The organism is Falsirhodobacter xinxiangensis, from assembly GCF_004959935.1.
GTDB lineage: Bacteria > Pseudomonadota > Alphaproteobacteria > Rhodobacterales > Rhodobacteraceae > Falsirhodobacter > Falsirhodobacter xinxiangensis.
Genome location: NZ_SMYN01000004.1, coordinates 1 through 110,722, shown reverse-complemented (window position 1 = coordinate 110,722; position 110,722 = coordinate 1). Strand labels below are relative to the sequence as shown.

Sequence of the window (110,722 nt, the reverse complement as noted above, 5' to 3'; positions counted from 1 at the left end):
TGATGCCGCAACTCTCGCGAATCTCTCCGATATCCGGGGCGAAGAACAAGTTCGGACGCAGCGGGTTGTTCGAATTCGGGAAAAGCTTCGCGAAGCTTTGCCTGATCTCCGTCATCCTCGGCTGGTTCCTCACGGGCCGCGCGCAGGAGATTCTGGCGACGATCTATCTGGACCCGGCGCTTGCCTTCGCGCTGGCGCTGCGGATGCTGCTGCGGTTCCTGATGATCGTGCTGCTGATCCTTCTGGTGCTTGGCGGCGTCGACTATCTTTGGCAGCGGTTCGAGCATCTGCGCCGCAACCGCATGAGCCGGCAGGAGATGCTGGACGAGCACAAAAGCTCGGAAGGCGATCCGCATACCAAGGCGCAGCGGCGTCAGCGCGGGATGGAGATTGCAACGAACCGGATGCTGGCGGATGTGCCGAAAGCCGATGTGGTCGTGGTCAACCCGACCCATTACGCCATCGCGTTGAAATGGGATCGCGCGGGCGGGCGGGCGCCTGTCTGCGTGGCGAAGGGGGTGGACGAGATCGCCGCCCGCATCCGCGAAAAGGCGGCCGAGGCAGGCGTTCCGATCCACCGCGATCCGCCCACCGCCCGTGCGCTGCACGCCACGCTGGAGATTGGCGACACCATCCATCCCGACCATTACCGCGCCGTCGCCGCCGCGATCCGGTTCGCCGAAACGATGCGCAAGAAAGCCAAGGAGCGGGGATGAAACAGATCGACAGGCTGGCGCAGATCGCGAACCTGCTTCTGGACGTGAAGCTGGCCGAGGTGCAGAAGGCGAGCCTTGCACGAGAGGAAAGCCTTGCGCGACTGGCGGACCTGAACGTTGCGCCGTCGGACGATCCCGACCCGATCGCGGCGGCACAAGTCGATGTGCGGTATCAGCTTTGGGCAGATGCGCGGCGGGCCGAGATCAACATGACCCTCGCCCGCCAGACCGCCAGATGGATGGAGGCGCAGGACGATGCCCGCGCCGCTTTCGGCAAGGCCGAGGTGCTGCGGAAGCTGCGCTAGTTGTCCTGCCGCATGATGTCGACGATCAGCACGTCCGACACGGAGGGCAGAATCTTCTTCGCCGATTCCAGCAGGGCGGTGCGCAGCACGACAAGGTTGTCGGCATCGGTGAAGCTGCCCCGGAAGCCGCCGGTATTGGCATGGGCGAACAGCACCGACAGGAAGGCATCGCGAAAACGCGGCTCGCGCGCGAAGACCGGCTCGGACCCGCCCGTCGTTGCAAGGCTGAGCGACATGATGACCAGCGACGCGACCTTGCCATGTTCCACCACCGGCACGACGAACTGGTTCGACAGCTTGACGTAATCGGGTTCTACGACGGGGGCCGCCTGTTCCTCTGGCTCCTCCGGTGCGGGGCGCAGGGCGATGCCCGCGCCGACGCCGCCGCCCGCGCCGATCAGGATCAGCAGAAGGGGGATGAGTTTGCCCAGCATCAGAACGGCAACACGATGTCGGTGATCTGCTGGCCGTAACGCGGTTGCTGCACGTCCGAGATCTGCCCGCGCCCGCCATAGGCGATCCGGGCGCCCGCGATCTTGTCATAGGTGATCTCGTTCTGGCGCGAGATGTCGGCGGGGCGGACATAGCCGGTGACGATCAACTCGCGCAGTTCGAAGTTCACGCGGACCTCCTGCTGGCCCTCGATCCGCAGCACGCCGTTGGGCAGTTCCTCGACCACGGTGGCGGCGACGCGCAGCATCAGCTTCTCGTTCCGCTTGACCGACCCGTTCCCCTGATAGTTCGAGGCCGAGGAGGTGTTCACCGCATCCGCCATCGTCGCGCCGTCCTTCAGCAGCTTGTCGTCCAGACGCTGCGGAATGCCCAGAAGCGAGGGCAGCTTCATCGTGTCGCTACCCGCGCGGGATCGGCCGGTGGTGTTGGAAATCTCGGCCTCGTCGTCGATCTCGATCACCACGGTCAGGATGTCGCCGCGCCGCTCCGCGCGCCGGTCGCCCAACAGCGAGGACCGCTCGGCCGTCCAGAGCGACGAGGCCTGCGACGGCGCGGACGGGTCGGCATCCATCGGCAACGGCGTCGAATACATCGCGTGATGCTGGTAGCTTCCCTCCAGCGGAGAGAAGGACGGGGCCTTGCCGACCTCGCCCAGACGGGCGCAACCGGCGACGGCGAGAAGGCAGATCAAAGCGGCGCGCATCGGCGGCTCCTTCAGAATGTGGGGCCGACCTGCACCTGCCCGTCCGCGCCGATACGGCCCGTGACGGTGGTGCGGGAGGCGAGGTTCATCACGCGGATCATGTCGCCGACGCCGCCGCGCCCAAGCGCGCGGCCCTCGGTCAGGATCGACAGTCCGCCGGTGTTGTAGGCAAGCGGGACAAGCTGGTTGCGATCGACGATGGCCGGCGGCCCAAGATCGCCGGGGCGCACCGGGCGGCCCGCGTAAAGCGTCACCCGCGCCTCCATGCCGATGGCCGTCTCCACCTCCTCCAGCGCGCCGGGAACGGCGGCGGGGGACAGCGTGACATCGGACGGCATCAGGATCGTATTCGCGCGGATGGTGCGCGTCGCAAGGACCGCCTCGGCATTGGCCATGCCGGGGATCAGAAGCAGCAGCATCCAGCGCATCATTTCAACTGCGCGGTGGCGGCCAGCATCTGGTCGGCGGCGGTGATGACCTTGGAGTTCAGTTCGTATCCACGCTGCGCCTTTATGAGTTCGGTCACCTCGCGGACCGCATCGACGGTGGATTCCTCCAGATAGCCCTGACGCAAGGTGCCCAGACCATCCTCGCCCGGAACGCCCTGAAGCGGCGCGCCAGAGGCTGCGGTTTCAAGGAACAGGTTCGAGCCGATCGCCTCCAACCCCTTGGCGTTGGTGAAGTTCACCAGCGACAACTGGCCCAGAAGCTGCGGCTGCACCTGATCGACGAAATAGACATAGACCTCGCCCTCGGCATTGATCGACAGGCTGCGGGCGTCGTTCGGAATGGTGATGCCGGGCGCGACCTCATGCCCGTCCGCCGTCACGATCAGCCCGTCGCCGGACCGTTTCAGCGCCCCGTCGCGGGTATAGCCGACGCCGCCGTTCGGGAGCGTCACCTCCAGATAGCCCGCACCTTCGACGGCGACGTCCAGATCGCCCCCGGTCGCGGCCAGCGACCCTTGCGCCAGCACCGTGGACACCGAGGCCGCGCGCACGCCCATCCCCATCTGCACACCCGTCGGCAGCATCGTCCCATCGGTCGCGTTCACCGTGCCGGGGCGCGCAAGCTGCTGGTAATGCAGGTCGGCAAAGTCGGCGCGGCGGGCGTTGTAGCCGGTGGTCGACATGTTGGCGAGGTTGTTGGACACCACGTCCACGCGCATCTGCTGCGCGCTCATCCCCGAGGCGGCGATTTGCAGGGCCTTCATCGGATTCTCCTATCGGCCAAGTGTCTGGATGACGCCGCGAAGCCGTTCATCTTCGCGGTCAAGGAAGCTTTGCCCAAGCTCGTAGGCGCGCTGCACCTCGATCATTCGGGCGATTTCTGCCACGGGCTGGACGTTTGACTCTTCGAGGCTGCCCTGAAAGATCACGGCGCCCTCGACCGGCTCGGTCGCTTGCGTCGCGAAAAGCGTGCCACCTTGATGGCGCAGGTCCAGGGGATCGACGGGCTGGAACAGGCCGATCTGGCCGATGGGCTGGCCGTTCGCGGACACGGTTCCGTCCTGCGCCACCGCCACCTGCCCCGCATCCGGCGGAACGAAAATCGGCGCGCCGCCGATGTCCAGCAGCAGGTGCCCGTCGGCGTTCACCAACTCCCCGGCATCCGAAGGGGTGAAGCTGCCCGCCCGCGTCAGGCGTTCGCCATCAGGGGTCTGGACGGCGAAGAAGCCCTCGCCCTGAATGGCGAAATCGAAGGCAGCGCCGGTGGTGGTGATCCCCGCCTGAGACAGGTCCATATGCCGCGCCGAGGCGTGGGCCATCGACAGCGATTCACCCCCTTCGGTCCGCTTGACGTGTTCGGCGAAGATCACCCCTTCGCGCCGGAAGCCGGTGGTCGAGATGTTGGCGATGTTATGCGCCGTAACCTGCATTTCCTTCATCAGGCCGGATTGGCGCGTCAGGGCGACGTAATCCATCACCGCCCCGCGATCTGGGGGATGATCGCGTCGGTGAAGAACGCGACCAGCGTGGTGGTCATGAAACTCATGGAAACCCAGAACACGACCAGCATCGCACCCACCTTGGGCACGAAGGTCAGCGTCATCTCCTGCACCGAGGTAAGCGCCTGAAACAGACCGATTACCACACCCGCGATCAACGCGACCGCAAGCAACGGCGCCGAGATCTGCACCGAAATCCACAGCGCCTGTCGCAGCGTGTCATAGATCTGGCTGTCGGTCATACCGGCATCCTCAGGATTTCCTGATAGGCCTCGACCACCTTGTCGCGGATGGTCACGGCCGTTTCGATCGCGGTTTCCGACGCGGCCAGCGCCTGCACCAGCGCGTGCGGATCGGCCCCGCCAGTCATCGCGGCGGCGGCGGTCTGTTCGCCCCGCGCCACCGTCTGGGCAAAGTCGTTGGCAATGCGCGTGAAGGCGTTGCCGGAGCCCGGCTCCGCCTCGGCCACCTGTTTGGCCTGGGCATAATTCTTGGCGACAAGAGAGGCGGTGACTTCCATTCTGGAACTCCTTTATCGGCGCAGAAGCTCGAACAGGCTCTGCGTCATCTGACGGGCCTGATCGAACATACGAAGGTTGGCGTCATAGCTGCGCTGGGCCTCGCGCGCGTCGGCGACCTCGATCACCAGATCGACGTTGGACCCGTCGTAATGGCCCGTTTCATCCGCCAGAGGGTGCGAGGGGGAATAGATGCTTTGCAGCTCTGATCGGTCCAGCCGGACAGGCTGGGGCGCGACGCCGCCATCCACGGTTTCGGCAAAGCTGACCAGCTTGCGGTGGTATCCGGGCGTGTCGGCATTGGCGATGTTTTCCGACACATGGCGCAGACGCTGGGCCTGCGACTGCATGCCCGTGGCCGAGGCGGCAAGGCTTTTGAGAAGGTCCGACATCAGCGCCGCCCCAGACTGGTGCGGAGCATGTCCGACGTTGCACGATAGATCGACAGCGCCATGTCATGCTGCTGCCGGACTTCGACCGCCTTCACCATCTCCACCTCCAACGACACGGTATTGCCGTTCGGGTCGGCCATGGCGGGTTGGCTACGGGGGGCGGGAACGGGCTGTTCGGTCGCGCCCAGATGCCCGTTGCGCGTCGTTTTCATGGCGCCCTGCGCCTGATAGGCCTGCGCAAAATCCGGCAGGTCACGCGCCTTGTATCCGGGCGTGTCGGCATTGGCGATGTTCTGCGACACCACCCCCATCCGCGCCCCGGCATGGGACGCCATGGCCTGCGCCATGCGGGTGAGTTCCAGTTTTTCAAACATCGGGGCTTCTCCCTCGATCCACTTCACCAAGGCTTAAGAGTGATTCCTTTAGAAACGGTAAGCGTCGAACAAAGGGAGAAACCTGTGGACATCTTCGATGGGCTGAAGGCCGAACTGGGCGCGGTGCGCGGCACGTTCCGCGTGGGGCGCGTGACCGAACTGGGGCGGGGCACACTGCGCGTCGGCGGGCTGTCGGACGTGGCGGCGCTGGGCGACCGCGTGGCCCTGCGCGGGCGGGGCGGAGAGGTGCTGCGGATCGCGCCGGATGGGCTGACCGTGCTGCCGGACGAGGCCGCCGAGGGGCTGTCCATCGGCGACATGGTGGAGCTGATCGGGCCTGCCACCATCGCGCCGCATGACGGCTGGATCGGGCGGGTGGTCGATCCTTCCGGCAATCCTCTGGACGGTCGTGCGCTGTTCCGCGGCCCGGTCCAGCGCCCGCTGCGCGCGCCGCCCCCGCCCCCGGCACAGCGCCGCGCAATGGGGGAACGCCTGGCCACCGGCACCGCGATCTTCGACACGATGCTGCCTTTGGTGCGCGGCCAGCGGATCGGGCTTTTCGCAGGCTCGGGCGTCGGTAAATCCTCGCTTCTGGCGAAATTCGCGCGGGGCGTGGCCGCGGATGTCGTCGTCATCGCCCTGATCGGCGAGCGGGGGCGCGAGGTGCGCGAGTTTACCGACAAGGTGCTGGGGCCGGAGGGGATGGCGCGGTCGGTGGTCGTGACCGCGACGTCGGACCAGTCGCCGCTGGTGCGCCGCCGCTGCGCGTGGTCGGCTATGGCGGTGGCCGAGCATTTCCGCGACCAGGGGCTGCATGTGCTGCTGCTGGCCGATTCGATCACCCGCTTTGCCGAGGCGCATCGCGAGGTCGCCATCGCGGGCGGCGAGGAAGGAAACCTGCGCGGCTTTCCCCCGTCCACCTCGCACACGATCATGTCGCTGGCGGAACGCGCGGGGCCCGGGGCGGGCGATCAGGGCGACATCACGGCGGTATTTTCGGTGCTCGTCGCCGGGTCCGATATGGAGGAGCCGGTGGCCGACATCCTGCGCGGCACCATCGACGGGCATGTGGTGATGGACCGCAAGATCGCCGAACGCGGGCGGTTCCCGGCGATCGACCTGCTGCGGTCGGTATCGCGCAGCCTGCCGGCTGCGGCGACGGCGGACCAGAACGCGGTCATCGCCAACGCGCGCCGCCTTTTGGGCGCATGGGACCGGGCCGAGATGATGGTGCAGGCCGGGCTTTATGCCAAAGGGTCCGACCCGCTGGTGGATGCCGCGATCAAAGTCTGGCCGGCGCTCGATGCCTTCATGGCCGAGGATTCGGACGGGATCGAAAGCAGCTTCGACCGCCTTGCCGCTAGCCTGCGATGATGCTCAGAATCGAGGCGGTGGACCCCTGCCCGCCCTGCAGCAGTTGCAGCGCCGATGCGCCCGGCGCCGTCGAGGAGATCCCCCCCGTCGCCTGCGACAACGCCATGAAGCGGCGGATCAGTTCGTCCACCTTCTCGGGTTCCGCGAACTGGCTGGCCGAACTGTCGCCGAAGATCGCGCCCGCCTTGTCCTTCAGTACCGAAAGCTGTTGGTCGACGTCGATGGACCCGAAGGACGTGGGCAGCCCGAAAGCGGTCTGAAACAGGTTCCGAAGGGGTTCCGAGCCCAGGATCGTGAACCATTTCGTATCTTCACTGGTGTTCTTCGCAGCCAGCAAGGGCAACTCGCGTTGGGCGTTCATCGCAACGCGCATGTCATTGTTCTGTTTGCCCACCGCGATCTCGAATTGTCGGTCGCGATACTGCGTCAGGATCTTGTCTGCGAAATCGGACATCTTGGTGTTCGGGATGGGAAAATCCCCGAAGCCGAACGCCTTGGACAGCGCGAGGTACTGCTTGTCCGCCAGACGGTTCGCCAAGGCGCCGGTGTCCAGCGTGCCATCTTCCAGCACTTTTCGAACGAAATACTTGTTGTCGATATCGGCATCCAGCCCGAACGCCCCGAGCGCCACTTTCATCAGGCGGCGGTCGGAAACCAGTTCCTCGGCCGAAGAAATCTTGCCGATATTGGCGCGGAAATATTCTTCGTCCCGCAGGTTGGCGGGCGATTTTTCAAACGCCGCCTGCTGGTTTTCCATGGTCCGCTGAAGAAAGGCCCAGCCGCCATAGCCCCCCATCGGAATGATGGGCGTAAAGCTCATGCGGCGCCCACCGACATCAGCCGTTCCTCGCGCGGCAGAAGGCTCCGCAACGCCTTCAGCGCGACGTAGTTCTCGCCCGCCAGCACAGCCGTCGTCGCCTGCGTCAGAAGCTCGCGGCTGTCGAAATCGACCAGCACCTGGCTGAGTTGTTCGATGCCGCGCAGCAGCTGACCGCGCGCCTCGGCAGGGTCGGCATCGCCCGACAGGACAAGCTGCGCGACATAGCAGACACGGCGCACGGGCGTGTTCACCTGATCCGGGTGGATCGCGTCACGCAGCCGCAGGATATGGGCGTTGGGTGTGACGATGGACAGTTTCGTGCGGCGGTCGCCATTCTCCACGACAGCGCCGTTGATCAGCACGCGTTCATGGGGGCCAAGCTTCAACACGAGGCCGCTCATGCGCCCACCTCGCCGCGCAAGCCGCGCATCACGGATGTATTGATCTCGACCAGCACGCCGACCTCGGCCTCGCCCTGCAAAAGCTTGCGGCTATGCTGTTCCGTGAATTGGTAAAGATAGAAAAGCTGGGCGCGAAGCGGTGCGGGCAATCCGTTCCCAGAACCGGCCACATCTGCCGCCAAGGTCGACCAGAGCTTCAGGTTGTCGCTGACCGCCACGGCAAAGGCCGGGAAGTCCTGCCCTGTCTGCGCAAGGCGTTTGGTTACCTGCGCGAAGACGTCATATTCAATGCCGCGCGGGGTGCGAGAGGGGGCGTCGCTTTGCGCGTATGCGCTGCGATGCGGATGAAGTGCGGTCAATTCGGATTCTCCGATGGGCTTTGAAAAGCGAAACGGGGCCGGGTCAAACCCGGCCCCGTAAGGTCATCAGCGGAACAGCGACATGATGCTCTGCGGTGCCTGGTTGGCGATCGACAGTGCCTGGATGCCCAGCTGCTGCTGCACCTGCAGCGCCTGGAGGCGGGCCGAGGCTTCTTCCATGTTGGCATCGACCATCGCGCCGATCCCGTTCTTCAGCGTGTCGGACAATTTCGAAACAAAGTCCGACTGCATGGACAGGCGACGCTCGGACGAGCCGAATGACGCGGCGGCGTTGGTCGCCGTAGTCAGAAGGCCGTCGATGGCGCCCAATGCGGCGGTCGCACCCGCAGCGGTGGACACGTCGATTGCCGCAAGGCCGCCCAGGCCGCCCGCATTGGCGTTCGAGAATTGACCCGACACCACCATGTCGTTGCCCGAGGTATTGGTCAGCGTCAGGGTGCCGGCGGTGCCGCTGTCATAGCTGACCTCCAGCCCGTCGATCCCCAGCTTTTCGATCGCGTTCTTCATCCCCACAGCGGCAAGGTCGGCCGGGGTGGCAGACGCGATGTCGGATTTGCTGAAGGTGTAGGTCGCGGATTTACCGCCGATCGTCAGCGAGATGGAATCGCCCGCAGCAAAGCCCGCCGTGTCGTCGAAGACGACATCGGTCGTGCCGGTGGTCGCATCCATCGTCGCGCCGAACGTGTCCGCGCCGGTCGACGCGCCGGTCGTGCCGGTAAAGGCGGCCTTGGCGGTGTAACCGCCGATCGACAGGTTCTGCGCCGCGACGCTGATCGTGTCGGTTTCGACCGTCGCGCCGTTGCGGTTCAGCGAGGACAGAACGTCCATCCCTGCGCCGCCGTTCACGAGGTTGACGCCGTTCAGCTGCGCCGCGCCGACCACCGCGCCGATCTGTTCTCGCAGGGCGACCACGTCGGTCTGGATCTTGGTGCGGTCGGCGTCGCTGCCGCCCTGTGCCGCCACGATCTTGGTCTTCATTTCGGTCAGCAGGTTGGTGACGGTTTCTGCGGCGGTCCGCGCCACGGCCACGGTCGAGGAGCCGACCGAGAGCGCATCCGTCACGCCCTTGAAGCTGCTGACGTCCGATTCCATCGTCTTGGAGATGGCCCAGACGGCTGCGTTGTCCTTCGACGAGCCGATGGCCTTGCCGGTCGAAATCTCGGACTGGACCTGGGTCAGGTTGCTGTTGATGCCCTTCATCGTCTGGAGGGCAACCATCGCGCTGGAGTTGGTCAGGATCGAAGACATGTCATATTCCTCTGGGCCGACCGCTTTTGCGGGGCCGATTTGTCATGAAGATGTGTCGTGACGCTTCGCGCCTGACGGTCGCGATCCCCCGGACCCGCCGTGCCATCCGTCTTGGATGCAGGGTTTGTTCTGATGCCGAATCTCTAACGGAATCCTAATCCACACACACCCGATCCAGCGCATTTGAGCTAAAGCCGCTGCATCATCGCGAGCGATGCGCCTTCCTCTGCCCGGCGGCCCTTGCCGTCATAGGTCACGAGGCGCCCACCGTCGGTGCCCATTGCGCGAATCTCGGCCAGTCGCCACCGTGCGGCACGCACGCCCTTGCCTGCCGCATCCAGCAGCGAAGCCGCCTCGGCAGCACGCGCGCGGACCCCGGCCAGCGCCGCCGCGTCGGCAGGGTCCATGGCGGCAAGCGCGCGCTCCATATCCTTGGCAATGCCCTCCAGCGCGTCGATATCACCCGCGCGCAGTCGCTCGATCAGACCGTCCAGCGTTTCCAGCAGGGTCATTCCTTGCCCCCCATCGCGCGGAACAGCGCCTCGGTCAGGCCGATTCCTCCGTTGGCGACCATCGCGCCCGCCTGTTCCTGCCGCAGGAAGGACGCGAACTGCTCCTCTCCGACCCCGCCGCCGAAACTGCCCTCCATCGCGCCAAGTCCGGCATGGGACAGCATTTCGGACAGAAACGCGGTCTCCAACTGCGCGGCCTTTTCGCGCAAGGGCACCTGTGGCGTGGGTATCGTAACGGGCGGGATCATGAGCGTGTCCTTTGCATTCTGCATCGCGCGGCGACTGTCGCCCCACCGGAGTAAAGATTCGGTAAGGGTTCCCGGCGATCATCGCGACAGGAAAGCGAAAGAATTCGTCATGCTGATCGGCGCCCGGTTGATCCCCCTCATGTTCCCCATGCTCGCACCTTCGGTGGAAGGCGCGGATATCATCGCGTTCGATATCGGGCTGGGTGGCGAGGGCGAAGGCGCCATGCCGCCGCCCGACCTTCTGGCCGCCGAGCCGGAGGAGGAATTGGACGAATCGGAGGAGGAGCCGCCCGAGGAGATCGGCGTCGATCCCGCCGTCGCCCCGCCCTGCTGGTGGCCGGCGGACCCCGAACCCGTGGATGCCGCCGCAAGTCCGGCGCCGACCATGATCGAAGCGGATGGCGCGACCGCCATTCCTGAGGTGGACGTCCCCACCGAAGCGGCGACCCGCCTGCCTGTCGAAGCAGAGATCGCGAAGGGTGCGGTCCCAACCACCGATGCGCCGCAGCCGAGTGACCAGACGCCCGATGCGCAGACGCAAGCCGAGCCATCGCCCGAATCGCAGCCCGACCCACAATCCGACTCGCAAGGCGACAGGCCCGAACCGCCCGATCCGAAGCGCGCCGATCCCGCGCCGGTCGAACCGGCAGCGCTGGAACCCACCCCGCCCGAAGCCGCCCGACCCGAGCCGCAGCGCAGCCCGGAACGTCAGCCTTCGGTCGATGAGGTCGCGCGCCGCTCGGCTCCGGCCGAAGCCCCCCCGGGCCCAGTCGAACCCGCGCCGCAGACCGACGGTCTTGGCGACATTCAGGTCATGTTCGAACGCGAGGGGGACGCCACGCGCATCACCCTCGTGGCAGAGCGGGCGGAGACGGTGGACCTGATGCGCCGCCACGCCGACCAACTCCAGAACGAGCTCGCGCGCGAGGGGCTGGCGGATGCGGATCTGAACTTTGCCGAACGCGAGCAGAACCGCCGGCACGACGGCGAAGCAGCCGCTACCGAGGCGGCTCCCGCCATCGCCCTCCCCCCTTCCGTGCCCATGTCGGGCCTCGATCTTCGCCTGTAAGGACATATCATGGACGTGACGGCCACCACTTCGGTGACGACGAAAACCTCTGCTGCGACCACCGCGCAGACGGCGACGAATTCCGACTATCAGACCTTCCTCAAGATGCTGACGACGCAGCTTCAGCATCAGGACCCGCTCAGCCCGATGGAATCGTCGGATTTCGCGGTTCAGCTTGCGACGTTTTCCGGGGTCGAACAGCAGACGGTCACGAACCAGCTTCTGGAGGGCCTGGGCGCGCGCATCGACGGGATGGCGATGTCCGATCTGGCGGGGTGGCTGGGGCGCGAGGCGCGCGTGGTTGCCCCGGCACTGGTCGATGGCGATCCGGTGACGATCTCGCCCAACCCGCCCGCAGCGGCGGATCGCGCGGTGCTGGTGGTGAAGGATGCGGATGGCAAGGTCGTCACGCGCGAGGATATTCCGTTGACCGCCAAGCCAATGGAATGGACCCCCAAGGACATCGAAGGGCGCGGCCTGCCCACCGGCCTCTATACGTTCGAACTGGAAACCCATGCGGGTGAAAAACCGCTGGGAACGCAGCCGGTGGAAATCTATGCCCGCATCGTCGAGGCGCGGGGCAGCGCGACCGGCCCCAAGCTGGTGCTGCCCGGCGGGGTGGAGGTCGCATCTTCGGCCGTGACCGCCCTGCGCGACTAGATCAGCGCGCCGACCGCCACGCCCACCAGCGCCAGTGCCGCACCCGTCGCCATCCAGCGCAGCTTGCCCGGGCGCTGGATCACCACCGTCTTGGCATCGTCACGGATCAGCCGCGCTTCCACCATCTCGGGCAGGCGCGGGCCGAAGCGGGCAAGAACGCGGCCCGTGCGGACAAGATCGCGCATCAGTGCCTTCGGCCCGATATTTTCGCGGATATAGGCTTCGACCACCGGACGCGCGACCTGCCAGATGTTGATATGCGGGTCCAGCGAGCGTGCGACGCCTTCGACCACCACCATCGTGCGTTGTAGCAGGATCAGTTCCGTCCGCGTCTGCATCCCGAAGCGTTCCGTCACCTCGAACAGATAGGACAGCAGCCGCGCCATCGAGATGTGGGTGGCATCCATGCCGAAGATCGGCTCGCCCACCACGCGCAGGGCGCGGGCGAATTCGTCGATGTCGCGGTCGCGCGGGACATATCCGGCTTCGAAATGCACTTCGGCCACGCGGCGGTAATCGCGGCGGATGAAGCCATACAGAATCTCGGCATAGACGCGGCGGGTATAGTCGTCCAGTCGCCCCATGATGCCGAAGTCATAGGCGATGATCGCGCCGTCCGGCCCGACCTTCAGGTTGCCGTGATGCATGTCGGCATGGAAGAACCCGTCGCGCAGGGCGTGGTTCAGGAACAGTTGCAGCACGCGCGATGCCAGCGCGGGCCGGTCATGCCCCGCCGCGTCCAGCGCCGCCACATCCGACAGGGCGATGCCGTCGGCCCAGTCCATCGTCATCACCGTGCGGCCCGACAGGTTCCAGACCGGCACCGGGACGCGGAATCCAGCATCGTCCTTGGTGTTCGCCTCGAACTCGGCGGCGGCGGCGGATTCCAGACGCAGGTCCAATTCGCCCTGCACCACACCGTCGAAATGCGCGACCACGTCCATCGGGCGCAGACGGCGCGAGAAAGGCAGGAACGCCTCGACCAGCTTGGCCCCGAAGTAGAAGGCGTCGATATCCACGCGGAAGGCGCGCTCGATCCCCGGACGCAGGATCTTTACCGCCACGTCGCGCCCATCCGCCAGACGCGCCCGGTGGACCTGCGCGATCGAGGCGGCGGCAACAGGCTCGGAAAACTCGGTAAAGGCGTCGCTGCCCAGTTCCGCCGTGATCGCATCGCGCGCCAGCTGGGTCGAAAACGGCGGCAGCTGGTCCTGCAAGAACCGCAACTGCATCGCCAGTTCCGCGCCCACGATATCGGGGCGGGTCGAAAGGATCTGGCCGAACTTGATATAGGCGGGGCCAAGCGCGGTGATCGCCCGCGTCACGGGCGGCAGCGCGGGATCGCCCTTCAGCCCCATCCACTTGAACGGCCATGCCAGCGCATGGGCCGCCATCCGCAGACGCGCGGGCGCTTCGGCCTGTTCCAGCATGATCGGCAGCGCGCCCGTCCGCTCGAACGTGGCCAGCGTGCGGATCAGCCGCAGGATGTTGTGCGGACCCCTCAAATCTTCCAGCCCGAATGCAGCGCGGCAATGCCCATCGACAGGTTGCGGTATTTCACAAGATCGAAGCCCGCCGTGCGGATCATCTCTGCGAACGTCTCCTGATCGGGGAATTTGCGGATCGATTCGACCAGATACTGATAGCTGTCGCGGTCGCCCGTCACCATCTGACCCATCGCCGGGATGACGTTGAAGCTGTAGGCGTCATAGGCCTTCTGCATGGCCGCGTTGGGCAGGTGGCTGAATTCCAGCACCATCAGCCGCCCGCCGGGACGCAACACGCGATACGCCTCGTTCAGCGCGTCCTGCACTCGGGTCACGTTCCGGATGCCGAAGCTGATCGTATAGACGTCGAAGCTATTGGACGGCAGCGGCAGCGCCATCGCGTCGCCCACGACCCAATCGAGCCGGTCCGCCATATTGCCCGCATCGGCGCGTTGCCGCCCCGAGATCAGCATGGATTCCGTCATGTCCAGCACGACCGCCTTGGACCCCGCCGCGCGTTTCAGGAACCGGAATGCGATGTCGCCCGTCCCGCCCGCCACGTCCAGCAGACGCTGGCCGGGGCGCGGGGCCAGCCAGTCCATCATCCCGTCCTTCCACAGCCGGTGGATGCCCGCCGACATCAGGTCGTTCATGATGTCATAGCGCGACGCGACCGAGGTGAAGACGCCATGGACCATCCCGGCCTTTTCGCCTTCGTCCACGGTGCGGAAGCCGAAATGCGTGGTCTTGTCGCTCATCTGACGTCTCCATATTTCGGGTGCAGGGTTATACCTTGCGTGGCCCAAGGAAAACCGCTTTGTCGCCCAGGAGAGCCCATGCCCGAACTGCCCGAAGTCGAAACCGTGCGCCGCGGGCTGGAGCCTGCGATGGTCGGCCATGTGATCGCAAGGGCCGAGGTCAACCGCGAGGGGCTGCGCTGGCCCTTTCCGCCGGACATGGCCGCGCGCCTGACGGGTCAGCGGGTGCTGGGGCTGCGGCGGCGGTCGAAATACATCCTTGCGGACCTGTCTTCGGGGGAAAGCCTGCTGATCCATCTGGGCATGTCGGGACGGATGCTCATTTCGGGCGCGGTGGTGGGCGAATTTCACCACCCCGCCCCGCTGAAGCACGACCATGTCGTGCTGGAGATGGAGACGGGCACCCGCGTCACCTTCAACGACGCACGCAGATTCGGGGCGATGGACCTGCTGGCGACGGATGCGGATCATCCGCTGCTGGCGGGTCTGGGGCCGGAGCCTTTGGGCAATGCCTTCGATGCCGAATATCTGGCGGGCCGTCTGCGCGGCCGCAGTCCGATCAAGACCGCGCTGCTGGATCAGCGCATTATCGCGGGCCTTGGCAACATCTATGTCTGCGAGGCGCTGTTCCGCGCGGGGCTCGATCCGCGTCATCCGGCAGGCGAGGTCGAGGCTGCGCCGCTGGTTCCGATCATCCGCGACGTTTTGTCCGAGGCCATCGCAGCGGGCGGCTCCTCGCTGAAGGATTACCGCCAGACGGGGGGCGAGCTGGGCTATTTCCAGCATAATTTCCGCGTCTATGGCCGCGAAGGGAAGCCCTGCCCCACCTGCGGAACCCCCATCGCGCGGATCGTGCAGGCGGGCCGGTCCACCTTCTTCTGCCCCGTCTGCCAGACTTGATCCGTCACGCATGCCTGATAAGTCACGAGGCAGCACAGCCGGAGAGAGCCATGGCCTATGACACGCTGATCGTCGAGATCGAGGATTACGTCGCCCTGATCCGCCTGAACCGGCCCGAGGCGCTGAACGCGCTGAACACCCGCATGATGGGCGAACTGGCCACGGCGCTGGCCGCCGCAGACCGCAACGACAAGGTGCGCTGCATCATCATCACCGGGTCCGACAAGGCCTTCGCCGCCGGGGCCGACGTGGCCGAGATGGCGGGCAAAAGCTTCACCGACACGTTCGGCGACGATCTGTTCGCCGCCGAATCGGAGGCGATCGGCCGCGTGCGCAAGCCGATCATCGCCGCCGTCGCCGGTTACGCGCTGGGCGGCGGATGCGAATTGGCGATGATGTGCGATTTCATCATCTGCGCCGACAACGCGAAATTCGGCCAGCCAGAGATCAACATGGGCATCGTCGCGGGCCTTGGCGGCAGCCAGCGCCTGACGCGATTCGTGGGCAAGTCCAAAAGCATGGAGATGCACCTGACGGGCCGTTTCATGGACGCAGCCGAGGCCGAGCGGTCGGGCCTCGTCAGCCGCGTCGTGCCGCTGAACAGCCTTCTGGAGGAGGCGCGCAAGGCCGCGGGCAAGATCGCCGAGAAATCCGCGCTGACCGTCATGGCGGTGAAGGAAGCCGTCAACCGCAGCTATGAGACGACGCTGGCCGAAGGTCTGCGATACGAACGGCGGCTGTTCCATTCCATGTTCGCGCTGGAGGATCAGAAGGAAGGCATGAGCGCCTTTCTTGAAAAGCGCAGCCCGCAGTTCCGTGACAGATAGGGTTGACTTCACGCCGACTCGTCCGTAAAGACCCGGCTTCAAGAATAGAACCCCGAACGAACCGGAACCCGATTAATGGCAAATACGCCCCAGTCCAAGAAGCGCGCCCGGCAGTCCGAGGCCCGCTACGCCGTCAACAAAGCGCGCCGTTCGCGCATCCGCACTTTCCTGCGCAAGGTCGAGGAAGCCATCGCTTCCGGCGATCAGACCGTGGCAACCGCCGCACTGCGCGAAGCCCAGCCCGAGCTGGCACGCGGCGTGACCAAAGGCGTTCTGCACAAGAACACCGTGTCGCGCAAACTGTCGCGCCTCTCGTCGCGCGTGAAGGCTCTGGGCACTGCTGCCGCAGCCTGATCTTCAGAAAATTATCCTTTAAAAAGCGCGCCTTAGGGCGCGCTTTTTTCATTTCCGCAACTACCCGTTGCCCATTTGCACAGGCGCTTGGGATTCGCTGCGACCATTTATCTGTCAACAGCGAAGTTCGGTTGCGGACCCCTCGGACCACGGGCTAGCGTCTGAGGGCGATTCACCTGTCCTGGGGGACATGACGTGATCGCGTCCAGATTTCGGTCCGGCTGCCCTGCGTCGCTTCGCGCGACATGGACCGAACGGGATGGATGCGATCGAATGGTTATGATGTCTGTGCCGTGTCTAGGCACCTTTATCCCGTATCGGGGGCGGCTTTGGCCGACCGCGATGCGTGACCTGTTTTCAAGGCCACCGGCAACGGTTGGTCGTCCCCTTCGGCTTGCCTGACGGCGAGCGGACCGTTGATAGCCAGAAAAACAAGAGGCTCCGAGCCTCGCGCGGCGATGGAGCGGTCAGGAAGAAGATGACGAACGAGAATTGGTCGAAGTTGCGTGAGGACCTCCTGCTGCATGTCGGCAAGAACAACTACGTCACCTGGATCGAACCTCTGAAGCTGACCAGCCTGTCGGACGGGACTGCGGAATTCGAGGTTCCGACCTCGTTCTTCGGCAACTGGGTCCAGCGCAATTTTTCCGACCATATCCGCCACCGTCTGAACGAGGCCGGCGCCGACGTCTCGCGCGTGTCCTTCTGTGTCGCCCGCGCCGGGCAGCCAGCCCCCGCCCCGCAGCCCGTGGCCGCCGCTCCGGCACCCGCCCCGGCGCAGGTGATCCGCCCGCGCGCCAAAAGCGACGAGGAGCTGAACGGCGCCCCGCTGGACCAGCGCTTCACTTTCGACAGTTTCGTCGTCGGCAAGCCGAACGAGCTTGCCCATGCCGCCGCCCGCCGCGTGGCCGAGGGCGGCCCCGTCACCTTCAACCCGCTGTTCCTCTATGGCGGCGTCGGCCTTGGTAAGACGCACCTGATGCACGCCATCGCGCATGAGCTTTCGGTGCGCCAGACGCATCTGCGCGTGCTCTATCTGTCCGCCGAACAGTTCATGTATCGCTTCGTGCAGGCCCTGCGCGAACGTCAGATCATGGACTTCAAGGAGCTGTTCCGCTCGGTCGATGTTCTGATGGTCGATGACGTGCAGTTCATCGCCGGCAAGGATTCGACGCAGGAGGAATTCTTCCACACGTTCAACGCGCTGGTGGACCAGAACAAGCAGATCGTCATCTCGGCCGACCGCGCACCGGGCGAGATCAAGGATCTGGAGGACCGCATCAAGTCCCGCTTGCAATGCGGGCTGGTGGTGGACCTGCACCCGACCGATTACGAACTGCGTCTGGGCGTGCTGCAACAGAAGGTCGAGGTCTATCGCGGCCAATACAAGGGCCTGAAGATCGCCGACGGCGTTCTGGAGTTTCTGGCCCACCGCATCACGACCAACGTGCGCGTGTTGGAAGGCGCGCTGACCCGTCTGTTCGCATTCGCCAGCCTCGTCCACCGCGAGATCACGCTGGAACTGACGCAGGACTGCCTTGCCGACATCCTGCGCGCGTCGGACCGCAAGGTCACGATCGAGGAGATCCAGCGCAAGGTCGCCGAACATTACAACGTCCGCCTGTCGGACATGATCGGCCCGAAGCGTGTCCGCACCATCGCCCGCCCGCGCCAGATCGCGATGTATCTTGCGAAACAGCTGACCCCGCGCAGCCTGCCGGAAATCGGTCGCCGCTTCGGCGGTCGCGACCACACCACGATCATGCACGGCGTTCGCAAGATCGAGGAATTGATGTCCACCGATTCGCAACTGGCCGACGATCTTCAGATGCTGCGCCGCTTGCTGCAGGGCTGACTTGACGCCCCGTGCAGAACAGCCGAAAGTCCGGCAAAGCAAATAACCGGCGGGCCGCCGGGCGGCCCCTGCCGCACCAACGGAAAGATTGGCAATGAAGATCAGCATCGAGCGTGGCACCCTTCTGAAAGCGGTCGGTCAGGCCCAGTCGGTCGTGGAACGCCGCAACACGATCCCGATCCTTGCCAACGTGTTGATCGAGGCCGAGGGCGACACCGTTTCCTTCCGCGCGACCGATCTGGATATCGAGGTGGTGGACCGCGCCCCGGCCATGGTCGAACGCGCGGGCGCAGTGACCGTTTCCGCCGTCATGCTGCACGAGATCGTCCGCAAGCTGCCCGACGGCGCGCTGGTGGTGCTGGAGGGCGATGCGGCTTCGGGGCGGCTGACGGTCGCGGCGGGACGGTCGAACTTCAACCTTGCCACGCTGCCGAAGGAAGACTTCCCGGTGATGGCCTCGTCGGAATATACGACGACCTTCACGGCCAAGGCCTCGGTCCTGCGCCGCCTGTTCGACAAGGCGAAATTCGCGATCTCGACCGAGGAGACGCGCTATTACCTGAACGGCGTCTATATGCATGTGGCGACGGGCGAAGAAGGCCCCGCCCTGCGCTGCGTCGCGACCGACGGCCACCGCCTTGCCCGCATCGACGCCCCCCTGCCCGATGGCGCCCAAGGGATGCCCGGCGTGATCGTCCCCCGCAAGACGGTGGGCGAGCTTCGCAAGCTGCTGGACGATGACGACGCGGACATCACCGTTTCCGTGTCGGAAACCAAGGTGCGCTTCGCCACGACGCAGATCACCATGACCTCCAAGGTCATCGACGGCACCTTCCCCGATTACAGCCGCGTCATCCCCACCGGCAACACCCGCCGTCTGGAAGTGGACGCGACCGAATTCGCCAAGGCGGTGGACCGGGTTGCGACCGTGTCATCCGAACGCTCGCGCGCGGTGAAGCTGTCGCTGGACGAAGACCGGCTGATCCTTTCAGTCAATGCCCCTGACAGCGGTGCCGCCGAGGAAGAACTGGCCGTCGCCTATGCCGACGAGAAGCTGGAGATTGGCTTCAACGCGAAATACCTTCTGGAAATCGCTAGCCAGGTGGACCGCGAAAATGCCGTGTTCCTGTTCAACTCCTCGGGCGATCCGACGCTGATGCGCGAAGGTGGCGATACCTCTGCCGTCTATGTCGTCATGCCGATGCGTGTCTGACACCGTTCTGCAATCGCTGACCCTGTCGCATTTCCGGTCGCACCTTGCGGCCGGGTTGCGCTTTGACGGCCGCCCGGTCGCAATCTTCGGGGCGAACGGCGCGGGCAAGACGAACATCCTCGAAGCCATATCGCTGCTGTCGCCGGGGCGCGGATTGCGCCGTGCCGCGCCTGTCGATTTCGCGCGCCGGCCCGAATCCATCGGCTGGAAGATCACCGCCGAAACCACCCGGCACGAGGTCGAAACCAGCGCCGAGGGCGATGCCCCGCGCCAGACCCGCATCGACGGTAAATCCACGCCGCAGACCGCCCTGTCGCGCATCCTGCGGCAGGTCTGGCTGGTTCCGTCGATGGACCGACTGTGGATCGAAGCCGCCGAGGGCCGCCGCCGTTTCCTCGACCGCATGACGATGAGCTTCACCCCCGACCATGCCGAGGCGGTGCTGGCCTATGAAAAGGCGATGCGCGACCGCAATCGCCTGCTGCGGGACGAAGTTCAGGACGGGGCTTGGTATGGCGCGCTGGAACAGCAGATGGCAGAGACTGCGACGACCATCCACGCCAACCGCGAAGCCGCGCTGGCCCTGCTGGTCGCGGCACAGGACGACGCCTTCCCGCATGCCGACCTGACCATCACAGGCCATGACGAGGATCTGGCCGCGATCTGGCATGGCAATCGTCGCCGCGACATGGCGGCGGGCCGCACGCTACACGGCCCTCACCGCGCCGATCTGGAGGCAAGCTATGCCGCCAAATCCATGCCCGCCGCGCAATGTTCGACTGGAGAGCAGAAGGCCCTGCTTGTCAGCCTGATCCTTGCCAATGCCCGCGCCCTGCCAGAACCGCCGGTGATCCTACTGGACGAGGTTGCGGCCCATCTGGACGCCGATCGTCGCGCGGCTCTGTATCGGCAGTTGATCGATCTGCGCGCCCATACCATCATGACCGGAACCGGGCCCGAGCTGTTCGAGGACCTTGGCGATGCGGCCCAGAGGTTCCGGGTCGGCCCATCGGTGGTGGAGGAAGGATGACCCCGCAACGCATCACGCTGGTGACCCTTGGCGTCGCCGATCTGGACCGGGCGAAGGCCTTCTATGCCGCGCTTGGCTGGCAGCCGCACGAAGAAAACGAGGGCGTCGCCTTCTATCAGCTTCACGGCATGGGGCTGGCGCTGTTCGGGCTGGCCGATCTGGCCAAGGATCAGGGGCGCGAGGGCGCGGCCCTTGGCACCGGGGCCGTGACGCTGGCCCAGAACTTCGCGACCAAGGCCGAGGTGGACGCCGCATATCATGCCGCGCTGGATGCAGGGGCGACCGCGTTGAAACGGCCCGAAAAGGTCTTCTGGGGCGGCTACTCCGGCTATTGGTCCGACCCCGACGGCCATGTCTGGGAGGTGGCGATGAACCCGTTCTGGCCGCTGAACGACGATGGCAGCCTGACCCTGCCATGACGATCACGCCCGAGGGGCTGCTGCTTTATGCAGGGGCGCTGGTCATCCTGTTCCTGACCCCCGGCCCGGTCTGGGTGGCGCTGATCGCGCGCGGGCTGTCGGGCGGGTTCGCGGCGGCATGGCCGCTGGCGGTGGGCGTCGCGCTGGGCGATCTGGGCTGGCCGCTGGCGGCGATCTTCGGGCTGTCCTGGGTCACCTCGCATTACGCGGGCTTCATGGACGTGCTGCGATGGGCGGCGGTCGGGATCTTCGTGGTGATGGGCTATGGCCTGATCCGCAATGCCGGAAAACCGATCGGTGCCGACAGCCGTCTGACGCGGCCCGGACGGCTTGCCGGATTTTCGGCGGGCATGGCAGCGGTGCTGGCGAACCCCAAGGCGATCCTGTTCTATATGGGCGTTCTGCCCGGCTTCTTCGATCTGAGCCGCGTGACGGGGTGGGACATCGCGGCGATCCTCGGCGTGTCCATGATCATCCCGATGACCGGAAACCTGATCTTCGCGCTGATGGTGGACCGGGTGCGCGCGCTGCTGTCCACGCCCGCTGCGCTGCGCCGCCTGAACCGGGTTGCGGGCTGCCTGCTGATCATGGTCGCGGTCGTCATCGCATTCGGCTGAAAAAAGCCCCCCATCGCGTGACATTCCCTGCCCCGGCGGCTATAAGTCACGCACAAGAAAAGGGGTAGGTCCGCATGACCGAAGCAGCACGGCAGCCGAACGATTACGGCGCCAGTTCCATCAAGGTTCTCAAGGGCTTGGAAGCGGTGCGCAAGCGCCCCGGCATGTATATCGGCGATACCGACGACGGGTCGGGCCTGCACCACATGGTTTACGAGGTCGTGGACAACGGCATCGACGAGGCGCTGGCGGGCCACGCGACCGCTGTCACCGTGAAAATCCACGCCGATGGCAGCGTATCCGTGCGCGACAACGGCCGCGGCATCCCTGTCGATATCCACCCCGAAGAAGGCGTCTCGGCGGCCGAGGTCATCATGACCCAGCTGCACGCGGGCGGCAAATTCAACAACACCGACGACAGCGGCAATGCCTACAAGGTGTCGGGCGGTCTGCATGGCGTGGGCGTTTCGGTCGTGAACGCGCTGTCGGAATGGCTGGAACTGCGCGTCTGGCGCGACGGCAAGGAATACGCGGCGCGGTTCGAACATGGCGAATGCGTCACGCATGTCCATGTCGTCGGCGACGCGCCGGGCGAACGCGGGACCGAGGTGCGCTTCTTTGCCTCGTCCAAGGAAAATTCGCCCGAGGGCACGTTCTCGAACCTCGACTACAGCTTCAAGACTCTGGAAAACCGGCTGCGGGAACTCGCCTTCCTGAATTCCGGCGTGCGCATCATCATCGAGGATGAACGCCCCGCCGAGCCGCTGCATACCGAGCTGTTCTATGAGGGCGGCGTCAAGGAATTCGTGCGCTATCTGGACCGCTCCAAGTCATCCCACATGGCCGAGCCGATCTTCATGGTGGGCGAGAAAAACGGCATCGGGGTCGAGGTCGCGATGTGGTGGAACGACACCTATCACGAACACGTCCTGCCCTTCACCAACAACATCCCGCAACGCGACGGCGGCACGCACCTTGCGGGCTTCCGCGGCGCGCTGACGCGGACCATCAACAACTATGCCCAGACCTCGGGGATCGCGAAGCGCGAGAAGGTGGATTTCACCGGCGACGACGCGCGCGAGGGGTTGACCTGCGTGTTGTCGGTCAAGGTGCCGGACCCGAAATTCTCCAGCCAGACCAAGGACAAGCTGGTTTCCTCCGAGGTGCGGCCCGCCGTCGAGAACCTCGTGAACGAAAAGCTGGCCGAGTGGTTCGAGGAGAACCCCGCACAGGCCAAGATCATCGTCGGCAAGATCATCGAAGCCGCGCTGGCCCGCGAAGCCGCCCGCAAGGCGCGCGAGTTGACCCGACGCAAGACGGCGCTGGACGTGGCCTCGCTGCCCGGCAAACTGGCGGACTGCCAGGAACGCGACCCGGCGAAGTCCGAACTGTTCCTCGTCGAGGGCGACTCGGCTGGCGGTTCGGCGAAACAGGGGCGCAGCCGTGCGAACCAGGCTGTCCTGCCCCTGCGCGGCAAGATCCTGAATGTGGAACGGGCCCGCTTCGACCGGATGCTGGGCAGCGCCGAGATCGGAACGCTGGTCACCGCCCTTGGCACCGGGATCGGACGGGATGAGTTCAACATCTCCAAGCTGCGCTACCACAAGATCGTCATCATGACCGATGCCGACGTGGACGGCGCGCATATCCGCACGCTGCTGCTGACCTTCTTCTTCCGCCAGATGCCGGAAATCATCGAGGGCGGTTACCTTTATATCGCGCAGCCGCCGCTGTATAAGGTCGCCCGCGGCAAGTCCGAGGTCTATCTGAAAGACCAGTCCGCGCTGGACGATTACCTGATCCAGCAAGGGACCGAGGGCGCGACCCTGCGGCTGGCCAATGGCGAGACGCTCGCGGGCCGCGATCTGGACCGCGTGATCGAAGGCGCGCGCCAGTTCCGCCGCGTGCTGGAGGCGTTCCCGACCCATTACCCGCGCCATATCGTCGAACAGGCGGCCCTGTCGGGTGCCTTCGATCCCGGCCGCGCCGATGACGATCTGCAGGCGGTGGCGAACACCGTCGCGCAACGTCTGGACGAGGTGGCGGTCGAATATGAACGCGGCTGGTCGGGCCGGATCACGCAGGATCACGGCATCCGCCTGTCCCGCATCCTGCGCGGCGTCGAAGAACTGCGCACGCTGGACGGCGCGGTTCTGCGTTCGGGCGAGGCGCGGCGCATCTCGACCATCTCGCAGCCGCACCGGCATGTGTATGAGGGCACCTCGCGCCTGATCCGCAAGGACCGCGAGCAGCTGATCCACGGGCCGATCGACCTGCTGAAATCCATCCTTGCCGAGGGCGAGAAGGGCCTGTCCCTGCAACGCTACAAGGGTCTGGGCGAGATGAACCCCGAACAGCTGTGGGAAACCACGCTGGACCCCGATGCGCGCACCCTGTTGCAGGTCAAGATCGACGACGTGACCGAGGCCGACGACATCTTCACCAAGCTGATGGGCGACGTGGTGGAGCCGCGCCGCGAATTCATCCAGCAAAACGCGCTGAACGTCGAAAATCTGGACTTCTGACCCGTGACACTGGCCGAGATCTACGAGGCGCGGGTCGCCGCTGGCACGCTGCGCCCCGATCCGGCCCAGCGGGCCGTCCTGCCGGAACTGGAACGCATTCGCACCGCGCTGAACGAGCCGCCAAAACGCGGCTTCTTCGCGCGGTTCCAGAAGCCGGAAATGATCCGCGGGCTTTACCTTTGGGGCGGCGTCGGGCGCGGCAAGTCGATGGTCATGGACCTGTTCGTCGATGCCGTGGACATTCCTGAAAAGCGGCGCGTCCATTTCCATGCCTTCATGCAGGAAATCCACCACGGCATGCACGAGGCGCGCAAGCAGGGCGTCGATGATGCGCTTGCCCCCGTGGCCGAGGCGATCACCGCAAAGCTGCGTCTTCTGGCCTTTGACGAGATGCAGATCACCGACATCACCGATGCGATGATCGTGGGTCGCCTGTTCCAGAAACTGTTCGAGGCGGGGGTGGTCATCGTCACCACCTCGAACCGTCCGCCCGAGGATCTTTACAAGAACGGCCTCAACCGCCAGCTTTTCGTGCCCTTCATCGAACTGCTGAAAGAACGGCTGGTCGTGCATGCGCTGGAATCGCCGAACGATTACCGCCAGCACCGGCTCTCGGGCGAGCAGGTCTATTTCACCGGCCCCTCCAAGGCCAAGATCGACGCGATCTGGGCCGACCTGACCGGCGGACAGCCCGCGCAGCCGCTGGTGCTGACCGTCAACGGCCGCAAGGTCGAAGTGCCGCAATTCGCCAACGGCGTGGCCCGCGCAACCTTTTGGGATCTTTGCGCCAAACCGCTTGGCCCTGCCGATTTCCTTGCCGTGGCCGAGGCCGTGCGCGTCCTGATCCTCGAAGACATCCCGCAGCTTTCGGCCAGCAACTACAACGAGGCAAAGCGCTTCGTCACGCTGATCGACGCGCTGTATGAGGCAAAGGTCCGCGTCATCGCCAGCGCGCATGACGTGCCCGAACGGCTTTATGCCGAGGGTGAGGGCGCCTTCGAGTTCGAGCGCACCGCATCCCGCCTGCGCGAAATGCAGGACAAGGACTGGGGGCGCTAGATCAGCTGCCAGATCAGCCGCGCGGCCATGGCGGTGGACGTCACGACCAGCAGCGGCTTGATCACCCGCGCGCCGATCCGCATCGCCAGCGCCGATCCAAGCCGCGCGCCCAGCATTGCCGCCGCGCCCATCGCCAGTCCGACTCCCCACAGCGGCGCGCCGATCACGGCGAACACGGCCAGACTGCCAAGGTTCGAGGCGAAGTTCAGCAGCTTCGTATGTGCCGTCGCCTTCAACACGCCGTATCCGGCCAGCATCACGAAGCCCATCATGAAGAACGAACCCGTCCCCGGCCCGATCAACCCGTCATAGCCCGCGATCACCGGCACGAAGAACGCGATGAAGGCCGCGGGCGTTGCGCGCTGCACCCGGTCCGTATCCGAAAGCCCCGGCTTCAGCGCAAAGAACAGCGCGATCCCGATCAACACGACTGGCAGGATGATCCGCAGCGCATCGGTCGGAATCCACCCCGCCAGCGCCGCCCCGCAACCACCGGCGAACAGCGCGACCAGCGCCGCCTTCCCCTGCCGCCGCAGATCCACATGCCCCGCGCGAGCATAGCTGACCGCCGCCGCGCCCGATCCGAACACCCCCTGCACCTTGTTGGTGGAAAGCGCGACGAACGGGTCCACCCCGGCGATCAACAGCGCAGGCAGGGTGATCAGCCCCCCGCCCCCGGCGATGGAGTCGATGAAACCGCCAAGGAACGCGGCCCCGACAAGAAAGGCGATCAGTTCGAATTCCATCTCAGGCCTTCGTCGTCTCCGCCATCCGCGCGGCGTGTTCGCGGCGCAGGGCGCGGCGCAACTCTGCCGCCCGGTGGCGCTGGCGGTCGGCCTCGCCCTCCGGCTCGAACACCGGAACGGCGGCGGGTTTGCCGTCGTCGTTCACCGCGACCATGGTGAAATAGCACGAATTGGTATGCCGCACGGCCCCGGTGCGGATATTCTCCGCCTCGACCCGGATGCCGACCTCCATCGAGGTGCGCCCGGCATAGTTGATCGCCGCGCGAAACGTCACCAGTTCGCCCACGTTGATCGGTTCCTTGAACAGCACCTGATCGACGGACAGCGTCACCGCGTAATGCTTGGAATAGCGCGAGGCGAGCGAAAAGGCGACGCGGTCCAGCAGCTTCAGCAATTCGCCCCCATGCACCTTGCCGCTGAAATTGGCCATGTCGGGGGTCATCAGTTCGGTCATTTCCAGATGCCGGTCGGATCGTGTCATGCTGGCTCCTGCGCGCTTACGCCGCATCCTTGGCGCGGCGGAAGCGCGGTGTAAAGTCAGGCGCTGCGCGCGACGGGGTTTTGCCCCCGCATCAGTGCCACATGGATCACACCCCCCAGCACCGCACCGATCACCCAGCCAAAGCCCGACAGCGCGACCAGCGACGGCATCCAGACCGTCATCACCGAAAACACGGCGGCGATGGCAAAGGCCGTGATCGCCTTCATGTTCCAGCCTTCGGTATAGTGATACGCCCCCTCCGGCCCCGCGACGTAAAGGTCGTCCAGCGAAACCTGCTGTTTGCGGACAAGGTAGTAATCCGCGACCAGGATGCCATAAAGCGGCGCCAGCACCGCGCCCAGCGTATCGACGAAGGCCGCGATCCCGATGGTGGAAATCAGCGGCACCCAAAGCGCCCCGATGAAGAAGGCGATGACGGCGGTGATGATCCCGCCCATCCTTGCGCTGATATGCGCAGGGGCAAGGTTGGCGATGTCATAGGCCGGCGGGATGAAGTTCGCGACGAGGTTGATCCCCACGGTCGCGGCAAAGAAGGTGAAGGCCGCGATCAGCGTCAGCCAGAAATTATCCACCCGTTCGACGATGTCGGCGGGGTTCACCAGATGCTCTCCGAACAGCACCACGGTCCCTGCGGTCACGAACAGCGCGATGAAGGAGAACACCGCGATGGACACCGGCAGGCCCCAGAAGTTGCCTTTGCGCATCTCGCCCTCGGTCGTCACGAAGCGGGAAAAATCGCCGAAGTTGATCACCACCGCGGCGAAATAGGCGATCATCGTACCCATCACCGCGATGAAGGCCGCGATCGGCCCGCGCGCGTCCGTTGCCGTATCCCCCTCGAAGATGGAGCCGAGCGCGCCAAAGATCCCGTTCCCGGCCTGATACCAGATCACCAGCATCAGCGCGAACATCACCACATAGACGAACGGCCCGGCCCAGTTCAGGAACTTGGCGATCCAGTCGATCCCCATCATGAACAGCCCGATCTGGAACAGGCACACGACGAAATAGGAAATCCAGCCGATCGCGGTCATTCCAAGGAAGGTCGCGCCCCCTTCGATCCCCAGCAGGGTATTGAGCAGCAGCGCCACGGCGGTCGAGGCGAAATAGGTCTGCACCCCATACCAGAAGATCGCGACGATGCCGCGGATCAGCGCCGGAAACCGCGCGCCCCGCACGCCCATCGAGGCGCGGGCCATCACCGGATAGGGAATGCCGTATTTCACCGACGGCTTGCCGGTCAGGTTCACCAGAACCATCACGAACGCGCCCGCCAGAACGATCGCGGCAAACACCGCCCAACCGTTCAGCCCATAGGTCAGGAACAGCGACGCCGCCAGCGAATAGCCGAAAAGCGATTGGATGTCGTTGTTCCAGACGTTGAAAATCTCGAACCAGCCCCATTTGCGCTGCGATGGCGCAAGGGGGGCGAGGTCTTCGTTGTAAAGCGAACTGTCCCGTCCGCTGCCCGGCAGAGCCATGGATGATCCTTTCCCGTTGGACTTCGCGGACGTTGCCGCGCGCGCGCCTGTGTCGGCGTCACGCGAATCCTAACGGAAAAGTGACAAAACGATTATGCTGCCTCTGCGAAAACAGCCTTCGGCTTAGCGCGAAGATACGAATTCGCCCAGCGAATAGCCTTGCAAATACAAAAGTGCCGTCAGATCGCCATGGTTGATACGCAGATCGCATTGCGCGGCGACGGCGGGCTTGGCGTGCAGCGCAACGCCCATCCCCGCGCGCCACAGCATCCCCAGATCGTTCGCCCCATCGCCCACGGCGATCGCATCGGCCTCGGCCCAGCCCATCGCGGCGGTGATCTCCTCCAGCGCGGTCACCTTGGCCTCGCGCCCAAGGATCGGTTCGGCCACGGTGCCCAGCAGCTTGCCATCCGCAGCATGAAGCACGTTGGCGCGGTTTTCGTCAAAGCCCAGCGCCTCGGCCACCCGCGCGGTGAAGGCGGTGAACCCACCAGACACCAGAGCCGCCCGCGCGCCGTTCGCCTTCATCGTTGCGATCAAGGTGGCCCCGCCGGGCATGAAGGTGATGCGGCTGTCCAGCACCTTGCCGATCACGCTCTCGGGCAGATCCTTCAACAGCCCGACGCGTTCGCGCAGGGCGGCGTCGAAATCCAGCTCGCCGTTCATCGCGCGGGCGGTGATGGCGGCGACGTATTCGCCCACGCCCGCCTCAGCCGCCAACTCGTCGATGCATTCCTGCTGGATCATGGTCGAATCCATATCCGCCAGCAGCAGCTTCTTGCGCCGGTTCGCCTCGGGCAGCACGGCCAGATCGACGCCCAGCGCCTGAAGGCCCTCCCAGACCTCCCACAGGTTCTCGGGCTTATCCTCCAGCGGGAATTCCGCCGCGATGCCGGGGTTCAGCCAGCGCGCATCGCCACCGCCCCATGCGTTGCGCACGCTTTCGACGGTCGCGCGATCCAGCGCGGGGTTGGACGGATCGGTCAAAAGCGTTGCGATGAACATGGGCATCTTTCCGTTGCTGTCTGCGCCCGCCTTGGCACAAAAGCCGCGCTGGTGCCAGCGGGCCCGCTGACATTCCCCGCCCGATGCGGCATGAAGCGGGAAAGAAAGGCCCGCCGATGACCGCTCCCTCCCTTCCGCAGGCGCTGGCACTGACCACCGCATCGCAGATCGCCGCCACCACGTCGGTGCTTGCCTTCACCGCTATTCCGACGCTGGTCGCAGCGGGGATGGGACTTTCGCCGCACCTGATCGGGTATCAGGTCAGCCTGATCTATGCCGTCGGCATCCTGTTCTCGATTATGGCGGGGGGCCTTGTGAAACGTCTGGGCGCGGGGCGCGTGGGGCAGATTGCGCTGGTCGCAGCGGGAATCGGGTTTTGCGGGCTGGCGTCGGGGCGGATCGCTGGGGTCGCGGCAGGCTCGGCACTGATCGGGCTGGGATATGGGCTGGTGAACCCGTCCTCGTCACATATCCTGTCGCGGCTGGCCCCGGCAGCGACACGCAATCTGGTGTTTTCGATCAAGCAGGCGGGCGTGCCGCTGGGCGGGGTCACTGCCGCGCTGGCCGTTCCGCCGCTGGCGCATTGGCTGGGTTGGCAATGGGCGATGGTGGTGCTGGCGGCAGCCACCATGTGCATCGCCGCGATCTATATCCGCTACATCCCGCAATGGGATGGCGACCGCGACCCGTCCGTGCCGATCATGGGCGGCATCCGCGCCCGGCAGGCGCTCGTCTGGCGCGACTCCTCGCTCAGCAAGCTGGCTATCATGGGGTTCCTGTATTCGGCGATGCAGCTTTCGCTGTCCTCCTTCATGGTCGCCATGCTGATCGAGGATTTCAGCTGGTCCGCGCTGGCTGCCGCAAGCTGCGCCGCCGCGATGCAGGCCAGCGGCGCGTTCGGGCGGGTGTTCTGGGGCTTTGTCGCGGACCGGCTCGGATCGGGCTTTCTGGTGCTGGCGCTGGTGGGCGCGTTGCAATGTGCCGCTGGTTTCGGATTCATGCTGCTGGACGATGCCCCGGCTGTCGGCTTTGCGATGATCCTTCTGGCGGGGCTGACCGCGCTTGGCTGGAACGGCGTCGCGATGGCGGAAACCGCCCATGCCAGCCCCAAGGGCGGGACGCTCACCGGCGAGGTTCTGGCATGGACCTTCCTTGGCGTCGTCGCGGGTCCGGCGGGTTTTGCCGCGCTCTATGGGCTGACGGGCGATTACGTCACCATCTTCCGCCTGTTCGCGCTTTTGTCCCTGCTTGGGGCGGCGCTGGCGCTGGCGGGGCACCGGCGCCGCCCGCGCTGACCTATTCCAGCGCCGCCTTCACCACGTCCAGCCCCGGCTCGCCCGCAGCGGTCGTCACGCCCTCCATCCAGCCGTCCAGAACGTCCGGGTTCTCGCCCAGCCAGCGTTCGGCGGCGGCCCCGGCCTCCAGCCCTTCGTCGAGGATGTAGGTCATCAGCACATCCTCCTGTGCGACGGTGAAGGACAGGTTGGACAGGAATTTCCCCACATTCGGGCATTCGGCGGCATAGCCCGCGCGGGTGTTGGTCAGCACCGTCGCCGCGCCGTCCTGCGGGCCGAACACGTCGTCGCCGTTCGTCAGGTATTCCATCTCCATCCGCACGTTCATCGGATGCGGCTGCCAGCCGAAGAAGACGATGGGCTGCTCGCTTCCCGAGGCGCGCTGCACCTGCGCCAGCATCCCTTGCTCGCTCGATTCGATCAGGCTGAACCCGTTCAGGCCGAACTTGTCCTGTTCGATCATGCCCATGATCGTGGCGTTCGCGCTGCTGCCCGCCTCGATGCCATAGATCTGCCCGCCAAGCTGGTCGCGGAACGCGGCGATGTCGGCATAGGTCTTCAGCCCCGCATCATAGGTCGCCTTCGGCACGGCCAGACCGATCCGCGCGCCCTCCAGCACCGGGCGGATCACGTCGATCTGCCCCGCCTCGACCAGCGGCGTCTGGATCGGTTCCTGAAGCGGCATCCAGTTGCCAAGGAAGATGTCCGTATCGCCCTGTTTCAGCGACTCGAAGGTGACGGCCACGGACAGGATCTGGATTTCGGGCGCATATCCCAATTCCTCCAGCACGCGGGCGGCGATGGCGGTCGTGGCGGTGATGTCGGTCCAGCCCACATCCGAGAACCGCGGCGCGAGGCAGGTTTCGGGGTCCTGCGCGGCAGCGGGCAGCGCCGTGCAAAGAAGAATCGCGATCAGCTTTTTCATTCATACCTCCTGTTGTTCGTTATCGTTTTTGTCCGACCGCGCGCCCTGCCCCTTCGGGCATCGGCTGGCTGGCATGCGCATCGGCGACAGCCTTCAACTTTTCCCAGACCTCGGGCGCGGCGGGGGCGGATTTTCCGGCATCCACATGCAGGCAAAGCTGTTCGACCGTCGCCAGCAGCGCGCCCTCCCGCTCGATGCGGACGAAGGAGCGGAATCGCTTATCGTCCGCCGACAGGACCTGAAGCCGCACCGTCAGCCGGTCGCCCAGCTTCGCCTCGCCCAGATGGCGGATATGGGTTTCCACCGAGTAGAAGCTGCGCCCCGTGGCGACATAGTCCAGCCCCGCGCCGATCAGGGCAAGAAATGCGTCGATGGCATGCGAGTTCAACTCGTAATACCGGCTTTCGGTCATGTGACCGTTGTAATCGATCCAAGCCGGAAGAACCTGCCGGTGCAATTCCAGCCCCGCCTCGGGCGCGGCCTCGCGCAGCGCATCGTGTTCGCGCAGCACGCGGCCCGCGCCCCAGTCCCGGTCTTTCAGCACCCGCAGGAAGCCGACAAGGTTGGCATCCCTGATCCGCTCCAACTCGCGGAAGTCATAGGCACCCGACTGCGCGTCCGATTGGCTGGCGACCAGATCGACCAGTTCGTCGTTGAACTCGGGCACATCGGTCAGCTTGGTCCACGGCCATTGCAGCGCCGGGCCGAACTGGGCCATGAAATGCTTCATCCCCGCCTCGCCCCCGGCGATGCGATAGGTCTCGAACAGGCCCATCTGCCCCCAGCGAAGGCCGAAGCCCATGCGGATGGATTCGTCGATCTCCTCGGTCGTGGCGACGCCGTCCTTCAGCATCCAGAGCGCCTCGCGCCAGACGGCCTCAAGGAAGCGGTTGCCAAGGAAGGCGTCGATTTCCTTCTTCAGATGCAGCGGGAACATACCGATCCGGCGCATCACCTCCATCGTGCGCTCCACCACCTCGGGCGGATTGGCGGGGGATGGCGAGACTTCGGACAGCGGCAAAAGATAAACCGGGTTGAACGGATGCGCGACGATGATCTGGCCGGGATTGGCGCTGCCCTTTTGCAGATCCGACGCCATGAACCCGGATGTCGATGACCCGATCACCGCCGTCCCATTCGCCGCCTGCAATTCGGCATAGACGCGATGCTTCAACTCAAGCCGTTCGCTGACCGATTCCTGGATGTAGTCCGCACCCGCCGCCGCCTCGGCCATCGAGGCAGCGAAGCTCAGCTGCCCTTCGGTCGGCATCGGCACATCCGACAGCGCGGGCAGCGACAGGCGGGCATTGGCCAGCACCTCGCCCAGCTTGCGTTCGGCCTGCGGATCGGGGTCGAACACCACCACATCCCAGCCGTTCAGCAGGAACCGCGCCGCCCAGCCGCCACCGATGACGCCACCGCCGATGATCGCCGCCTTCATGCCCGTTTCTCCAGCTTCAGCTTCGTGCGCACCTCGGCGGGTGTGATGACCCGTGCGCCAAGATTTTCGATGATGGTCACTGCCCGCTCGACCAGTTGCGCATTGGTGGCAAGCTGGCCCTTGCCCAGCCACAGGTTGTCCTCCAGCCCGACCCGGACGTTGCCGCCCGCCAGAACCGAGGCCGCGACATAGGGCATCTGGTGCCGCCCCAGCGCGAAGGCCGACCATGTCCAACCCGCGGGCACGTTGTTCACCATCGCCATGAAGGTGTTCAGATCGTCCGGCGCCCCCCACGGCACGCCCATGCAAAGCTGCACCAGCACCGGGTCCGGGACGATCCCCTCCTCTGCCAGTTGCCGCGCGAACCACAGATGGCCGGTGTCGAAGGCCTCGATCTCGATCCGCACGCCTGCCGCCGTCATCCGTGCGGCCATGTCACGCAACATGCCGGGTGTGTTCACCATGACGTAATCGGCTTCGTTGAAGTTCATCGTGCCGCAATCCAGCGTGCAGATCTCGGGGCGGCAATCGACCACATGCGCGACGCGCTCCGTCGCGCCCGCCATGTCGGACCGGGGCGACATCGCCATGTTCTCGGTTCCGTCGAACAGCAGATCGCCCCCCATCCCCGCGGTCAGGTTCAACACGACATCGACCTCGCTGTCGCGGATACGCTCCGTCACCTCGCGATAGAGTGCCGGATCGCGGGCAGGCGCGCCGGTTTCGGGGTCGCGGACATGGCAGTGGACGATGGCCGCCCCCGCCTTGGCCGCAGCGACGGCGCTTTCCGCGATCTGCTGCGGCGAGCGAGGCACATGCGGCGAGCGGTCCTGCGTGCCGCCCGATCCGGTCACGGCACAGGTGATAAAGACTTCGCGGTTCATGGTCAGCGGCATTCGGTTCTCCTTTGCCGCAAGCCTACGCCTCTTGGCAGACGGTGATTTGCGATCTACGAATCCCGGATGACGGAAAACGCGATCTTCGGCCCCGCACGAAACCCGCTGACCATCGCGCTTCTGGTTCTGGCCGAGGCGTCGATCCTTCAGGTCGCATCGACGCTGGACCCGCTGCGAAACGCGAACCGCCAGTTGGGATACGAGGCGTTCCGTTGGCGGGTCGTGTCGCGCGATGGCGGGCCGGTGCCGCTGACCTGCGGGCTGTCGCTGCCATCGTCCGGGCCGCTGCGGGCGGCGGCGGGCGCGGATGCACTGTTCATCGTCGCGGGGTTTCATCAGGACGCGGTCGCGCCGCCCGCGCTGATCCGGGACCTGCACCGCATGGCCGTCCGTTTCGCGCTGATCGGCGGCGTGGATTCGGGGCCATGGATCATGGCGCGGGCAGGTCTTCTGGACGGATACCGCGCCACCGTCCATTGGGAGGATCTGGAGGACATGGCCGCCCGCCACCCTGCGATCGAAGTCGTTCCCGACCGCTATGTCATCGACCGGGGGCGCGTGACCATCGGCGGCGCCGGTCCGGCGGCCGATTTCATGCTGCATCTGATCCGCTGTCGCCACGGCGCCCCGCTGGCCCGCCAGGTCGCGATGAGCTTTCAGACCATCCAGACGCCGGGCGCGGTGCCGCAGATCGCCTCCTCGCTGCGCGAGCCGGGGCTGGACCCTCGCGTCGCCGCCGCTGCCGCCCGGATGGAGGCACGGATCGACGCGCCCGAAACCGCAGCAAGCACCGCCCGCGCCGTCGGTCTTTCCCCCCGGCAGATGGAAAAGCTGTTCCGCACCGATTTCGGCACCACCCCCGGCGCCTATGCCCTGAACCTGAGGCTTCAGGCGGCGCGCCGCCTGCTGACGGACACCCGTCACCCGCTGGTCGAAGTTGCGCTGCGCACCGGCTTCACCAGCCCGGCCACGCTCAGCCGCGCCTTCCGCAACGCTTTCGGAATATCCCCCGGCAGCCTTCGGCGCGGATGAGGACATGGCGTTTCGGCCACGGTGCCACGGCAATTCCGACAAAAACTCTCAGCCTCGTTGACAGGGCCCGCCCGTATCGTCATCACAGTTTGACATCACAGGTTCCGGGTCACGATCATGCCATCATCCATTCGTCTTGCCTTGCTGGCAGGTGCCAGCCTTCTTGCCGTCGGCGCGGCCCATGCACAGGAAAGCGATCGCATCATCGTTCTCAGCCCGATCGTGGTTCAGGCGGACGATGTCGCTGGCTATGTCGCCGAAGGCGCGCAGGTCGCGAAATCCACCCTGCCGGTGAACGAGATGCCGCAGTCGATGTCGGTCGTGACCAATGACCAGATCAACGATCAGGGCGCCGATCGCGTCGGGGCGGCTCTCGGCTATACCGCAGGTATCCTTGCCGAACCCTTCGGACGCGACCCCCGGTTCGATTCGCCCCGCATTCGCGGCTTCAACGCCGAAGGCGCCCAATACGTCAACGGCCTGCGCCAAGGGCGTTATTTCGGCGCGGCGGCGCAAGAGCTTTACGGGCTGCAACAGATCGAGGTCCTGCGCGGCCCCTCCTCGGCCGTCTATGGCGCCGGATCGCCGCTCGGCGTCGTGAACATGGTGCAGAAGCGCGCCCGTTCGTTCGACTTCGGCGAGGTCGGCGTGGGCGTCGACAGCAGTGATGGCGCGCGCCTGTTCTTCGATGCAAACCGCGTTCTGTCCGATACCCTGTCCTTCCGCCTGACTGGGATCGGGCGCAACGACACCACCCAGATCGAGGATCTGGACAACGAGGGCGGCTATGTTGCCGGCGCCCTGCGCTACACCCCCGATGACGCGACGACCGTGGACGTTCTGCTGAACTACACCAAGGATGCGCCGATCTCGCCGACGGGTGTGCCGTTCGCGCTGACTGAATCCGCAGATGCCGACACCCTGCGCGACCTCTATACTGGGCAGAAGAACTTCGACGACAGCGACCGCGAGATGCTGAGCCTCGGCATCGAGATCAGCCACGATCTTGGCAACGGCTGGACGCTGGGCCAAGGTCTGCGTTACGAGAAGTTCAACTGGGATTACCAAGGCACCTATGCCAGCGCGGTGCTGACGCCCGACACCTTCTCGCGCGGGTCCTCGCGCCAAAACGAGAAGAGCGACACGATCAGCCTCGATACCCGGCTTTCGGGCAACGTGATGACCGGGCAGGTCGATCACCAGCTTCTGTTCGGTGCCGACATCCGTAAATACGACGCGTTCGAAAGCAGCCAGTTCAGCCGGGACAAAAAAGGCACGGAAACTGAGGACGACGACGATACGGGGACGCCAGACCTCAACTGGCGCAACCCGGACTACAACGGTTTCGCACCGATCTTCGATAACCCCGCCAATGCCGGCGACGTGGTGCTGCGCCAGGCAGGCATCTATGCGCAGGACGAACTCAGCTTCGGCAACTGGCGCGGCGTCGCAGGTCTGCGCTACGACTGGGTCGAACAGGAGGGCAACCGTTACGGCTCGCCGTCCGAGTTCAAGGACACGGAACTGACGGGACGCGTCGGTCTGTCCTATGTCATGCCGAACGGGTTCACACCCTATGCGACATACTCGACCTCGTTCGACCCGCAGGCGGGGCAGGACGGCAACGGCGACGTTCTGAAACCGACCGAGGGCAAGCAGCTTGAAGTCGGGGTGAAATATCGCCCGGTAGGATTTGACGCTCTGTTCACCGCCGCCCTCTATGATCTGGAGCAAGAGAACGTGACCCGCTTCGTTCCGCGCGTCGGCGAAGAAGGATCCGACCCCTTCCAGATCGGCAAGGTGAAATCGCGTGGCCTGGAACTCGAAGCGACCGCCCAGCTTGACGAAGGGTGGTCGATCCGTGGCGCCTATGCCTACAACAAGACCGAACAGGTTTCGTTCAGCGCCGATCCGTTGAATGGCAATGAACTGCCCGACGCCCCGAACCACCTTGCCAGCCTGTGGGTCGATCGCGACTTTGGCAACGGCTTCACCGCCGGTGCAGGCGTGCGCTATATCGGCGAGCGGTACCGCGATGCGGCCAACTCGGGCAAACTGGACAGCGCCACGCTGGTCGATCTGGCCGTCCGCTACGACTGGGAGAACATCCGCACCTCAGTCAACGTGTCCAACCTGACCGACGAGGTCTATCTGGGGGCCTGCGGCTTCTCCTACTGCTCCTATGGCGAGGGGCGCGTGGTTTCGGCCAAGGTCGCCTATACCTGGTGATCCAGCGACGCACCTTTCTGACCGCCGCCGGCATCTTGCTGGCGGCGTCTTCGTCAGGTCGGGCCAAACCTGCGCCGCGCCTTGCGGCCATCGACTGGGCGATGATGGAAACCGCCATCGCGCTTGGGCATATGCCCGTCGCGGGGGCCGAGTTGATCCGATACCGCGCCGATGTCGAACAGCCGGTGATCCCGCAGGACGTGGTCGATCTTGGCCTGCGCGGGTCCCCGAATTTCGAGCTGCTACAGCTTGTAAGGCCGGATCTGATCCTGTCCTCCCCCTATTACACGCAGTATCGAGCGCGGCTGGAGGGCATCGCCCCGGTCCTGTCGCTGACCTTCTTCGTTCCGGGCGAGCCGCCGCTGCCCCGTGCCTTCGCCGCGCTTGCGGATATGGGGCACGAGATCGGCGACACCGCCGCCGCCGCGCGCGTGGCCGAGGCTGCCGATGCGGCGCTGGATGCCGCCGCGGCGCGGCTGGCACCTTTTCGTGACCGTCCCGTCGCGCTCATCGATATCGGCGATGCGCGACACATGCGGATGTTCGGCTTCGACAGCTTGTTCGGCAGCACGCTGGAACGGCTGGGCCTGACCAATGCCCGCAGCCAGCCGACGGCTTTCGGCTTCATGGCTCCGGTGCCGCTGGAATCGCTGGCGGACATGCCGGACGCGCGGGTGGTCGTGATCGGCCCGCCGCCGCTGGCCGCCCGTCGGGCACTGGCACGGTCCGTGCTTTGGCGCGCCCTGCCACCCGTGACGCAGAACCGCGTCCATGCGCTGCCGGGGCTGAACCCGTTCGGCGCGATCCCGACCGTGCTGCGCTTTGCGGCCGAGTTGGAGCGGGCGCTGACCTCGGGGCCGACGACCATCGCATGACCCGGACACTGACGCTTCTTCCCGCGCTGGGCGCGGCGGTTCTTCTGTGGCTTCTGGCGGCCCATGCGCTGGCGGGGTGGCATTGGCCAGCCCTGCCCTTCCGGCCCGAGGCGATGACGCTGGACCAGATCCGGCTGGCCTTCGGGCTGATGCCGCGCGGGGCGATCGCGCTGGTGGCCGGGGCGATGCTGGGCCTGTCGGGGGCGATCCTTCAGGTCGTGCTGCGCAATCCGGTCGCCGATCCGACGACGCTGGGCATCCAGTCGGGGGCGCAGCTTGCGCTGGTGCTTGGCACCGTGATCGCGCCCGGCCTGATGGAATACGGGCGCTGGCCTGTGGCGGTGACGGGCGCGGCGGCGGCGTCCCTGCTGGTCATGGCGATCGGCGCGAGACGAGCCTTCGCCCCGGTCACGATGGTCATCGCCGGGATGCTGGTGGGCATGACCGCAAGCGCAATCGCCACCGCCGTCACGCTGTCGCAGGGGGAATACCTCCTGTCGCTGGTGATCTGGAACGGCGGATCGCTGGTGCAACAGGACTGGTCGGGGGTGCGGGCGCTTGCGTTCGTCTTCGCCGCCGGGGCGCTTGCGGCGGGCTTGCTGCTGCGGCCCTTGCGCGTGCTTTCGCTTGGTGCCGAAGGGGCGCGCGGGCTGGGGCTGAACGTGGCCGCCGTCCGGCTTCTGGCCGTGACCGTCGCGCTGGTTCTGGCGGCGGCAGTCTCGGCCGAGGTTGGCCTCGTCGCCTTCGTCGGCCTTGCCGGACCGGCTGCCGCGCGGGCGATGGGGGCAAGCGGATCGGGGCGGCTGATGGTGCTGTCGGCGGTGGCGGGCGCGCTGCTCCTGTCGCTCAGCGATGGGCTGGTCCTGACGCTCGCGGGGCTCGGGGCCGAAAGCTTTCCGACCGGCGCGCTGACCGGGCTGATCGGCGGGCCGCTGCTGATCGCGCTGCTGCCCCGCCTGCGCGGCGCGACGCCCCCCGGCGAGGAGCGGGCCGAGGCGAGCCTGCGCCGCGCGCGCCGCCCCTACCGTTTGCTGGGTGCCATTTCGGCCGCGATCCTTCTGGCGGGCGTGGTGCTGCTTGTGATCGGGCGGGTGCCCGGCGGCTGGGCGGTTCTGGACCGGCACAGCTTCGCGACCTTTCTGCCGATGCGACTGCCGCGCCTGATCGGGGCGACGGCGGCAGGGGCGGCGCTTGGAATGGCGGGCGCGATCCTGCAACGGCTGACTGCGAACCCCCTCGCCTCGCCCGAGGTCCTGGGCGTGTCGGGCGGCGCGGCGCTCGGCTATGCGCTGGCGGTGTTCTTCGTCGCGGTGCCGGGGACGGGCACGCTGGCGGTGGGCACGATGACCGGCGGCATTGCGGCGCTTGCGGTCGTGGCCGCCTTTGCGCAACGCCGCCAGATGCCGCCCGAACGCATTCTGCTGGCCGGGATCGCGGTGTCGGCGCTGGCTTCGGCGGTTCTGGCGGCGATCATGTCCGTGGGCGATACGCGATCCTTCCTCGTTCTGGCATGGCTGTCGGGATCGGCGGCGATGGTGACGCCCGCCGGGGCCGCCGGACTGTGCGCCGTCGTGGCAGCGGTCTGGGCGATGGCCTTGGGCACGCGCCGCTGGCTGGGCATCCTTCCCTTGGGTGACGGGGTCGCAGGCGGGCTCGGACTTCGGACCGGCGGGGCGCGGCTTGCGCTGGTCGTCGTGGCGGGCGTGGCGGTGGGTGGCGCGACGATCCTTGTCGGACCGCTCAGCTTCGTCGGCCTGATGGCGCCGCACATGGCGCGCCGGATGGGGCTCGTCTTGCCGATGGATCACGTGACCGGGGCCGCGCTGATCGGCGGCGGGCTGATGCTGGCGGCCGATTTCGGCGCCCGGATGGCCGGGTTTCCCTATGAACTTCCGCTTGGCCTATTCGCGTCGCTGATCGGCGCGCCCTGGCTGATCGGCCTGATGATGAGGCGTGCGAGATGAGCCTGTTTTCCCTGACCGGCCTGACAGTCGATGTGCCGGGCCGCCGCCTTCTGGACGGGCTGACGCTGGATGTGCCCAAAGGGCAGCTCATTGCGCTGATCGGTCACAACGGGTCGGGAAAATCGACGCTGCTGAAGACGCTGGCGCGGCAGATCGCGCCCTCGGGCGGGGCGATACGGTTCGACGGGCGGCCGATCGGGGCATGGGCCGCCCGCGATCACGCCCGGCGGCTTGCGTTCATGCCGCAGACGACGCCCCCGGCGGATGGGATGACAGTGGCCGAACTGGTCGCGCTGGGCCGCTACCCCTGGCACGGCGCGCTGGGCCGGTTCGGGCCGGACGATGCCCGCGCCGTTGATCGCGCGCTGGCCGAATGCGGGGTCGCCGCGCTGGCCGAACGTCTGGTCGACACGCTTTCGGGCGGCGAGCGGCAGCGGGCATGGCTTGCGATGATGGTCGCACAGGGCGCGGAAACCCTTCTGCTGGACGAGCCGATCTCGGCGCTGGACATCAGCCACGCGGTCGAGGTGATGTCGCTTGTCCGCGACATGTGCCACAGCCAGCGGCGCAGCGCGCTGGTGGTGCTGCACGACGTGAACATGGCGGCGCGCTATGCCGACCACGTCATCGCGCTGCGCCGGGGACAGGTCGTGATGCAGGGCCCGCCTTCCGATCTGATGCAGCCGAGGATGCTTGAGCAGATTTATGGCCTGCCGATGCAGGTGATGCTGCGCCCGGACGGCACCCCCGTCGCCGTTCCCGCATAAGCCCGATTCGCCTTATCCGGGCATCGGCAATCGGCAAGGACCCCGACGTTTCCGCGCGCTATCAGCCACTTGCCCTGCCGCGCAACGCCGCTGCCTTTTATTCTTGCGTTATTTTCCGCGCCGCCGTATCGCTTGCGGCGGGACACCCTTCCCCAACGAAGGGCGATTATCTGTAAGGATACCAGCAATGGCTACCACTGCCCCGGCGACCCGCCCGGCGAATCCGCGTTTTTCGTCCGGCCCCTGCGCCAAGATCCCCGGTTTCGATCTGTCCATGCTTTCGGACGCCCCGCTGGGTCGTTCGCACCGTGCCGCCGTCGGCAAGGCAAAGCTGAAAGAGGCGATCGACCTCACTCGTGAAATTCTGAACGTGCCTGCGGACTACCGCATCGGCATCGTTCCTGCCTCGGACACCGGCGCAGTCGAGATGGCGCTGTGGTCGCTGCTGGGTCAGCGCCCCGTCGAAATGCTCGCTTGGGAATCGTTCGGCGAAGGCTGGGTCACCGATGTGGTGAAACAGCTGAAACTGGACGCGACCGTCCGCAAGGCGCCCTATGGCGAGATCGTCGATTTCGCCGAAGTGGACTTCGACAAGGACGTCGTCTTCACCTGGAACGGCACTACCTCGGGCGTGCGTGTCGCGAATGGCGATGTGATCCCCGCGAACCGCGCTGGCCTGACCATTTGCGACGCGACCTCGGCGGCCTTCGCGATGGACCTGCCCTGGGACAAGCTGGATGTGACCACGTTCAGCTGGCAGAAAGTGCTGGGCGGCGAAGGCGGCCACGGCGTTCTGATCCTGTCGCCCCGCGCGGTCGAGCGTCTGGAATCCTACACCCCCGCATGGCCGCTGCCGAAGATCTTCCGCATGACCAAAGGCGGCAAGATCATCGAAGGCATCTTCGTGGGCGAGACGATCAACACCCCGTCCATGCTCTGCGTCGAGGATTACCTCGTGTCGCTGAAATGGGCCAAGGGTCTGGGCGGTCTGAACGCGCTGATCGCGCGGTCCGAAGGCAATGCCAAGGCGATTGCAGATTTCATCGCAGGCAAGCCGTGGATCGCGAACCTTGCGGTGGATGCGGCGAACGCCTCCTGCACCTCGGTCTGCCTGAAGTTCACGGACGATCGCATCACCGACGGCGCGGCTTTCGCCAAAGCGGTCGCCAAACGGCTGGAGAAAGAGGGCGTCGCTCTTGACGCCGGTGCCTATCGCGATGCCCCTCCCGGTCTGCGGATCTGGTGCGGTGCGACCGTGGAAACCTCGGATGTCGCGGCCCTGATGCCGTGGATCGAATACGCGTTCAACGCCGAAATCGCTGCGATCTGATCCCTCGGGGGCACCATGCCCCCGACCCCCAATCCCATTTCATAGGAGCCCATCATGGCACCTCGCGTTCTCGTATCGGACGAACTGTCCGAAACCGCCGTCCAGATCTTCCGCGACCGTGGCGTCGAAGTCGACTACATGCCGAAACTCGGCAAGGACAAGGAAAAGCTGGCCGAGATCATCGGCCAGTATGACGGCCTTGCCATCCGTTCGGCCACCAAGGTCACCGACAAGCTGCTGGCGCTGGCGACCAACCTGAAGGTCGTGGGCCGCGCCGGGATCGGCGTCGACAACGTGGACATCCCCGCCGCGTCCAAAAAGGGCGTGATCGTGATGAACACACCCTTCGGCAACTCGATCACCACCGCCGAACATGCCGTCGCGATGATGTTCGCCGTCGCCCGCCAACTGCCCGAGGCATCGGTTTCCACCCATGCCGGCAAGTGGGAAAAGTCCCGCTTCATGGGAGTCGAGCTGTTCAACAAGACGCTTGGCGTGATCGGCGCGGGCAACATCGGCGGCATCGTCTGCGACCGCGCGCTTGGCCTGCACATGAAGGTCGTCGCCTACGACCCCTTCCTGTCCGAAGAACGCGCTGTGCAAATGGGCGTGCAGAAGGTCGAACTGGACGAGCTTCTGGCCCGCGCCGACTTCATCACCATGCACGTCCCGCTGACGGAAAAGACCAAGAACATCCTTTCGGCGGAAAACATCGCCAAGACGAAACCCGGCGTGCGCATCATCAACTGCGCCCGCGGCGGTCTGGTGGACGAAGCCGCGCTGGCCGAGGCGCTGAAGTCCGGCCACGTCGCAGGCGCTGCATTCGACGTGTTCGAGGTTGAACCGGCGACCGAAAGCCCGCTGTTCGGCCTGCCCAACGTCGTCGTCACCCCGCACCTTGGCGCATCGACGACCGAGGCGCAGGAGAACGTCGCGCTGCAAGTGGCCGAACAGATGTCGGACTACCTGCTGACCGGCGCCGTGCAGAACGCGCTGAACATGCCGTCCGTCACCGCCGAAGAAGCTGCGGTCATGGGCCCGTGGGTGAAGCTGGCAAACCATCTGGGCACCTTCGTCGGCCAGATGGAGGATGAGCCGATCAAGGCGATCAACATCCTTTACGACGGCGCCGTGTCGAACATGAAGCTGGAGGCGCTGAACGCGGCCGCCATCGCGGGCATCATGAAGGCGACGAACCCTGACGTGAACATGGTTTCGGCCCCGGTCGTCGCCAAAGAGCGCGGCACCCAGATCTCGACCACCCGTCAGGACAAGTCGGGCGTGTTCGACGCCTATATCAAGCTGACCGTCGTGACCGAAAGCCGCGAGCGGTCGATCGCGGGCACCGTCTTCTCGGACGGCAAGCCGCGGTTCATCCAGATCAAGGGCATCAACGTCGATGCCGAGGTCGGGCCGCACATGCTCTATACCACCAACCGCGACGTGCCGGGCGTGGTCGGGGTTCTGGGCGGCACGCTGGGCAAGCATGGCGTGAACATCGCGAACTTCACCCTTGGCCGCGCCGATGCGGGCGGCGAGGCGATCGCGATCATCTATGTCGATGACGTGCTGGACGCCGCCGTGATCGAGGAGCTGGAGGCCACCGGCAAATTCCAGCAGGTGCGCCCGTTGGCCTTCGACGTGGCTTGACGCCGCCGCGCATATGACGAAGTTCGGGACCGGGGGCGCTGCTTCCGGTCCTTTTCGTTTCGGGGTTTCCATGAAGACCTATGCCATCGGCGACATTCACGGCCATCTGGACCTGCTTCACCGCGCGCATGGGTTGATCGAGGCGGATGGCAGCGACGCCCCGATCGTCCATATCGGCGATCTGGTGGATCGCGGCCCGGATTCGCGGGGCGTGGTGGAACACCTGCGCGCAGGCATCGCCTCGGGGCGCGACTGGATCGTGCTGAAGGGCAACCACGACCGCATGTTCGAGGCGTTTCTGGGCGATCCCAAAAGCCACGATCCCGGCCTGCGCCCCGACCTTTCCTGGCTGCATCCGCGTCTGGGCGGCGGCGGCACGCTTGCCTCCTATGGCGTGGCGAACGCATCCGACCGCCCCGTCGCCGCCGTGCACGAGGAGGCGCTGGCCGCCGTGCCGCAAAGCCATCGCGACTTCATCCGCGGCCTGCCCTATTCCCACAGGCGGGGCGACGCGATCTTCGTCCATGCCGGCATCCGCCCCGGCGTGAAGATGGAATATCAGACCGAGGATGACCTGTGCTGGATTCGCGAGCCGTTCCTGTCGGACCAGACCGAGCACGGCGCGCTGATCGTGCATGGCCACACCGCCATCGACACGGCGACGCTGTATAACAACCGGCTGAACCTCGACAGCAGCGCGGCCTATGGCGGCCCCCTGTCGGCAGTGGTGATCGAGGGGCGGGACGTCTGGCTGCTGACCCCCGAGGGGCGCAAACCCCTTACCGTAACCGCACGACAGCCCGGTCAGACCGCCCTTCTGCGTCGACCACCGAAAGCGTGACGAAGCCTGCATCCAGCGGCAGCATCGCCTCGCGCCCCTCGGCCACCGGAAGCCCGTCGGCCAGCCAGACGTAAGGCCCGCGCCCGCCTTGCGCCCGCACCAGAAGCGCGCCGCCATTGCGTTCCACCTCGGCCCCATCGGGCGGGAACACCAGCTCCGGCCCGCCGGGGCGGAAGGCGGCATCGCGCGGGCGGAACCGCTGGAGCGGCCCCGGCAGCGGTCCGGCCCGCCCCTCCGCAGGGGGCAAGGGATCGAGCCGCGGCTTCAGCCGCTGGAACGCCTGAAACAGCACCGGCGCGGCCAGATCCGCACCGAACGCCCCCGGCACCGGCGTTCCGTCTGCCCGCCCCATCCAGACGCCGATCACATGCCGCCCGTCGAACCCGATCGCCCAGGCGTCGCGATTGCCGTAACTGGTCCCGGTCTTGTAGGCGAGCCGGTTGGCGGGCTGCCCCGGCGGCGGCGCAAGGCCCGACAGTATCTGCGCCACCTGCCATGCCGCCCCCTCGGACACGACGCGCGCACCCTCGGTCCCCTGCCCCTGCGCGTGCAGCGGCACCATCACCCCGCCCCGCGCAATGGCGGCGTAAAGCTGCACCATCCCCTCCAGCGTCACGCCCACGCCGCCAAGGCTGACGGCCAGCCCCGGCTGGCCCTGCACCCGCGCCTCCATCCCCGCGCGACGCATCGCCCCCATCAGCCGCGCCGGACCCAAGGTTTCCGTCAGCGCCACCACCGGCAGGTTCAGCGACAGCTGCAACGCCTCGCGCACGCGCACCTCGCCCCGGAACATGCGGTCGAAATTCTGCGGGGCATAGCCGCCGAAGCTGGCAGGCCGATCCTCGATCAAGGTGTCGGGCAGCACCAACCCCTGATCGAAGGCCAGCGCATAGACCAGCGGCTTCAGCGTCGACCCCGGACTGCGCAGCGCCCGCGTCAGGTCATTGAACCCCTGCCGCGCATCGCCGCGATAGCCTGCCGATCCGACCGAGGCCAGAACTTCCCCCGTCCGATGATCGGCCACCAGCAACGCGACCTGCAAACTGCCCCGCGCGCGCACGGCATCGGCGGACAGCGCCTCAAGCCGCGCCTGAAGCCCGGCATCCAGCGTCGTCTGCCCCTGCACCCGGTCGGCCAGATGCGCCGCCAGCGCCGGAAAGGGGCGGCGTGCGGTCGGGATCGGCTCGGCCCCCTCCAGCCCCATGCGCGCCAGCACCCGGTCACGTGCCGCCAGCGCAGCTTCGGGGTGGCGGTCCGGGCGGCGGGTTTCCGGCGATTGCGGCAGGGCCACCAGCAGCGCCGATTGCGCGGGCGTCAGGCGGCGGGGCTCTTTGCCGAACCATGTCAGCGCCGCCGCGCGCACCCCTTCGACATTGCCGCCATAGGGGGCCAGATGCAGGTAAAGCCGCAGGATCTGATCCTTCGTCAGCCGCCGCTCCAACGCCCAGGCGACCCGCATCTGTCGCAGCTTGCCCGCAATACGGCCCGTGCCGCTTTCCTCCAGCAGCCGCGCGACCTGCATCGTCAGGGTCGATCCGCCCGACACCACCCGCCCATGCCACGCCGCCTGCCCCGCCGCCCGCAGCAGCGCCAGGGCATCGACGCCACCGTGGTCATGGAAGCGCCGGTCCTCGTACCGCAGCAGCATGTCGATGAAACCGGGATCGACCTCGCCCGCCACCAGCCGCCACCGCCCATCCGCCACGGTAAAGGCGCGCAAAAGGCTGCCATCCCGCGCGGTCACCTCGCGCGACAGCTCCGGCATCGGCGGCAGCACGGTCCGGTCCACCCAGTCGCTGCCCAGCGCTGCCAGCCACAACGCAGCCGCCAGCGCCAGAAGCCGCCTCACGGCGTCACGGTCACGCGGCCCGCATCCGTCCGCGCGCGGTAATCGGGGCGATACATATCCTCGACCGAGGCGGCCGGGTGATGAAAGCTGCCCGGCGACACGGCCCGCACGATATAGGCCAGCCGGAAGGGCGAGGCGTCATGCCGGTCGATGGCGGTCAGGAAACGGTCCTGCCGGAATTCGGAATGAGTGACCGAGGTTTCCGCCCGCAGCCACCCAAGCGCACCGGTATCCCAGGCGGTGATGAGGTTTGGATTGTCGATCTCGAACCCCGCCGGCAGCGGGTCGGTCACCATCAGCCGCGCCTCGCCCGGGCCAAAGGGCGTCACGTCCAGCACCGTGACCAGCCGCGTTCCCGTCGCGACCGAAGACGGGTCCACCGGCGCTCCGTCCAAGGTGAAATAGGACCGCGCGATGGCATATCCGTTGCCCCCCGCAGCTGCGCCAGCCTCCACCCCATAGGCGGTCAGGGTCAATGCAACGGGCGCATCGCCATCGTTGCGGATCTGGCTGGGCGCATCGCCCGGCGCGCGCATCCGCACCAGCGGCCCCTCCGGCGCCGTCCCGTCGATGGTCACGCCCGAAGGCGCGGCATCGACCAGCGCGTGCGAGGCCAGAAGCGTCCATGCCGCCTCCTGCGTCGAAAGCTGCCCCGGCTGCGCGGCGCGGGCCAGCAACGGCTCGCGGTCGATTCCGGCCCCCGCCTCCACCGCCAGCGTCAGGACGGCGGCGGCATCGCGGCGGACCGTGCCATAATCGTCACGCCAGACCTGCCCCTCATCGCGCGCGCCCGCCAGGCGATCCGAGGCCAGCGCGAACATCGCATCCGCCCGCGCCTTGTCGCCATAGCTGGCCAGCGCCGCGCCAAGCTGCGCCTGTGCCAGCGGCGTCGCGAAATCCGCGCCTTTCACATCGGCGTAATAGCGCAGATCGCCCACCGCCGCCGCGCCTTCACGCGCCAGCACCATCAGCGCATAGGCCAGCCCCGTCCCGCCACCATTGGTGTCCGCATCGAAATCCGCGGCGTAGTTCACCTGATTGCGCAGATTGTCCAGCGCACGGCGGAAGGCCGGGTCCGGAACAGCCACGCCCTGCGCCTTCGCGCGCGACAGGAAATCGGTGACATAGGCGTCCAGCCACAGATCGCCCGACCCCGCCGACCACAGACCGAAGCCGCCCTCGCCGCCCTGATTGCCCAGAACCTCGACCACCGCCTGTTCGATCCGGGTGCGGATGTCATCCGCCCCCTCCAGCCGCATCGCCTGCGCGACCTGATCGTAATAGATCAGCGGCAGCGCCCGCGAGGTGATCTGTTCGGTGCAGCCATAGGGATAACGGTCCAGCGCCGCCAGCAACCCCGGCGCGTTCAGCCGCGCGATGGGGCCGATGGCCAGCGTGGCGCTGGCATCCGTCAGCCCGGCATAGGCGTTGTCGTCGAAGGTGAACACCTCGCCCGGTGCCAGTTCCAGCCGCGTCGTGCGCGACACCTGCGGATCGTTCACCTGCACGGGCAGCGACAGGGTCTTGGTCAGACGCTTGCCGTCCGGCGTGGTCAGCGCCACCTCGACGCTGCCATCGCCCGACGTCACCGGAACCTCGATCCGATGGGTGCTGCCCTCCGCCAGATCGAAGGGGGCCAGCGCCTCCCCGTCCACATCCACCGCAACCTGCCCCGCGGGGCCGGATGCGTGCGTCACCTCCAGCAGCAGGCGGCTTTCATCCCCCGGCGCAAGAAAGCGCGGCAGGCTGGCGGTCACCACCACCGGATCGCGCACCACCACATCGGCCGAAGCCTGCCCGACGCCGCTTTGGCTCCACGCGACGGCCATGACCTTCACGCTGCCGTTGAAGGCGGGCAGATCGAAGCTGGCGCGGGCGTAGCCATCGGTTCCGACCACCAGCGGGCCGGAGAACAGCGTCACCGGCGCTTCCGTCGGAGGCGGCGCTTGCAGCCCCATCTCGGCCCCCGCATCGCCGCCGGATCGGACCTGCCCCTCGGCCCCGTTCAGCCCGTCGATCAGACGGCCATAGATGTCGCGGATGCCCACACCCAGCTTGCGCTGCCCGAAGTAATGCGCCGCCGGATCGGGCGCGGCAAAGCGGGTCAGGTTCAGGATGCCTTGATCGACGGCGGCAATGGTCACATGCGCCAATTCGCCCTCGGGGGCGGCGACCTTCACTGCGACCTCCATCTTGCCGCGCGGATCGGCTTCGGGTGCGGTTTCGATGGCGATGTCCAGATGACGCGGGCCGGGGTCGATGGCGGCATGGGCGATGCCCAGGGCGCGGGCCGGGTTACGCCCCGCGGCCGCATCCATCGGCCGCAGGACCGAAGCGGTGACATAGGCCCCCGCGCCCCATTCCTCTGTCACCGCCAGCGGAACCCGCGTCTCGCCCTCGGCCACCTTCACCGCTTGCGTGGATACGACGCGGTTCGTCAGCACCGACACCAGCGCGGTCCCTTCGCTGCGCGAGGCGATGCGCAGAACCGCTTCGTCCCCCGGCGCATAGATGGCCTTGTCCAGCGACATCTCCAGCCGGTCGGGCGTGGTCGACGCGTCGCCCGCCGCATACCAGCCCGCGCTGAACGTGACAGAGCTTGCCGCCTCCGCCGTCTCCACGCTCAGCTCATATTCCCCCCATTGGACCGGGGCCGCGATTTCGGCGGTGCCGTTAATGGCCAGATCACCCCCATCCACGCGGGTACGGGTGGTGAAGGGTTCCCAGTTCCAGTTGCCGTATTGCTGATACCACTGGTATTCCGTCTCGATCCGCGTCAATTCCCACCGCGCCTCGGCGGCGGCGGCCTTGCCGCCAGCATCCAGCGACAGGACCGAGAATCGCGCCTCGCCACCTTCGGGCAGCACGCCGTCGAACATCGGGCGCAAGCCGATCAAGGGCGCATCCGGCGCAACGGGGCGAACCAGTTCGCGCTCCACCGGACGGCCAGAACCTTCGGACACCCGCGCCGTGATCCGCGCCTCCAGCGGTCGGGTGGCCGCCTCGACGAAGGGCAGGTTCAGCGGCACGGTCGCGCGCCCCTCGGCATCGGTGCGCGCGGGCGGGAACGTCTCCATCGACGCGCCGAACGGCTCGTCATGGCGGCCGAAGCTGTAGCCTTCGTGGCCGGGCAGATTCGCGGCGGCGCGCAGAAGCACCTCGCCCTCCACGGCCAGATCCGCCCCCGGCGCGCCGAACAACCAGCGCGCATCGATGCCCAGGTCGGACGATCCGTTCATGCGCAGCCCCTGAAGCGTCAGGTCGAAATCGATGCGTTCGGGCAGGAAATCCTCGACCAGAAACCCGGTCGCGGCCAGCGGCGGTGCGTCAGGATCGGCGCGCATCTCCAGCCGCCATGTGCCGCGCTGCGCATTCGCGGCAACCGGCAGATCGAACACATGCCCGCCCGCGCCCGCATCCGGCACCACCTGCCGCGACTGTTCGACCCCGTCCGGGCGCAACAGGATCGCGGTCAGAGGCAACCCCTCGATCGCGGCCCCGTCGTTGCGGGCCAAGGCGGTCACATGCACCGTCTCGCCCGCGCGATAGACGCCGCGGTCGGTCGTCAGGAACATGTCCACCGCGCCCGCGGCCTCGCGCCCCTCCACGCCGCGATCGGACAGGTCGAACTCGGCATCCGTCAGGGACAGGAAGGCCAGATCGGCATCCCCCTCGCGCACCGTCACCAGCGCGGGGGCCGAACCGCCCGTCCCGCGCACCAGCCCGGGCGAGAAGCTTGCGCGCCCTTCGGCATCCGTCGCGGCCACCGCCAGCACCTCGTTCGCGGCCGAGATGAGCGACACCTCCGCCCCCTCTTTCGCTTCGGTCGTGTTCAGGCTGCGGACGATCACATCCAGCCCGTCCGTGCCAAGGAAGCTGGAAATGCCAAGGTCCGAGATCACGAACCATTGCCACGCGGCAGGCGTCTCGTAGGGGTCCGCCCCCGGAACCGCCGCCTTCAGCGCATAGATCCCGGCGGGCAGGCCCCAGATCGCCTGATCCAGCGGCAGGCGGGTGGTCATGTCGCGGTTGGCCTCCATCGCCACCGTTCCCTCGCCCTGCCAGACGCGGTTGCCGATGGAGCCGTCCATCTCGGCCTCGCGCCATGCATCGACGGGGGCGGCGAAGAAGCTGTCCTGCATCGCGCGCAGGAGATTGCGGTCGGCGACGTGATACAGCGACAGGTCCACCCGGTCCGTATTCACCGTCTGCACCGGGATCGCCGCGCTGCCGGTCTTGGGCAGGACATAACCGCGCCCGGTGAAACGCGCGGCGGGGCTGCGGTCGCGGATGTAATGCTCCTGCCGCACCTCGGTCGCCAGCACCTGCCCGTCCGCCGCCGGAAGCCCGCTGCGGAAGGTGACGGCATAGTGCTGCCCATGCGAGACGCCCTCGACGCAAAGCTGGCGCGGGCCGTCCTGATCGACGGCAAGGCCATCGGGCGTCTGCACGAAGGGCGCAAGGTCGGTCCCGGTCGCCAGATCGCCCGAGAAAGTGGCGCAGATACGGGGGCGCGCGCTGTCCGACTGCACATCGGTGCCGGTGATGCGGAAGCCGAACTTGCCCGCGGCATCGGCCAGAAGCGCCGCAGTGGCGTCGTTCGGCGCGACCGATTGCGCCAGACGCAGCGCGCGCACGGTGTCGTCGCCGCGCCCCGCCGCCTCGGCTGCGGTGGCAATGGCGGTCAGCGCGGCCCGCTGCTGCTGCGGGCTGACCGCGCGCAGATAGGCGTTCACGGCAGCGGACAGCGCCGCATCCGCCTGCGGCTCGGCCCGCGCCAGCAGGCTCGCGGACCACGCGGCCCAATCCTCGGGGCTGTCGGAGGCAAGGACCGCCCCGGCGGTGTCATCCCCGGCCAGCGCATCCACTTGCGCCCGCGCCGCCGCCATGTCGACATCGGTCAGGAACGTCGCCTCCGCCCGCCGCGCCGCCGCCAGCGCCGCATCCGCCCCCGGCAGCACCAGCCCCGAGATCGCACCGCTGAACCCCGAGGGCCGCCCCGCGTCGGATTTGATGAAACAGCGATTGTTCAGGCTGTTGAAGGTGAAGGCGCGGCATTCGGAATTGGTGGTGCAGGCAAGCTGGCACGCCTCTTGCGTCGTGTCGAACACCGTGCCGATGTCGCGCCCCGGCAGGTCGGTATCCGTGCGGATCACCACGCGCGCGCCGGGGACCAGATCTTGCGCCACACCTGCGCCTGCCATTAGCGCCAAAGCTGCCGCCGCCAGAATTCCGCGCATGATGATCCCCCGCCCTGCCTTATTCGCCCGGATCGTCTCACCCTTGCGCATCGGAGGCAAGCGGCGCGCCGCCCACAAGCCCCCCTTCCGGTTGACGGAACCCCGCCAAGGCGCGAAACGTTCGCCGCGCAAGCCAGGATGCGGGAGAAGACGAATGAAGACCCTGATGACCTATCTGTTCTTCATCGCCATCGTCCTTGCAGGCGGGCTTTACATCGGCACGACCTATGCGCCGGGCGAATGGTATGCCGCGCTGCGCAAGCCGGTCTTCACCCCGCCGAACGCATGGTTTCCCATCGTCTGGACGACGCTCTATGTGCTGATCGGCATTGCCGGGGCGCGGGCATGGCGGCTGCGCGGGCCGATCCTGCTCTGGGTGCTGCAACTGGCGTTGAACTTCGCATGGACGCCGGTCTTCTTCGGCGCGCACGAGATGACGGCAGGCCTTGGCATCATCGCGCTGCTGTGGATCACCGTCATCGCCTTCATCATCCGCGCATGGCGCAGCGACAAGGTTTCGTCGCTGCTGTTCGTGCCCTATGCGCTTTGGGTCACCGTGGCGATGGCGCTGAACGGGGCGCTGATCCTGCTGAACTAGCGCCCGCGATGCCGCGCGATATAGTTGCCGGCGATCGTTCCATTCATCGTGTTCCGCACCCAGTTGCGCATGATGTATTTCTTCTGGCGCAGCAGCAGGCCGAAGATCATCTTGCGGTTCCGGTTCACCAGCGAAATCCTGCGGCGCAGCGATGGCTCGCGAAGGTCCGGCATCAGGTCTTCGATCCGCTTGGCGTGGAACCTCCACAACGCATCGAGGGTCGTCGGCATGTTCCACGGCTTGTTGTTGACGACATAGTGGATGACCGCCGGTTCCATCGGCAGATCTTCCTTGCGCTTGTAGGCGTTCGGATCGGAATAGACGTTGAACTCCGACGGCAGATAGACGATCCGGCCGCGGCAGACGATGTTTATGGCGGACTGGTCCTCGCTCAGCAGCGACTGACGGGGATCGGCGATCAGCGTGATGCACTGGTCCGCGATGCCCTCGTCCCGCCAGACCGGAAGGTTCATCACCAGAAAGCCTGCGTTGATGTAAGTTCCGCGCACATGGCCCGTCGCCGCAACCTCTTGGGAATTGGGGCTGGGACAGGCGACGGCGGCGATCGGTGCGCTGCCAAGCTCGATGGTGTCGGCAAGCGACAGATCGCCCGTCACCACCATGTCGCAATCCATGTAGATGACGCGATCCTCGTCCGGGAACAGGCCCGGGATCAGCAGCCGCAGATAGGTGCTGCGCGTCAGATGCGCGCGCTGAACGGGCAGGTGGTCAAAAGCGTCGTTCGAAACCTCGACCCGCGTGATCGACACGTTCAGCTTTTCGCCCAGCCGATCGATGCGGCTGCGATTCGCGTCCGAGATACCCATGTCCAGCACGGCAAAGCGCGCGGCGGGATTATGGAACGCCGCCGAAGCGATCAGGACCATGACCCCCGGAACGTAATTGTCATCCGACCCGGTGATGATAAGCATCAGGACTGCCTTATGTTCGAACGGTCTCGTCGCCCTGCCAGGCGCGTTTCAACCAGTCTATGTTGCCGATCCGGCGGTACCACTTGCCCCCCTTGCCAGCAAGCACGTCCGACATCTTGGGGTTGCCGGCGAACAGCACGATTCTGGCATCGGGCGGGCAGACGGGATCGCGCAGGAAGCTGCGAAGCCCCCGGCCCACGCAATCGTTCTTGAAGCTGACGCACCAGCCCTTGGGCCAATAGCGCATCTTGCCCGAACGGTGGATCAGATCGCTGGCCATCTGCTGTTCATGCTCGTATCGCGCGGCGGCGGCGGCGGGATCGGCGACATAGGTTTCCAGCACCTCGGGATGGGCGCCGATGACATAGCGGAAGACCGACGTGTTGCCGACCATGTGCATGAACCGGTCCCGCGCGGGCGTCAGGCGCCGCAGCGGTTTGGGTCGGAACAGATCGTCATCGCGCAGGATCAGGAACTCTCCGGGCAGGTCGAAGAACGCATCCAGACTGCCGACGATCACGAGGTCCAGATCGAGGAACAGCGCCGTCCCCGACAGCCCGCCCAGATCGCGCTGGAACAGGGCCAGCTTGCGCCAGCGGGTATCGCCATTCGGCAATCCAAGCTCCGGCAGCGGTTTCGCGTCGATCCCGGCATCGAAACCGGAGGCATCATCGGTGAAGCAGACGAACCGGAACGGCCGCGACAGGTGCCGTGCCACCCCCCGATAGAGGTTGTTCACGTCGTCCGCACCGTAAAGGGTGCCCCATTTCATGCATAGGATATTGAGGGTTTCTTCGGTCATCATCCCCTCCTTGGGAAAGGGGCCCCGACATGCGGGGCCCCGATCTGTCACTCGGCTTCGGTCTTGGCGTCCGGGGCGACTTCCTGCCCGGTTTCCTGATCGACCATCTTCATGCCAAGGCGAACCTTGCCGCGATCGTCGAAGCCCAGAAGTTTGACCTTCACTTCCTGACCTTCCTTCAGCACCTCGTTCGGGTGCTGCAGGCGCTTGTTGGCGATCTGCGAGACGTGGACCAGCCCGTCGCGCTTGCCGAAGAAGTTCACGAAGGCGCCGAAATCGACCAGCTTCACGACGCGGCCGGTATAGATCTGGCCTTCTTCGGGTTCGGCCACGATCGACCAGATCATGTCATAGGCGCGCTTGATCGCATCGGCGTCCGAGGAGGCGATCTTGATCACGCCGTCGTCGTTGATGTCGACCTTGGCGCCCGAGGTTTCCACGATCTCGCGGATGACCTTGCCGCCCGAACCGATCACTTCGCGGATCTTGTCGGTCGGGATGGTCAGCGTTTCGATCTTCGGCGCATAGGCCGAGAACGCGTTGGCCGAGGTCAGGGCCTTCGACATCTCGCCCAGGATGTGCAGACGGCCGTCCTTGGCCTGTGCCAGCGCCTGTTCCATGATCGCGGGCGTGATGCCGGCAACCTTGATGTCCATCTGCATCGTGGTGATGCCGTTCTCGGTGCCGGCGACCTTGAAGTCCATGTCGCCGAGGTGATCCTCGTCGCCAAGGATGTCGGTCAGAACGGCGAACTTGCCGTCTTCCTCAAGGATCAGACCCATCGCGACGCCCGCGACCGGAGCCTTCAGCGGAACGCCCGCATCCATCATCGCCAGCGATCCACCGCAGACCGAAGCCATCGAGGACGAACCGTTGGATTCCGTGATCTCGGACACGACGCGGACGGTATAGGGGAAGTCGGTCGCAGCCGGCAGAACCGCCTGAAGCGCGCGCCATGCCAGCTTGCCGTGGCCGATCTCGCGGCGGCCCGGGGAGCCGACGCGGCCCACTTCGCCGACCGAATAGGGCGGGAAGTTGTAGTGCAGCAGGAAGTTCGAACGCGAGTTGCCGTGCAGCGCGTCGATGATCTGCTCGTCCTCGCCGGTGCCAAGCGTGGTCACGACCAGCGCCTGCGTCTCGCCGCGGGTGAACAGGGCCGAGCCGTGGGTGCGCGGCAGGATGCCGGTTTCCGACGTGATCTGGCGCACGGTGGTCGTGTTGCGCCCGTCGATACGGGTGCCGTTCTTGACCACGTCGCCGCGCAGGATCGCCGATTCCAGCTTCTTGAAGGCCGAGCCGAGGTTGATGTCGGCCAGTTCTTCCTCGGTCAGGGTCGCCTTGACGGCGTCGCGGGCCGCAGCGATCGCATCGACGCGCTCGCCCTTGTCCTTGATCGCGAAGGCGGCGCGCATCTGCTTCTCGCCCGACTTCTTCACCTTGGCGTAAAGCTTGGAATAGTCTGCGGGCTGGAAGTCGAAGGGTTCCTTCGCGGCTTCCTCGGCCAGATCGATGATCAGGTCGATCACGGGCTGCATCGCCTCGTGGCCGAACTTCACGGCGCCCAGCATCTCGGCCTCGGTCAGCTCGTAAGCTTCCGATTCGACCATCATCACGGCGTCCTGCGTGCCGGCGACGACCAGATCCAGACGCTGTTCGGGGTTGTCCCGCAGCTTCTGCATGTCATCGACGGACGGGTTCAGCGTGTATTCGCCATTGACGAAGCCGACGCGCGCGGCACCGATCGGGCCCATGAACGGCACGCCCGAGATGGTCAGCGCCGCCGAGGCCGCGATCATCGCGAGGATGTCCGGCTCGTTGTGCAGATCGTGCGACAGCACGGTGCACATCACCAGCACTTCGTTCTTGAACCCGTCGACGAACAGCGGGCGGCACGGACGGTCGATCAGGCGGGAAACCAGCGTCTCTTTCTCGGACGGGCGGGCTTCACGCTTGAAGAAGCCGCCGGGGATCTTGCCGGCAGCATAGTATTTCTCTTGATAATGCACGGTAAGCGGGAAGAAATCCTGCCCCGGCTTCTGTTGCTTGGCGAAGGTCACGTTTGCCATGACCGAGGTTTCGCCCAGCGTGGCAATCACGGTGCCGTCGGCTTGCCGTGCGACCTTGCCGGTTTCGAGCGTCAGCGTCTCGCCGCCCCACTCGATCGACTTTTTCGTAACGTTGAACATGTTTCATCCTGTTCTGGCCGGGGGACCCTCCCCCGGTGTGGCGTCCGGACGGCACTCGTCCGGGGTCCTTGTCATTCTGCCGCGCGGCCGGACCTGTGCCCCGCGATGCGAAAACGGCGACGCGCCCCGGAGGGCGCGTCGGAAAGCGTCAGCGGCGCAGGCCCAGACGACCGATCAGGGTCGTGTAACGGGCTTCGTCCTTGGCTTTGAGGTAGTCGAGCAGCTTGCGGCGCTGGGCCACCATCATCAGAAGGCCACGACGGGAGTGGTTGTCCTTCTTGTGCGACTTGAAGTGCTCGGTCAGCGTTGCGATCCGCGACGACAGGACGGCGACCTGGACTTCGGGCGAACCGGTGTCGCCTTCCTTGGTCGCGTATTCCTTGATCAGGCGGTTCTTTTCTTCGACGGTGATCGACATCGGATGTCTCCTAAGATGAATGTGACGGCACGAGCCAGGATGTCGTCCAGCAAGGCCCTTGGCACCGCCCAAGCAGGGCGGATGCGCGCATATAGGGGAAAACAGCCCCAAGGGGAAGCGTTTTCACGTTAACCTTCCTCCAAGAACGGCACATGAAGCCCCCTTGGTCCGTGATATGGTTGCTGGGGCAATTTCGTCAAACGGGGCGTGTCATGATCGGGATTCTTGGACTTGTGGGTGCGGTGATGGCCGGCATGGCCGCGGATGCCGTGACGGCGACGAAACCCGCCGCGCAGCCCGAAGGCGACGACACGCCCCCTCCCCCGCCCGAGGAAAAGGGCGGCGACATGCTCGACTTCGCGCAGGATGGGGGCGACGGCGACGATATCCTTTCGGGCGATGCGGGGGATGACACGATCCGCGGCCATGACGGGAACGACCTGCTGACGGGCCGGGACGGTGACGATCTGCTGATCGGCGGCGCCGGCGAAGACGTGCTGGATGCGGGCGCGGGCAACGACACGCTGCAGGGCGGCGCGGATGACGACGTCCTGCGCGGCGGTGACGATCAGGACCTGCTTTACGGCGACGATGGCGATGACAGCCTTGCCGGGCAGATGGGTGACGACACGCTGTATGGCGGGGACGGCAACGACTCGCTGAACGGTGGCGAGGGCGCGGACGAGCTGCATGGCGATGCGGGCGATGACTGGCTCGCGGGCGGCTATGGCGACGATACGCTGTTCGGCGGCACGGGCAGCGATACGCTCGACGGCGGCGCGGGCAACGATGTGCTTCACGGCGGCGACGATGACGAGCCCGACTTCCTGAACGGGCAGGACGGCGACGACAGTCTGCATGTCGGCGCGGGCGATTTCGCCCATGGCGGCGAGGGAAGCGACACCTTCATCCTTGGCGAAGGCAAACCCGGCGCCCCCGCCGACATCGCCGATTACGACAGCGAACATGACCGGCTGGAGATCAGCTACGACCCCGAAACAACGCCGGACCCGCAGATGTCGCTGGTGGCGGTCAAGGAGGGCACGCGCATCCTTGTGGACGGCGTCGAACTTGCGCTTTTGCGGGGCGTGACCGATCTTTCGCCCGAAGCGATCCGCTTCGTTCCGCAGGCGGCAGCGTAAGAATTGCATTTCCCCGCCCTGCGGCTTATCTCGGGGTCAACCAGACGCGACCCAAAGGCCCGGCTACATGAACTGGATCTCGAACTACGTTCGCCCCAAGATCAACTCGCTCTTCTCGCGCCGTGAGGTGCCGGAGAACCTTTGGACGAAATGCCCCGAATGCGGGACCATGCTGTTCCACCGCGAGCTGTCGGACAATCTGAACGTCTGTTCGAACTGCGATCACCACATGGCGATCAGCCCGCGCGACCGTTTCGTGGCGCTGTTCGACGGTGGCATCTTCACCGAGGTGAAGGTCCCCGAGCCGGTCGTCGATCCGCTGCAATTCCGCGACCAGAAGAAATACCCCGACCGCCTGAAGGGCGCCCAGAAGGCGACCGGCGAGAAGGAAGCCATGCTGGTGGCCGAGGGCGAGATCGCCCGCACCCCCGTCGTTTGCGCCGGTCAGGACTTCGCCTTCATGGCCGGGTCGATGGGCATGTATGTCGGCAATGCCATCGTCGCCGCCGCCCAGCGCGCGGTCGAATTGAAGCGCCCGCTGATCCTGTTCTCGGCCGCCGGGGGCGCGCGGATGCAGGAAGGCATCCTGTCGCTGATGCAGATGCCGCGCACCACCGTCGCCGTGCAGATGCTGAAAGAAGCGAAGCTTCCCTATATCGTCGTGCTGACCCACCCGACCACGGGCGGCGTGACTGCGTCCTATGCCATGCTGGGCGATGTGCAGATTGCTGAGCCGAACGCGCTGATCTGCTTTGCCGGCCCCCGCGTGATCGAGCAGACGATTCGCGAGAAGCTGCCCGAAGGCTTCCAGCGCGCCGAATACCTGCTGGATCACGGGATGCTGGACCGCGTGACCCACCGCAAGGAAATGAAGGACGAGCTGGTCACGATCCTGCGGATGCTGACCAACCAGCCCCCCGCCGTGAAGGGCGACCTGCCCGCTCCGGTCGAGGAGGCGCCCGCATCGTGAGCGGTTCCGACCTCATCCTGCAAAGGATGATGACGCTGCATCCCAAGGTCATCGACCTGACCTTGGACCGGATGCACCGCCTTCTGGCCGCGCTGGGCCATCCCGAACGCAACCTGCCCCCGGTGATCCACATCGCCGGGACCAACGGCAAGGGATCGACTCAGGCGATGATCCGTGCGGGGCTGGAGGCTTCGGGCAAAAGCGTCCACGCCTATACCTCGCCGCATCTGGCACGGTTCCACGAACGCATCCGGCTGGCGGGCGAGTTGATCTCGGAACCCGCGCTGACCGCACTTCTGGACGAATGCGTGACCGCGAACGGGCCGGACGCGATCACCTTCTTCGAAATCACGACCGCCGCAGCACTGCTCGCCTTTTCCCGCATCCCGGCGGATTATGTGCTGCTGGAGGTCGGCCTTGGCGGCAGGCTGGACGCGACGAACGTGGTCGATCCGGTCCTGTCGATCATCACCCCCGTTTCAATCGACCATCAGCAATATCTGGGCGATACCCTGCCCGAGATCGCGGGCGAAAAGGCCGGGATCATCAAACGTCTGACCCCAGTGGTCGTCGGCCCGCAGCAACCCGCCGCTCTTGACGTGATCGAAGCGGTCGCCGCGCGGCTCGGTGCGCCGGTCATCGCCCATGGCCAGCAGTGGCACGCTTGGGAAGAACGCGGGCGGATGGTGTTTCAGGACGAGACGGGGCTGCTGGACCTGCCGCTCCCGAACCTGCCCGGGCCGCACCAGATCCAGAACGCCGGGGCGGCGCTTGCCGCCCTGCGCCGGCTTGGCACCGGCGATCCCGAAGCTGCCGTGACCCGCGCCGAATGGCCCGCCCGGATGCAACGCCTGCGCCACGGCCCGCTGGTCGATGCCGCCCCGCAGACCGAACTGTGGCTGGACGGCGGGCACAATCCTGCGGGGGGCGAAGCGATCGCCGCAACGCTGGCGCGGATGCCGAAACGCCCGACGCACCTGATCTGCGGGATGCTGAACACCAAGGACATCGGCGGCTATCTCCGTCCGCTTGCTGCGGTTGCGGACAGCCTGGTTGCGGTATCGATCCCCGGCGAATCTGCAACTCTGCCCGCAGAAGACACCCGCGACGCCGCGCTGGCCGCGGGCATTCCCGCAACCACCGCACCGTCGGTGGCCGAAGCCCTGGCGAGGATAAAGCCGCAGTCGCGTGTGCTGATCTGCGGCTCTCTCTACCTTGCGGGCACGATCCTGCGCGAGAACGGTTAGAGTTTGCTGTCCGCGATCCGCAGCTGGCGCGCGCGGGTCAGGATCGCATCCTCGATCGCGCGGGTCGTCTCTGCCGAAGCCGGGCTGCCGCCGCTGGTCTGCAGCGCCACGCGCAGCGACCGCGCATCCAGCGCCGGGTCCTGCACATAGACCGTTGCACGATAGGCCCGCCCACCGCCCGGCGGCGTGCCATACCCCGTGACGATCACGCCCGAGAAGGGATCGACTGATTCCACCGGCAAGAAGTCCAGCACGTCCAGCGAGGCGTTCCAGATATACTTGTTCACCGCAATCCGCGTGTTCGGATCGTCGCTTTCGCGGAACAGGGACCAGATCGCCTCGCGGTTCGCGCTGGGCATATCTTCGGTGTCGCTGCTATAGGGCCGCGCGGCCTCTTGATTGGCGCGCTGCTGGTCGGCAGCCTCGCGGCCACCGCAGGCGGCCAGAAGAATGACGATCCCGCCAGTGAAACCAGCGCGCACGAGGCGTTGAAAGGTCATGCGTTCCCCACTCCTTCTGTTCCTTGGCTGTCTATCGCGCCGGGATGGCCCGAACAAGGGCTTTCACCCGTGCATTCCTGCCCTGCGGCGGGCGCATGACTGTGGCATCATTGCACCAATGCAAATGACTCTGATTTCGGCGCGTTCGTTCGGATTGCTTTATGAGGCGGACGGGTGGAAAAAAACATCAGTCTCAATTCGGGCGCTTGTCCGGGGTGGGCCGACCTTTTTAGGTACAACGAGGGAAACAATGAAAAAGATTCTTCTTGCGACGTCGATCCTCGCAGCAACCACCGGCTACGCCGCTGCAGAAGTTGCTCTGACCGGTGACGCCCGTATGGGTGTCGTCTATGACGGCGAAGACGTGCAGTTCTCGCAGCGTGCTCGCGTTCGCTTCAACCTGTCGGGTCAAACGGACACCGGTCTGGAATTCGGCGCAACCTTCCGTGCTGACCAAGCAAACGGTTCGGCTTCGGGCGGCGCTTTCGGCTCGTCCGACGACTCCAAGCGCGGCACCGTCTGGATCTCGGGCGCTTTCGGCAAACTGTCGATGGGCGACGTGAACTCGGCTGCTGAAGAAGCATTCGGCGACCTGACCGCCATCGGCTTCTCGGGCCTCGACGACCTGACGGACATCCCGTACATCAGCGGCGACGGTTCGGCTACGCTGGATCAAGGCCCGGGTGCTCTGTACTCGTACGCCACCGGCGCGTTCGAATTCCACCTCGGCATGACCGACGGCACCCTGCCCTACGGCGAAGAAGATGCAGTTGTCGGCAACAGCGTCGACGCGACCTACTCGGTTGCTGCTGCTTATTCGGCAGACACCTTCAAGGTCGGCCTCGGCTACCTGGACAACGGCGACAACAACTACGTCCGTAACGCAGGTGACCCGGAAGACGAATACACCGCAGTCTACGGTGGTTCGCAGTGGATCCTGTACGGTTCGACCGAACTGTCCGGCTTCGGCCTCAAAGCCTACTACTCGTCGTTCGACGATCTGGCTCTGGACAAATCCTACGGCCTGACCGTGGACTACACCTTCGGCGACACGACCATCACCGGCTTCGCACGTCGTGATGAGTACATCACTGCTGCTGCTCAAGACGATGCAGACACCTTCGGCATCGGCGCAGCCTACGACCTGGGCGGCGGCGCGTCGCTCAACGGTGGTGTTGTCGACTCCGACCTGTTCGGCACCGACGGCGAAACCGTTGCAGACTTCGGTGTGAAACTGCGCTTCTGATCCTTCGGGAACAGTCTTTCGGGAAAGAGCGGGCAATCGCCCGCTCTTTTCTTTTGCGCCCCCTTCATGCCATCTACCCGGAAAACGGAGGCTGACATGCTGGACGACATCACCCGCCGCATCCACGATGCCGAACGCGCCGCGAACCGGGCCGAAGGGTCGGTCACGCTCATCGCCGTGTCCAAGGTCCAGCCGGATGCCCGCGTGCGCGAGGTGCTGAAACAGGGCCACCGCATCTTCGGCGAAAACTATGTGCAGGAGGCGCAGGGCAAATGGCCCGCCTTCCGCGAGGCCTATCCCGACACCGAACTTCACATGATCGGCCCGCTGCAGACCAACAAGGCGAAGCCCGCGATGCAGCTTTTCGATGCGATCCACACCCTGGACCGCCCGAGCCTCGCCCAACGCCTCGCCCGGCTGGCGCAGGAGGAGGGCCGCTGTCCCGATCTGTTCGTTCAGGTGAACACAGGGGCCGAGCCGCAAAAGGCGGGCATCCTGCCCGCCGACGCCGACGCGTTCATCGCCGATGCACGCGCGCTGGATCTGCCGGTGGTCGGCCTGATGTGCATTCCCCCCGATGCCGAAGACCCGGCGCCGCATTTCGCGATGCTCGCGGACATTGCCAGCCGCAACGGGCTGCACAACCTGTCGATGGGCATGAGCGGCGATTTCGAGATTGCCATCGCCCACGGCGCAACCCATGTCCGCGTCGGCAGCGCCCTGTTCGGCGCGCGGAGCTACTGAATCAGCAGCCGCTCTCCCCAGCGGAGGCGCGACGCGATCCAGAACAGATCGCGCGGCGCAAAGGCGACGCATCCGGCGGTCGGATATCCCCGCCGCCGCCACGAATGCACGAAGATGGCCGATCCCCGCCCCGGCACTGCGGGCAGGTTCCAATCCACCACCAGCACCAGATCGTAAAGCGGATCGGGCCGCCGCAGCGCCTCGTGCGAGAAACCGTGCGGAGCGCGGACGGGCAGATTGTAGGCGGCATCGCGCGGATCGTCCGACCACAGATCGCGTGGCCCGATCGGCTGCGCCCAAGCCGGCAGGCCAGTCACGCGGTCGGGCCGATACAGCATCCCGACGATCCGATGCGTCCCGCGCGGGGTCGCCATGTCGCCCTCGCGCTTGTCATCCGTGATCCCGCCCCGCCCGATGGTGCAGGGGAGGCGACGGCCCATGAACAGCGCGCCCGTCTTCGTGACACGGATCACCGACGCGCCCACCACAGGGACAGACCACCAAAGATCACGGCACCGCCCAGTCCCAGAGTCGCGGCAAACCCGGCATCGGCGCAGGTATTGCTTCCGCCGGGGCAGCGCGCGCTGCGATATTCGCTGTAAGCGGCGAAACCTACGAACGCAAACATCCCGGCGACCCAAAGCAGCGCCAATGGCGCGGCCCATCTCACAGCAGATGCCCCGATTTCGCCGCCTTGGTCGCAAGATAATCCGCGTTCTGCGGCGTCAGGCCGACCTTCAGCGGGACCCTCTCGGCCACGGCGATCCCATGCGATTCCATCATCCGCAGCTTGTTGGGGTTGTTGGTCAGCAGCCGCACCGACGAAAAGCCCATCTGCCGCAGCAGCCCGGCGCCGATGCGGAAGTCACGCTCGTCATCCTCGAATCCAAGGCGGTGGTTCGCTTCGACCGTGTCGAACCCCTGATCCTGCAGCGAATAGGCGCGCATCTTGTTGGCAAGGCCGATCCCCCGCCCTTCCTGGTTCAGGTAAAGCAGCACGCCCGCCCCTTCGGCCCCCATCTGGGCCAAGGCAGCGCGAAGCTGCGGCCCGCAATCGCATTTCAGGCTGCCCAGCACATCGCCGGTGAAACAGGCCGAATGCAGCCGCGCCAAAACGGGCCGGGCACGGTCGGGGCGCCCGATCTCGATGGCGTAATGTTCAACGCCGCCATCGTCGGGGCGGAAGACATGGACGCGCCCGGCATCGGACGCAACCATCGGTAGCCGCGCCGACACGACGGGATGCAACTGCGTCTCTGCCCGAAGCTCCGCCGCTGCCTCGGCCACCGGAATCGCAGTCAGGTCCGGCGCCGCCTGCGAGGCGATCGGCACCACCACCGCGGCGGGCAGAAGCTGCGCCGATTTCGCCAGCGCCACCGCCGCGCGATGCAGATCGACCGCGCCGCCGCGCAGGCTGGTGAACGGCCCCTTAAGCGGCATCGCCAGATCGTCGGCGGGATCGGCCATCGCGTTCAGCCATGGCAGGCCCACATCCTCGGGCACCGCGATCCGGGCGATGTCGCCATCATAGACGCGGGCCTTCAGTGTCGCCGCCCGCCGCGCCGTCAGCACCAGTTCCGGCTGGCCCAGCGCGCGCAGTTCGGCCAGCCGTTGCGGGGTCAAAGCCTCCACCGCGACGACCAAAGCGGCAAAGCCGTCGATCAGCACCACCGGCACGCCCATCCGCAGATCGCTGCGTGCGCGGGACAGGCGTTCCACAAGGGTCAGGGCAAGCGGCATGGCGTCTCCTTCCATCCGACCAAGATGTAGGGCGCGATGCAGGAAATTGAAACATATCACTTCTACGCGACACGTCCGCGTGAGGTTCCTGTCGCATTCCTTGCCGCCGCCGCGATCCGCCCGCATCTGCCTCTCAAGTTTCAAGGAGATTTCCCGATGGCGGCTTTGAAGAAGATCCTTCTTGTCGATGACGACGACGACCTGCGCGAGGCGCTGAGCGAGCAACTGGTGATGACCGAGGATTTCGACGTCTTCGAATCCGGCACCGGCGCCGACGGGATGGAGAAGGCCAAGGCGGGCCATTACGATCTGGTGATCCTGGATGTCGGCCTGCCCGACACCGACGGTCGCGAGCTGTGCCGCCGGATGCGCAAGGCGGGCGTGAAATGCCCGATCCTGATGCTGACGGGGCATGACAGCGACGCAGACACGATCCTCGGCCTCGACAGCGGCGCGAACGATTATGTGACCAAGCCCTTCAAGTTCCCGGTGCTGCTGGCCCGCATCCGCGCCCAGCTTCGCACGCATGAACAGTCCGAGGACGCGATCTTCCAGCTTGGCCCCTATTCCTTCCGTCCCGCGCAGAAGGTGCTGGTGGACGACAAGGACAAGAAGATCCGCCTGACGGAAAAGGAAACCAACATCCTCAAGTTCCTGTATCGCGCGACCACGGGCGTCGTGCCGCGCGACGTGCTGCTGCACGAGGTCTGGGGCTATAATGCCGGCGTCACGACCCATACGCTGGAGACGCATATCTACCGCCTGCGCCAGAAGATCGAGCCGGACCCCTCGAATGCGCGGCTATTGGTGACGGAAAGCGGCGGATATCGACTGGTTGCGTGATTTGCCCCTTGCCGCATAAAACTTTCATCATACCTACACAATCGCGGGGCATAGCTGCCCCCTGAGAGTTCCCCTTGTCGCGTCGGGGTCATGGCGCGGCACTCCCTGTTGGACTTGGCCGGGCCTCGTGCCCGGCTTTTTTTTGTGCCATGACGTCCCCGACAGCAGGAGAGACGCATGCCCTTCACCCTTGCCACATGGAACATCAACTCGGTCCGCCTGCGCGAGCCGCTGGTCCTGCGCCTTCTGGCCGAGGAACTGCCGGACGTGCTGTGCCTGCAGGAATGCAAAAGCCCGGTGGACAAGATCCCGCTGACCCAGTTTCAGGCGCTTGGCTACAACTGGATCGTCGCGCGGGGGCAAAAGGGCTATAACGGCGTCGCGATCCTGTCGCGCCTGCCGCTGGTCGATGCGGGGGATCGCGATTTCGCAACGCTGGGCCATGCCCGCCACGTTGCGGCCACGCTGGAGAACGGCGTGACCATCCACAACTTCTATGTCCCGGCGGGCGGCGACATTCCCGATCGCGAACAGAACGTCAAGTTCGGCCAGAAGCTGGATTACCTGACCGAGATGCGGGACTGGGCGCATGATCTGAAACCGACGAAATCCATCCTCGTGGGCGATCTGAACATCGCCCCACGCGAAGATGACGTCTGGTCGCACAAGCAACTGCTGAAGATCGTCAGCCACACCCCGATCGAGGTGGAACATCTGGGCGCGGCGCAGGATGCGGGCAACTGGGTGGACATCACGCGGCAGGATATCCCCTCGGGGCAGCTTTACAGCTGGTGGTCCTATCGTGCCGCCGACTGGAACGCCGCCGACAAGGGCCGCCGTCTGGACCACATCTGGGCCACGCGCGACATTGCGAATGCCGGGCATTCCAGCCGCATCCTGCGCGTCGCGCGCGGGTGGGAACAGCCGTCCGACCACGTTCCGGTATTTGCAACCTTCGACTTTTGATCCCATATAGGCGGCGACGCATCACGGAGGCATGAATGTTCGGTCTTGGCGAAACCCCCACGGCACCCACCGACCTGATCAAGGACACGACCGAGGCGACCTTCATGGCCGATGTGGTCGAGGCGAGCCGCGAGGTTCCGGTCATCGTCGATTTCTGGGCACCCTGGTGCGGCCCGTGCAAGACGCTCGGCCCCGCGCTGGAGGCTGCGGTGACCGCAGCCAAGGGCCGGGTGAAGATGGTGAAGGTCGATGTGGACCAGAACCAGCGCATCGCGGCGCAACTTCGGGTGCAGTCGATCCCGACCGTCTATGCCTTCTGGCAGGGTCAGCCGGTGGATGCGTTTCAGGGCGCGCTGCCCCCGTCCGAGATCAAGGACTTCGTGGACCGCACCGCCGCGCTGGCCGGTGACGGCGGTCTGGGCGAGGCGCTGGAGGCTGCCGAGGCGATGCTGGCCGAGGGCGCGGTGACAGATGCCGCCGAAACCTTCGCCGCGATCCTCGAAGAAGAACCCGAGAACGCGGGCGCCTATGCCGGTCTGATCCGCTGCCAGATTGCCGTCGGCGATCTGGATCAGGCGCAGGCGCTGGCGGGCAACGCCCCAACCAAGATCGCATCGACGAAGGAGATCGAGGGCGCAAAGGCCCAGATCGCCCTTGCCCGCCAAGCCGCGAATGCCGGGCCGGAAACCGAGCTTCGCGCCGCGGTGGATGCAAACCCCGCCGACCATCAGGCCCGTTTCGATCTGGCACAGGCGCTGCACGCCTCGGGCAAGGTCGATGAGGCCGTGGACGAGCTGCTGGAGCTGTTCCGCCGCGACCGCGAATGGAACGAAGGCGCCGCGCGGGCGCAGCTTCTGACCATCTTCGACGCGCTGAAACCGCAAGACCCGGTCGTGCTGAAAGGCCGCCGCCGCCTGTCGTCGATGATCTTTGCTTGAAGGGTTTCCCCCTTGGCTGGTCGGCCTAGTTCCCTCGGCATGATGAACGCCGCCGACCTGCCGGATACGATCCCTCTGTTCCCGCTCCCGGGGGCGCTGCTTCTGCCGCGTGCCCGCCTGCCACTGCATATATTCGAGCCACGATACCTCCAGATGCTGGAGGATATGATGAAGACCCCGCATCGTCTGGTCGGCATGGTCCAGCCGCGCGAGGTTCCGGGCGGCGGCGACAAGAAGCTGCATTCGATCGGCTGCGCGGGCCGTCTGACCGGGTTTTCCGAAACCGAGGACGGGCGCTACATGATAACGCTGTCCGGCATCTCGCGGTTCCGGCTGGTGGGCGAGGCGTCGGGCTTCAGCCCCTATCTGCGCGGCGTAGTGGACTGGGCGGCGTTCTCGCGCGATCTGGGCAGCGCCGAGGGCGACAGCCATTTCGACCGCGACGCGTTCATGGCCTTGCTTCAGCGCTATTTTCAGGCGATGGGACTTTCGACCGACTGGGGCAGCCTGAGCGAGGCGGATGAGGAGCTTCTCATCAACTCGCTGTCGATGCTCTGCCCCTTCGCCCCCGAGGACAAGCAGGCGCTCTTGGAAGCACCTTCGCTTGAAACCCGGCGCGAAACCTTGGTCACGCTGATCGAATTCGCCCTGCGCGGCGGCACTGACGGAGAGATGATGCAATGAGCGAGACCCGCTTCGACCGCCGGATGCTGGAGGCGCTTGTCTGCCCCGTCACTCAAGGCCCGCTGACCTATGACGCGGATGCGCAGGAACTGGTGTCGAAATCGGGCGGGCTGGCCTTTCCGATCCGCGACGGCATCCCGGTCATGCTGGTCTCCGAAGCGCGCGAGATCTAGGGCAGCCGTCCGCGCAGCAAGGCGGGCAGCTCCCCGGACAGCCCCGCCGCCTGACGGATGAAGCCGCGCCGCAGCCCCGGCAGCGCGTTCACCGCGCCAAGGCCAAGGTCACGACCAAGACGCAGGATCGGGTTGTCGTTGGAAAACAGCCGGTTCATCCCGTCCATGCCCAGCGCCATCGCGGTGGAATCGAACCGCCGCCACTGCTGATACCTTTCGAGCACCGGCATCGCCCCGATATCCTCGCCGCGGCGATGGGCGTCCACAAGCACCTCGGCCAAGGCCGCCACGTCGCGCAGGCCAAGGTTCAGCCCCTGACCTGCCAGCGGGTGCACCCCGTGCGCGGCATCCCCCACCAGCGCGACGCGCGGGGCGATGAACCGATCTGCCAGCGACAGGGACAACGGATAGGTGAAGCGCGCCCCCGCCAGTTCGATCCGCCCAAGGAAATCGCCGAACCGCGGATGCAGCGCGGCAAGGAAGTCATCGTCCGGCAGCGCCGCGATGGCGCGGGCATTGGCCTCGGTCTCGGACCAGACGATGGAACTGCGATTGCCCAGCAGCGGCAGGATCGCCAGCGGGCCGGAGGGCAGGAACAGCTGATGCGCCACCCCCTCATGCGGGTGTTCATGCGATACCGCCGTCACCAGCGCCGTCTGACCGTAACCCCAGCCGATGCGCCGGATGCCCGCCCGTTCGGCCGTGCCGCTGGCCCGCCCATCGCAGCCGACTATCAGCGCCGCGCGCAGCACGCGGCCCGAAGCCAGCGTGACCTCACCCTCGCCTTGAGCCACCACCGTATCCCGAACGCGCTCGATTCCGTCCATCCGCGCAAGGAAGGCCGCGTAAAGGTGGCGATCCTCGACCATGAAGCCCATCGGGCCTTCCTCGATCTCGGCATGGTCGAAAGTCAGGAAGAAAGGGGCCGCGCCTTGGCCCGCGCGCCCGTCGCTGGCCTTGATCTTCAGGATCGGCTGCGCCTCCAGCCCGTCCCACACGCCGATGGCCGACAGAAGCCGGCGCGAGGCGATGGCCAGCGAATAGGCGCGACCGTCGAACCCCACACCTGCCCGGTCCGGCGCGGGGCGAGGGTCCACCACGGTGACGCGGAACCCCGATTTCGCCAGTGCCAGCGCCAAGGCAGGGCCGTTCAGCCCGCCGCCCACGATGATGATATCCTGCGTCATGCCGCCAGTTATGCCCGCTTGCGCGCGATTGTCCATGCACCTAGCCTTTCGCCAAACGGAGGCGCAGCATGGACTGGTTCAAGGAAACGGCGGGCAATCTGGGGCGGGCCATCGCGCGCGGCAAGGTGCATCCGGTCGAACTGACGGAAAGCTTTCTGGAAGCCGCCGCCGGGCAGGACCGCATCTTTGCCCGCCTGACGCATGAACGCGCGCGGGACGAGGCGATGGCCGCCGCCAGCCGCGCCAAGGCCGACCGCCGCCTTGGCCCGCTGGACGGCGTTCCGATCAGCTGGAAGGACCTGTTCGACACCGCCGGAATCGCGACCGAGGCCGGGTCCGCCCTGCTGGCGGGCCGTATCCCCACCGCCGATGCCGAGGTGCTTGAAACCGCGACGGCAGGCGGTCTGGTCTGCCTTGGCAAGACGCATATGAGCGAGCTGGCCTTCTCCGGCCTTGGTCTGAACCCGGTCACCGCCACCGCGCCCAACGTGAATGATCCCGCTGCGGTCGCGGGCGGGTCTTCCTCGGGGGCAGCGGCGTCGGTGGCTTTCGGGTTGGCCCCGGCGGCGGTCGGATCGGACACGGGCGGCTCGGTCCGGCTTCCGGCGGCGTGGAACGATCTGGTGGGGCTGAAGACCACATGGGGGCGGCTGTCGCTGCGCGGGGTCGTGCCTTTGTGCGAGACGCTGGACAGCGTCGGCCCCCTGACCCGCAACGTCGAAGACGCCGCCCTGATGCTGGCCGCGCTGGAAGGGCGGGGCGCCCCCGACCTGACCGGCGCATCGCTGGATGGCGTGCGGCTGGCGGTGCTGGACACGCTGGCAACCGAGGATCTGCGCGACGCCCCCGCCCGCGCCTTCGCCGATGCGACGCGGAAACTGGAAGCCGCAGGCGCGCGGATCGAAACGATCCGGTTCGAGCCGGTGCGCGAGGCGACGATCCTGTCTGCCGCACTCTACACCGCCGAGGCCTATGCCATCTGGGGCGGCCATATCCGCGAGAACCCCGGTGCGATGTTCGCCCCCATCCGCGAACGGTTCGAGGCGGGCGCGAACGTGCTGGCCTATGACTACATCGCGCATTGGCGGCGGCTGCGCGAGATTCGCGCCGAATGGGCTGCGCTGACCGCCGCCTTCGACGCGGTGATCCTGCCCACCTCTGCGATCCTGCCGCCAGACGCGGAACGGCTGCTCCGCGACGGCGATTACTATGTGTCCGAAAACCTGCTGGCGCTGCGCAACACACGGATCGGCAACCTGATGGACGGCTGTTCGCTGACCCTGCCCACAGGTCACGCATCCTGCGGGATCAGTTTCATGGCCCCCCGCATGGCCGAGGAACGGCTGCTGCGCCTTGGCTACGCCGCCGAACGGGCGCTGTAGCGCCACACCCATTCCCAAAGGCGCGAGGCGGGCGGGGTTATTCTGGACCGCAGGGCGAGTTGCGGCTACATTGCGGGAAAACGGGGCGAAACGACCCCGGCAAGAGGCAGTCGATGCAGTTCCCAGACAGGTTCTCGAACCTTCCCGATTACGCATTCCCGCGTCTGCGGGCTTTGCTTGACCCGCTTCCCGCGGGCGGCACCCCGATTCACATGACGATCGGAGAGCCGAAACATCCGATGCCCCCTTTCGTGGCCGAGGTCCTGGCCGAGAATATCGGCGGCTTCGGCATCTATCCGGCCAATGACGGAACGCCGGGGCTGCTGGACGCGATCTCGGGCTGGCTGGGGCGTCGCTATGGCGCGGATGTGGGCGCGAACCGCATCATGGCGCTGAACGGCACGCGCGAGGGGCTGTTCAACGCCGCCCTCGCTTTGTCGCCGGAGCAGAAGAACGGCAAGCGCCCCGCCATCCTGATGCCGAACCCCTTCTATCAGGTCTATGCACTGGCGGCCTTGGCGACGGGGGCAGAGCCTGTCTATGTCCCCGCCACCGCTGAAACCGGGTTCCTGCCCGATTACGCCGCGCTGCCGACCGATCTGCTGGACCGGGTGACGATCGCCTATATCTGCTCGCCCGCGAACCCGCAGGGCGCGGTCGCCTCGCGCGACTATCTGACGACGCTGCTGGCGCTGGCGGAGAAGCACGATTTCCGCGTCTTTGCCGACGAATGCTATTCCGAGATCTGGCAGACCCACGCCCCCACCGGCGCGCTGGAGATCGACGCCGACCCCGAGCGGGTCTTCGTGTTCCATTCGCTGTCGAAACGATCCAACCTGCCGGGGCTGCGGTCGGGCTTCGTCGCGGGCGGGGCCGAGGGGATGGCCCGCATCCGCAAGCTGCGCGCCTTTGCCGGTGCGCCTTTGCCCCAGCCGATCCAGGCCGTGTCCGAACGCGCGTGGCGGGACGAGGCGCATGTGGACGCGTCGCGCGCGCTGTATCAGGCGAAATTCGCGATGGCGGGCAACGTTTTCGCAAGCATGCAGGGCTACAAGACCCCGGAAGGGGGCTTCTTCCTCTGGCTTCCGGTCGAGGATGGCGAAAAGGCCGCGGTGAAACTGTGGACCGAAACCGGCATCCGCGTTCTCCCCGGTGCCTATCTGAGCCGCGATGTCGGAGGTGCGAACCCCGGCGCGAATTACATAAGGGTGGCCTTGGTCGCTCCGATCGAAGACTTGCAGCCGGGGCTCGTCACGCTCCGCGACTGCCTATACGGGTGAGGTCAGATGGCGTCCTATAATGCAAGGCAGCGCGATCCGCTTCTGGACCAGAACGTGCAGGAAATGCTCCAGCGCCGGGGGCGAGAGCTTCTGGGTGTGGGCCTGCTGCTGCTGGCCTTCCTGTTCTTCCTGATGCTGGCCTCCTACAGCCCGACCGATCCGGGCTGGATGGTGTCCACGGATGAACCCGCGCAGAACACGCTGGGCCGGTTCGGGGCTGCGGTCGCGTCCACCCTGATCGTGATCGTGGGCAAGGGCGCATGGGCGATCCCGCTGGTGCTGCTGGGCTGGGGTGTGCGGTTCGTTCTGCACCGGGGCGAGGATCGTGCGCCGGGCCGCGTGGTCTTTGCCGTGATCGCGGTGGCGGTCGCTTCGGTCTTTGCCGCGACCCACGCGCCGGGTGCCGACTGGGGCCATGCCTTCGGCCTTGGCGGGCTGTTCGGCGATACCGTCCTTGGTGCGCTTTTGGGCGCGACGCCCTTTGGCGCGGCCGCGGGGCTGAAGCTGCTGTCGCTCGTGACCGGCGCGCTGATGCTGGCGATGATGCTGTTCGTGACCGGGTTCGATCTGTGGGAAATCCGCGCGATCGCGAATTTCCTGCTGGTCGGCCTCATCATGACCTATACCACGATCCTGTCGCTGGCCGGGCGTTCTGCCACGGGTGCCGCGCAGATGGCGGTGCAGATGCAGCAGAAACGGGCCGAAAAGACCCGCGCCCGCGCCGAATCCGCCGAATGGGATGACGAGGTGATCGAAAGCCCGCGCCTGCCTTCGCTGGGGGCCGCCGCGCGCGGGATGATGGAACGTTTCACGGCCAAGCCCGAACCGGAGGAGCCGGTGTCGCGCGTGGTGCAGGCCGCCCGCGCAGCGCAGGCCCGCCATGCCGAACAACGCGCCGACTGGGGCCGCCCCGACGCGCTGGGCGCCGCCAACCTGCGGGCCGAAGTGCGCCGCGAGGAGGCACCCAAATCCCTGCTGGCGCGCGGCGCGCAGATGGTCCGCCGCGTCGTCGACCCCGAACTGGTGGAGCCCGAGCCACGCGATGCTGACAACCCCTCCGAAGACCGCATCAAGGCCCGCATCGGCGAGGTGATCCGCACCCGCGCGCATCAGCCGGTCAGCCCCGTCACCGCGGCGGTGCAGCGGCGCGAGCCGTCGCTGGTCGCGCGCAAGGGCAAGCCCGCGCCGCTGGTCGCCGACACCCGTCGCGCCCCGGTCGAACTGCCGCCCGAGCCGCCGATGATCGCCGGTGCCGCGCCCGCCCGTTCCGGCAACATCCCGCGCCTGCCGTCGGCGCTGGAGCCGGAGACGACCGCGACGCAACGCCTGATGACCGCCGAGCCAGAAGTCGAGATCGACGACGACACCTACTGGGCCGATCAGGTCGAGGAGGCCGAGGAGGACTGGCCGGACGAGCAGCTCGACGCTGCCCCCATCGCCCCCCCTGCCCCGCCGAAACCCGCCCCCGTGCGCCGCCGGTTCGAGGAAATTCAGGTCGAATACGAACTGCCGCCGCTGTCGCTGCTGCAGAACCCCGACGGCATCAAGCGCAACCCGCTGTCGGTCGAGACGCTGCAGGAAAACGCGCGGCTGCTGGAATCGGTGCTGGACGATTACGGCGTGAAGGGTGAAATCGTCTCGGTCCGCCCCGGCCCGGTCGTGACCATGTATGAATTGGAACCCGCGCCGGGTCTGAAGGCCAGCCGCGTGATCGGTCTGGCGGATGATATCGCCCGGTCGATGTCGGCGCTGTCGGCCCGCGTGTCCACCGTTCCGGGCCGCACGGTGATCGGCATCGAACTTCCGAACGCGAACCGCGAGAAGGTGGTGCTGCGCGAAATCCTCGACGCGGCCGATTTCGGGGCCGAGGCGATGCGCCTGCCGCTGGCCTTGGGCAAGGACATCGGCGGCGATCCGATCGTCGCGAACCTTGCCAAGATGCCCCACCTGCTGATCGCGGGGACCACGGGTTCGGGCAAGTCGGTGGCGATCAACACCATGATCCTGTCGCTGCTGTATAAGCTGACGCCCGAGGAATGCCGCCTCATCATGATCGACCCCAAGATGCTGGAACTGTCCGTCTATGACGGCATCCCGCATCTTCTTTCGCCCGTCGTGACCGACCCCAAGAAAGCCGTCGTCGCCCTGAAATGGGTCGTGGCTGAGATGGAGGAACGGTATCGCAAGATGTCCAAGATGGGCGTGCGGAACATCGAAGGCTATAACGGCCGCGTCCGCGAGGCGCTGGCCAAGGGCGAGATGTTCAAGCGCACCATCCAGACCGGCTTCGACGAGGATACCGGCGAGCCGGTGTTCGAGACCGAGGAGTTCCAGCCCGTCGCGATCCCCTTCATCGTGGTGATCGTGGACGAGATGGCCGACCTGATGATGGTCGCCGGCAAGGAGATCGAGGCCTGCATCCAGCGTCTGGCGCAGATGGCGCGGGCATCGGGTATCCACCTGATCATGGCGACGCAGCGCCCTTCGGTCGATGTCATCACCGGCACGATCAAGGCGAACTTCCCCACCCGGATCAGCTTCCAGGTCACGTCGAAGATCGACAGTCGCACCATCCTTGGCGAACAGGGGGCCGAACAGCTTCTGGGCATGGGCGACATGCTCTATATGGCTGGCGGCGCGAAGATCACCCGTATCCACGGCCCGTTCGTGTCGGACGAGGAAGTGGAGGAGATCGTCAACCATCTAAAATCCTTCGGCCCGCCAGCCTATATGTCCGGCGTCGTCGAAGGGCCGGAGGACGAGGTCGCGGGCGACATCGACGCGGTTCTGGGCCTTGGCGGCAATACCGACGGCGAGGATTCGCTTTACGATCAGGCCGTGGCGGTCGTCGCCAAGGATCGCAAATGCTCCACCTCCTACATCCAGCGCAAGCTTGGCATCGGCTACAACAAGGCCGCCAAGCTGGTGGAACAGATGGAGGAACAGGGCGTCGTCACGGCGGCGAACCACGTCGGCAAACGCGAAATACTTCTGCCGGAACAGTGACTGGAACGGAGGCGAGGCGCACCCTAGATTGGGCAGCATGAAAACGCTTCGCATCCTTCTGGCGCCCGTCGCCCTCGCTCTCTCGGTCCTGCCCGCAGCGGCCGAGAGGCTTCCCCTTTCGGAAATCTCGCGCTATCTGAACTCGCTGACCACGGCGCAGTCGGATTTCACGCAGGTGAACCCCGACGGCTCGATCTCCACCGGGACGGTGATGATCCAGCGGCCGGGCCGCGTGCGGTTCGAATATGCCCAGCCCGACCGCACGGTGGTCATGGCAGGCGGCGGTCAGGTCGCGATCTTCGATGCGAAATCGAACCAGCCGCCCGAACAGTATCCGCTGTCGCGCACGCCGCTGAACCTGATCCTTGCGCAGAATGTGGACCTGTCGCGCGCGCGCATGGTGACAGGACATTCCGAGGTGGAAAACTCCACCCGCGTGACCGCGCAGGACCCCGAACACCCGGAATACGGCACGATCGAGATGGTGTTCACCGCCGCCCCGACCGAACTGCGCCAATGGATCATCACCGACGACACCGGCGCGCAGACCACGGTGATCCTGGGCGAGATGCAAAAGGGAGGCAGCTTCCGCCCCTCCCTCTTTTCGATCACCCAAGAAATGAACCGCCGGCGTTAACGCCGGCAGGAGGCCAGCTGCACGCGATACCGCTCCGCGCGATCGCCCACGCGGCTGGCCACCGCCACCAACCACGGTTTGGCGGTATAGCTGGCCCGCGCGAACCCGGCCCGCCCCTCGTGATAGGCAAGATACTGGTTCCGCGCGTCCTGCTTCGACACGCCCAGCCGACGCGAGGTTTCGTCCATATACCAGCCCATGAAGTCGGTCGCGTCCTGGATGCGGTCCCGCTGCGCGCGGCCCCGGCCTTCCTTTTCCTTGTATTCCTCCCATGTGCCGTCCAGCGCCTGGCTGTAGCCATAGGCCGTGGACTGCCGCCCCATCGGGATCACGCCCAGCACGAATTGATGCGGGGTGCGCGCATTGCCGATGAACTTCGATTCCTGATGGATCGTCGCCATCTGCACATGGACCGGAACGCCCCATTTGCGCTCCGTCGCCTTCATCGCACGGAAATATTTCGGGCGTTCAGCAACGATGCTGCACGCATTCTCCAGATCGCGGGGCGCCGAGAAATTGCCGCCGCCGCAGGATGCCAGCACCAGCAGAAGAATCGACGCACGGAGAAACCTGCTCATTTGCCCCTCGCACGTATTTTTTTCGAACCCTAGCGGAAAAAAACCGCCCTGGGAACGTATCCCGGATCAGAAATACGCGATGACGCCTGGGGGGAATCGTGGACTCGCCCCCCGGCTGTCTGTATGGAGGCGCCCGCGAGGGAATGTGATGATCGTCAAGTCGGAAGCCAAATATCATCTGGGACAAGTGCTGCGTCATCGCAAGCACCCGTTCCGCGGCGTGGTTTTCGACGTGGATGCGATCTTCGCCAATACCGAGGAATGGTATGACTCCATCCCCGAGGATGTGCGCCCCGACCGCGACCAGCCCTTCTATCACCTGCTGGCCGAAAACGATCAAAGCTATTATGTCGCCTATGTCTCGGAAGGGAATCTCGTTCCCGACGACACAGGCGAGCCGGTGGACCATCCGGACCTGAGCGACATCTTCGGCGACTTCGAGGATGGGCGTTACCCGGTGCAGTTCCAGCTCAACTAGGCAGGCGAAAGCTCAGCTCGTTGCGCCCGTCCTCGCGGCTGTATCGCAGATCGCGCGCAAGACTGCGGATCAGGAACCAGCCGAAGCCCCCCTGCGGCAGATCGCCCGGGCGCGGACTGCGCCCCTTGGGCAGCCTGCCCGACGGCATCGGCACGCCGCAATCCGTCACGACGCAGCGCAGACCGTCCGCCCCCGTTGACAGGGTCAGGTCGATCCGCCCCCCCTGCCCGGCATAGGCATGTTCGACGATGTTGTTCAGAACCTCGGCCAGCACGATCTGGGCGGTGGTCCGCTCCGCCTCCGCCAAGGCCGACAGCGCGCCTTCGGTCAGACCGCGCAGCGCCTCGTGAACGTCAAAGGCGGTGCCGGGGATCGTCAGCCGCGTCTCGGTCGTCATCACGGCGAGTCCGCGTGGATGGTAAAGACGCTGTCCATCCGCGTCAGGCGGAACACCTTGGCCACGGTGGGGGACAGCGCCGCCAGTTCCAGCCGCCGCGGGGCCACCAGTTTCATCACCGCCACCACCGCGCCCAGTCCGCTGCTGTCCAGAAACGACACGCGCGACAGGTCCAGGACGACGACCGGCGACGGGTCGGCGATCACCTCGCGCATCCGGTCCTTGAATCCGATCGCGCTGGCGGCATCGATCCGGTCTTCCAGCACGCGGACGATGAGCGCGCCGTCCCTCACTTCGGCGGAAAGGTCCATGGCAAACTCCCCTGCTTCGATCCCGACCCTAGCGCGGGGGAGTTGACGATTGGTAACCGCCTTCACCTTCGCCGCCGTGGCGATTATCTTCCGCCCATGGATTACGACACCCTTTCCGCCACGCTCGATTCGCTGTGCCATGGCGAGACCGACACCGTCGCCCTGATGGCGACCATCGCGTGCGAACTGCACCACGCCCATCCGTTGTCCGACTGGACCGGGTTCTATCGCGTGACCGGGCCCGAGATGCTGAAGATCGGCCCCTATCAGGGCGGTCACGGCTGTCTGGCCATCCCGTTCTCGCGCGGCGTCTGCGGGGCGGCGGCCCGGACGGGCCAGGTGCAGATCGTCCCGGACGTGGACCTGTTCCCCGGCCATATCGCCTGCGCGTCCTCCACCCGGTCGGAACTGGTGCTGCCGGTCTGGAACGGCGCGGGCAAGCTGCTGGGCGTGCTGGATCTGGACAGCAACACCGAAGCCGCCTTCACCCAGACCGACGCGGATGCGCTGGCCGCGATCATGTCGCGTTTGTTCAAGGACGCCGCGTGAGTTTCGTCTATTCCCCGCCGGACGAGCCGCTGCGCATCGTCCACCATGACAGCACCATCGTCATCGCCGACAAACCCGCCGGCCTGCTGTCGGTCCCCGGGCGCGGCGACGACCGCACCGATTGCCTGATCGAGCGCATCCGCGGCGTCTTCCCCGAAGTGCTTCTGGTGCATCGGCTGGATCTGGACACGTCGGGCGTGATGGTCTTCGCGTTGACGAAATCGGCGCAGGCGAACCTTGGCCAGCAGTTCGAAAAGCGGACGACCCGGAAAATCTATGCCGCGCGCCTTCACGGTGTTCTGGCGGAGAAGGAGGGGCGCGTGGACCTGCCGCTGATCGTCGATTGGCCGAACCGCCCGCGCCAGCATGTGAACTTTGACACGGGCAAGCCCGCCCAGACCGACTGGCGCGTGACGAAACGCGGCGAGAACGAAACCCGCGTGCGCCTGATGCCGATCACGGGCCGCAGCCACCAGCTTCGGGTGCATATGGCGGCGCTGGGCCACCCGATCCTCGGCGATCCGCTTTACGCCACGGGCGAGGCGGCGGACCACCCGCGCCTGATGCTGCATGCGGAATCGCTGCGGATACGCCACCCCGAAACCGGGGTGACGCAGACGTTTTCAGTTCCCGCGCCCTTCTAGGATCTCGCGCACCATCGGGATGACCTGTTCGCCGTAAAGGCGGATGCCCTCCATCGACACCTCGTGCGGGACCGGCCCGCCCGAATATTTCAGGTCGAACCGCGTCAGGTCCAGCGCACGCGCGGTGGCGGCGATCTTCTTCGCCACCGTCTCGGGGCTGCCCACATACATGGACCCATGCGCACATTCCCGGTCGAAATCCGCGCGCTGGAGCGGCGGCCAGCCCCGGCTTTTCCCGACCAGCCCATGCATGATGCGGTAGCCCGCAAAATACTGGTCCCGCGCGAGTTCGTCCGTCGCCGCGACATGGCCGGGCGAATGGACACCGATCCCCGGCGTGGGCTTCCCGATCTGATCATACGCCTGTTTGTAAAGGTCCACGAAGGGCCGGAACCGCGCAGGTGCACCGCCGATGATCGCCAGCATCAGCGGCAGGTCATAGCTGGCGGCGCGTATCACCGACTCCGGGCTGCCGCCGACGCCGATCCACGTCTTCAGCGTCCCGCTTTCGGTCGGCGGAAACACTTCCTGCTGTTTCAGGCCGGGATGGATCGTGCCCTTCCACGTGACCTTCTTTTCCCGCGCCAGAAGCGAGAACAGGTCCAGCTTCTCCTCGAACAGCCGCTCGTAGTCGCTCAGGTCGAACCCGAACAGCGGGAAGCTTTCGGTGAAAGAGCCACGACCCAAGATCACCTCGGCCCGCCCGTTCGAGATCGCGTCCACGGTTGAGAACCGCTGGAATACCCGGATCGGATCGTCCGACGACAAAACCGTCACCGCCGACCCCAGCTTGATGCGGCTGGTCCGCGCCGCGATCGCCGCCAGAACCACCTCGGGGGCCGAGATGGCGAAATCCTCGCGGTGATGTTCGCCGATGCCGATGAAGTCCACGCCGACCCGGTCGGCCAGCACGCCCTGTTCGACGACGTTGCGAACGACCTGCGCATGGGTTGCGCCGTCCGTCATATCGCCGAAGGTATCGAGGCCCAGTTCAATCATGGGAAAGTCCTTTCCTGTTGCCGGGAAGGTATGTGCCGTCGCCACAGCGCACAATCTGCGCCAGCGAAGGGTCATCTGTGCATCCGCGCCGCGCTGGACCCTTGCACACGGGCGGTGTATCCAAGCGCAAACCGTAAAGAGGCCCGCATGACCTACGCCCCCGCCCAATCCGAACCGAAATGGCAAAAAGCCTGGGACGAGGCCGAGGTCTTCCTTGCGAAGCGCGACGAGACGAAGCCCAAATACTACGTTTTGGAGATGTTCCCCTATCCGTCGGGGCGCATCCACATGGGGCACGTGCGAAACTACACCATGGGCGACGTGGTGGCGCGATATAAGTCGTCCTGCGGGTTTTCGGTCCTGCATCCGATGGGCTGGGACGCCTTCGGGATGCCCGCCGAAAACGCGGCGATGGAAAAAGGCGGCCATCCGAAAGAGTGGACCTACGGCAACATCGCGGTGATGAAGGAACAGATGCGGCCACTGGGTCTGTCCATCGACTGGACCCGCGAGTTTGCGACCTGCGATCCGGAATATTACGGCCAGCAGCAGGCGATGTTCCTCGACATGCTGGACGAAGGGTTGGTCTATCGCAAATCGGCCCAAGTGAACTGGGACCCGGTGGACATGACGGTTCTGGCGAACGAGCAGGTGATCGACGGCAAGGGCTGGCGGTCGGGCGCGGCGGTGGAACGCAAGGAACTGACGCAGTGGTTCTTCCGCATCTCCGACTTCGCCGAGGATCTGCTTCAGGCGCTGGACGGCTTGGACAACTGGCCGGAAAAGGTGCGGCTGATGCAGGCCAACTGGATCGGCCAGTCGCGCGGTCTGCAATTCGCGTTCTCGACCGTCGATGCCCCCGAAGGTTTCGACCGGCTGGAGGTCTATACCACCCGCCCCGACACTTTGATGGGTGCCAGCTTTGCCGCGATCAGCGCGGATCACCCGCTGGCCAAGCATCTGGAACGTCACGACCCCAAGATCGCAGAATTCGTCGCGGAATGCCGCAAGCTGGGCACGACCGCCGAGGCGCTGGAGACGGCGGAAAAGCTGGGCATGGACACCGGCATTCGCGTGCGGCACCCGTTCGATACCTCGTGGGAACTGCCGGTCTATATCGCCAACTTCATCCTGATGGATTACGGCACCGGCGCGATCTTCGGCTGCCCCCCGCATGACGCCCGCGACTTCGAATTCGCGCAGAAATATTCGCTTCCCATCGACCCCGTGTTCCAGCCGCTGGACGAGGGCATCCCGCCCGGCGCCTACACCCCGCTGAAGTCGGAGAAGGTCCGCTATATCCGCGGCTTCGCGGGCGATGCCGAACAGACCGGCGAGGAGGCCGTCGCCGCCGCCATCGCTTTTTGTGAATCCCAAGGCGTGGGCCGGGGCGTCACCAACTACCGCCTGCGCGATTGGGGGCTTTCCCGCCAGCGGTATTGGGGTTGTCCGATCCCGGTCGTCCACTGCCCGTCCTGCGGCGTGGTGCCCGAGAAAAAGGAAAACCTGCCCGTCCGCCTGCCCGACGATGTGACCTTCGACCAGCCCGGCAACCCGCTGGACCGTCATCCGACATGGCGCGACACGCCCTGCCCGTCCTGCGGCGCAGCGGCCAAGCGCGAGACGGACACGATGGACACCTTCGTGGATTCGTCGTGGTATTTCGCCCGCTTCACCGCGCCGCGCGCAACGACGCCGACGGGGGACGAAACCGATTACTGGATGAACGTCGACCAGTATATTGGCGGCATCGAACATGCGATCCTGCACCTGCTTTACTCGCGCTTCTTCTGCCGCGCGATGCACCGCACGGGCCACCTGCCCGCCACGGCGCAGGAGCCGTTCAACGCCCTGTTCACCCAAGGCATGGTCACGCATGAAATCTACCAGACCCGCGACGCATCGGGCCGCCCCGTCTATCACCTGCCCGAGGAGGTGGTCGATGGCCGCACGCTGGACGGAACGCCGGTCGAGGTGATCCCCTCGGCCAAGATGTCGAAGTCCAAGAAGAACGTCGTCGATCCGATGAATATCATCGCTTCGTTCGGCGCGGACACGGCGCGGTGGTTTGTGATGTCCGACTCGCCCCCGGAACGCGATGTGGAATGGACGGCATCCGGCGCCGAGGCTGCGTCGAAGTTCCTTGCCCGCGTCTGGCGCATCGCGGACGAGGTCACGCGCGATACGACGGCCGCGAACGATCAGGACAAGGCGCTGGCCCGCGCTTCCGCCCGCGCCATTGCGGATGTGACGCAAGGGATCGAAGGGTTCGCCTTCAACAAGGCCGTCGCGAAGCTTTATGAATACGCCAACACCCTGTCGAAATCGAAGGCGGGTGCGGATGCCAAGCGCGACGCGATGAAGGTCATGGCGCAGCTTCTGTCGCCGCTGGTCCCGCATCTGGCCGAGGAGGTCTGGCACATGCTGGGCGGTCAGGGTCTGGTCGCGCAGGCCGCATGGCCCAAGGCCGACGAGGCGCTGCTGGTGGCCGATACCGTCACCTTGCCGATCCAGATCAACGGCAAGCGCCGCGCGGAAATCAGCGTGCCCGCCGAGATGCCCGCATCCGAGGTTGAAAAGCTGGTGCTGGCCCATGATGATGTGGTCAAATTCCTTGCCGGTCAGCCCATCAAGAAGCTGATCGTCGTGCCGGGACGTATCGTCAATGTCGTCGCCTGACCGCCGCACCTTCCTTCTGCTGCTTGGCCTTGGGGCCTGCGGCTTCACCCCGGCCTATGGGCCGGGCGGGCCTGCATCGGCGTTGCAGGACTCGATCAAGCTGGGCGATCCGACCGACAAGAACGGCTTCGATTTCGTCGAACGAATGGAGGAACGGCTGGGCCGGGGCCGCACCCCGCGATACGAGCTGACCTATGCCATCCAGACCGAAGTGCGCGGCGTCGGGATCACGCGCGAAAGCTCGATCACGCGTTACAACCTTCTGGGGCGGATCGACTGGGGCGTAAACGACGTCGGCACGGGCCAGCGGGTCACGGGCGGGATCGCGCGGAACTTCACCTCCTATTCCGCGACCGGATCGACCGTGGCGGGGCTGGCGGCGGAAGAGGATGCGGCCTATCGCCTGATGCGCATTCTGGCCGACCAGATCGCCACGCAGCTGGTCGCCACATCGGGGACCTGGGACAAGTGATCCTGAAAGGGATCGAGGCCACGCGCTATTTCGCGAAACCCGACTCGTCCAAGGCCGGGTTGCTGATCTTCGGCGCCGACACGATGCGGGTCGCCCTGCGCCGGCAAGAGGTGATCGCGGCGCTCGTCGGCCCCGAGGGCGAGGCAGAGATGCGCCTGACCCGCCTGCCCGCCGCCGATCTGCGCCGCGACCCTGCCGCGCTGATCGACGGGATGCGGGCGCAGGGCTTCTTTCCCGGCCCGCGCGTGGTGTTCCTTGAGGACGCGACCGACGCCCACGCCCCCACCGTGACCGAGGCGATGAAGGACTGGCGTCCGGGCGACGCGCAGGTCGTGGTGACCGCGGGGAGCCTGACCGCGAAATCCGCGCTGCGAAAGATCTTCGAAGCCCACCCCGCCGCCTTCGCCGTCGGCCTCTATGACGACCCGCCCAGTCGGGAGGAGATCGAGGATACCCTGCGCCGCGCCGGGCTGAACGCCGATGCGGCGGCGATGACCGACCTGACCGCGCTGGCCCGCAGCCTCGATCCCGGCGACTTCCGCCAGACGGTCGAAAAGATCGCGCTGTATAAATTCCGCGACCCCTCGCCCCTGACCGTGGCCGAGATCGCCGCCCTCGCCCCCGCCAGCATCGAGGCCGAGGTGGACGACATCCTGCACGCCGCCGCCGAACACCGCGCGGCGGAGATTGCCCCCCTGCTGCGGCGGCTGGAAGGTCAGGGCGTGAACCCGGTCAGCCTGTGCATCGGGGCGCTGCGCCATTTCCGAGCGCTGCATCTGGCGGCATCGGACCCCGGCGGGCCTTCGGCGGGCATCGCCCGGATGCGCCCGCCGATCTTCGGCCCGCGCCGCGACCGGATGCAGAAACAGGCCGCAGCCTGGGGGATGCACCGGCTGGAATCGGCACTGGCGCTGCTGGTGGAAACCGACCTGACGCTGCGATCGTCCACCCGCGCGCCGACAATGGCGGTGATGGAGCGCGCGTTGATCCGTCTGGCGATGATGCGCCGCTAGCGCGCCCCGCGGCGATGCGTTAATGTTCGAAAATAACAAGAAACCGGAGCAGTGAAATGATGAAATTCGCACCCGTCGCCGCGCTTGCGGCGCTTTGTGCTGGCCCCGCCTTGGCGGTCGAGCTGACCGGGGGCGATCTGACCCTCGGCTATTCCACATGGACTGACGATACCAGCTATGCCAAACTGGGCGTCGCAGGTTCGGCCGAGATCGGCTTTTCGCCCGAATTCAGCGTTCAGGGCGACATCGGCACCGCGCGCTTCCTTGAGGCAGGCGAGTCGAGCAGCATGATCGCCCTGCACGGCATCCTGCACACCGGCCCCGGCACCTCGCTCGGCGTCTTCTATGGCACCGAAAAGCTGGACGGCGACAACAAGGACTTCTACGGCTTCGAAGTCGGCCAGAAGTCCAGCATGTTCGAAGTCGAAGCCCATATCGGCAATGGCGAGAATTTCGATCTGGACGGCATGGTCGGCGGTCTGTCGGGCAAATACAACGTGACCCCGGTGTTCGGCCTCGGCGCCAGCTATCAGCGCGCGAATATCGACGGGCTGGACATCTCGACCACCGCGATCCGCGCGGATTACGAAGTCGCGCCGACCTTCACCGTCGGTGCCGAAATCGGATCGTTCCGCGCCGATCTGGACAACGTCAACGGGCGCGAGACCTATATCGGCCTGTCCGCCACCAAGACCTTCGGCCCGCAGGACGGCGCGACCTTTGGCCGTCGCGGCATCCTGAACGTCATCCCCGGGCTTTGATCCCGGCCCAGCGCCCCGTCGCAAGGCAACCCGTCAGAAGGTAGCCGCCCGTCGGGGCCTCCCAGTCCAGCATCTCGCCGCAGGCGAAGGTGCCGGGCCGGGCGCGAAGCTCCAGCGCCGGGGTCAGATCCTCGGCGCGGATCCCCCCCGCCGAGGAGATCGCCTCCTCCAGCGGCCTTGGCCCCTGCAGCGGGACATGCAGGCGCTTGATGCTGGCCGCCGTCACAGGCCGCCCGAACTCCTGCACCAAAGCCGCCGCCGCTGGCGAAAGCCCCAGCTTCCGCAGACGGCTGCCGATGCTGTCCTTGCCCGCCAGCCGCTTTTCCACCACCGCTTCTTCCATGTCGGGCAGCAGGTCCAGCACCAGCCGCGCCCCATCCCGCAAATTGCGCGAAATAGCATAGATGCCGCCCCCCTCGACCCCGCGCGCGGAAATCACGAACTCCCCCCGTTCGCGGTGATCGCCCGCCGTCAGCAGGGCGCCTTTGATCGGCTGGCCGAAGTGCTTGGCCATATGCGCCGACCAGTCGACGAAGAAACCCATATTCGCGGGGAGGAACGGCGCGGCGGGCAGCCATTCGGCCCATGCCCCGTCCGATCCCAGACGCGGCCAGCTTGCCCCGCCCAGCGCCAGCACCGTCCGGTCCGCGGCCACTTGCATCGGCCCGTGCGGCGTGTCGAACCCATCCCCGGTCCAGCGCCAGCGGGTTCGGATCTCCACCCCCATCGCCGCCAGCCGCGCCAGCCATGCCCGAAGCAAGGGCGAGCCTTTCATCGCGACTGGAAACACCCGCCCGGACGATCCGGTGAACACCTTTTGCCCCAGCCCGCGCGCCCAATCCTGCACCTCGGCGCTACCGAATTCGCGCAGCATCGGGTGCATCCATTCGGGGAACTGAGCCATCAGGGCGGGATCGTCCTTGGTCAGGTTCAGACCCGATTTCCCCGCCATCAGGAACTTCCGCGCGACCGAGGGTTTCTGTTCGCAGACGATCACCCGCATCCCGCCGCGCGCCATCTCCTCGGCGGCCATCAGGCCCGCCGGTCCCGCGCCGATCACCAGCCCGATCATGCGCGCAACCGGGCCAGCAGCGCCTCGTGCAGCCCCGGCGCCGCCGCCAGAACCCCCGCCGCCTGCGGTCGCGGCAGGTTATAGGCGATGCGCCCGCCATGCCGGTCGGTCACCACCGCCCCCGCGGCCCGCGCGATCAGATCGCCCGCCGCGATGTCCCATTCCCAACTGTCGCGCAGGGCAAGCATCCCGTCATGCCGCCCCTCTGCCACGAGGCACAGCCGATACGCGATGGAGGAGCGGAAGCTGCGCTGCAACTCCGGCACGCCTCCCGGCCAATGTTCGGGCAAAAGGTTGGGGCGCGTGGTCAGAAGCGTCGCCCCTTCGATCCCCGCGCGCTGCGAGGCAAGGATCGGCAGACCGTTGCGCAGGGGCGTGCCGCCCTCCTCGGCGGTATAGAGCCGGTCCAGCGCGGGCAGATAGACCACCGCCGCGACCGGAACCCCGCCCCGCACCACCGCCAGCGAATGCGAGAACGTATCCTCGCCCGCCATGAAGGCGCGGGTGCCGTCGATCGGGTCCAGCACGAAGACATGCTCGCAGCCAAGCCGGTCCGCATCGTCGGCGCTTTCCTCGGACAGCCAGCCATAACCCGGGCGGGCGGTGCGCAGCATCGCCTCCAGCGCCTCGTTCACCGCGATGTCCGCCTCGGTCACCGGGCCAAGGCCCGGCTTTTCCCACGCCTTCGCCTCGCGCCGCCAGAAGCGCATGGCGATCTCGCCCGCGACCTGCGCGGCCTCGATCAGAAGGGCGAGGTCACTCCCCTGCAAGGGTCATACCCTCGACCAGAAGGCTGGGGATGCGGGTGGACAGATGCGCTCGCGCATCGTTCGCGGCGGTTATCCGGGCCAGCATGTCACGCAGGTTGCCCGCGATGGTGCATTCGTTCACGGCGAACTGAACCTCGCCGTTTTCGACCCAGTAGCCAGAGGCCCCGCGCGAATAATCGCCCGTGGTCGGGTTGATCGTCGATCCGATCAGCGAGGTGACGACCAGCCCCGTCCCCATCTGCGCGATCAGGTCCGCCTTGGTCGCCGTCCCGCCGATCAGGTCGATGTTCGACACCCCCGGCGAAGGCGGCCCCATCGTCCCGCGCGAGGCAGAGGCGGTGCTTTCCATCCCCAGCTTGCGCGCCGTGGCAAGGTCCAGCGTCCAGCCGATCAGCACGCCGCCGTCCACGATGGTGCGAGGACGCGCGGCCAGCCCTTCGGCATCGAAGGGGCGGCTCGACCCCGCACGCACCCGCAGCGGGTCCTCGGCCAGCGACAGGCCCGCAGGCAGCACCGGCTGGCCCAGCGCATCGCGCAGCCAGCTTGACCCGCGCGCGACGCTGCTGCCGTTCACCGCCGACAGCAGATGCCCGATCAGGGTCGACGCGATGCGTTCGTCGAACAACACCGGAAAGCTGCCCGTCTTGGGCTTGCGCGCGTCAACCCGTGCCAGCGCCCGTTCGGCGGCCAGACCGCCCACACCCACCGCCTCGGGCAGATCGGATTGGAAGATACGGGATTCGGCGGCCCAGTCCCGCTCCATCCCCGTTCCCGTGCCGGTGAAGGCGACGGCGGAAACGGATCGCGAGGTGCGGGCATAGCCGCCGGAGAAGCCGTTGCTTGCCACCAGATGCACCGAACGGCGGGAATAGCTGGCGCTGGCCTCGACCTGCGTGATGCCGCGCAGGGCCATCGCCCCGGATTCGGCCAGCCGCGCATCCTGTTCCAGCGCGGCGGGCGACGGCTCGGCCGTATCATCCGCGATCTGCAGCGCGGCGACATCCCAGACAGTGGCAAGCTGCGACGGATCGGCCAGCCCGGCATGGGGGTCGGCAGGGGCCTCGCGCGCCATGGCGACGGCGCGTTCGGCCACAGCCTCCAGACTGCGGTCTGAAATGTCGGACACCGAAACGCAGGCCTGACGCCCGCCGATCAGCACACGCAGGCCAAGCTCGGTCCCCTCGGACCGCTCTGCCTGCTCCAAAGCGCCGGCGCGCAGGTCCAGCGAAACGGCCGCCCCCCTGATCGCGATGGCATCGGCGGATTCGGCCCCGGCACGTTTCGCCGCATCCAGCAGCCGCTGGCCCAGATCTTCAAGCGTCATACCGCCCCCTATCTTTGCCCCGCGACGTAATACGCCGCGAGGCGCGCGGCAAGGTTACTGCAGCCGCTGGCCGTTGACGATCAGCTGCTTGTCCTTGAACTCCACGGTGGAGGTCATGGTGTCGGTCTCGCCCTCGACCATGCGGGCGAACATGCCCAGCATCATCCGCGCCCCCAGCGCCTGATCCTGCGGCACGAAGCCCATTTCCACCGCCTTGTCGATCAGACCGTTGCCGCCGACCAGCCGCAGATCGAACTTGCCCGTCGGTGCAGGGAAGCCGGGGAAGGTTTCCAGATCGGTGTTGTCCAGCGTGACGCCGCCCTGCCCCGTCAGGTCCGCCCCGGCGATGTTCAGGTGCAATTCGTTGACATCGACCGAGTTGAACTCGCCCGGTGCCTCGGTCATGGCTTCGGTCTGCGCCGGGTCCATGAAGTCGGTATCGACCATCGCCTTGCCCGACAGGTCAAGCACCAGCGTTGCCGGATCGCGCGGCAGGACCGCGCCCGGATCGAACAGGCTCCAGACATTGTCGGACAGGGTGAAGCCTTCCAGACGGCTGGCCAGACGCCAGTCCTGCTCGTCCGGCCCCGCCACGATCGGCATCAGCATGTCGAAGCTGGATGCGTCATAGGCCAGCGCCAGCGGGAAGGGCAGCTGCGAGGATTCCACCTCCATCTGCACATCGTTCGCGCTGCCGCCATAGCTGAGGCCAGCCTCGCCCATCGCGACGTTCAGCGTGCCCGCGCCGCCTGTGCCGCTGCCCTTGGTCGTGTTGCCGCTTTCGGCCAGATCGAAGCCCAGCGTCGAGCTTTCGTAGTGCAGCTCCGCCAGCGAGGCGAAGCCGTCGCGGAGCGCCTGCGCCATGTTGCCCGAGGTCATCGTGCCCATCGCGGTGGCGGTGGAACTGGAGGTGATCTTGGCCAGTTCCGCATTCATCGCAAAGCTGCCGCCCGTGGTCGGGTTCGACGCGTTCAGCAGCATCACGAGGTTGTCCGCCGCGAGGGTCGAGGCCATGTCGCGCGCCTCGCCGGTCAGGTCATAGTGGCCCGTCACGTTGTTCGCGGTCACGCGCAGGTCCACCGTCTCGTCCCCGCCCTGGTCGGTTTCGATATCGTCCAGCGTCAGTCCCAGCATCGGGATCGTGTAATCGTAGCGCGTATTGCCCGGCTCGCCCGAGGCGGTCATCACCATGCCGCTTTGCACAAGGTTCAGCTTTACCGTGACCGGGCCGGTCGGCTCCTCGCCCTCGACCGCCGGGGTGTCGGTCACGATGGTCATGGGGTAGGATTCCGACGACGTGATCTCGACCGTGCCGTCGCCTTTGCCCGTGAAGGTAAAGCGTTCGATGCTGCCTTCGACGCGGGTGCCGGGCTGATCGCTGACCAGCTTGACCCCGCTGACCACCAGCGCATCGCCTTCGCGCGTCGTGCTTTCCGCGGTCAGCTCCTGCCCCCAGCTTTCGCTCATCGCCTGCCAATCGGACCAGACCTGTTCGGGCGTCAGGTCGGCCATCGCGGCACCGGAAAATGCGATCGTGATAAAGGCGGTTCCGCCTGCAAGTTGCCTAAACTTCATGCACTGGTCTTTCCGATTGAAATGCTTGGCGATAGCATCCCCTGACCCCAGACAAGGGTCAAGGAGGTTTCCATGCAAGGCAGGATCGTCGCCGTCACCGGCGCGGCAAGGGGCATCGGGCAAGCGGCGGCAGAGGCGTTCCGCGCGGCCGGCGCGACGGTGATGGCGCTGACGCGCGCGGATTGCGACGTGGCGGACTGGGATTCGGTGCGCGCGGCGGTGGAACGTATCCAGCGCGATCACGGGCGGCTGGATGTCTGGGTGAACAATGCGAGTGTGATCGATCCGATGGCGCGTCTGGAGGATGCCGACCCCGCCGCGTGGAGGCGGGCCATCGACGTGAACCTGACAGGCGTGTTCCACGGTATGCGCGCCGCGATCCCGGTAATGCGGACGCAGGGGGCAGGCACGATTCTGACAGTCAGCTCCGGCGCGGCGCATACCCCGTTGGAGGGGTGGAGTGCCTACTGCGCCGGAAAGGCCGGAGCGGCGATGCTGACCCGCGCCGCGCATCTGGAAAACCCGGACCTGCGGATCATGGGCCTGTCGCCCGGCACCGTCGCCACCGACATGCAGCGGGCGATCAAGGCGGGCGGCATCGACAACCGCGTCAGCCGGTTGGAGTTCTCCGACCACATCCCGCCCGAATGGCCTGCCCGCGCGCTGGTCTGGATGTGCGGCGATGCGGCGGCGGATCTGAACGGAACCGAGATTTCGCTGCGCGACGCGGACATTCGCGCCCGGATCGGGCTATGAAAAAGGGGCCCGAAGGCCCCTGATCTCATTTCTTCTTCGGCGGAACGAACCGCTTGGATGTGTCACGCGCGTCGCGCGGCGCAGCTTTCGGATTGTCGCCGTGGGATTTGAACCCTGCCGCCCGTGCGGGCTTGTCCGAACTGCCGCCGTGGGATTTGAAGCCCGCCGATTTCGGCTTGAACTTGCCCTCGGGCTTGTCGCCCGCCTTCCAGCGCGGCTTGCGGTCGTCGCCTTCTTCCTTGCGGGCATAGGGGCGCGCATCCTCGCCACGCGGGGCGTAGGGCTTGCGGTCCTCGGGGCTCCACTTGCGCTCAGCACCTTCGCGGGGGGCGTAGGGTTTGCGATCCTCGCGCGGGGCATAGGGCTTGTCGCTGCGCGGCGCGCGGGGCTTGTCGTCCCGCTTCTCATAGGGCTTGCGCTCCTCGGCGCGCGGGGGACGGGGGGCGCGGGGCGCATCCTCATCCTCGACGAAGCGCGACGGCTTCGGCGTATAGGCCGGCTTGTCACGCTTTTCATACGGCTTGCGCGGGGCACGCTCGGGGCGGTCCAGCGTGGGCTCGCCGTCCATGCGGGTCATTTCCAGATCGGCTTCGATCTGCTGATGCGCGCCGAACTTGCCCGCAACCGATTTCGCGATCTGCACGAAGGTGCGGTCCTGCTGCACGCGGATCGCGCCGATGTCGTTCTTGGTGATCCCGCCCGCATCGCAGATCTTGGGCAGCAGCCAGCGGGCTTCGGCGCGGCCGGTATGGCCGACCGACAGCGTGAACCAGACCGATTCGCCGAACTCGCCACGCTCGCGCGGGGCCGAGGGCTGGATCGCATCCGACAGCACTTCGGGGGCCGAGCGGCCTTCGCGCCACAGGCGGACAAAGGCGGCGGCGACGGTTTCGGCGCCGAACTTCTCCAGCAGGGTTTCGGCCATCGCGCCTTCGTCACCCGGTGCGGATTGCAGCGCGGAATGTTCAAGGATGCGGACGTCGTCACGCTCCTGCACTTCATCGGCTGACGGAGCCTTGCCCCATTCGGCGACCAGCTTCGCGCCTTGCAGCAGACGCTGGGCCTTGCGGAATTCGGCCTGCGGCACGATCAGCGCCGACACGCCCTTGGCACCCGCGCGGCCCGTGCGGCCCGAACGGTGCAGCAGCGTTTCGCTGTTCGACGGCAGGTCGGCGTGAATCACAAGCTCCAGCCCCGGAAGGTCGATGCCGCGTGCGGCCACGTCCGTTGCGATACAGACGCGGGCGCGCCCGTCGCGCAGTGCTTGCAGCGCGTGGGTGCGTTCCTGCTGGCTCAGCTCGCCCGACAGCGCCACGACCTGAAACCCGCGATTGCCCATGCGGGCCAGCAGGTTGTTCACGTTCGCGCGCGTCTTGCAGAACACGATCGCCGTCTTCGCCTCGTAGAAGCGCAGAAGGTTGAAGATCGCGTTTTCCTTGTCGCGCGAGGTGACGTTCAGCGCGCGGTATTCGATGTCGGAATGCTGCTTCTTCTCGCCCTGCGTCTGGATGCGCAGCGCGTCGTTCTGGAAATCCTTGGCCAGCGCCGCGATTTCCTTCGGCACGGTGGCCGAGAACATCAGCGTGCGGCGGTCTTCCGGCGCGGCTTCGAGGATGAATTCCAGATCGTCGCGGAAGCCCAGATCCAGCATCTCGTCCGCTTCGTCCAGAACGGCGACGCGCAGGCCGGACAGGTCCAGCGAACCGCGCTCGATATGGTCGCGCAGACGGCCGGGGGTGCCGACGACGATATGCGCGCCGCGGTCCAGCGCGCGTTTTTCCGTGCGGTAATCCATGCCGCCGACGCAGGTGGCGATGATCGCACCCGCCTCGCCATAAAGCCACTCAAGCTCGCGCGCGACCTGCAGCGCCAGCTCGCGCGTCGGCGCGATGGCCAGCGCCAGAGGCACGTCCGCGAACAGGAGCCGGTCGGCCCCGTTCAGCAGTTCCGGCGCCATGGCGATGCCGAATGCGACCGTCTTGCCCGATCCCGTCTGGGCGGACACCAGCACGTCGCGCCCCTGTGCTTCTTCGGCCAGAACGGCCTCTTGCACTTGCGTGAGCGATTCATAGCCCTTGGCTGCCAGCGCCGCGGCCAGCGGCGCGGCGATCTGCGTCATTTCAGTCATTTTCTTTTCCCAAAGGGGGTGTGCACATTGCCACCCGATGAACGGCACCGCCTGTCCCCCTTTGCGGTCGGGCCTCCTCGCCCCACCTTTCCGGACACCGCCGAAGCCGAAGGGGGGCTTCTACACGCAAGTGGCAACGATGTATAGCCCCGCTTGACCACCCGCCCCAATCGAGTAGCTTTCGCGCGAATCCAGAGCCAAGGAGTTCCCCAATGGCCCAGCGACTGCACCTCGTCTTCGGCGGCGAACTGGTCAGCCCGTCCAAGAACGTCTTCAAGGACGTGGCCGAAATCGACATCATCGGCATGTTTCCCGATTACGATTCGGCCTTCAAAGCGTGGAAGGGTGCGGCGCAACGCACGGTGGACGATGCCCACATGCGCTATTATATCGCCCACATCCACCGCCTGCGCGATGAGGCGCAGCCGGCTTCGCCCACCGAGGAACTGGGGGCCTGACCCGTCGGAAGTGAATGGCGTATCCGCTTGGCCTAAAGCTTTATCTGCTTGCCCATCGGGGCGACGCTGCGCCTGACGCGCCGCCGCCCCGGCCCGAGGGGCGTCTGGTCTGGCTGCACGCGCCCGATGCGGATGCCGCCCGCCCGCTGGCCGAGCTTGCCCGCCGCATCATGGACGAGCCGGGCTATGCCGTGATGATCACCGGCCCTTCGGGAACCGCGCTGCCGGATGGCGCGGTCCTCGTCCCGCCGCCGGCGGAGGGCGCGGTGAAGCCATTCCTCGATCATTGGAAGCCCGATCTGGCCGTATTTTCGGATGGCGAGCTTCGCCCCGCGCTGCTGGGCGAGGCATCGTCGCGGGGCGTGCCGATGATGCTGGTCGATGCCCGTGCGCCAGTCCTGCCGCACAGCCGCGATGCGTGGTGGCCCGGCCTGACCCGCGCGCTTCTGTCGCGCTTCGCCCATATCCTGACGCTGGACGAAGCTTCAGCCCGCGCGTTTCGTCGGTGGGGTGCGCCTGCGGATGTCGTCAAGATCGCCGGGCGGATGGAGGAAGGCACCCGCCCCCTGCCCTGCACCGAGGCCGAGCGGGCCGAGCTTGCCCGCCTGATCGCCACGCGCCCCGTCTGGCTGGCAGCGGGGCTGACCGCCGCCGAAGAAGAAATCGTGATCGCCGCGCACCGTTCCGCGCTGCGCCTGTCGCACCGACTGCTGCTGATCGTGGTGCCCGAGGACCCCGAACGCGCCACCGGTCTTGCCGAACATCTGGAGGCGGAGGGTTTCACCGTCGCCCGCCGCGCCTTCGACGAGGAACCGGACGCCGAGGCCGAAGTCTATGTCGCCGACAACCCTGCCGAATACGGGCTATGGTATCGGCTGGCTCCGATCTGCTTTCTGGGCGGAACCTTCTCGGGCGGGGCGGTGCGCGACCCGATGGAGGCGGCCTCGCTGGGGTCGGCCATCCTGCATGGGCCGAAGCCCGGTCCCTATGGCGGTGCGATCTCGCGACTGGCGGCCGCCAAGGCGACGCTGCCGGTCGCGCAGGCCCGCGTTCTGGGCGATGCGCTGGGCGATCTGATGTCGCCCGACCGCGTGGCATGGCTGGCGCAGGCGGCCTGGGGCGTCGCGTCCGACGGGACCGAGGTGACGGACAGGGTTCTGGCGCTGGTGGAACGGATGATGGACGAATGAGAACGCCGGGTTTCTGGTTCACCGATGGCTGGCAAAGTCGGCTCCTGTCGCCGCTGGGTGCGCTTTACGCGGCGGGAACGGCGCGGCGTCTGCGCAAGGCGGGATACCGCGCCGGGGTTCCGGTCATCTGCATCGGCAACATCAACGCGGGCGGCACCGGCAAGACCCCGACCGCCATCGCGCTTTTGCAACGGCTGGCGGCGCGGGGCGTGGCGGCGCATGTCGTCTCGCGCGGGCATGGCGGGTCGCTGGAAGGGCCGGTGCGAGTCGCGGGCCAGACCGCCGATCAGGTAGGGGACGAGCCGCTGCTGCTGTCGGCCTTCGCGCCGGCATGGATCGCCCGCGACCGCGCGGCGGGCGTGCAGGCGGCAGAAGCCGCAGGTGCGCAGGCGGTCCTGCTGGATGACGGGTTCCAGAACCCATCCGTGGTCAAGGACTTGTCGATCGTGGTGGTGGATGCCGCCAAGGGTTTCGGCAACGGTCGCTGCATTCCCGCAGGCCCGCTGCGCGAGCCGGTCGCTGTCGGGCTGGCGCGGGCCGATATGCTGCTGTCCATCGGGGGCGGGTTCGATGCGCCGCAGGGCATCACCCATCTGACCGGGCATCTGCGCCCCCTGCAGATGGGAATGGGGTGGGAGGGAGAGCGTGTGCTGGCCTTCGCCGGGATCGGCCACCCCGAGAAGTTCTTCGCCACCTTGCGAGCCGAAGGCGCCCAGATCGTCCGGGCAGAGCCGCTGGACGATCACCAACCCCTGACCGACGCGCTGATGCGGCGGCTGGAGGCGGAGGCGGCTGCCCTGGGCGCGCAGCTTGTCACCACCGAAAAGGACGCGGTGCGTTTGCCCCCCGCCTTCCGGGCCAAGGTGCTGACCCTGCCCGTCCGGCTGGAGATCGACGACTGGGGGCCGCTGGATGCGGCCCTGTCGCGGATCGGCTTATAGCTCGGCGTCGAGGATCTCTTTCAGGTCCTCATAGCTCATGTTGCTGTGCTTTTCGCCGTTGATGATGATCGTGGGCGTGCCGGTGATGGCATCGGCCTCGGCATTCTTCTGATAGCTGTCGACCAGCGCCTGCGCCATCGCCGCATCACCCATGCAGGCGTCGATGGTCGCGTTGTCCATCCCGGCCTGACGGCCGATGCGCTTCAGGTTCTCCACCACGACCGACGGGTCCTGCGATCCGGCCCATTCGCGCTGCGTGTCGAACAGGATGTCGGAAATCCCGAAATACCGCATGTCGCCGCCGCAGCGGGCCATCATCGCGGCCCAAAGGCCGTAACGGTCGAAATACACCTCGCGCATGACGAAGCGGACCTTGCCGGTGTCGATATATTCGGCCTTCAGCTTGTCGAAGACATTGGTGTGGAAATCCGCGCAATGCGGGCAGGTGTAGGAGGCGTATTCGACCAGCTCGATCGGGGCGTCGGCGCTGCCCATCGTCATGTCGCGCACCTGCGGCGCCTCGGTCGCCGTTGCGGCCGGGGCGGCAGCGTCCTGCGCATGGGCCACACCGAACGAGCCGAGCGTGGCGACCAGCGCCAGCATTGCAATGTTTTTCATCTGCGTTTGCCTTCTTTGGATTTGGCGCGCAGCATGAAGTTCTGCGCAAGATTTTCGAGTGCCGCCTTCAGCCCGTCATCCTGAACGCCCGACGCGACCCGTTCGGCGTCGGCGCGAATCTGCGGGTCGGGCGCGGGGGCCGGTTTGGGTGTCTGTTCGAACTGCGCCTGCCCATCCGCGAACCCGCTGGCTGCCGTCTGGGTCAGCGAAATACGCGAGATGGCGGAATAGCCGTAGCAGGCATTGACCCGTTCCACGATGCGCGGAAGCTGCATCTGGATCATGGGCGCATGGGCGGGCATCACCAGAAGCGTCAGCGTCGCGCCGAAGCCTTCCTTGGCATAGCCGACCTTGACGGGGCGGGTCATGCGGGCCAGATCCTCGCCCACGATCTCGGCCCAGCCGGTCAGAAGCCGCGTGACCGCGAAGCCCCGTTTTTCCCCCGCCGCACGGATGCGTTCGCGCAAAAGGCCCGAGGCAGGCTCGAACCCGCGAAAGCGGCGTTGGGGGCTGGGAGGCTGCAGGGCCATCTGGTTCCTTCCGGTGATCGCGCCTATCTTATCCGCGCAGCCGCGCCCCTTGCCAGCGCAATGCAGCGACAGAAAGCATAAACATTGCGTGACACGGACTTAAGCGAAACCTTGCTGCATTGGTATGACCGCCATGCCCGCGCCCTGCCTTGGCGCGTGCCGCCGGGGGATACTGCGCGGCCCGATCCCTATCGCGTCTGGCTGTCCGAGGTGATGCTGCAACAGACCACCGTGGCCGCCGTGCGCGACTATTTCGCGCGGTTCACGGCCCGCTGGCCGACGGTGCGGGATCTGGCGGCGGCGGCGGATGCCGATGTCATGGCCGAATGGGCGGGACTTGGCTATTACGCTCGTGCCCGAAACCTTCTGAAATGCGCGCGGGCGGTGGTGTCGGATCATGGCGGAGTGTTTCCCGATACGCGCGACGGGCTGCTGACGCTGCCGGGGATCGGTCCCTATACCGCTGCCGCCATCGCCTCCATCGCGTTCGACGAGCCGGCCACGGTGGTGGACGGGAATGTAGAGCGTGTGATCTCTCGCCTGCGGCTGGTGGAAACCCCGCTGCCGGTGGCAAAGCCCGAGATCACGCGGCTGGCGGCTGACCTGACCCCCGCGCTGCGGCCCGGCGACTATGCGCAGGCGGTGATGGACCTTGGGGCCACCATCTGCACCCCGCGATCGCCCGCCTGCGGCATCTGCCCGTGGATGGACCCGTGCGAGGCGCGGGCGACAGGAGTGCAGGCCACCCTGCCCCGCAAGGCGCCCAAGACCGCAAAGCCGGTGCGCGAGGGGGTGGTCTGGCTGGCCCGGCGTGGCGGGCAATGGCTGCTGGAGACGCGGCCCGAACGCGGGCTTCTGGGCGGGATGCCCGGCTGGCCCGGCGATGCGTGGGATGGATCGGGGGGCGAGGCTCCTCTGGACGCCGATTGGAAGGCGATCGGCGAGGTGCGCCACACCTTCACCCATTTCCACCTGATCCTGACCGTCATGTTCGCCGACACCAGCGGCAACCCGCGCCGGGGCGATTTCCGCGCCGTGACGGGGGCCGAGCTTCCCACGGTCATGCGCAAGGCTTTCGATCTCGCCAAGGTTGTGCCAAGATAGGCGAAACTTGGGGGTGACGATGAAACCAGCCTCTGAAGTCGCCCGCCTTCGCCACGCGCTTCCCTTCTGGCTTTCGATCCTGACCGTGCCGCTGGCGATTGCCGGGGCGGCATGGGGCGGGCTGTGGACGCTTGCGCTGCCTATCTTCGCATGGGCGCTGTTCGACGTGCTGGACCTGCTGTTGGGGCTGAACACCGAAAATGCCGATCCCCAGACGGGGGACGAGCATCTGTTCTGGTATCGGCTTGTGACGCTGGTCTGGTTCCCGATCCAGTTCGCGCTGACCTTCGGGCTGATCTGGTATGTGACGCGATCGGACCTTGGAACGGCGGAGCGGATGACGCTGTTCTTCGGCATGGGCATCATCTCGGGTGCGATCGGCATCGTCTATGCGCATGAGTTGCTGCACCAGAAGAACCGGGCCGAGCGGTGGTTGGGCGATCTGCTGCTGGCGACTGTGCTTTACAGCCATTTCCGGTCCGAACACCTGCGCGTTCATCACCTGTGGGTCGGCACGCCGCGCGACCCCGTCTCGGCGCGGTACAACGAGGGGTTCCACCGCTATTTCTGGCGCGTGCTGCGCGATTGCCCGCGTTCGGCCTGGCAGGCGGAGGTCGCGTTTCTGGCCCGTGGCGGGCATGGGGCCCTCAGCCGTCGCAACCCGTTCTGGCGATATGCCGCGCTGCAGATGGCGATGCTGGCGTTGGCGTTGGCGCTTGGCGGATGGCAAGGGCTGCTGCTGTTTCTCTGGCAGGCCTTCGTCGCCATCTGGCAGTTGGAGTTGACCAATTACATCGAACATTACGGCCTGACCCGCCGTCACCTGGGCGAAGGGCGATATGAACCCGTCGGCCCGCGCCACAGTTGGAACGCAGCGCACAAGGCGTCGAACTGGCTGCTGATCAACCTTCAGCGCCATTCGGACCATCACTACAAACCCGACCGCCGCTTCCCGCTGCTTCAGACCCATGCCGAAGATGCCGCACCGCAGCTTCCCTTCGGTTATCCCCTGATGGCGGCGGTTGCGATGATCCCGCCCGTCTGGCGGCGCGTGATGAACCCCAAGGTGCGGGAATGGCGGAGAAAACACTATCCTGACATTGCCGATTGGAAGCCTTACAACCGCGGGCAGAACCCGCTTCCGCGGGGAACCGGATGAACGGATCGGTGTTGCCTCGCCATGGATGCAGTTGCGGAAAACGGCGATCTTGCCGACCTGATGGAACGGATCGCGGAACTGGGTGACGGCGCCGAGGACGTGTCGATCGCCGATCTGAAATCGGTCATCGGCGAACGGAGCTTCGGCCCCGCCCTCGCCATTCCGGCCATCGTCGAAATCTCTCCCATCGGGGGGATACCGGGGCTGCCGACGCTGATCGCGCTGCTGGTTGCGATCGTCGCGGCGCAGATCCTGTTCGACCGGGATCACCTGTGGCTGCCGGGGTTTCTGGAAAACCGCCGGGTGAAGGGCGCGCGGCTGGCCAAGGGGATGCGCGCACTTCGCAAGCCTGCGAACTGGATCGACGCGCTGCTGGAGCCTCGGATGCGTTGGGTGACGAAGGACCCCACTTTGCGCGTGCTTGCGGCGCTGGTGATTCTGCTCTGCTGCACCGTGCCGCCGCTGGAGCTGATCCCCTTCGCGTCAAGCATCCCGATGGGGGCAGTGGCGCTGATCGGCCTTGGGCTTATGGCGCGGGATGGGCTGGCGATGCTGGTGGCCGCCGTGCTGTCATCGGCGACATTCTGGGGACTGTTCGAGGTGGCGAACGGCGCAGTATAGCGTGACAAACCAAAGACCTTGCCATGCGCAGCGTATGGTCCGACAAACTAAAGACCCTGCCATGCGCAGCGCATGGCAGGGCTAGGTGGCATCGCGGACAGGCAGCTTCCCGCGATGCGGGCAAACCTGTCAGTTCATCTCGTCGCGTATCTGCTGGCGCAGCATGTCGATGGGGATCAGCTTCCCCTCGCGCTGGAAATGCCAATAGGTCCAGCCGTTACAGGACGGCGCACCCTCCAGCTTGGCCCCGACCTGATGGATCGAACCCTTCACCGCGTCCTGCGCATCGACCAGCGTGCCGTCGGCACGGATCTTGGCGGTGTGGCGGCTGCCGGTGGAATAGAGATTTTCGCCCGGCCGCAGCATTCCACGTTCGACCAGCGTCCCGAACGGCACGCGGGGTTCGGCACGTTTCGACCCGGTGACCTCCAGCGCGGATGCCTCGATCCGGCGGACGCGAGCGATGCGTTGGGCGGCGATCTCGCGATACTCCTCCTCCCGCTCGATCCCGATGAAGTGACGGCCCAGCATCTTGGCGACCGCGCCGGTCGTGCCGGTGCCGAAGAACGGGTCAAGCACCACGTCGCCCGGATTGGTCGTGGCCAGGAGCACGCGATGCAACAGCGATTCGGGCTTCTGCGTCGGATGCGCCTTGTCGCCGTTCGCGTCTTTCAGGCGTTCATGCCCGGTGCAGATCGGCAGCGTCCAGTCCGAACGCATCTGCGTGCCCTCGTTCAGCGCCTTCATCGCTTCGTAGTTGAAGGTGTATTTGCTGTTTTCCGACTTCGACGCCCAGATCAGCGTCTCATGCGCATTGGTCAGGCGTTTGCCGCGGAAGTTCGGCATCGGGTTCGTCTTGCGCCAGACGACATCGTTCAGCATCCAGAACCCTTGGTCCTGAAGCGCGGTGCCAAGGCGGAAGATGTTGTGATAGCTGCCGATGACCCAGATCGCGCCGTGCGGCTTCAGGATACGGCGGGCGGCAGCCAGCCAGGCATGGGTGAAGCGGTCATAGACCTGGAACGACGCGAACTGGTCCCAATGATCGTCCACCGCATCGACGCGGCTGTTGTCGGGGCGATGAAGCTCGCCCTTCAGCTGAAGGTTGTAAGGCGGGTCGGCAAAGATCAGATCGACGCTTGCCTCGGGCAGCGCATTCATCCGTTCGATGCAGTCGCCCGCAAGTATTTCGTCCAAAGGCAGCGTTGCCACCTTTGCTGTTGTCTTCGCCATCGTCTGCCTCATGAATCCCGGCTTTTCGCCGTGGTATTGTGGATAACTCATGGGGCATTTCTGGGGATGACGTCAAATCCTTTATTGAATCAAGAGCTTGCCAAAACCCCTTGATACAAGATGTTGTGGACAGGTTTGAACGAACGCCTATGGTGCGGCGTGACCCCCAAATCTAGGAGCGCGGCTTGATGGCGAGGGGTGGGATAGCCTGCATTCGTCTCCCAGCCATAGCCGGGATGCTGCCCTGCCAGATCCACCATCAGCGCATCGCGGACCACCTTCGCCACGATCGACGCGGCAGCAATCGACAGCGATCGCGCATCTCCGCCGATGATCGCCACCGCTTCGCAGGAAAGGCCTGCACAGATCATGTTCCCGTCGATCAGCACGTGGTCGGGCGATTCGCGAAGGCCCTGAACCGCGCGCACCATCGCAAGATGGCTGGCGCGCAGGATGTTGATGCTGTCGATCTCCTCGACCGAGGCATGGGCGACCGAGACGTCAGCCACCTCCAGCAGTTCCTGATACAGGTCCATCCGGCGGGTGGCGGTCAGCTTCTTGGAATCGTTCAGCCCCTCGGGGATGCGATTCTCGTTCAGCCAGACGGCGGCGGCGGTGACGGGACCGGCCAGCGGGCCGCGGCCCACCTCGTCCACGCCGACGATGCGAAGAAAGCCCTGAAGGCGGGCGGTGGTTTCAAAGGACAGATCGGGCATGCCCCCGTTCTATCGCATCGGACGAAAAGTGGAAGGCGGAGGCTGCTCACCCCTCCGCCCTCCGGTGTTCCGGGCTGGCTATGGGGGCACAAGGGATGCCGCCCGGAAGATGGTGGAGGCGAGGCATGAACCCCGCCCCCGAACCGAACCCTGCGCCGGGGACGTTGACAGCGCGCAGGTCCGGATGCGGTCAGCGGCGCGCGTGTTCGCGCAGGCAACGCTCGTTATAGACGGCGATCACCTCGCCGCGGCGGCGGTCGTAATCGCTGATGCAGCGTTCCGGCAGGCGCGCCTCGCGGCGATCACGGTCGCGATCACGGTGGCGGTGCCCGTGATGGCGCCCGTTGTTCCAGTCGCGGCGATCCTCCCAGCGGTCGCGCTCTTTTTCCTTTTCGCGGTTGTCGTGGATGATCTTGGCGCCCAGCGCGATGGCGGCGATTCCGCCCAAGGTGCGGACCGTGTCCTCGTCGGCGCGGGCCGGAACGGCGGCGGCGGTCATGGCGCCGAATGCGATGGCGGCAGCGGTGACGGTGCAGGCCAGACGGCGAAGCGATGCGTCGAACATATGCGATGTCCTTCTTCGTGGAATGGCCGCGGCGGGGATCGCTGCGGCTGTGGGATCGAAACTGGGTCGGACCGCCGGGTCAGGCAATTTCCGCGCGCGTGACATGCCCAAACGCGCCGCTGTTATGGGATAACAACCCCGGCAAACCCCTTTGGATATTGAATAACCCCGCGCATCCGGGCAGGGTCGGCCCATCAGCGAGGAGCCGCCGATGATCCGTCTTGCCCTGCTTCTGACCCTTTGCGCTTTGCCCGCGCACGCCGCCTGCTATGCCGATTACAAGGCAAAGCGGGACAATCCCCTGCGTTTGCATTATGGGGTTGCCGAAGTTCCGGAATGTAACCCGGACATTGCGCGTAAGGCATTGCAAGGGCGTCTTGGCCGCGAGGGTTGGACGCTGCTGAACATATTGTCGGTGTTCGGCCCGGAAGGGCTGGAGGAAAGGAAAGCAAGTGCAGGAGATTATTTCCTCCGCTTCTGAAAGCCGGGGCGGCCGCGTCGTCGCCTGGGGCATCGTCGCCGTGATCGCGATCCTGCTGGCCGCCGGGGTTCTGCTGTTCATCAGCCTGCCCGACGCCAACGTCTTCAATTCCAAGGTCGAGCGCCTGTTCGTCGAGAACATGGAGCTTCGCCTTTCGAACGAGCTTCGGCTGCTGGAGATATTGGCCCAGTCCGGCACGGCCTTCACCGAGGTTCTGGCGTCGTATCGCATGGTGATCTTCGTGCTGCTGGTGTTTTCCAGCGCGCTTCTGCTGGCCTCGCTGGTGTTTCTGGTCACGATCATCGCGCAGAACCGACGCATCGCCGCGATCCAGCGGTCGGGGATACAGGTATCGTCCCTGCGCATCAGCCGCGAGGCACGGGCCGTCTATATCAACGATATGGAATTCACTCTGACGGAATCGGCCATCGAGACGTTGAGCGTTCTGGCCGAGGCGCGGATGGATGACGAGGTGCTGACCGGCGCGCAGATCGAATCGATGATCGCGGGCAAGGACGATGCCGAGGAAGCCGCCGGCGCGGTCCGCATCAAGCGGCTGCGCGACGCGCTTGGCAACCAGATGGTGAGCGAACTGCTGGTCAAGACCGTGGCAAGACGCGGATACATGCTGGCCGTCGCCAAGGACGTGATCCGCGTCGTCTGATTGTCACGATCTGCTTGCATGACAGGGGTTCGGGCCATATATGCGCCCATCTTTCCCTTTTTCCTGCCGGGGGTTCGCGATGATCCAGACGCCGTATTACCTGATCGACGAAAGCGCGCTTCAGGCGAACATGGAAAAGATCGAGCGGCTGTGCGAGCTGTCAGGCGCAAAGGCGCTGCTGGCACTGAAATGCTTCGCGACCTGGCCGGTCTTTGGCCTGATGTCGAAATACATGGCGGGGACGACCTCGTCTTCGCTGTATGAACTGCGTCTGGGCCGCGAGAAGTTCGGCAAGGAAACCCACGCCTATTCCGTCGCATGGGGCGAGGACGAGATCGACGAGGCCGTGGGCTACGCCGACAAGATCATCTTCAACTCCATCGGCCAGCTTGAACGGTTCGAGGATCGCGCGGCGGGCATCGAGCGCGGGCTGCGCCTGAACCCCGGCATTTCGACCAGCGGTTTCGATCTGGCCGACCCCGCGCGCAAGTTCTCCCGCTTGGGCGAATGGGACAGCGAGAAGATCGCGGCGGTGCTGGACCGCATCTCGGGCTTCATGATCCATTACAACTGCGAGAACGGCGATTTCGACCTGTTCGACCGCCAGCTTTCGGATATCGAGAACCGCTTCGGCAACCTTCTGGGCGGCGTGAAATGGGTCTCGCTTGGCGGCGGCATCCACTTCACCGGCGAGGGTTATCCGCTGGAGAAGCTGGCCGAACGGCTGCGCGCCTTTGCCGACAAGTTCGGCGTTCAGGTCTATCTGGAGCCGGGCGAGGCGTCGATCACCAACACCGCCAGCCTTGAGGTCACGGTTCTGGACATCCTCGACAACGGCAAGAAGCTGGCCATCGTGGATTCGTCGGTCGAGGCGCATATGCTGGACCTGCTGATCTATCGCATCGCGGGCAAGATGAACACGACCGGCCCGCACGAATACCAGATTTGTGGAAAGTCCTGCCTTGCAGGCGATATTTATGGTGATTTCAGTTTCCCCGAACCGCTGAAGGTCGGGGATCGGCTGTCGATCGCGGATGCCGCGGGATATACGATGGTCAAGAAGAATTGGTTCAACGGCGTCAAGATGCCCAGCATCGTCGTCCGCGAACTCGACGGCACTCTGCGCACGGCGCGCGAGTTCGGCTATGCCGACTATGCCTCCAGCCTCGGCTGAAGGCCCTTCCCTCTGTCCTTAAAGGAGACGGTTCGAAGTGAAACGAAACGTGTTGATCATCGGTGCTGGTGGAGTCGCGCAAGTCGTGGCCCACAAGGCCGCGCAAAACAACGATCTGCTGGGCGATCTGCATATCGCCTCGCGCACGGTCGGCAAATGCGAGGCCATCATCGCGTCGGTCCATGAAAAGTCGGCCATGAAGGTTCCGGGCAGCTTTACTGCCCATGCCGTGGACGCGATGGACCCCGGCGCGGTCGCAACCCTGATCCGGCACACCGGCGCACAGATCGTGATCAACGTGGGTTCTGCCTTCGTGAACATGACCGTGCTTGAGGCATGCATCGAGACGGGCGCAGCGTATCTGGACACCGCGATCCATGAAGATCCGGGCAAGATCTGCGAAACGCCGCCGTGGTACGGCAACTATGAATGGCGCCGGCGCGAGCGTTGTGCAGCCGCAGGCGTGACGGCGATCCTTGGCGTCGGCTTCGATCCGGGCGTGGTGAACGCCTATGCCAAACTGGCTGCCGATGAATACCTCGACACAGTTTCGTCGATCGACATCGTGGACATCAACGCAGGATCGCACGGGCGCTGGTTCTCGACCAACTTCGACCCCGAGATCAACTTCCGCGAGTTCACCGGCACGGTCTATAGCTGGCAGAAGGGCGCGTGGCAGGAAAACAAGATGTTCGAGGTCGGGCAGGAATGGGATCTGCCCGTCGTCGGCACCCAGAAGGCCTATCTGACCGGGCATGACGAGGTGCATTCGCTGTCGGCCAACTACCCCGATGCCGATGTGCGGTTTTGGATGGGCTTCGGCGATCACTACATCAACGTGTTCACCGTGCTGAACAACCTTGGCCTGCTGTCGGAAAAACCGGTCGTGACCGCCGAGGGGCTGGAAGTGATCCCGCTGAAGGTGGTGAAGGCGGTGCTGCCCGACCCTGCCTCGCTGGCGCCCGACTATGTCGGCAAGACCTGCATCGGCGATTTCGTCAAAGGCACCAAGGACGGGGCCGAGGCGGAGGTGTTCATCTATAACGTCGCCGATCACAAGGAAGCGTTCGAGGAGACCGGGTCGCAGGGCATCAGCTATACCGCCGGGGTTCCGCCGGTGGCTGCGGCGATGCTGATCGCGGATGGCACTTGGGACGTGGCCAAGATGGTCAACGTCGAGGAGCTGGACCCGCGCCCGTTCCTTGGCCTGTTGAACGGCATGGGTCTGCCGTCGCGCATCAAGGATGCGGCTGGCGATCGTGCACTGACCTTCTGATATTCGGGCGCCCCGGCTTAAATCCGGGGCGCTTGTTGCCCGCGCGCCACCATCGGCGGATTGTCGCTCAAATTTCACTTGAACCGGCACGTCAGGTCTGCGCATGGTCTGGGCATACCTCATGCGTTTTTCACCGTGCGGCTTTTCAAGGCCAAGTCCTGTTGCCTACGGTTTCTCACCCAATATTTGCAGCGTGATTCTTGTGCGGAAAGGCTCGGGCTGCCGACCTTGTCACATCCGCAGACGGGACGGCCGGCGCGAAAGCGTCGGCCGTTTCCGTTCAACCGCCCGAGGTTCCCGTCCGCGCCGCGCTGGTCGCCCCGAAGCCCCCGCGCGAGGACACATCGGCGCGCGACATCGGCGGCTTGCCCACGGTCGTCGCGGCCTTGTTGAACGCCGCTGCGTTCAGTTTCCCCGCGCCGTTGTTGGTGGTGATCGAAGTACCGCCCGGCGTCGCGAACCGGCCATTCGCGGTGTTGACCAGCGGCTGGCTGGCGAAGCCGCGCCCGCCCGACATCATCGAGCCGATCATGTAACCCGCGATCAGCGGCAGGAAGGAAAAGCCCCCGCCCGGCTGCTGCACCGCATCGGTGCCGCAGTTGCCGACACCGTGCTGTTCCTCGCACACCTGCTGACTGTCATAGCGCGGGGCGGTCGCAAGGTGATCGGCCTCGGCCTGTGCGAAGGCTTCGGCGCAATCTTCGGCGGTGAAGGCAAGGCTGCCCGCATCGGCCTGCGCCTTGCAGCTGGCAAGGTCGGGAAAGGAGGTGACGTCCGATTCCTCCTCGCGGCAGGCGGACAGGGTGAAGGCCGCCGCGCCGACAAGGGCAAGGGCCACGGATCTGGAACGTTTGCGCATCTCGGCCCTCTCAGTCGCGGATGTAATGGGGTTTGAACCGTGAAAGGTCCTGCGTGATCCGCGCCCGATCTTCGCGCAATCCCATGCCGACGCAAGCCTCTCCGACGATCCACGCGCCGATGATCGGGCGGAATCCGTCGAAGACCGGCAGCGGGTGATAGGCCTGCACGATCCGGGCGTGTTCGTCATAGCTGCGATCGCCCGAGGCTTCGGGCTTCTGCCCTGCCTCGACGATCGTGATCGACGCCCCCTCGCGCGAGAAGACGGGCTTGGACACATGCCCCTTCGCCAGCACGTCGCGGCTGCGGTCGAACAGATCGCCGGGGGATGCACCGTCGCCGCGCAGGGCGCCCGCGACATCCGCCTCGAAGAACGCTGGCAGCAGGTTCGGGTGACCCTCGAACATCTGCCACAGCATCGGCAGGATCGCCTTGTTCGACAGAAGCGCCTTCCATGCCGGTTCGATGAAACGGCAGCCGGACGTCGCCACATGCACCGCGAAATCGTCGCGCAGCAGGTCTTCCCACGGGTAAAGCTTGAACAGCGCGCCCATCACGCGGGATTCATTGTCCAGAAACTGCCCGTCGGTGGACAGCGCGATCTGGCCAAGGTCGGTGTAATGCGCACCCAGCCCCGCCTCGCGCGCGGCCCATGCCATCGCCTCGACGGTGGCGTAATCCTCGGGGTTGCCCTCGACGGCGGCGAAATGGACGTCGGTGTTCGGTGCGAAGATCTGGCCGAAGCGTTCGACCAGCGCCTCGTGGATGCCGTTGAACTGATCGTCCCCCTCCCGCAGCGCACCGGCGGCGATCTGGTCCTCCAGCCATTGCCATTGGAACGACGCCGCCTCGTAAAGCGAGGTCGGGGTGTCGGCATTGTATTCCAGCATCTTGGCCGGACCGTTGCCGTCGAAGACCAGATCGAAGCGACCGTAAAGCTCCGGCTCGCCGGCGGTCCAGCTGTTCGCGACCAGATCCCAATGCTCTCGCGGGATGGACATGCGGCCCATCAGGTCTTCGGAGGTGACGATGCGAGAGACGGCCTCGCGGCACATCGCGTGAAGCTCGGCAGCGGGGGCTTCGATACCCTCCTCCACCTCGGCCAGCGTGAATTCATAGACGCTGGATTCGTCCCAATACGGCTCGCCATGCATGTCGGCAAAGGTGAACCCCGCCTCGGCTGCGGTGTCGCGCCAATTTGCCCGCTCGGGTATCGAAATCTTCCTCATCGCGCTCCTCGCCCGCTGTCCGCATCTCCTATGTCAGATGCGCGGCGGCGATGGAACCGCGCCCTTCGCCGCATCGTTTCAATGGGGATGGAGGACCCTGTCATGACCAAACCAGACAAGCCCGAGACGACCAAACCCGAAGCCGAGCGCGACATCCGTCCCGCCGGACCGAAGGAGATGGAGAACCCGCCGAAAGAGTGGACGAAGACAGACGAGGAAAGCGACGAAAGCTTTCCCGCCAGCGATCCGCCCGGCAATTACTGATCTTGCGAAGGGCGGCGCTTCACGCAAGAGTGCCGCCCATGACAACCTTTGCCATCCTGCGTGAAAGCCCGCTCGCCCCCGATCTCGCGCTGCTGATGCAGCGCCATACCGAGGCGATGCATGCCGATACCCCACCTGAATCGATCCACATGATGGATGCCGGGGCGCTTGCCGCGCCTGGCATTTCGTTCTTCGTCATGCGCGACGGGGCAGAGGCCGTCGCGATGGGTGCGATCAAGGTCGAAGGCGACCATGCCGAAATCAAGTCGATGCACGTGCTTTCGGAACGTCGCGGGCTCGGGCTTGCCCCGCGGCTGCTGGACCATCTGATTGCCGAAGCGCGGCAGGCAGGCGTCACCCGCCTGAGTCTGGAGACGGGATCGCAGGCAAGCTTCGCCGCGGCACGCGCGCTTTACACCCGCCGCGGCTTTTTCGAATGCGGCCCTTTCGGAAGCTACCGCCCCGATCCGAACAGCACTTTCATGACGCTGACGCTCTGATCAGCGCGATTTCTGATACAGCTTGGCCGCGATCTCGAACATCTCCTCGGGGGCGTAATCGGGGGTGAAGGCAGATGGCACGCCGGTCAGATCGTGGATCTTGCCGCCATCGGGCATCCCTTCCACCACTTCCAGTTCCCCCGGCGGATCGTCGGGCAGCGCGACTTCGCCATTGCCCCAGATGCCCTTCATGTCCTGATAATCCTCGCCGCTGAAGGTATAGAGGCGACGGTGCGAGCCTTCCTGAAGATATTTCTGGCATTCGGGGATATTGCCCAGCGGGATATTGGGCGTGGGCAGGAACTTGTCCAGATCGACCCCGGTGATCTTCTTCAGCGCCAGCGCATAGGCATGGGCATGGACCGAGCCGCGGACCAGAAGATAGCCGCAGACCTCGCGCCCGGTGGGATCGGTCAGGCTTTCATAGACGCGCAGCTTGTGCAGACGCGCGCCGCATTCCAAGTGGAAATTGTGCAGCAAATCCACGATCAGATTGCCCGTGGTCGTGACCATATCTGCATTCCAGGACTGCGCGTTGCTGTTGATCGGCATGGCGCCGCCGCCGTTGGAATAGAAGGCACCCGCCAGCCGCGCATCCTTCATCGCCTCGTAGGGCGCGCCCGAGATGTCGCCGCCCATTTCGGTATCATCCTTGTCGGAATCCGGTCCGTTGGCCAGCATCGCAACGCCGTTGCTGACGAGTTCCACATGCCCCAACTCCTCGGCGGTGATGGCCGCGACGAGGCTGTAGAACGGGCGAAGCTTGCTTTTGCTGCGGAAGTTGAAGCTCTGGAACATGTAGTTGCCCAGAGTGGACATCTCGCCATACTTGCCGCCCAGCAGTTCTTGCAGGGCGGCGGCGGCGTTGGGGTCCTGCCGACGCGGCGGCGGGATATCGATCTGCAACTTGTCGACGCGAAGGAACATCAGGCACTCCGGGTTCAAGGGTCACGGGCTGGTGAACCGCGACTTCCGCCCGATGTTCCGAAGCCTCAGGCGCTGCGGGTCTGGCCCTCGTGACGGCCTTCGGCGAATTCTTCCACCAGCTTGGCGCAGAAGGCGGGCAGATCGTCCGGCTTGCGGCTGGTGACCAGCCCCTGATCGACCACGACTTCCTGATCCACCCAGGTGCCGCCCGCATTGCGGATGTCGGTCTGAAGCGAGGGATAGGAGGTCACCGTCCGCCCGCGCACCACATCCGCCTCGACCAGCAGCCAGGGGCCGTGGCAGATCGCGCCCACCGGCTTGCCCTGTTCGATGAAGCGGCGGATGAAGTCGATGGCCTCCTTTTCCGCCCGCAGCGTATCCGCGCCGACCGTGCCGCCGGGGATCACGACGCCATCGAAATCGTCGGCATTCGCCTCGGTGAAGGTGATGTCGACGGCGTGGCTGCCACCCGGCTCCAGATCGCCATTCACCGCCTTGGCGTCATCGGTGCTGGAGCTGACGACGGTGACTTTTGCACCCGCCGCCTCCAGCGCCTCGCGCGGTTTGGTGAATTCCACCTCCTCGGTGCCCTTGGGCGAGATGAGGAAAGCGATGGTTTTTCCGTTCAGTTGCATGTCCTGTCCTTTCATCAATCCCAGAAGCCTTCCTCGACCTCGGGAAGCTGCTTCAGCTCCTCTTGCGAGAGGCGGGTGACATAGGCGAAATCGCCGCCCTCGCCGGGAACGAGCGACACATCGGTCACCGGCAGCAGCACATGGCGGTCGCCAAGGCCGAGGAAGCCGCCGATCTCGGCCACCACGGCGACGAGTTGGCCGGAACGGTCCAGCACCAGATCCTCGATATCGCCGACATCGTCCCATTCGGCGTCGATCGCCGTATAGGTGGCACCGTCGAAGGTCGCCTGCTCGATCCCGGTGGCGACGCTATAGACATTCCCGTCTTCCAGATCGTCCGCACGCACGAGGTCTGCCGCCGCGGACAGATCCAAGGTCGGTTGCTGCGCGAAGGCCGGCACGGCCAGCAGCGAAAAGGCCAACGCGGCGGGGGTTGCGATCTTCATTCGAATCTCCTTGGATTGGGCTGGGCACAACAGGCAGGGTTTGCAAATGTTCCTTGGACCGCATTTCGACATCCTGCGATTGATCGCGGCAACCCACGGATGAATCTTACGCGTTTACCATCAAAGGTGTAGACGCGGAAAAGTGAACGCCCTATGGGTGGGGTAGTTAATCGGCAGTTAACGCCACTTGTTTTACCCGTGACCTATTTTACCCAAGTTGCTCCAATTCTATCGGAGCGTTTTTACGAGTAGGATTTTATCATGTTCAAGGCTCTCGCGGCTTCTGCCGCGCTCGTTTTCGCCATTGCTTCCGGTGCCAATGCCACGACCGTCAAGCATGTCGACGCTTTCCAAGACTTCAAGATCAGCACCGGCCATGTCGTCCAATCGTATTACGAAGGCGTTGAATCGGTGACGTTCAAGTTCTCGACCAAAGGCGGGCTTTTGTCTTATGGCGCGGGTTCGGTCTTTCTGAGCGACGACAAACCGACCAATATCTTCAACCTCGGCAGCTATGAGGGGTCGTGGTCGGTCTGGTTTCTCGACAAATCCGACAAGATCAAGATCACCTTCGATCAGACCTTCAAGGGCTGGCTGACTTTCGTTGGCTTCAAAGGTCACACCAAGGTCGAGGTGAAGGATTACGCCCTTGCCCCCGAAACGCCCCCGGCACCGGTTCCGCTGCCCGCAGCCGGTCTGCTTCTGCCGATGGGGGTCGGCGCATTGGCCCTTCTGCGTCGCCGCAAACGCGCCGCAGCCTGAAACGAAAGAAGGCCCCCGGCAAAATCGGGGGCCTTCTTTATTTAATTATTGTGACCAGAAATGCCCAATTATTTGGGCACTCCAATTCAATAGGATCAGGCCGCCTTTTCAGCTGCGGCATTCACCACGCTTTCGGCCAGGGACGACAGCTTTTCATCCGCGGCAACTTCTTCCTGAAGCGTCGCATCGAGCAGCGTCACCGCCTCGTCCAGCCCCAGCTGGGTCGCCCAAGCCTTCAGCGTGCCGTAGCGCGAAATCTCGTAATGCTCGACAGCCTGCGCGGCCGCCAGAAGGCCGGCATCATGGGCGGGGCTGTCCTTGAACTCCTCCATGATCTCCTGCGCTTCGGAGATGATGCCCTCGATGGCATCGCAGGTCTTGCCGCGCGGACGCTTGCCGATCACTTCGAACACCTGCGTCAGGCGCTCGACCTGTCCCTGCGTCTCCTCCTCATGCGCCTCGAACGCGGCCTTGAGATCCGGCGATTGCGCGGCGCGGGCCATCTTGCGCAGATTGGTCGTCAGCTTCTTTTCGGCATAGTAGACGTCTTTCAGAGTCTCGTGGAAAAGCGTCTCGAGGGTCTTGTCGGCCATTGCTATCTCCTGTGGCTTGGAGAGGACCAGATGTTCGCACGCTGCTCCGAGGCGATCGAGACCGGGCATAGTTGCGCCGCCGTCCCGATTGCCGACGTGTTTCGCACCCAAACGTTGCGGGCGAACAGCGCGCTGGTCATGTTGTCCCTCCTGTCAGGCTCACGCAACAGGACAGCGGCGGGAAGGTTCCAGCAACTCCGCAGCTTGCGGCGATCAGGCCAAAGGAATCCGTTGCGGAAAATCTGTCGAGTTTCGTGCGTTTCCGACGCGATGGAATGGGTTTGCGAACCTTGCCCGCGCAACCGTGCCAGGCGTTTAGGATGCTAGAGCAGATAGTCGGCTCGGTGAGGCGATCTGACATTCGCTTGCTGTGCTGCGTGGGTCGAGTGAGCTACTCCCCTGAAATCGGACAGTGACG

At 65.8% G+C, this 110,722-nt stretch carries 114 protein-coding genes (1 of these 114 cut by a window edge); 60 read left to right on the top strand and 54 right to left on the bottom strand.

What is annotated here, in order from left to right; translation table 11 throughout:
* Both E2K76_RS06405 and E2K76_RS06400 read left to right on the top strand, forming a co-directional pair.
* Positions 1–716 carry the 3' portion of an EscU/YscU/HrcU family type III secretion system export apparatus switch protein gene (locus tag E2K76_RS06405; RefSeq protein WP_136683460.1) on the top strand. 358 nt of this gene lie to the left of the window's left edge, so only the last 716 of its 1,074 coding nucleotides appear in the window; its start codon lies off the left edge, out of view; it ends in the stop codon at positions 714–716.
* Positions 713–1,021 (top strand): hypothetical protein, encoded by a 309-nt coding sequence (locus E2K76_RS06400; protein WP_136683459.1) that lies wholly within the window; start codon positions 713–715, stop codon positions 1,019–1,021. Before E2K76_RS06405 ends, E2K76_RS06400 begins: the two co-directional genes overlap by 4 nt.
* Here the strand turns inward: E2K76_RS06400 and E2K76_RS06395 are convergent.
* The 9 genes from E2K76_RS06395 to E2K76_RS06355 are packed head-to-tail and all read right to left on the bottom strand — an operon-like array spanning position 1,018 to position 5,409.
* Positions 1,018–1,455 carry a flagellar basal body-associated FliL family protein gene (locus tag E2K76_RS06395; protein ID WP_136683458.1) on the bottom strand — a complete coding sequence of 146 codons (438 nt, stop codon included), beginning with the start codon at positions 1,453–1,455 and terminating at the stop codon, positions 1,018–1,020. The two genes, E2K76_RS06400 and E2K76_RS06395, sit on opposite strands and share 4 nt — an antisense overlap.
* Positions 1,455–2,177, bottom strand: a complete 723-nt coding sequence (gene flgH, locus E2K76_RS06390) for a flagellar basal body L-ring protein FlgH (protein WP_136683457.1) — start codon at positions 2,175–2,177, stop codon at positions 1,455–1,457. Before flgH ends, E2K76_RS06395 begins: the two co-directional genes overlap by 1 nt.
* Before the next feature lie 11 nt (positions 2,178–2,188).
* Positions 2,189–2,608, bottom strand: a complete 420-nt coding sequence (flgA, locus tag E2K76_RS06385) for a flagellar basal body P-ring formation chaperone FlgA (RefSeq protein ID WP_136683456.1) — start codon at positions 2,606–2,608, stop codon at positions 2,189–2,191.
* Positions 2,605–3,390, bottom strand: coding sequence for a flagellar basal-body rod protein FlgG (flgG, locus tag E2K76_RS06380; RefSeq protein WP_136683455.1), 786 nt, complete (start codon positions 3,388–3,390; stop codon positions 2,605–2,607). The genes flgA and flgG overlap by 4 nt, the downstream gene beginning before the upstream one ends.
* Positions 3,391–3,399: 9 nt before the next feature.
* Positions 3,400–4,101, bottom strand: coding sequence for a flagellar hook-basal body complex protein (locus E2K76_RS06375; RefSeq protein WP_136683454.1), 702 nt, complete (start codon positions 4,099–4,101; stop codon positions 3,400–3,402).
* Positions 4,101–4,367, bottom strand: coding sequence for a flagellar biosynthetic protein FliQ (locus E2K76_RS06370; protein ID WP_136683453.1), 267 nt, complete (start codon positions 4,365–4,367; stop codon positions 4,101–4,103). Before E2K76_RS06370 ends, E2K76_RS06375 begins: the two co-directional genes overlap by 1 nt.
* Positions 4,364–4,645: a flagellar hook-basal body complex protein FliE gene (fliE, locus tag E2K76_RS06365; RefSeq protein WP_136683452.1), complete on the bottom strand. Its 282-nt coding sequence runs from the start codon at positions 4,643–4,645 to the stop codon at positions 4,364–4,366. The genes E2K76_RS06370 and fliE overlap by 4 nt, the downstream gene beginning before the upstream one ends.
* A 12-nt stretch (positions 4,646–4,657) precedes the next feature.
* Positions 4,658–5,035: a flagellar basal body rod protein FlgC gene (gene flgC / locus E2K76_RS06360; protein WP_136683451.1), complete on the bottom strand. Its 378-nt coding sequence runs from the start codon at positions 5,033–5,035 to the stop codon at positions 4,658–4,660.
* Entirely contained in the window at positions 5,035–5,409 is a 375-nt protein-coding gene (locus tag E2K76_RS06355) for a FlgB family protein (protein ID WP_136683450.1), read from the bottom strand. Before E2K76_RS06355 ends, flgC begins: the two co-directional genes overlap by 1 nt.
* 84 nt (positions 5,410–5,493) lie before the next feature.
* Between E2K76_RS06355 and E2K76_RS06350 the strand changes: the two genes are divergently transcribed.
* Positions 5,494–6,783: a FliI/YscN family ATPase gene (locus tag E2K76_RS06350; RefSeq protein ID WP_246032912.1), complete on the top strand. Its 1,290-nt coding sequence runs from the start codon at positions 5,494–5,496 to the stop codon at positions 6,781–6,783.
* Here E2K76_RS06350 and E2K76_RS06345 read toward each other — a convergent pair.
* From E2K76_RS06345 to E2K76_RS06320, 6 genes are all read right to left on the bottom strand, one after another.
* Entirely contained in the window at positions 6,770–7,603 is an 834-nt protein-coding gene (locus tag E2K76_RS06345) for a DUF1217 domain-containing protein (protein WP_136683448.1), read from the bottom strand. The two genes, E2K76_RS06350 and E2K76_RS06345, sit on opposite strands and share 14 nt — an antisense overlap.
* Positions 7,600–8,004, bottom strand: a complete 405-nt coding sequence (gene flbT, locus E2K76_RS06340; RefSeq protein WP_136683447.1) for a flagellar biosynthesis repressor FlbT — start codon at positions 8,002–8,004, stop codon at positions 7,600–7,602. Before flbT ends, E2K76_RS06345 begins: the two co-directional genes overlap by 4 nt.
* On the bottom strand, positions 8,001–8,363 hold the full coding sequence (gene flaF / locus E2K76_RS06335) for a flagellar biosynthesis regulator FlaF (protein ID WP_136683446.1): 363 nt from the start codon (positions 8,361–8,363) through the stop codon (positions 8,001–8,003). The genes flbT and flaF overlap by 4 nt, the downstream gene beginning before the upstream one ends.
* A gap of 66 nt (positions 8,364–8,429) precedes the next feature.
* Positions 8,430–9,632 carry a flagellin gene (locus tag E2K76_RS06330; protein ID WP_136683445.1) on the bottom strand — a complete coding sequence of 401 codons (1,203 nt, stop codon included), beginning with the start codon at positions 9,630–9,632 and terminating at the stop codon, positions 8,430–8,432.
* 188 nt (positions 9,633–9,820) lie between these two features.
* Positions 9,821–10,144, bottom strand: a complete 324-nt coding sequence (locus tag E2K76_RS06325) for a hypothetical protein (protein WP_136683444.1) — start codon at positions 10,142–10,144, stop codon at positions 9,821–9,823.
* Positions 10,141–10,392 carry a rod-binding protein gene (locus E2K76_RS06320; protein ID WP_136683443.1) on the bottom strand — a complete coding sequence of 84 codons (252 nt, stop codon included), beginning with the start codon at positions 10,390–10,392 and terminating at the stop codon, positions 10,141–10,143. Before E2K76_RS06320 ends, E2K76_RS06325 begins: the two co-directional genes overlap by 4 nt.
* A gap of 109 nt (positions 10,393–10,501) precedes the next feature.
* Here E2K76_RS06320 and fliK point away from each other — a divergent pair, with 109 nt between their 5' ends.
* Both fliK and E2K76_RS06310 read left to right on the top strand, forming a co-directional pair.
* Positions 10,502–11,461 (top strand): flagellar hook-length control protein FliK, encoded by a 960-nt coding sequence (fliK, locus tag E2K76_RS06315; RefSeq protein WP_136683442.1) that lies wholly within the window; start codon positions 10,502–10,504, stop codon positions 11,459–11,461.
* 9 nt (positions 11,462–11,470) lie between these two features.
* Positions 11,471–12,121, top strand: coding sequence for a flagellar hook capping FlgD N-terminal domain-containing protein (locus E2K76_RS06310; RefSeq protein WP_136683441.1), 651 nt, complete (start codon positions 11,471–11,473; stop codon positions 12,119–12,121).
* Here E2K76_RS06310 and ubiB read toward each other — a convergent pair.
* Both ubiB and ubiE read right to left on the bottom strand, forming a co-directional pair.
* Positions 12,118–13,626: a 2-polyprenylphenol 6-hydroxylase gene (ubiB, locus tag E2K76_RS06305; RefSeq protein ID WP_136683440.1), complete on the bottom strand. Its 1,509-nt coding sequence runs from the start codon at positions 13,624–13,626 to the stop codon at positions 12,118–12,120. The genes E2K76_RS06310 and ubiB overlap by 4 nt on opposite strands.
* Entirely contained in the window at positions 13,623–14,366 is a 744-nt protein-coding gene (gene ubiE / locus E2K76_RS06300) for a bifunctional demethylmenaquinone methyltransferase/2-methoxy-6-polyprenyl-1,4-benzoquinol methylase UbiE (RefSeq protein ID WP_136683439.1), read from the bottom strand. The genes ubiB and ubiE overlap by 4 nt, the downstream gene beginning before the upstream one ends.
* Before the next feature lie 78 nt (positions 14,367–14,444).
* Here ubiE and mutM point away from each other — a divergent pair, with 78 nt between their 5' ends.
* The 10 genes from mutM (at position 14,445) to zapE (ending at position 25,165) form a co-directional block, all read left to right on the top strand.
* Positions 14,445–15,266 (top strand): bifunctional DNA-formamidopyrimidine glycosylase/DNA-(apurinic or apyrimidinic site) lyase, encoded by an 822-nt coding sequence (mutM, locus tag E2K76_RS06295; protein ID WP_136683438.1) that lies wholly within the window; start codon positions 14,445–14,447, stop codon positions 15,264–15,266.
* A gap of 50 nt (positions 15,267–15,316) precedes the next feature.
* Positions 15,317–16,093, top strand: coding sequence for an enoyl-CoA hydratase (locus E2K76_RS06290; RefSeq protein WP_136683437.1), 777 nt, complete (start codon positions 15,317–15,319; stop codon positions 16,091–16,093).
* Between the two features lie 75 nt (positions 16,094–16,168).
* A complete protein-coding gene (gene rpsT, locus E2K76_RS06285; protein ID WP_136683436.1) occupies positions 16,169–16,447 on the top strand; it encodes a 30S ribosomal protein S20 in 279 nt (92 codons plus the stop codon).
* A gap of 478 nt (positions 16,448–16,925) precedes the next feature.
* Entirely contained in the window at positions 16,926–18,302 is a 1,377-nt protein-coding gene (gene dnaA, locus E2K76_RS06280) for a chromosomal replication initiator protein DnaA (protein ID WP_136683435.1), read from the top strand.
* Between the two features lie 94 nt (positions 18,303–18,396).
* Positions 18,397–19,515 carry a DNA polymerase III subunit beta gene (dnaN, locus tag E2K76_RS06275; RefSeq protein ID WP_136683434.1) on the top strand — a complete coding sequence of 373 codons (1,119 nt, stop codon included), beginning with the start codon at positions 18,397–18,399 and terminating at the stop codon, positions 19,513–19,515.
* A complete protein-coding gene (gene recF, locus E2K76_RS06270; protein ID WP_246032911.1) occupies positions 19,508–20,545 on the top strand; it encodes a DNA replication/repair protein RecF in 1,038 nt (345 codons plus the stop codon). The genes dnaN and recF overlap by 8 nt, the downstream gene beginning before the upstream one ends.
* Positions 20,542–20,964: a VOC family protein gene (locus E2K76_RS06265; RefSeq protein WP_136683432.1), complete on the top strand. Its 423-nt coding sequence runs from the start codon at positions 20,542–20,544 to the stop codon at positions 20,962–20,964. Before recF ends, E2K76_RS06265 begins: the two co-directional genes overlap by 4 nt.
* Entirely contained in the window at positions 20,961–21,581 is a 621-nt protein-coding gene (locus tag E2K76_RS06260; protein ID WP_136683431.1) for a LysE family translocator, read from the top strand. The genes E2K76_RS06265 and E2K76_RS06260 overlap by 4 nt, the downstream gene beginning before the upstream one ends.
* 74 nt (positions 21,582–21,655) lie before the next feature.
* A complete protein-coding gene (gene gyrB, locus E2K76_RS06255) occupies positions 21,656–24,106 on the top strand; it encodes a DNA topoisomerase (ATP-hydrolyzing) subunit B (RefSeq protein ID WP_136683430.1) in 2,451 nt (816 codons plus the stop codon).
* A 3-nt stretch (positions 24,107–24,109) separates the two neighbouring features.
* On the top strand, positions 24,110–25,165 hold the full coding sequence (gene zapE, locus E2K76_RS06250) for a cell division protein ZapE (RefSeq protein WP_136683429.1): 1,056 nt from the start codon (positions 24,110–24,112) through the stop codon (positions 25,163–25,165).
* Here the strand turns inward: zapE and E2K76_RS06245 are convergent.
* From E2K76_RS06245 to serB, 4 genes are all read right to left on the bottom strand, one after another.
* Positions 25,162–25,911 (bottom strand): TSUP family transporter, encoded by a 750-nt coding sequence (locus E2K76_RS06245; protein WP_136683428.1) that lies wholly within the window; start codon positions 25,909–25,911, stop codon positions 25,162–25,164. The two genes, zapE and E2K76_RS06245, sit on opposite strands and share 4 nt — an antisense overlap.
* A 1-nt stretch (position 25,912) precedes the next feature.
* Positions 25,913–26,392 (bottom strand): acyl-CoA thioesterase, encoded by a 480-nt coding sequence (locus E2K76_RS06240; RefSeq protein ID WP_136683427.1) that lies wholly within the window; start codon positions 26,390–26,392, stop codon positions 25,913–25,915.
* A 56-nt stretch (positions 26,393–26,448) separates the two neighbouring features.
* Positions 26,449–27,894, bottom strand: coding sequence for an NCS1 family nucleobase:cation symporter-1 (locus E2K76_RS06235; RefSeq protein ID WP_136683426.1), 1,446 nt, complete (start codon positions 27,892–27,894; stop codon positions 26,449–26,451).
* Positions 27,895–28,017: 123 nt separating this feature from the next.
* The gene (gene serB, locus E2K76_RS06230; protein WP_136683425.1) at positions 28,018–28,899 is read right to left on the bottom strand and encodes a phosphoserine phosphatase SerB; all 882 of its coding nucleotides are present in this window, start codon (positions 28,897–28,899) and stop codon (positions 28,018–28,020) included.
* A gap of 116 nt (positions 28,900–29,015) precedes the next feature.
* On the opposite strand from serB, the gene E2K76_RS06225 reads away from it, so the two are divergent.
* Entirely contained in the window at positions 29,016–30,194 is a 1,179-nt protein-coding gene (locus E2K76_RS06225) for an MFS transporter (RefSeq protein ID WP_169053218.1), read from the top strand.
* A 1-nt stretch (position 30,195) separates the two neighbouring features.
* Here the strand turns inward: E2K76_RS06225 and choX are convergent, their stop codons facing one another.
* The 3 genes from choX to E2K76_RS06210 are packed head-to-tail and all read right to left on the bottom strand — an operon-like array spanning position 30,196 to position 33,456.
* Positions 30,196–31,119 (bottom strand): choline ABC transporter substrate-binding protein, encoded by a 924-nt coding sequence (choX, locus tag E2K76_RS06220; RefSeq protein ID WP_136683423.1) that lies wholly within the window; start codon positions 31,117–31,119, stop codon positions 30,196–30,198.
* A gap of 19 nt (positions 31,120–31,138) precedes the next feature.
* Positions 31,139–32,560 carry a carnitine 3-dehydrogenase gene (locus tag E2K76_RS06215; RefSeq protein WP_136683422.1) on the bottom strand — a complete coding sequence of 474 codons (1,422 nt, stop codon included), beginning with the start codon at positions 32,558–32,560 and terminating at the stop codon, positions 31,139–31,141.
* A complete protein-coding gene (locus E2K76_RS06210) occupies positions 32,557–33,456 on the bottom strand; it encodes a BKACE family enzyme (RefSeq protein ID WP_136683421.1) in 900 nt (299 codons plus the stop codon). Before E2K76_RS06210 ends, E2K76_RS06215 begins: the two co-directional genes overlap by 4 nt.
* 66 nt (positions 33,457–33,522) lie before the next feature.
* Between E2K76_RS06210 and E2K76_RS06205 the strand changes: the two genes are divergently transcribed.
* The 8 genes from E2K76_RS06205 to E2K76_RS06170 all read left to right on the top strand — a co-directional run bounded on the left by E2K76_RS06205 (position 33,523) and on the right by E2K76_RS06170 (position 44,144).
* Positions 33,523–34,488 carry a GlxA family transcriptional regulator gene (locus E2K76_RS06205; protein ID WP_136683420.1) on the top strand — a complete coding sequence of 322 codons (966 nt, stop codon included), beginning with the start codon at positions 33,523–33,525 and terminating at the stop codon, positions 34,486–34,488.
* Positions 34,489–34,605: 117 nt separating this feature from the next.
* A complete protein-coding gene (locus tag E2K76_RS06200) occupies positions 34,606–36,717 on the top strand; it encodes a TonB-dependent siderophore receptor (RefSeq protein ID WP_136683419.1) in 2,112 nt (703 codons plus the stop codon).
* On the top strand, positions 36,714–37,592 hold the full coding sequence (locus tag E2K76_RS06195; protein ID WP_246032910.1) for an ABC transporter substrate-binding protein: 879 nt from the start codon (positions 36,714–36,716) through the stop codon (positions 37,590–37,592). Before E2K76_RS06200 ends, E2K76_RS06195 begins: the two co-directional genes overlap by 4 nt.
* The gene (gene fhuB / locus E2K76_RS06190; RefSeq protein WP_136683418.1) at positions 37,589–39,556 is read left to right on the top strand and encodes a Fe(3+)-hydroxamate ABC transporter permease FhuB; all 1,968 of its coding nucleotides are present in this window, start codon (positions 37,589–37,591) and stop codon (positions 39,554–39,556) included. The genes E2K76_RS06195 and fhuB overlap by 4 nt, the downstream gene beginning before the upstream one ends.
* Entirely contained in the window at positions 39,553–40,323 is a 771-nt protein-coding gene (locus tag E2K76_RS06185; protein ID WP_136683417.1) for an ABC transporter ATP-binding protein, read from the top strand. The genes fhuB and E2K76_RS06185 overlap by 4 nt, the downstream gene beginning before the upstream one ends.
* 187 nt (positions 40,324–40,510) lie before the next feature.
* Positions 40,511–41,653 carry a phosphoserine transaminase gene (locus E2K76_RS06180; RefSeq protein WP_136683416.1) on the top strand — a complete coding sequence of 381 codons (1,143 nt, stop codon included), beginning with the start codon at positions 40,511–40,513 and terminating at the stop codon, positions 41,651–41,653.
* A gap of 54 nt (positions 41,654–41,707) precedes the next feature.
* Positions 41,708–43,303, top strand: coding sequence for a phosphoglycerate dehydrogenase (serA, locus tag E2K76_RS06175; protein WP_136683415.1), 1,596 nt, complete (start codon positions 41,708–41,710; stop codon positions 43,301–43,303).
* Between the two features lie 70 nt (positions 43,304–43,373).
* Positions 43,374–44,144, top strand: a complete 771-nt coding sequence (locus E2K76_RS06170) for a metallophosphoesterase (RefSeq protein WP_136683414.1) — start codon at positions 43,374–43,376, stop codon at positions 44,142–44,144.
* On the opposite strand, the gene pbpC is transcribed toward E2K76_RS06170, so the two are convergent.
* Both pbpC and E2K76_RS06160 read right to left on the bottom strand, forming a co-directional pair.
* Complete coding sequence (gene pbpC, locus E2K76_RS06165; protein WP_136683689.1) at positions 44,083–45,909, bottom strand: penicillin-binding protein 1C; 1,827 nt, start codon at positions 45,907–45,909, stop codon at positions 44,083–44,085. The genes E2K76_RS06170 and pbpC overlap by 62 nt on opposite strands.
* A gap of 80 nt (positions 45,910–45,989) precedes the next feature.
* Entirely contained in the window at positions 45,990–51,233 is a 5,244-nt protein-coding gene (locus E2K76_RS06160; RefSeq protein WP_136683413.1) for an alpha-2-macroglobulin family protein, read from the bottom strand.
* A gap of 154 nt (positions 51,234–51,387) precedes the next feature.
* Between E2K76_RS06160 and E2K76_RS06155 the strand changes: the two genes are divergently transcribed.
* Positions 51,388–51,831, top strand: a complete 444-nt coding sequence (locus E2K76_RS06155) for a TspO/MBR family protein (RefSeq protein ID WP_136683412.1) — start codon at positions 51,388–51,390, stop codon at positions 51,829–51,831.
* Here the strand turns inward: E2K76_RS06155 and E2K76_RS06150 are convergent.
* From E2K76_RS06150 to rpsO, 4 genes are all read right to left on the bottom strand, one after another.
* A complete protein-coding gene (locus tag E2K76_RS06150) occupies positions 51,828–52,763 on the bottom strand; it encodes a glycosyltransferase family 8 protein (protein ID WP_136683411.1) in 936 nt (311 codons plus the stop codon). The two genes, E2K76_RS06155 and E2K76_RS06150, sit on opposite strands and share 4 nt — an antisense overlap.
* Before the next feature lie 10 nt (positions 52,764–52,773).
* The gene (locus E2K76_RS06145) at positions 52,774–53,565 is read right to left on the bottom strand and encodes a hypothetical protein (RefSeq protein WP_136683410.1); all 792 of its coding nucleotides are present in this window, start codon (positions 53,563–53,565) and stop codon (positions 52,774–52,776) included.
* 47 nt (positions 53,566–53,612) lie between these two features.
* Positions 53,613–55,751 carry a polyribonucleotide nucleotidyltransferase gene (pnp, locus tag E2K76_RS06140; protein ID WP_136683409.1) on the bottom strand — a complete coding sequence of 713 codons (2,139 nt, stop codon included), beginning with the start codon at positions 55,749–55,751 and terminating at the stop codon, positions 53,613–53,615.
* A gap of 148 nt (positions 55,752–55,899) precedes the next feature.
* Positions 55,900–56,169: a 30S ribosomal protein S15 gene (rpsO, locus tag E2K76_RS06135; protein ID WP_136683408.1), complete on the bottom strand. Its 270-nt coding sequence runs from the start codon at positions 56,167–56,169 to the stop codon at positions 55,900–55,902.
* A gap of 212 nt (positions 56,170–56,381) precedes the next feature.
* On the opposite strand from rpsO, the gene E2K76_RS06130 reads away from it, so the two are divergent.
* The 3 genes from E2K76_RS06130 (at position 56,382) to E2K76_RS06120 (ending at position 59,528) form a co-directional block, all read left to right on the top strand.
* On the top strand, positions 56,382–57,311 hold the full coding sequence (locus E2K76_RS06130; RefSeq protein WP_220432177.1) for a calcium-binding protein: 930 nt from the start codon (positions 56,382–56,384) through the stop codon (positions 57,309–57,311).
* Positions 57,312–57,378: 67 nt separating this feature from the next.
* The gene (gene accD, locus E2K76_RS06125) at positions 57,379–58,281 is read left to right on the top strand and encodes an acetyl-CoA carboxylase, carboxyltransferase subunit beta (RefSeq protein ID WP_136683406.1); all 903 of its coding nucleotides are present in this window, start codon (positions 57,379–57,381) and stop codon (positions 58,279–58,281) included.
* 26 nt (positions 58,282–58,307) lie between these two features.
* Complete coding sequence (locus E2K76_RS06120) at positions 58,308–59,528, top strand: bifunctional folylpolyglutamate synthase/dihydrofolate synthase (RefSeq protein ID WP_136683688.1); 1,221 nt, start codon at positions 58,308–58,310, stop codon at positions 59,526–59,528.
* Here E2K76_RS06120 and E2K76_RS06115 read toward each other — a convergent pair.
* Positions 59,525–60,028, bottom strand: coding sequence for a DUF3576 domain-containing protein (locus E2K76_RS06115; RefSeq protein WP_136683405.1), 504 nt, complete (start codon positions 60,026–60,028; stop codon positions 59,525–59,527). The two genes, E2K76_RS06120 and E2K76_RS06115, sit on opposite strands and share 4 nt — an antisense overlap.
* A gap of 250 nt (positions 60,029–60,278) precedes the next feature.
* Here E2K76_RS06115 and E2K76_RS06110 point away from each other — a divergent pair, with 250 nt between their 5' ends.
* Together E2K76_RS06110 and E2K76_RS06105 are read left to right on the top strand one after the other, a co-directional pair.
* Complete coding sequence (locus E2K76_RS06110; protein WP_169053217.1) at positions 60,279–61,274, top strand: porin; 996 nt, start codon at positions 60,279–60,281, stop codon at positions 61,272–61,274.
* Positions 61,275–61,370: 96 nt separating this feature from the next.
* Positions 61,371–62,018 carry a YggS family pyridoxal phosphate-dependent enzyme gene (locus E2K76_RS06105; protein WP_136683403.1) on the top strand — a complete coding sequence of 216 codons (648 nt, stop codon included), beginning with the start codon at positions 61,371–61,373 and terminating at the stop codon, positions 62,016–62,018.
* On the opposite strand, the gene E2K76_RS06100 is transcribed toward E2K76_RS06105, so the two are convergent.
* Entirely contained in the window at positions 62,012–62,458 is a 447-nt protein-coding gene (locus tag E2K76_RS06100) for a L,D-transpeptidase family protein (RefSeq protein WP_136683687.1), read from the bottom strand. The two genes, E2K76_RS06105 and E2K76_RS06100, sit on opposite strands and share 7 nt — an antisense overlap.
* Positions 62,459–62,684: 226 nt before the next feature.
* The gene (gene ribA / locus E2K76_RS06095) at positions 62,685–63,758 is read right to left on the bottom strand and encodes a GTP cyclohydrolase II (protein ID WP_136683402.1); all 1,074 of its coding nucleotides are present in this window, start codon (positions 63,756–63,758) and stop codon (positions 62,685–62,687) included.
* A gap of 156 nt (positions 63,759–63,914) precedes the next feature.
* Between ribA and E2K76_RS06090 the strand changes: the two genes are divergently transcribed.
* The 5 genes from E2K76_RS06090 (at position 63,915) to E2K76_RS06070 (ending at position 67,362) form a co-directional block, all read left to right on the top strand.
* A complete protein-coding gene (locus E2K76_RS06090) occupies positions 63,915–64,601 on the top strand; it encodes a response regulator transcription factor (RefSeq protein WP_136683401.1) in 687 nt (228 codons plus the stop codon).
* Positions 64,602–64,778: 177 nt separating this feature from the next.
* Positions 64,779–65,567, top strand: coding sequence for an exodeoxyribonuclease III (locus tag E2K76_RS06085; RefSeq protein ID WP_136683400.1), 789 nt, complete (start codon positions 64,779–64,781; stop codon positions 65,565–65,567).
* Positions 65,568–65,602: 35 nt separating this feature from the next.
* Positions 65,603–66,505, top strand: a complete 903-nt coding sequence (gene trxA / locus E2K76_RS06080; protein ID WP_136683399.1) for a thioredoxin — start codon at positions 65,603–65,605, stop codon at positions 66,503–66,505.
* Positions 66,506–66,544: 39 nt separating this feature from the next.
* Entirely contained in the window at positions 66,545–67,189 is a 645-nt protein-coding gene (locus tag E2K76_RS06075) for an LON peptidase substrate-binding domain-containing protein (protein ID WP_136683398.1), read from the top strand.
* Positions 67,186–67,362, top strand: coding sequence for a Trm112 family protein (locus E2K76_RS06070; protein ID WP_136683397.1), 177 nt, complete (start codon positions 67,186–67,188; stop codon positions 67,360–67,362). Before E2K76_RS06075 ends, E2K76_RS06070 begins: the two co-directional genes overlap by 4 nt.
* Here E2K76_RS06070 and E2K76_RS06065 read toward each other — a convergent pair.
* A complete protein-coding gene (locus E2K76_RS06065) occupies positions 67,359–68,549 on the bottom strand; it encodes a UbiH/UbiF/VisC/COQ6 family ubiquinone biosynthesis hydroxylase (protein WP_136683686.1) in 1,191 nt (396 codons plus the stop codon). The genes E2K76_RS06070 and E2K76_RS06065 overlap by 4 nt on opposite strands.
* Before the next feature lie 68 nt (positions 68,550–68,617).
* Here E2K76_RS06065 and E2K76_RS06060 point away from each other — a divergent pair, with 68 nt between their 5' ends.
* The 4 genes from E2K76_RS06060 (at position 68,618) to E2K76_RS06045 (ending at position 74,854) form a co-directional block, all read left to right on the top strand.
* On the top strand, positions 68,618–69,931 hold the full coding sequence (locus E2K76_RS06060; protein WP_136683396.1) for an amidase: 1,314 nt from the start codon (positions 68,618–68,620) through the stop codon (positions 69,929–69,931).
* A 113-nt stretch (positions 69,932–70,044) separates the two neighbouring features.
* Complete coding sequence (locus E2K76_RS06055) at positions 70,045–71,211, top strand: aminotransferase class I/II-fold pyridoxal phosphate-dependent enzyme (RefSeq protein ID WP_136683395.1); 1,167 nt, start codon at positions 70,045–70,047, stop codon at positions 71,209–71,211.
* A gap of 6 nt (positions 71,212–71,217) precedes the next feature.
* Positions 71,218–74,217 carry a DNA translocase FtsK gene (locus tag E2K76_RS06050; protein ID WP_136683394.1) on the top strand — a complete coding sequence of 1,000 codons (3,000 nt, stop codon included), beginning with the start codon at positions 71,218–71,220 and terminating at the stop codon, positions 74,215–74,217.
* Positions 74,218–74,254: 37 nt separating this feature from the next.
* Positions 74,255–74,854 carry a LolA family protein gene (locus E2K76_RS06045; RefSeq protein ID WP_136683393.1) on the top strand — a complete coding sequence of 200 codons (600 nt, stop codon included), beginning with the start codon at positions 74,255–74,257 and terminating at the stop codon, positions 74,852–74,854.
* On the opposite strand, the gene E2K76_RS06040 is transcribed toward E2K76_RS06045, so the two are convergent.
* A complete protein-coding gene (locus tag E2K76_RS06040; protein WP_136683392.1) occupies positions 74,851–75,432 on the bottom strand; it encodes a transglycosylase SLT domain-containing protein in 582 nt (193 codons plus the stop codon). The genes E2K76_RS06045 and E2K76_RS06040 overlap by 4 nt on opposite strands.
* Before the next feature lie 151 nt (positions 75,433–75,583).
* Between E2K76_RS06040 and hspQ the strand changes: the two genes are divergently transcribed.
* Positions 75,584–75,910 carry a heat shock protein HspQ gene (hspQ, locus tag E2K76_RS06035; RefSeq protein ID WP_136683685.1) on the top strand — a complete coding sequence of 109 codons (327 nt, stop codon included), beginning with the start codon at positions 75,584–75,586 and terminating at the stop codon, positions 75,908–75,910.
* Here hspQ and E2K76_RS06030 read toward each other — a convergent pair.
* Positions 75,903–76,307, bottom strand: a complete 405-nt coding sequence (locus E2K76_RS06030) for an ATP-binding protein (RefSeq protein WP_136683391.1) — start codon at positions 76,305–76,307, stop codon at positions 75,903–75,905. The genes hspQ and E2K76_RS06030 overlap by 8 nt on opposite strands.
* The gene (locus E2K76_RS06025; protein WP_136683390.1) at positions 76,307–76,618 is read right to left on the bottom strand and encodes an STAS domain-containing protein; all 312 of its coding nucleotides are present in this window, start codon (positions 76,616–76,618) and stop codon (positions 76,307–76,309) included. The genes E2K76_RS06030 and E2K76_RS06025 overlap by 1 nt, the downstream gene beginning before the upstream one ends.
* Positions 76,619–76,714: 96 nt before the next feature.
* Here E2K76_RS06025 and E2K76_RS06020 point away from each other — a divergent pair, with 96 nt between their 5' ends.
* Together E2K76_RS06020 and E2K76_RS06015 are read left to right on the top strand one after the other, a co-directional pair.
* Positions 76,715–77,167: a GAF domain-containing protein gene (locus tag E2K76_RS06020; RefSeq protein ID WP_136683389.1), complete on the top strand. Its 453-nt coding sequence runs from the start codon at positions 76,715–76,717 to the stop codon at positions 77,165–77,167.
* Complete coding sequence (locus E2K76_RS06015; protein ID WP_136683388.1) at positions 77,164–77,811, top strand: pseudouridine synthase; 648 nt, start codon at positions 77,164–77,166, stop codon at positions 77,809–77,811. Before E2K76_RS06020 ends, E2K76_RS06015 begins: the two co-directional genes overlap by 4 nt.
* On the opposite strand, the gene E2K76_RS06010 is transcribed toward E2K76_RS06015, so the two are convergent.
* Positions 77,791–78,810, bottom strand: a complete 1,020-nt coding sequence (locus E2K76_RS06010) for an LLM class flavin-dependent oxidoreductase (protein WP_136683387.1) — start codon at positions 78,808–78,810, stop codon at positions 77,791–77,793. The genes E2K76_RS06015 and E2K76_RS06010 overlap by 21 nt on opposite strands.
* A gap of 147 nt (positions 78,811–78,957) precedes the next feature.
* Between E2K76_RS06010 and leuS the strand changes: the two genes are divergently transcribed.
* Genes leuS through E2K76_RS05990 form a run of 4 tightly spaced genes read left to right on the top strand, consistent with a single transcriptional unit; the run spans position 78,958 to position 83,735 of the window.
* Entirely contained in the window at positions 78,958–81,489 is a 2,532-nt protein-coding gene (leuS, locus tag E2K76_RS06005) for a leucine--tRNA ligase (RefSeq protein ID WP_136683386.1), read from the top strand.
* Entirely contained in the window at positions 81,476–81,961 is a 486-nt protein-coding gene (gene lptE / locus E2K76_RS06000; protein ID WP_136683385.1) for an LPS assembly lipoprotein LptE, read from the top strand. The genes leuS and lptE overlap by 14 nt, the downstream gene beginning before the upstream one ends.
* Positions 81,958–82,974: a DNA polymerase III subunit delta gene (gene holA / locus E2K76_RS05995; RefSeq protein ID WP_136683384.1), complete on the top strand. Its 1,017-nt coding sequence runs from the start codon at positions 81,958–81,960 to the stop codon at positions 82,972–82,974. Before lptE ends, holA begins: the two co-directional genes overlap by 4 nt.
* Before the next feature lie 56 nt (positions 82,975–83,030).
* Entirely contained in the window at positions 83,031–83,735 is a 705-nt protein-coding gene (locus E2K76_RS05990; RefSeq protein WP_136683383.1) for a porin, read from the top strand.
* Here E2K76_RS05990 and E2K76_RS05985 read toward each other — a convergent pair.
* Genes E2K76_RS05985 through E2K76_RS05970 form a run of 4 tightly spaced genes read right to left on the bottom strand, consistent with a single transcriptional unit; the run spans position 83,719 to position 88,476 of the window.
* Positions 83,719–84,807, bottom strand: coding sequence for a TIGR03862 family flavoprotein (locus tag E2K76_RS05985; RefSeq protein ID WP_136683382.1), 1,089 nt, complete (start codon positions 84,805–84,807; stop codon positions 83,719–83,721). The genes E2K76_RS05990 and E2K76_RS05985 overlap by 17 nt on opposite strands.
* Positions 84,804–85,577: a 3'(2'),5'-bisphosphate nucleotidase CysQ gene (locus E2K76_RS05980; RefSeq protein WP_136683381.1), complete on the bottom strand. Its 774-nt coding sequence runs from the start codon at positions 85,575–85,577 to the stop codon at positions 84,804–84,806. Before E2K76_RS05980 ends, E2K76_RS05985 begins: the two co-directional genes overlap by 4 nt.
* Positions 85,564–86,901: a TldD/PmbA family protein gene (locus E2K76_RS05975; RefSeq protein WP_136683380.1), complete on the bottom strand. Its 1,338-nt coding sequence runs from the start codon at positions 86,899–86,901 to the stop codon at positions 85,564–85,566. Before E2K76_RS05975 ends, E2K76_RS05980 begins: the two co-directional genes overlap by 14 nt.
* Positions 86,902–86,955: 54 nt before the next feature.
* Positions 86,956–88,476: a DUF2125 domain-containing protein gene (locus E2K76_RS05970; protein WP_136683379.1), complete on the bottom strand. Its 1,521-nt coding sequence runs from the start codon at positions 88,474–88,476 to the stop codon at positions 86,956–86,958.
* 72 nt (positions 88,477–88,548) lie between these two features.
* On the opposite strand from E2K76_RS05970, the gene E2K76_RS05965 reads away from it, so the two are divergent.
* Positions 88,549–89,232 carry an SDR family oxidoreductase gene (locus tag E2K76_RS05965; protein WP_136683378.1) on the top strand — a complete coding sequence of 228 codons (684 nt, stop codon included), beginning with the start codon at positions 88,549–88,551 and terminating at the stop codon, positions 89,230–89,232.
* A gap of 25 nt (positions 89,233–89,257) precedes the next feature.
* On the opposite strand, the gene E2K76_RS05960 is transcribed toward E2K76_RS05965, so the two are convergent.
* Complete coding sequence (locus tag E2K76_RS05960) at positions 89,258–91,360, bottom strand: DEAD/DEAH box helicase (RefSeq protein WP_136683377.1); 2,103 nt, start codon at positions 91,358–91,360, stop codon at positions 89,258–89,260.
* Between the two features lie 212 nt (positions 91,361–91,572).
* On the opposite strand from E2K76_RS05960, the gene E2K76_RS05955 reads away from it, so the two are divergent.
* The 3 genes from E2K76_RS05955 to lpxK are packed head-to-tail and all read left to right on the top strand — an operon-like array spanning position 91,573 to position 93,949.
* Positions 91,573–91,818 (top strand): DUF4170 domain-containing protein, encoded by a 246-nt coding sequence (locus E2K76_RS05955; protein ID WP_136683376.1) that lies wholly within the window; start codon positions 91,573–91,575, stop codon positions 91,816–91,818.
* 14 nt (positions 91,819–91,832) lie between these two features.
* A complete protein-coding gene (locus E2K76_RS05950; protein WP_136683375.1) occupies positions 91,833–93,008 on the top strand; it encodes a 3-deoxy-D-manno-octulosonic acid transferase in 1,176 nt (391 codons plus the stop codon).
* Positions 93,005–93,949: a tetraacyldisaccharide 4'-kinase gene (gene lpxK, locus E2K76_RS05945; RefSeq protein WP_136683374.1), complete on the top strand. Its 945-nt coding sequence runs from the start codon at positions 93,005–93,007 to the stop codon at positions 93,947–93,949. The genes E2K76_RS05950 and lpxK overlap by 4 nt, the downstream gene beginning before the upstream one ends.
* Here the strand turns inward: lpxK and E2K76_RS05940 are convergent.
* Both E2K76_RS05940 and E2K76_RS05935 read right to left on the bottom strand, forming a co-directional pair.
* Positions 93,944–94,567, bottom strand: coding sequence for a DsbA family protein (locus tag E2K76_RS05940; RefSeq protein ID WP_136683373.1), 624 nt, complete (start codon positions 94,565–94,567; stop codon positions 93,944–93,946). The genes lpxK and E2K76_RS05940 overlap by 6 nt on opposite strands.
* Positions 94,564–95,097: a DUF721 domain-containing protein gene (locus tag E2K76_RS05935; RefSeq protein ID WP_136683372.1), complete on the bottom strand. Its 534-nt coding sequence runs from the start codon at positions 95,095–95,097 to the stop codon at positions 94,564–94,566. Before E2K76_RS05935 ends, E2K76_RS05940 begins: the two co-directional genes overlap by 4 nt.
* Before the next feature lie 84 nt (positions 95,098–95,181).
* Between E2K76_RS05935 and E2K76_RS05930 the strand changes: the two genes are divergently transcribed.
* From E2K76_RS05930 to E2K76_RS05920, 3 genes are read left to right on the top strand one after another with little or no spacing between them, the layout of a single operon-like run.
* Positions 95,182–96,201, top strand: coding sequence for an A/G-specific adenine glycosylase (locus E2K76_RS05930; protein ID WP_136683371.1), 1,020 nt, complete (start codon positions 95,182–95,184; stop codon positions 96,199–96,201).
* A 19-nt stretch (positions 96,202–96,220) separates the two neighbouring features.
* Positions 96,221–97,360: an alkane 1-monooxygenase gene (locus tag E2K76_RS05925; protein ID WP_136683370.1), complete on the top strand. Its 1,140-nt coding sequence runs from the start codon at positions 96,221–96,223 to the stop codon at positions 97,358–97,360.
* A gap of 21 nt (positions 97,361–97,381) precedes the next feature.
* Positions 97,382–97,981: an exopolysaccharide biosynthesis protein gene (locus E2K76_RS05920; RefSeq protein WP_136683369.1), complete on the top strand. Its 600-nt coding sequence runs from the start codon at positions 97,382–97,384 to the stop codon at positions 97,979–97,981.
* Positions 97,982–98,110: 129 nt separating this feature from the next.
* Here E2K76_RS05920 and E2K76_RS05915 read toward each other — a convergent pair whose 3' ends face one another.
* The 3 genes from E2K76_RS05915 to E2K76_RS05905 all read right to left on the bottom strand — a co-directional run bounded on the left by E2K76_RS05915 (position 98,111) and on the right by E2K76_RS05905 (position 100,495).
* Positions 98,111–99,214: a site-specific DNA-methyltransferase gene (locus E2K76_RS05915; RefSeq protein ID WP_136683368.1), complete on the bottom strand. Its 1,104-nt coding sequence runs from the start codon at positions 99,212–99,214 to the stop codon at positions 98,111–98,113.
* An 89-nt stretch (positions 99,215–99,303) separates the two neighbouring features.
* Positions 99,304–99,930, bottom strand: coding sequence for a ribonuclease HII (locus tag E2K76_RS05910; RefSeq protein ID WP_136683367.1), 627 nt, complete (start codon positions 99,928–99,930; stop codon positions 99,304–99,306).
* Positions 99,931–100,120: 190 nt separating this feature from the next.
* Positions 100,121–100,495 (bottom strand): hypothetical protein, encoded by a 375-nt coding sequence (locus E2K76_RS05905; RefSeq protein ID WP_136683366.1) that lies wholly within the window; start codon positions 100,493–100,495, stop codon positions 100,121–100,123.
* 211 nt (positions 100,496–100,706) lie between these two features.
* On the opposite strand from E2K76_RS05905, the gene E2K76_RS05900 reads away from it, so the two are divergent.
* From E2K76_RS05900 to E2K76_RS05885, 4 genes are all read left to right on the top strand, one after another.
* Positions 100,707–100,976 carry a hypothetical protein gene (locus tag E2K76_RS05900; protein WP_136683365.1) on the top strand — a complete coding sequence of 90 codons (270 nt, stop codon included), beginning with the start codon at positions 100,707–100,709 and terminating at the stop codon, positions 100,974–100,976.
* Positions 100,948–101,640: a winged helix-turn-helix domain-containing protein gene (locus E2K76_RS05895; RefSeq protein ID WP_136683364.1), complete on the top strand. Its 693-nt coding sequence runs from the start codon at positions 100,948–100,950 to the stop codon at positions 101,638–101,640. The genes E2K76_RS05900 and E2K76_RS05895 overlap by 29 nt, the downstream gene beginning before the upstream one ends.
* 79 nt (positions 101,641–101,719) lie before the next feature.
* On the top strand, positions 101,720–102,814 hold the full coding sequence (locus tag E2K76_RS05890; RefSeq protein ID WP_136683363.1) for a carboxynorspermidine decarboxylase: 1,095 nt from the start codon (positions 101,720–101,722) through the stop codon (positions 102,812–102,814).
* 37 nt (positions 102,815–102,851) lie between these two features.
* Complete coding sequence (locus E2K76_RS05885; RefSeq protein WP_136683362.1) at positions 102,852–104,090, top strand: saccharopine dehydrogenase family protein; 1,239 nt, start codon at positions 102,852–102,854, stop codon at positions 104,088–104,090.
* A 280-nt stretch (positions 104,091–104,370) separates the two neighbouring features.
* Here E2K76_RS05885 and E2K76_RS05880 read toward each other — a convergent pair whose 3' ends face one another.
* On the bottom strand, positions 104,371–104,949 hold the full coding sequence (locus E2K76_RS05880) for a DUF1190 domain-containing protein (protein ID WP_136683361.1): 579 nt from the start codon (positions 104,947–104,949) through the stop codon (positions 104,371–104,373).
* 10 nt (positions 104,950–104,959) lie between these two features.
* Positions 104,960–106,177 (bottom strand): glutathionylspermidine synthase family protein, encoded by a 1,218-nt coding sequence (locus tag E2K76_RS05875; protein WP_136683360.1) that lies wholly within the window; start codon positions 106,175–106,177, stop codon positions 104,960–104,962.
* A gap of 102 nt (positions 106,178–106,279) precedes the next feature.
* Between E2K76_RS05875 and E2K76_RS05870 the strand changes: the two genes are divergently transcribed.
* Together E2K76_RS05870 and E2K76_RS05865 are read left to right on the top strand one after the other, a co-directional pair.
* Complete coding sequence (locus E2K76_RS05870; RefSeq protein WP_246032909.1) at positions 106,280–106,441, top strand: hypothetical protein; 162 nt, start codon at positions 106,280–106,282, stop codon at positions 106,439–106,441.
* 38 nt (positions 106,442–106,479) lie between these two features.
* A complete protein-coding gene (locus E2K76_RS05865; protein ID WP_136683358.1) occupies positions 106,480–106,941 on the top strand; it encodes a GNAT family N-acetyltransferase in 462 nt (153 codons plus the stop codon).
* On the opposite strand, the gene E2K76_RS05860 is transcribed toward E2K76_RS05865, so the two are convergent.
* The 3 genes from E2K76_RS05860 to E2K76_RS05850 all read right to left on the bottom strand — a co-directional run bounded on the left by E2K76_RS05860 (position 106,942) and on the right by E2K76_RS05850 (position 108,949).
* A complete protein-coding gene (locus E2K76_RS05860; RefSeq protein ID WP_136683357.1) occupies positions 106,942–107,868 on the bottom strand; it encodes a manganese catalase family protein in 927 nt (308 codons plus the stop codon).
* A gap of 65 nt (positions 107,869–107,933) precedes the next feature.
* The gene (locus E2K76_RS05855; RefSeq protein ID WP_136683356.1) at positions 107,934–108,503 is read right to left on the bottom strand and encodes a type 1 glutamine amidotransferase domain-containing protein; all 570 of its coding nucleotides are present in this window, start codon (positions 108,501–108,503) and stop codon (positions 107,934–107,936) included.
* A 14-nt stretch (positions 108,504–108,517) separates the two neighbouring features.
* Positions 108,518–108,949, bottom strand: coding sequence for a PRC-barrel domain-containing protein (locus tag E2K76_RS05850; RefSeq protein WP_169053216.1), 432 nt, complete (start codon positions 108,947–108,949; stop codon positions 108,518–108,520).
* 261 nt (positions 108,950–109,210) lie between these two features.
* Between E2K76_RS05850 and E2K76_RS05845 the strand changes: the two genes are divergently transcribed.
* Positions 109,211–109,711, top strand: coding sequence for a hypothetical protein (locus tag E2K76_RS05845; RefSeq protein ID WP_136683354.1), 501 nt, complete (start codon positions 109,211–109,213; stop codon positions 109,709–109,711).
* Positions 109,712–109,806: 95 nt separating this feature from the next.
* Here the strand turns inward: E2K76_RS05845 and E2K76_RS05840 are convergent, their stop codons facing one another.
* Positions 109,807–110,304: a YciE/YciF ferroxidase family protein gene (locus tag E2K76_RS05840; protein ID WP_136683353.1), complete on the bottom strand. Its 498-nt coding sequence runs from the start codon at positions 110,302–110,304 to the stop codon at positions 109,807–109,809.
* Positions 110,305–110,722 lie beyond the last annotated feature (418 nt).

Coding starts and splice junctions, on each gene's coding strand:
- E2K76_RS06075 (WP_136683398.1), top strand. CDS start 66,545: ATGATGAACGCCGCCGACCTGCCGGATACGATCCCTCTGTTCCCGCTC.
- E2K76_RS06240 (WP_136683427.1), bottom strand. CDS start 26,392: ATGACACGATCCGACCGGCATCTGGAAATGACCGAACTGATGACCCCC.
- E2K76_RS06090 (WP_136683401.1), top strand. CDS start 63,915: ATGGCGGCTTTGAAGAAGATCCTTCTTGTCGATGACGACGACGACCTG.
- E2K76_RS06185 (WP_136683417.1), top strand. CDS start 39,553: ATGAGCCTGTTTTCCCTGACCGGCCTGACAGTCGATGTGCCGGGCCGC.
- flgH (WP_136683457.1), bottom strand. CDS start 2,177: ATGCGCGCCGCTTTGATCTGCCTTCTCGCCGTCGCCGGTTGCGCCCGT.
- E2K76_RS05865 (WP_136683358.1), top strand. CDS start 106,480: ATGACAACCTTTGCCATCCTGCGTGAAAGCCCGCTCGCCCCCGATCTC.
- E2K76_RS06020 (WP_136683389.1), top strand. CDS start 76,715: ATGGATTACGACACCCTTTCCGCCACGCTCGATTCGCTGTGCCATGGC.
- E2K76_RS05960 (WP_136683377.1), bottom strand. CDS start 91,360: ATGACTGAAATGACGCAGATCGCCGCGCCGCTGGCCGCGGCGCTGGCA.
- E2K76_RS05990 (WP_136683383.1), top strand. CDS start 83,031: ATGATGAAATTCGCACCCGTCGCCGCGCTTGCGGCGCTTTGTGCTGGC.
- E2K76_RS05940 (WP_136683373.1), bottom strand. CDS start 94,567: ATGAAAAACATTGCAATGCTGGCGCTGGTCGCCACGCTCGGCTCGTTC.
- E2K76_RS06105 (WP_136683403.1), top strand. CDS start 61,371: ATGCTGGACGACATCACCCGCCGCATCCACGATGCCGAACGCGCCGCG.
- E2K76_RS06235 (WP_136683426.1), bottom strand. CDS start 27,894: ATGGCTCTGCCGGGCAGCGGACGGGACAGTTCGCTTTACAACGAAGAC.
- E2K76_RS06245 (WP_136683428.1), bottom strand. CDS start 25,911: ATGGAATTCGAACTGATCGCCTTTCTTGTCGGGGCCGCGTTCCTTGGC.
- E2K76_RS06120 (WP_136683688.1), top strand. CDS start 58,308: ATGATGACGCTGCATCCCAAGGTCATCGACCTGACCTTGGACCGGATG.
- E2K76_RS05840 (WP_136683353.1), bottom strand. CDS start 110,304: ATGGCCGACAAGACCCTCGAGACGCTTTTCCACGAGACTCTGAAAGAC.
- accD (WP_136683406.1), top strand. CDS start 57,379: ATGAACTGGATCTCGAACTACGTTCGCCCCAAGATCAACTCGCTCTTC.
- lptE (WP_136683385.1), top strand. CDS start 81,476: ATGTCGTCGCCTGACCGCCGCACCTTCCTTCTGCTGCTTGGCCTTGGG.
- E2K76_RS05955 (WP_136683376.1), top strand. CDS start 91,573: ATGGCCCAGCGACTGCACCTCGTCTTCGGCGGCGAACTGGTCAGCCCG.
- fliE (WP_136683452.1), bottom strand. CDS start 4,645: ATGGAAGTCACCGCCTCTCTTGTCGCCAAGAATTATGCCCAGGCCAAA.
- E2K76_RS06155 (WP_136683412.1), top strand. CDS start 51,388: ATGAAGACCCTGATGACCTATCTGTTCTTCATCGCCATCGTCCTTGCA.
- E2K76_RS05935 (WP_136683372.1), bottom strand. CDS start 95,097: ATGGCCCTGCAGCCTCCCAGCCCCCAACGCCGCTTTCGCGGGTTCGAG.
- E2K76_RS06130 (WP_220432177.1), top strand. CDS start 56,382: ATGATCGGGATTCTTGGACTTGTGGGTGCGGTGATGGCCGGCATGGCC.
- E2K76_RS05920 (WP_136683369.1), top strand. CDS start 97,382: ATGGATGCAGTTGCGGAAAACGGCGATCTTGCCGACCTGATGGAACGG.
- E2K76_RS05890 (WP_136683363.1), top strand. CDS start 101,720: ATGATCCAGACGCCGTATTACCTGATCGACGAAAGCGCGCTTCAGGCG.
- lpxK (WP_136683374.1), top strand. CDS start 93,005: ATGAGAACGCCGGGTTTCTGGTTCACCGATGGCTGGCAAAGTCGGCTC.
- E2K76_RS06210 (WP_136683421.1), bottom strand. CDS start 33,456: ATGCCGCTGACCATGAACCGCGAAGTCTTTATCACCTGTGCCGTGACC.
- E2K76_RS06215 (WP_136683422.1), bottom strand. CDS start 32,560: ATGAAGGCGGCGATCATCGGCGGTGGCGTCATCGGTGGCGGCTGGGCG.
- E2K76_RS06170 (WP_136683414.1), top strand. CDS start 43,374: ATGAAGACCTATGCCATCGGCGACATTCACGGCCATCTGGACCTGCTT.
- E2K76_RS05970 (WP_136683379.1), bottom strand. CDS start 88,476: ATGAAGTTTAGGCAACTTGCAGGCGGAACCGCCTTTATCACGATCGCA.
- E2K76_RS05950 (WP_136683375.1), top strand. CDS start 91,833: ATGGCGTATCCGCTTGGCCTAAAGCTTTATCTGCTTGCCCATCGGGGC.
- E2K76_RS05860 (WP_136683357.1), bottom strand. CDS start 107,868: ATGTTCCTTCGCGTCGACAAGTTGCAGATCGATATCCCGCCGCCGCGT.
- E2K76_RS06330 (WP_136683445.1), bottom strand. CDS start 9,632: ATGTCTTCGATCCTGACCAACTCCAGCGCGATGGTTGCCCTCCAGACG.
- E2K76_RS05880 (WP_136683361.1), bottom strand. CDS start 104,949: ATGCGCAAACGTTCCAGATCCGTGGCCCTTGCCCTTGTCGGCGCGGCG.
- E2K76_RS05855 (WP_136683356.1), bottom strand. CDS start 108,503: ATGCAACTGAACGGAAAAACCATCGCTTTCCTCATCTCGCCCAAGGGC.
- E2K76_RS06345 (WP_136683448.1), bottom strand. CDS start 7,603: ATGAGCTTTACGCCCATCATTCCGATGGGGGGCTATGGCGGCTGGGCC.
- E2K76_RS05905 (WP_136683366.1), bottom strand. CDS start 100,495: ATGTTCGACGCATCGCTTCGCCGTCTGGCCTGCACCGTCACCGCTGCC.
- E2K76_RS05875 (WP_136683360.1), bottom strand. CDS start 106,177: ATGAGGAAGATTTCGATACCCGAGCGGGCAAATTGGCGCGACACCGCA.
- E2K76_RS05925 (WP_136683370.1), top strand. CDS start 96,221: ATGAAACCAGCCTCTGAAGTCGCCCGCCTTCGCCACGCGCTTCCCTTC.
- E2K76_RS06050 (WP_136683394.1), top strand. CDS start 71,218: ATGGCGTCCTATAATGCAAGGCAGCGCGATCCGCTTCTGGACCAGAAC.
- E2K76_RS06110 (WP_169053217.1), top strand. CDS start 60,279: ATGAAAAAGATTCTTCTTGCGACGTCGATCCTCGCAGCAACCACCGGC.
- E2K76_RS06055 (WP_136683395.1), top strand. CDS start 70,045: ATGCAGTTCCCAGACAGGTTCTCGAACCTTCCCGATTACGCATTCCCG.
- ubiE (WP_136683439.1), bottom strand. CDS start 14,366: ATGAGCGACAAGACCACGCATTTCGGCTTCCGCACCGTGGACGAAGGC.
- E2K76_RS06310 (WP_136683441.1), top strand. CDS start 11,471: ATGGACGTGACGGCCACCACTTCGGTGACGACGAAAACCTCTGCTGCG.
- E2K76_RS06225 (WP_169053218.1), top strand. CDS start 29,016: ATGACCGCTCCCTCCCTTCCGCAGGCGCTGGCACTGACCACCGCATCG.
- E2K76_RS05985 (WP_136683382.1), bottom strand. CDS start 84,807: ATGATCGGGCTGGTGATCGGCGCGGGACCGGCGGGCCTGATGGCCGCC.
- E2K76_RS06355 (WP_136683450.1), bottom strand. CDS start 5,409: ATGTTTGAAAAACTGGAACTCACCCGCATGGCGCAGGCCATGGCGTCC.
- E2K76_RS06010 (WP_136683387.1), bottom strand. CDS start 78,810: ATGATTGAACTGGGCCTCGATACCTTCGGCGATATGACGGACGGCGCA.
- E2K76_RS06375 (WP_136683454.1), bottom strand. CDS start 4,101: ATGGATTACGTCGCCCTGACGCGCCAATCCGGCCTGATGAAGGAAATG.
- E2K76_RS06115 (WP_136683405.1), bottom strand. CDS start 60,028: ATGACCTTTCAACGCCTCGTGCGCGCTGGTTTCACTGGCGGGATCGTC.
- dnaN (WP_136683434.1), top strand. CDS start 18,397: ATGAAGATCAGCATCGAGCGTGGCACCCTTCTGAAAGCGGTCGGTCAG.
- E2K76_RS06320 (WP_136683443.1), bottom strand. CDS start 10,392: ATGATCCCGCCCGTTACGATACCCACGCCACAGGTGCCCTTGCGCGAA.
- E2K76_RS06325 (WP_136683444.1), bottom strand. CDS start 10,144: ATGACCCTGCTGGAAACGCTGGACGGTCTGATCGAGCGACTGCGCGCG.
- E2K76_RS06200 (WP_136683419.1), top strand. CDS start 34,606: ATGCCATCATCCATTCGTCTTGCCTTGCTGGCAGGTGCCAGCCTTCTT.
- E2K76_RS05845 (WP_136683354.1), top strand. CDS start 109,211: ATGTTCAAGGCTCTCGCGGCTTCTGCCGCGCTCGTTTTCGCCATTGCT.
- E2K76_RS05965 (WP_136683378.1), top strand. CDS start 88,549: ATGCAAGGCAGGATCGTCGCCGTCACCGGCGCGGCAAGGGGCATCGGG.
- pbpC (WP_136683689.1), bottom strand. CDS start 45,909: ATGCCGGAGCTGTCGCGCGAGGTGACCGCGCGGGATGGCAGCCTTTTG.
- fliK (WP_136683442.1), top strand. CDS start 10,502: ATGCTGATCGGCGCCCGGTTGATCCCCCTCATGTTCCCCATGCTCGCA.
- dnaA (WP_136683435.1), top strand. CDS start 16,926: ATGACGAACGAGAATTGGTCGAAGTTGCGTGAGGACCTCCTGCTGCAT.
- E2K76_RS06290 (WP_136683437.1), top strand. CDS start 15,317: ATGGCCTATGACACGCTGATCGTCGAGATCGAGGATTACGTCGCCCTG.
- mutM (WP_136683438.1), top strand. CDS start 14,445: ATGCCCGAACTGCCCGAAGTCGAAACCGTGCGCCGCGGGCTGGAGCCT.
- E2K76_RS06205 (WP_136683420.1), top strand. CDS start 33,523: ATGACGGAAAACGCGATCTTCGGCCCCGCACGAAACCCGCTGACCATC.
- ribA (WP_136683402.1), bottom strand. CDS start 63,758: ATGCCGCTTGCCCTGACCCTTGTGGAACGCCTGTCCCGCGCACGCAGC.
- E2K76_RS06145 (WP_136683410.1), bottom strand. CDS start 53,565: ATGACCGAAGAAACCCTCAATATCCTATGCATGAAATGGGGCACCCTT.
- E2K76_RS06085 (WP_136683400.1), top strand. CDS start 64,779: ATGCCCTTCACCCTTGCCACATGGAACATCAACTCGGTCCGCCTGCGC.
- E2K76_RS06150 (WP_136683411.1), bottom strand. CDS start 52,763: ATGCTTATCATCACCGGGTCGGATGACAATTACGTTCCGGGGGTCATG.
- E2K76_RS06025 (WP_136683390.1), bottom strand. CDS start 76,618: ATGGACCTTTCCGCCGAAGTGAGGGACGGCGCGCTCATCGTCCGCGTG.
- E2K76_RS06395 (WP_136683458.1), bottom strand. CDS start 1,455: ATGCTGGGCAAACTCATCCCCCTTCTGCTGATCCTGATCGGCGCGGGC.
- E2K76_RS06100 (WP_136683687.1), bottom strand. CDS start 62,458: ATGGGCCGTCGCCTCCCCTGCACCATCGGGCGGGGCGGGATCACGGAT.
- fhuB (WP_136683418.1), top strand. CDS start 37,589: ATGACCCGGACACTGACGCTTCTTCCCGCGCTGGGCGCGGCGGTTCTT.
- flbT (WP_136683447.1), bottom strand. CDS start 8,004: ATGAGCGGCCTCGTGTTGAAGCTTGGCCCCCATGAACGCGTGCTGATC.
- E2K76_RS05975 (WP_136683380.1), bottom strand. CDS start 86,901: ATGACGCTTGAAGATCTGGGCCAGCGGCTGCTGGATGCGGCGAAACGT.
- E2K76_RS06045 (WP_136683393.1), top strand. CDS start 74,255: ATGAAAACGCTTCGCATCCTTCTGGCGCCCGTCGCCCTCGCTCTCTCG.
- flgA (WP_136683456.1), bottom strand. CDS start 2,608: ATGATGCGCTGGATGCTGCTGCTTCTGATCCCCGGCATGGCCAATGCC.
- rpsT (WP_136683436.1), top strand. CDS start 16,169: ATGGCAAATACGCCCCAGTCCAAGAAGCGCGCCCGGCAGTCCGAGGCC.
- E2K76_RS06065 (WP_136683686.1), bottom strand. CDS start 68,549: ATGACGCAGGATATCATCATCGTGGGCGGCGGGCTGAACGGCCCTGCC.
- E2K76_RS06370 (WP_136683453.1), bottom strand. CDS start 4,367: ATGACCGACAGCCAGATCTATGACACGCTGCGACAGGCGCTGTGGATT.
- gyrB (WP_136683430.1), top strand. CDS start 21,656: ATGACCGAAGCAGCACGGCAGCCGAACGATTACGGCGCCAGTTCCATC.
- E2K76_RS06070 (WP_136683397.1), top strand. CDS start 67,186: ATGAGCGAGACCCGCTTCGACCGCCGGATGCTGGAGGCGCTTGTCTGC.
- serA (WP_136683415.1), top strand. CDS start 41,708: ATGGCACCTCGCGTTCTCGTATCGGACGAACTGTCCGAAACCGCCGTC.
- E2K76_RS05910 (WP_136683367.1), bottom strand. CDS start 99,930: ATGCCCGATCTGTCCTTTGAAACCACCGCCCGCCTTCAGGGCTTTCTT.
- E2K76_RS06400 (WP_136683459.1), top strand. CDS start 713: ATGAAACAGATCGACAGGCTGGCGCAGATCGCGAACCTGCTTCTGGAC.
- serB (WP_136683425.1), bottom strand. CDS start 28,899: ATGTTCATCGCAACGCTTTTGACCGATCCGTCCAACCCCGCGCTGGAT.
- E2K76_RS06260 (WP_136683431.1), top strand. CDS start 20,961: ATGACGATCACGCCCGAGGGGCTGCTGCTTTATGCAGGGGCGCTGGTC.
- E2K76_RS06040 (WP_136683392.1), bottom strand. CDS start 75,432: ATGAGCAGGTTTCTCCGTGCGTCGATTCTTCTGCTGGTGCTGGCATCC.
- leuS (WP_136683386.1), top strand. CDS start 78,958: ATGACCTACGCCCCCGCCCAATCCGAACCGAAATGGCAAAAAGCCTGG.
- E2K76_RS06265 (WP_136683432.1), top strand. CDS start 20,542: ATGACCCCGCAACGCATCACGCTGGTGACCCTTGGCGTCGCCGATCTG.
- choX (WP_136683423.1), bottom strand. CDS start 31,119: ATGAAAAAGCTGATCGCGATTCTTCTTTGCACGGCGCTGCCCGCTGCC.
- E2K76_RS05850 (WP_169053216.1), bottom strand. CDS start 108,949: ATGAAGATCGCAACCCCCGCCGCGTTGGCCTTTTCGCTGCTGGCCGTG.
- E2K76_RS06160 (WP_136683413.1), bottom strand. CDS start 51,233: ATGCGCGGAATTCTGGCGGCGGCAGCTTTGGCGCTAATGGCAGGCGCA.
- E2K76_RS06060 (WP_136683396.1), top strand. CDS start 68,618: ATGGACTGGTTCAAGGAAACGGCGGGCAATCTGGGGCGGGCCATCGCG.
- E2K76_RS06030 (WP_136683391.1), bottom strand. CDS start 76,307: ATGACGACCGAGACGCGGCTGACGATCCCCGGCACCGCCTTTGACGTT.
- pnp (WP_136683409.1), bottom strand. CDS start 55,751: ATGTTCAACGTTACGAAAAAGTCGATCGAGTGGGGCGGCGAGACGCTG.
- E2K76_RS05870 (WP_246032909.1), top strand. CDS start 106,280: ATGACCAAACCAGACAAGCCCGAGACGACCAAACCCGAAGCCGAGCGC.
- trxA (WP_136683399.1), top strand. CDS start 65,603: ATGTTCGGTCTTGGCGAAACCCCCACGGCACCCACCGACCTGATCAAG.
- flgG (WP_136683455.1), bottom strand. CDS start 3,390: ATGAAGGCCCTGCAAATCGCCGCCTCGGGGATGAGCGCGCAGCAGATG.
- flgC (WP_136683451.1), bottom strand. CDS start 5,035: ATGTCGGACCTTCTCAAAAGCCTTGCCGCCTCGGCCACGGGCATGCAG.
- E2K76_RS06180 (WP_136683416.1), top strand. CDS start 40,511: ATGGCTACCACTGCCCCGGCGACCCGCCCGGCGAATCCGCGTTTTTCG.
- rpsO (WP_136683408.1), bottom strand. CDS start 56,169: ATGTCGATCACCGTCGAAGAAAAGAACCGCCTGATCAAGGAATACGCG.
- E2K76_RS05915 (WP_136683368.1), bottom strand. CDS start 99,214: ATGGCGAAGACAACAGCAAAGGTGGCAACGCTGCCTTTGGACGAAATA.
- E2K76_RS05900 (WP_136683365.1), top strand. CDS start 100,707: ATGATCCGTCTTGCCCTGCTTCTGACCCTTTGCGCTTTGCCCGCGCAC.